118 protein-coding genes and 4 tRNA genes (1 of these 122 only partly in view) are annotated in these 112785 nt (G+C 42.7%); 60 read left to right on the top strand and 62 right to left on the bottom strand.

The annotated features are described in order from the left end of the window. From PAP_RS07090 to serK, 3 genes are all read right to left on the bottom strand, one after another. Positions 1 to 798 carry an ATP-binding protein gene (locus PAP_RS07090; RefSeq protein ID WP_048165348.1) on the bottom strand — a complete coding sequence of 266 codons (798 nt, stop codon included), beginning with the start codon at positions 796 to 798 and terminating at the stop codon, positions 1 to 3. Positions 799 to 965: 167 nt separating this feature from the next. Beyond that, the gene (locus PAP_RS07085) at positions 966 to 1214 is read right to left on the bottom strand and encodes a hypothetical protein (RefSeq protein ID WP_048165347.1); all 249 of its coding nucleotides are present in this window, start codon (positions 1212 to 1214) and stop codon (positions 966 to 968) included. A gap of 146 nt (positions 1215 to 1360) precedes the next feature. Then, a complete protein-coding gene (gene serK / locus PAP_RS07080) occupies positions 1361 to 2092 on the bottom strand; it encodes an L-serine kinase SerK (protein ID WP_048165346.1) in 732 nt (243 codons plus the stop codon). A gap of 107 nt (positions 2093 to 2199) precedes the next feature. Between serK and PAP_RS07075 the strand changes: the two genes are divergently transcribed. Further along, positions 2200 to 3474 carry an amidohydrolase gene (locus PAP_RS07075; RefSeq protein ID WP_048165345.1) on the top strand — a complete coding sequence of 425 codons (1275 nt, stop codon included), beginning with the start codon at positions 2200 to 2202 and terminating at the stop codon, positions 3472 to 3474. An 81-nt stretch (positions 3475 to 3555) separates the two neighbouring features. Next, positions 3556 to 4968, top strand: coding sequence for a DEAD/DEAH box helicase (locus PAP_RS07070; protein ID WP_048165344.1), 1413 nt, complete (start codon positions 3556 to 3558; stop codon positions 4966 to 4968). On the opposite strand, the gene truA is transcribed toward PAP_RS07070, so the two are convergent. The 4 genes from truA to pheS all read right to left on the bottom strand — a co-directional run bounded on the left by truA (position 4943) and on the right by pheS (position 9793). Beyond that, positions 4943 to 5743, bottom strand: a complete 801-nt coding sequence (gene truA, locus PAP_RS07065; protein WP_048165343.1) for a tRNA pseudouridine(38-40) synthase TruA — start codon at positions 5741 to 5743, stop codon at positions 4943 to 4945. The genes PAP_RS07070 and truA overlap by 26 nt on opposite strands. 386 nt (positions 5744 to 6129) lie before the next feature. Continuing rightward, complete coding sequence (locus tag PAP_RS07060; protein WP_048165342.1) at positions 6130 to 6540, bottom strand: hypothetical protein; 411 nt, start codon at positions 6538 to 6540, stop codon at positions 6130 to 6132. 48 nt (positions 6541 to 6588) lie between these two features. Further along, positions 6589 to 8271: a phenylalanine--tRNA ligase subunit beta gene (gene pheT / locus PAP_RS07055; RefSeq protein WP_048165341.1), complete on the bottom strand. Its 1683-nt coding sequence runs from the start codon at positions 8269 to 8271 to the stop codon at positions 6589 to 6591. Between the two features lie 10 nt (positions 8272 to 8281). After that, a complete protein-coding gene (gene pheS, locus PAP_RS07050) occupies positions 8282 to 9793 on the bottom strand; it encodes a phenylalanine--tRNA ligase subunit alpha (protein ID WP_048165340.1) in 1512 nt (503 codons plus the stop codon). 182 nt (positions 9794 to 9975) lie between these two features. On the opposite strand from pheS, the gene PAP_RS07045 reads away from it, so the two are divergent. Then, a complete protein-coding gene (locus PAP_RS07045; RefSeq protein ID WP_048165339.1) occupies positions 9976 to 10335 on the top strand; it encodes a DUF4870 domain-containing protein in 360 nt (119 codons plus the stop codon). A 62-nt stretch (positions 10336 to 10397) separates the two neighbouring features. On the opposite strand, the gene PAP_RS07040 is transcribed toward PAP_RS07045, so the two are convergent. Further along, positions 10398 to 10673 carry a DUF3216 domain-containing protein gene (locus PAP_RS07040; protein ID WP_048165338.1) on the bottom strand — a complete coding sequence of 92 codons (276 nt, stop codon included), beginning with the start codon at positions 10671 to 10673 and terminating at the stop codon, positions 10398 to 10400. A 144-nt stretch (positions 10674 to 10817) separates the two neighbouring features. On the opposite strand from PAP_RS07040, the gene eif1A reads away from it, so the two are divergent. The 8 genes from eif1A to PAP_RS07000 are packed head-to-tail and all read left to right on the top strand — an operon-like array spanning position 10818 to position 17846. Continuing rightward, positions 10818 to 11180: a translation initiation factor eIF-1A gene (gene eif1A / locus PAP_RS07035; RefSeq protein WP_048165337.1), complete on the top strand. Its 363-nt coding sequence runs from the start codon at positions 10818 to 10820 to the stop codon at positions 11178 to 11180. Positions 11181 to 11204: 24 nt separating this feature from the next. Beyond that, positions 11205 to 11996, top strand: a complete 792-nt coding sequence (locus PAP_RS07030) for a serine protein kinase RIO (RefSeq protein WP_048165336.1) — start codon at positions 11205 to 11207, stop codon at positions 11994 to 11996. Further along, a complete protein-coding gene (locus PAP_RS07025) occupies positions 11983 to 12633 on the top strand; it encodes a KH domain-containing protein (protein ID WP_048165335.1) in 651 nt (216 codons plus the stop codon). The genes PAP_RS07030 and PAP_RS07025 overlap by 14 nt, the downstream gene beginning before the upstream one ends. Continuing rightward, complete coding sequence (gene top6B / locus PAP_RS07020) at positions 12620 to 14314, top strand: DNA topoisomerase VI subunit B (RefSeq protein ID WP_048165334.1); 1695 nt, start codon at positions 12620 to 12622, stop codon at positions 14312 to 14314. Before PAP_RS07025 ends, top6B begins: the two co-directional genes overlap by 14 nt. Further along, positions 14311 to 15459 (top strand): DNA topoisomerase IV subunit A, encoded by a 1149-nt coding sequence (locus PAP_RS07015; RefSeq protein WP_048165333.1) that lies wholly within the window; start codon positions 14311 to 14313, stop codon positions 15457 to 15459. The genes top6B and PAP_RS07015 overlap by 4 nt, the downstream gene beginning before the upstream one ends. Beyond that, the gene (locus PAP_RS07010; RefSeq protein ID WP_048165332.1) at positions 15456 to 16754 is read left to right on the top strand and encodes a DUF530 family protein; all 1299 of its coding nucleotides are present in this window, start codon (positions 15456 to 15458) and stop codon (positions 16752 to 16754) included. The genes PAP_RS07015 and PAP_RS07010 overlap by 4 nt, the downstream gene beginning before the upstream one ends. Next, the gene (locus PAP_RS07005) at positions 16702 to 17088 is read left to right on the top strand and encodes a DUF1699 family protein (protein WP_048165331.1); all 387 of its coding nucleotides are present in this window, start codon (positions 16702 to 16704) and stop codon (positions 17086 to 17088) included. Before PAP_RS07010 ends, PAP_RS07005 begins: the two co-directional genes overlap by 53 nt. After that, positions 17085 to 17846, top strand: coding sequence for a DUF4129 domain-containing protein (locus PAP_RS07000; protein ID WP_048165330.1), 762 nt, complete (start codon positions 17085 to 17087; stop codon positions 17844 to 17846). Before PAP_RS07005 ends, PAP_RS07000 begins: the two co-directional genes overlap by 4 nt. Here the strand turns inward: PAP_RS07000 and PAP_RS06995 are convergent. Further along, positions 17843 to 18046 carry a MoaD/ThiS family protein gene (locus tag PAP_RS06995; protein WP_048165329.1) on the bottom strand — a complete coding sequence of 68 codons (204 nt, stop codon included), beginning with the start codon at positions 18044 to 18046 and terminating at the stop codon, positions 17843 to 17845. The genes PAP_RS07000 and PAP_RS06995 overlap by 4 nt on opposite strands. 171 nt (positions 18047 to 18217) lie before the next feature. Between PAP_RS06995 and PAP_RS06990 the strand changes: the two genes are divergently transcribed. After that, the gene (locus PAP_RS06990; protein ID WP_048165328.1) at positions 18218 to 19153 is read left to right on the top strand and encodes a hypothetical protein; all 936 of its coding nucleotides are present in this window, start codon (positions 18218 to 18220) and stop codon (positions 19151 to 19153) included. Between the two features lie 6 nt (positions 19154 to 19159). Then, on the top strand, positions 19160 to 19585 hold the full coding sequence (locus tag PAP_RS06985) for a hypothetical protein (RefSeq protein WP_048165327.1): 426 nt from the start codon (positions 19160 to 19162) through the stop codon (positions 19583 to 19585). 11 nt (positions 19586 to 19596) lie between these two features. On the opposite strand, the gene PAP_RS06980 is transcribed toward PAP_RS06985, so the two are convergent. Beyond that, the gene (locus tag PAP_RS06980; RefSeq protein ID WP_048165326.1) at positions 19597 to 20919 is read right to left on the bottom strand and encodes a RuvB-like helicase; all 1323 of its coding nucleotides are present in this window, start codon (positions 20917 to 20919) and stop codon (positions 19597 to 19599) included. Positions 20920 to 21259: 340 nt separating this feature from the next. Here PAP_RS06980 and PAP_RS06975 point away from each other — a divergent pair. From PAP_RS06975 to PAP_RS06965, 3 genes are all read left to right on the top strand, one after another. Further along, positions 21260 to 21337 (top strand) — tRNA-Arg (locus PAP_RS06975). Between the two features lie 553 nt (positions 21338 to 21890). Next, a complete protein-coding gene (locus PAP_RS06970; protein ID WP_048165325.1) occupies positions 21891 to 23393 on the top strand; it encodes a carboxypeptidase M32 in 1503 nt (500 codons plus the stop codon). A gap of 85 nt (positions 23394 to 23478) precedes the next feature. Further along, positions 23479 to 24486 carry a radical SAM protein gene (locus tag PAP_RS06965; RefSeq protein ID WP_048165985.1) on the top strand — a complete coding sequence of 336 codons (1008 nt, stop codon included), beginning with the start codon at positions 23479 to 23481 and terminating at the stop codon, positions 24484 to 24486. On the opposite strand, the gene PAP_RS06960 is transcribed toward PAP_RS06965, so the two are convergent. Beyond that, the gene (locus PAP_RS06960; protein ID WP_048165324.1) at positions 24473 to 24805 is read right to left on the bottom strand and encodes an ASCH domain-containing protein; all 333 of its coding nucleotides are present in this window, start codon (positions 24803 to 24805) and stop codon (positions 24473 to 24475) included. The two genes, PAP_RS06965 and PAP_RS06960, sit on opposite strands and share 14 nt — an antisense overlap. Positions 24806 to 24814: 9 nt before the next feature. Continuing rightward, positions 24815 to 25930 (bottom strand): geranylgeranyl reductase family protein, encoded by a 1116-nt coding sequence (locus tag PAP_RS06955; RefSeq protein ID WP_048165323.1) that lies wholly within the window; start codon positions 25928 to 25930, stop codon positions 24815 to 24817. Positions 25931 to 26003: 73 nt separating this feature from the next. Between PAP_RS06955 and pcp the strand changes: the two genes are divergently transcribed. Beyond that, positions 26004 to 26609: a pyroglutamyl-peptidase I gene (gene pcp / locus PAP_RS06950; protein WP_048165322.1), complete on the top strand. Its 606-nt coding sequence runs from the start codon at positions 26004 to 26006 to the stop codon at positions 26607 to 26609. A gap of 5 nt (positions 26610 to 26614) precedes the next feature. Here the strand turns inward: pcp and mtnP are convergent, their stop codons facing one another. Next, the gene (mtnP, locus tag PAP_RS06945; protein WP_048165321.1) at positions 26615 to 27418 is read right to left on the bottom strand and encodes an S-methyl-5'-thioadenosine phosphorylase; all 804 of its coding nucleotides are present in this window, start codon (positions 27416 to 27418) and stop codon (positions 26615 to 26617) included. A gap of 169 nt (positions 27419 to 27587) precedes the next feature. Further along, positions 27588 to 29528, bottom strand: a complete 1941-nt coding sequence (locus tag PAP_RS06940) for an arginine--tRNA ligase (protein ID WP_048165320.1) — start codon at positions 29526 to 29528, stop codon at positions 27588 to 27590. 97 nt (positions 29529 to 29625) lie between these two features. Between PAP_RS06940 and PAP_RS06935 the strand changes: the two genes are divergently transcribed. Beyond that, positions 29626 to 29919, top strand: coding sequence for a lipoate protein ligase C-terminal domain-containing protein (locus PAP_RS06935; RefSeq protein ID WP_048165319.1), 294 nt, complete (start codon positions 29626 to 29628; stop codon positions 29917 to 29919). After that, positions 29906 to 30466 carry a stage II sporulation protein M gene (locus PAP_RS06930; RefSeq protein WP_048165318.1) on the top strand — a complete coding sequence of 187 codons (561 nt, stop codon included), beginning with the start codon at positions 29906 to 29908 and terminating at the stop codon, positions 30464 to 30466. The genes PAP_RS06935 and PAP_RS06930 overlap by 14 nt, the downstream gene beginning before the upstream one ends. 2 nt (positions 30467 to 30468) lie before the next feature. Here the strand turns inward: PAP_RS06930 and PAP_RS06925 are convergent, their stop codons facing one another. Continuing rightward, the gene (locus tag PAP_RS06925) at positions 30469 to 31551 is read right to left on the bottom strand and encodes a DUF354 domain-containing protein (protein ID WP_048165317.1); all 1083 of its coding nucleotides are present in this window, start codon (positions 31549 to 31551) and stop codon (positions 30469 to 30471) included. Positions 31552 to 31849: 298 nt separating this feature from the next. Between PAP_RS06925 and PAP_RS06920 the strand changes: the two genes are divergently transcribed. Both PAP_RS06920 and wecB read left to right on the top strand, forming a co-directional pair. Next, on the top strand, positions 31850 to 33136 hold the full coding sequence (locus PAP_RS06920; protein ID WP_048165316.1) for a UDP-N-acetyl-D-mannosamine dehydrogenase: 1287 nt from the start codon (positions 31850 to 31852) through the stop codon (positions 33134 to 33136). Beyond that, positions 33133 to 34266, top strand: a complete 1134-nt coding sequence (wecB, locus tag PAP_RS06915; protein WP_048165315.1) for a non-hydrolyzing UDP-N-acetylglucosamine 2-epimerase — start codon at positions 33133 to 33135, stop codon at positions 34264 to 34266. Before PAP_RS06920 ends, wecB begins: the two co-directional genes overlap by 4 nt. 44 nt (positions 34267 to 34310) lie before the next feature. On the opposite strand, the gene PAP_RS06910 is transcribed toward wecB, so the two are convergent. Beyond that, a complete protein-coding gene (locus PAP_RS06910) occupies positions 34311 to 35573 on the bottom strand; it encodes a radical SAM protein (protein WP_048165314.1) in 1263 nt (420 codons plus the stop codon). Between the two features lie 66 nt (positions 35574 to 35639). Here PAP_RS06910 and PAP_RS06905 point away from each other — a divergent pair, with 66 nt between their 5' ends. Together PAP_RS06905 and PAP_RS06900 are read left to right on the top strand one after the other, a co-directional pair. Beyond that, positions 35640 to 36278: a DUF120 domain-containing protein gene (locus PAP_RS06905; protein WP_048165313.1), complete on the top strand. Its 639-nt coding sequence runs from the start codon at positions 35640 to 35642 to the stop codon at positions 36276 to 36278. Then, the gene (locus PAP_RS06900; RefSeq protein WP_048165312.1) at positions 36275 to 36805 is read left to right on the top strand and encodes a hypothetical protein; all 531 of its coding nucleotides are present in this window, start codon (positions 36275 to 36277) and stop codon (positions 36803 to 36805) included. Before PAP_RS06905 ends, PAP_RS06900 begins: the two co-directional genes overlap by 4 nt. Here PAP_RS06900 and PAP_RS06895 read toward each other — a convergent pair. The 3 genes from PAP_RS06895 to PAP_RS06885 all read right to left on the bottom strand — a co-directional run bounded on the left by PAP_RS06895 (position 36773) and on the right by PAP_RS06885 (position 38889). Beyond that, positions 36773 to 37357: an endonuclease V gene (locus tag PAP_RS06895; RefSeq protein ID WP_048165311.1), complete on the bottom strand. Its 585-nt coding sequence runs from the start codon at positions 37355 to 37357 to the stop codon at positions 36773 to 36775. The two genes, PAP_RS06900 and PAP_RS06895, sit on opposite strands and share 33 nt — an antisense overlap. Next, positions 37354 to 37971 carry a translin family protein gene (locus PAP_RS06890; RefSeq protein ID WP_048165310.1) on the bottom strand — a complete coding sequence of 206 codons (618 nt, stop codon included), beginning with the start codon at positions 37969 to 37971 and terminating at the stop codon, positions 37354 to 37356. Before PAP_RS06890 ends, PAP_RS06895 begins: the two co-directional genes overlap by 4 nt. Positions 37972 to 38106: 135 nt before the next feature. After that, the gene (locus tag PAP_RS06885; RefSeq protein ID WP_048165309.1) at positions 38107 to 38889 is read right to left on the bottom strand and encodes an RAD55 family ATPase; all 783 of its coding nucleotides are present in this window, start codon (positions 38887 to 38889) and stop codon (positions 38107 to 38109) included. A 143-nt stretch (positions 38890 to 39032) separates the two neighbouring features. Here PAP_RS06885 and PAP_RS06880 point away from each other — a divergent pair, with 143 nt between their 5' ends. The 3 genes from PAP_RS06880 to PAP_RS06870 all read left to right on the top strand — a co-directional run bounded on the left by PAP_RS06880 (position 39033) and on the right by PAP_RS06870 (position 41766). Beyond that, the gene (locus tag PAP_RS06880; protein WP_048165308.1) at positions 39033 to 39827 is read left to right on the top strand and encodes a helix-turn-helix transcriptional regulator; all 795 of its coding nucleotides are present in this window, start codon (positions 39033 to 39035) and stop codon (positions 39825 to 39827) included. 191 nt (positions 39828 to 40018) lie between these two features. After that, positions 40019 to 40837 carry a UbiA family prenyltransferase gene (locus PAP_RS06875; RefSeq protein WP_158442503.1) on the top strand — a complete coding sequence of 273 codons (819 nt, stop codon included), beginning with the start codon at positions 40019 to 40021 and terminating at the stop codon, positions 40835 to 40837. Positions 40838 to 40899: 62 nt separating this feature from the next. Next, entirely contained in the window at positions 40900 to 41766 is an 867-nt protein-coding gene (locus PAP_RS06870; protein WP_048165307.1) for a DMT family transporter, read from the top strand. Between the two features lie 316 nt (positions 41767 to 42082). On the opposite strand, the gene PAP_RS06865 is transcribed toward PAP_RS06870, so the two are convergent. From PAP_RS06865 to PAP_RS06855, 3 genes are all read right to left on the bottom strand, one after another. Beyond that, positions 42083 to 42781: an acetate--CoA ligase family protein gene (locus PAP_RS06865; protein ID WP_048165306.1), complete on the bottom strand. Its 699-nt coding sequence runs from the start codon at positions 42779 to 42781 to the stop codon at positions 42083 to 42085. Between the two features lie 145 nt (positions 42782 to 42926). After that, positions 42927 to 43817 carry a type I restriction enzyme HsdR N-terminal domain-containing protein gene (locus tag PAP_RS06860; RefSeq protein ID WP_052649108.1) on the bottom strand — a complete coding sequence of 297 codons (891 nt, stop codon included), beginning with the start codon at positions 43815 to 43817 and terminating at the stop codon, positions 42927 to 42929. Positions 43818 to 43938: 121 nt separating this feature from the next. Beyond that, a complete protein-coding gene (locus PAP_RS06855; RefSeq protein ID WP_048165304.1) occupies positions 43939 to 44178 on the bottom strand; it encodes a hypothetical protein in 240 nt (79 codons plus the stop codon). A gap of 257 nt (positions 44179 to 44435) precedes the next feature. On the opposite strand from PAP_RS06855, the gene PAP_RS06850 reads away from it, so the two are divergent. The 4 genes from PAP_RS06850 (at position 44436) to PAP_RS06835 (ending at position 47033) form a co-directional block, all read left to right on the top strand. After that, positions 44436 to 45377 carry a hypothetical protein gene (locus tag PAP_RS06850; RefSeq protein WP_048165303.1) on the top strand — a complete coding sequence of 314 codons (942 nt, stop codon included), beginning with the start codon at positions 44436 to 44438 and terminating at the stop codon, positions 45375 to 45377. Between the two features lie 189 nt (positions 45378 to 45566). Continuing rightward, a tRNA-Ser gene (locus PAP_RS06845) sits at positions 45567 to 45653 on the top strand. A 17-nt stretch (positions 45654 to 45670) separates the two neighbouring features. Then, a tRNA-Cys gene (locus tag PAP_RS06840) sits at positions 45671 to 45745 on the top strand. Between the two features lie 163 nt (positions 45746 to 45908). Next, the gene (locus PAP_RS06835; RefSeq protein ID WP_236626974.1) at positions 45909 to 47033 is read left to right on the top strand and encodes an aromatic amino acid transport family protein; all 1125 of its coding nucleotides are present in this window, start codon (positions 45909 to 45911) and stop codon (positions 47031 to 47033) included. A 39-nt stretch (positions 47034 to 47072) separates the two neighbouring features. On the opposite strand, the gene PAP_RS06830 is transcribed toward PAP_RS06835, so the two are convergent. The 5 genes from PAP_RS06830 to PAP_RS06810 all read right to left on the bottom strand — a co-directional run bounded on the left by PAP_RS06830 (position 47073) and on the right by PAP_RS06810 (position 51026). After that, complete coding sequence (locus tag PAP_RS06830; RefSeq protein ID WP_048165301.1) at positions 47073 to 47894, bottom strand: PhzF family phenazine biosynthesis protein; 822 nt, start codon at positions 47892 to 47894, stop codon at positions 47073 to 47075. Between the two features lie 96 nt (positions 47895 to 47990). Then, on the bottom strand, positions 47991 to 48632 hold the full coding sequence (locus PAP_RS06825; RefSeq protein WP_048165300.1) for an alanyl-tRNA editing protein: 642 nt from the start codon (positions 48630 to 48632) through the stop codon (positions 47991 to 47993). 78 nt (positions 48633 to 48710) lie between these two features. After that, a complete protein-coding gene (locus PAP_RS06820) occupies positions 48711 to 50105 on the bottom strand; it encodes a CGP-CTERM sorting domain-containing protein (RefSeq protein ID WP_048165299.1) in 1395 nt (464 codons plus the stop codon). Positions 50106 to 50160: 55 nt separating this feature from the next. After that, positions 50161 to 50709 (bottom strand): HD domain-containing protein, encoded by a 549-nt coding sequence (locus PAP_RS06815; protein WP_048165298.1) that lies wholly within the window; start codon positions 50707 to 50709, stop codon positions 50161 to 50163. 2 nt (positions 50710 to 50711) lie between these two features. Then, the gene (locus PAP_RS06810) at positions 50712 to 51026 is read right to left on the bottom strand and encodes a hypothetical protein (protein ID WP_048165297.1); all 315 of its coding nucleotides are present in this window, start codon (positions 51024 to 51026) and stop codon (positions 50712 to 50714) included. Between the two features lie 57 nt (positions 51027 to 51083). Here PAP_RS06810 and PAP_RS06805 point away from each other — a divergent pair, with 57 nt between their 5' ends. Both PAP_RS06805 and PAP_RS06800 read left to right on the top strand, forming a co-directional pair. Then, positions 51084 to 51647, top strand: coding sequence for an Era-like GTP-binding protein (locus tag PAP_RS06805; protein ID WP_048165296.1), 564 nt, complete (start codon positions 51084 to 51086; stop codon positions 51645 to 51647). A gap of 4 nt (positions 51648 to 51651) precedes the next feature. Further along, positions 51652 to 52167: a metallophosphoesterase gene (locus PAP_RS06800; protein ID WP_048165295.1), complete on the top strand. Its 516-nt coding sequence runs from the start codon at positions 51652 to 51654 to the stop codon at positions 52165 to 52167. A gap of 27 nt (positions 52168 to 52194) precedes the next feature. On the opposite strand, the gene hpkB is transcribed toward PAP_RS06800, so the two are convergent. After that, positions 52195 to 52398, bottom strand: a complete 204-nt coding sequence (hpkB, locus tag PAP_RS06795; protein WP_048165294.1) for an archaeal histone HpkB — start codon at positions 52396 to 52398, stop codon at positions 52195 to 52197. A gap of 458 nt (positions 52399 to 52856) precedes the next feature. Between hpkB and PAP_RS06790 the strand changes: the two genes are divergently transcribed. From PAP_RS06790 to PAP_RS06775, 4 genes are all read left to right on the top strand, one after another. Continuing rightward, positions 52857 to 54332, top strand: coding sequence for a sodium/proline symporter (locus PAP_RS06790; protein WP_048165293.1), 1476 nt, complete (start codon positions 52857 to 52859; stop codon positions 54330 to 54332). Positions 54333 to 54462: 130 nt separating this feature from the next. Beyond that, entirely contained in the window at positions 54463 to 55794 is a 1332-nt protein-coding gene (gene rbcL / locus PAP_RS06785) for a type III ribulose-bisphosphate carboxylase (RefSeq protein WP_048165292.1), read from the top strand. Positions 55795 to 55845: 51 nt separating this feature from the next. Further along, positions 55846 to 56532, top strand: coding sequence for a class I SAM-dependent methyltransferase (locus tag PAP_RS06780; protein ID WP_048165291.1), 687 nt, complete (start codon positions 55846 to 55848; stop codon positions 56530 to 56532). Positions 56533 to 56564: 32 nt separating this feature from the next. Beyond that, on the top strand, positions 56565 to 56975 hold the full coding sequence (locus tag PAP_RS06775; RefSeq protein WP_048165290.1) for a ParB/RepB/Spo0J family partition protein: 411 nt from the start codon (positions 56565 to 56567) through the stop codon (positions 56973 to 56975). Here PAP_RS06775 and PAP_RS06770 read toward each other — a convergent pair. Together PAP_RS06770 and glmS are read right to left on the bottom strand one after the other, a co-directional pair. Further along, positions 56972 to 59824: an STT3 domain-containing protein gene (locus PAP_RS06770; RefSeq protein WP_048165289.1), complete on the bottom strand. Its 2853-nt coding sequence runs from the start codon at positions 59822 to 59824 to the stop codon at positions 56972 to 56974. The genes PAP_RS06775 and PAP_RS06770 overlap by 4 nt on opposite strands. 10 nt (positions 59825 to 59834) lie before the next feature. Next, positions 59835 to 61643: a glutamine--fructose-6-phosphate transaminase (isomerizing) gene (gene glmS, locus PAP_RS06765; protein ID WP_048165288.1), complete on the bottom strand. Its 1809-nt coding sequence runs from the start codon at positions 61641 to 61643 to the stop codon at positions 59835 to 59837. A 265-nt stretch (positions 61644 to 61908) separates the two neighbouring features. On the opposite strand from glmS, the gene PAP_RS06760 reads away from it, so the two are divergent. Then, positions 61909 to 62106, top strand: coding sequence for a PCNA-inhibitor (locus PAP_RS06760; protein ID WP_048165287.1), 198 nt, complete (start codon positions 61909 to 61911; stop codon positions 62104 to 62106). A gap of 105 nt (positions 62107 to 62211) precedes the next feature. Then, complete coding sequence (locus PAP_RS06755; RefSeq protein WP_048165286.1) at positions 62212 to 64713, top strand: DUF5814 domain-containing protein; 2502 nt, start codon at positions 62212 to 62214, stop codon at positions 64711 to 64713. Here PAP_RS06755 and PAP_RS10115 read toward each other — a convergent pair whose 3' ends face one another. The 6 genes from PAP_RS10115 to PAP_RS06730 form a co-directional block, all read right to left on the bottom strand. Further along, the gene (locus PAP_RS10115) at positions 64714 to 65142 is read right to left on the bottom strand and encodes a MinD/ParA family ATP-binding protein (RefSeq protein ID WP_144368002.1); all 429 of its coding nucleotides are present in this window, start codon (positions 65140 to 65142) and stop codon (positions 64714 to 64716) included. Between the two features lie 41 nt (positions 65143 to 65183). After that, complete coding sequence (locus tag PAP_RS10110) at positions 65184 to 65450, bottom strand: nucleotide-binding protein (protein WP_052649104.1); 267 nt, start codon at positions 65448 to 65450, stop codon at positions 65184 to 65186. Then, complete coding sequence (locus tag PAP_RS06745) at positions 65441 to 66253, bottom strand: MinD/ParA family ATP-binding protein (protein ID WP_048165285.1); 813 nt, start codon at positions 66251 to 66253, stop codon at positions 65441 to 65443. The genes PAP_RS10110 and PAP_RS06745 overlap by 10 nt, the downstream gene beginning before the upstream one ends. Positions 66254 to 66371: 118 nt before the next feature. After that, entirely contained in the window at positions 66372 to 67166 is a 795-nt protein-coding gene (locus PAP_RS06740) for a DUF63 family protein (protein WP_048165284.1), read from the bottom strand. A gap of 103 nt (positions 67167 to 67269) precedes the next feature. Then, entirely contained in the window at positions 67270 to 67587 is a 318-nt protein-coding gene (locus PAP_RS06735; RefSeq protein ID WP_048165283.1) for a P-II family nitrogen regulator, read from the bottom strand. A gap of 67 nt (positions 67588 to 67654) precedes the next feature. Beyond that, positions 67655 to 69613, bottom strand: a complete 1959-nt coding sequence (locus tag PAP_RS06730; RefSeq protein ID WP_048165282.1) for a 1,4-alpha-glucan branching protein — start codon at positions 69611 to 69613, stop codon at positions 67655 to 67657. Between the two features lie 205 nt (positions 69614 to 69818). On the opposite strand from PAP_RS06730, the gene PAP_RS06725 reads away from it, so the two are divergent. Further along, on the top strand, positions 69819 to 71672 hold the full coding sequence (locus tag PAP_RS06725; protein ID WP_048165281.1) for a prolyl oligopeptidase family serine peptidase: 1854 nt from the start codon (positions 69819 to 69821) through the stop codon (positions 71670 to 71672). Here the strand turns inward: PAP_RS06725 and PAP_RS06720 are convergent. Further along, the gene (locus tag PAP_RS06720; RefSeq protein WP_048165280.1) at positions 71647 to 74265 is read right to left on the bottom strand and encodes an ATP-dependent helicase; all 2619 of its coding nucleotides are present in this window, start codon (positions 74263 to 74265) and stop codon (positions 71647 to 71649) included. The genes PAP_RS06725 and PAP_RS06720 overlap by 26 nt on opposite strands. 118 nt (positions 74266 to 74383) lie before the next feature. On the opposite strand from PAP_RS06720, the gene PAP_RS06715 reads away from it, so the two are divergent. Beyond that, positions 74384 to 75073: a metallophosphoesterase gene (locus tag PAP_RS06715; RefSeq protein WP_048165279.1), complete on the top strand. Its 690-nt coding sequence runs from the start codon at positions 74384 to 74386 to the stop codon at positions 75071 to 75073. A 51-nt stretch (positions 75074 to 75124) separates the two neighbouring features. On the opposite strand, the gene PAP_RS06710 is transcribed toward PAP_RS06715, so the two are convergent. After that, positions 75125 to 76489 carry an MATE family efflux transporter gene (locus tag PAP_RS06710; RefSeq protein ID WP_048165278.1) on the bottom strand — a complete coding sequence of 455 codons (1365 nt, stop codon included), beginning with the start codon at positions 76487 to 76489 and terminating at the stop codon, positions 75125 to 75127. Between the two features lie 186 nt (positions 76490 to 76675). Here PAP_RS06710 and PAP_RS06705 point away from each other — a divergent pair, with 186 nt between their 5' ends. Further along, positions 76676 to 76879 (top strand): 30S ribosomal protein S17e, encoded by a 204-nt coding sequence (locus PAP_RS06705; RefSeq protein WP_048165277.1) that lies wholly within the window; start codon positions 76676 to 76678, stop codon positions 76877 to 76879. Here PAP_RS06705 and PAP_RS06700 read toward each other — a convergent pair. The 6 genes from PAP_RS06700 to PAP_RS06675 form a co-directional block, all read right to left on the bottom strand. Then, the gene (locus PAP_RS06700) at positions 76876 to 77493 is read right to left on the bottom strand and encodes an ArsR/SmtB family transcription factor (RefSeq protein WP_048165276.1); all 618 of its coding nucleotides are present in this window, start codon (positions 77491 to 77493) and stop codon (positions 76876 to 76878) included. The genes PAP_RS06705 and PAP_RS06700 overlap by 4 nt on opposite strands. A gap of 72 nt (positions 77494 to 77565) precedes the next feature. Beyond that, on the bottom strand, positions 77566 to 77883 hold the full coding sequence (locus PAP_RS06695) for a hypothetical protein (protein ID WP_201769525.1): 318 nt from the start codon (positions 77881 to 77883) through the stop codon (positions 77566 to 77568). Further along, complete coding sequence (locus PAP_RS06690; RefSeq protein ID WP_048165275.1) at positions 77883 to 78452, bottom strand: hypothetical protein; 570 nt, start codon at positions 78450 to 78452, stop codon at positions 77883 to 77885. The genes PAP_RS06695 and PAP_RS06690 overlap by 1 nt, the downstream gene beginning before the upstream one ends. A gap of 20 nt (positions 78453 to 78472) precedes the next feature. Continuing rightward, entirely contained in the window at positions 78473 to 78916 is a 444-nt protein-coding gene (locus PAP_RS06685) for an ArsR family transcriptional regulator (protein ID WP_048165274.1), read from the bottom strand. Between the two features lie 50 nt (positions 78917 to 78966). Next, positions 78967 to 80289, bottom strand: coding sequence for a lipopolysaccharide biosynthesis protein (locus PAP_RS06680; protein WP_048165273.1), 1323 nt, complete (start codon positions 80287 to 80289; stop codon positions 78967 to 78969). A gap of 32 nt (positions 80290 to 80321) precedes the next feature. Next, positions 80322 to 80621, bottom strand: coding sequence for an FUN14 domain-containing protein (locus PAP_RS06675; RefSeq protein WP_048165272.1), 300 nt, complete (start codon positions 80619 to 80621; stop codon positions 80322 to 80324). Between the two features lie 120 nt (positions 80622 to 80741). Between PAP_RS06675 and PAP_RS06670 the strand changes: the two genes are divergently transcribed. From PAP_RS06670 to cyaB, 3 genes are read left to right on the top strand one after another with little or no spacing between them, the layout of a single operon-like run. Beyond that, positions 80742 to 81275: a UbiX family flavin prenyltransferase gene (locus PAP_RS06670; RefSeq protein ID WP_048165271.1), complete on the top strand. Its 534-nt coding sequence runs from the start codon at positions 80742 to 80744 to the stop codon at positions 81273 to 81275. 10 nt (positions 81276 to 81285) lie between these two features. Next, on the top strand, positions 81286 to 81768 hold the full coding sequence (locus tag PAP_RS06665) for an Lrp/AsnC family transcriptional regulator (protein WP_048165270.1): 483 nt from the start codon (positions 81286 to 81288) through the stop codon (positions 81766 to 81768). A gap of 1 nt (position 81769) precedes the next feature. After that, the gene (gene cyaB / locus PAP_RS06660) at positions 81770 to 82282 is read left to right on the top strand and encodes a class IV adenylate cyclase (RefSeq protein ID WP_048165269.1); all 513 of its coding nucleotides are present in this window, start codon (positions 81770 to 81772) and stop codon (positions 82280 to 82282) included. Here the strand turns inward: cyaB and PAP_RS06655 are convergent. Further along, positions 82275 to 83468, bottom strand: a complete 1194-nt coding sequence (locus PAP_RS06655) for a redox-regulated ATPase YchF (protein WP_048165268.1) — start codon at positions 83466 to 83468, stop codon at positions 82275 to 82277. The two genes, cyaB and PAP_RS06655, sit on opposite strands and share 8 nt — an antisense overlap. Before the next feature lie 154 nt (positions 83469 to 83622). On the opposite strand from PAP_RS06655, the gene PAP_RS06650 reads away from it, so the two are divergent. Next, positions 83623 to 84795 (top strand): cation:proton antiporter, encoded by a 1173-nt coding sequence (locus tag PAP_RS06650; RefSeq protein WP_048165267.1) that lies wholly within the window; start codon positions 83623 to 83625, stop codon positions 84793 to 84795. Positions 84796 to 84812: 17 nt separating this feature from the next. Here the strand turns inward: PAP_RS06650 and PAP_RS06645 are convergent, their stop codons facing one another. From PAP_RS06645 to PAP_RS06635, 3 genes are all read right to left on the bottom strand, one after another. Then, the gene (locus tag PAP_RS06645; RefSeq protein WP_048165266.1) at positions 84813 to 85865 is read right to left on the bottom strand and encodes an aminopeptidase; all 1053 of its coding nucleotides are present in this window, start codon (positions 85863 to 85865) and stop codon (positions 84813 to 84815) included. A 111-nt stretch (positions 85866 to 85976) separates the two neighbouring features. Then, entirely contained in the window at positions 85977 to 86678 is a 702-nt protein-coding gene (locus tag PAP_RS06640; RefSeq protein ID WP_048165265.1) for a cysteate racemase, read from the bottom strand. 10 nt (positions 86679 to 86688) lie between these two features. Beyond that, positions 86689 to 87210: a cob(I)yrinic acid a,c-diamide adenosyltransferase gene (locus PAP_RS06635; protein ID WP_048165264.1), complete on the bottom strand. Its 522-nt coding sequence runs from the start codon at positions 87208 to 87210 to the stop codon at positions 86689 to 86691. 145 nt (positions 87211 to 87355) lie between these two features. Here PAP_RS06635 and PAP_RS06630 point away from each other — a divergent pair, with 145 nt between their 5' ends. The 4 genes from PAP_RS06630 (at position 87356) to PAP_RS06615 (ending at position 92081) form a co-directional block, all read left to right on the top strand. After that, entirely contained in the window at positions 87356 to 89407 is a 2052-nt protein-coding gene (locus PAP_RS06630) for a DUF4350 domain-containing protein (protein ID WP_048165263.1), read from the top strand. Between the two features lie 63 nt (positions 89408 to 89470). Then, positions 89471 to 90907: a cysteine--tRNA ligase gene (cysS, locus tag PAP_RS06625; protein ID WP_048165982.1), complete on the top strand. Its 1437-nt coding sequence runs from the start codon at positions 89471 to 89473 to the stop codon at positions 90905 to 90907. A gap of 225 nt (positions 90908 to 91132) precedes the next feature. Next, positions 91133 to 91780: a phosphoribosyltransferase gene (locus PAP_RS06620; protein WP_048165262.1), complete on the top strand. Its 648-nt coding sequence runs from the start codon at positions 91133 to 91135 to the stop codon at positions 91778 to 91780. Between the two features lie 28 nt (positions 91781 to 91808). After that, the gene (locus tag PAP_RS06615) at positions 91809 to 92081 is read left to right on the top strand and encodes a hypothetical protein (RefSeq protein WP_394296790.1); all 273 of its coding nucleotides are present in this window, start codon (positions 91809 to 91811) and stop codon (positions 92079 to 92081) included. Here the strand turns inward: PAP_RS06615 and PAP_RS06610 are convergent. The 6 genes from PAP_RS06610 to PAP_RS06585 all read right to left on the bottom strand — a co-directional run bounded on the left by PAP_RS06610 (position 92078) and on the right by PAP_RS06585 (position 97329). Beyond that, a complete protein-coding gene (locus tag PAP_RS06610) occupies positions 92078 to 92881 on the bottom strand; it encodes a DNA integrity scanning protein DisA nucleotide-binding domain protein (protein WP_048165260.1) in 804 nt (267 codons plus the stop codon). The two genes, PAP_RS06615 and PAP_RS06610, sit on opposite strands and share 4 nt — an antisense overlap. A gap of 73 nt (positions 92882 to 92954) precedes the next feature. Further along, positions 92955 to 93776 (bottom strand): metal ABC transporter permease, encoded by an 822-nt coding sequence (locus PAP_RS06605; protein ID WP_048165259.1) that lies wholly within the window; start codon positions 93774 to 93776, stop codon positions 92955 to 92957. Then, positions 93773 to 94564, bottom strand: coding sequence for a metal ABC transporter ATP-binding protein (locus PAP_RS06600; RefSeq protein WP_048165258.1), 792 nt, complete (start codon positions 94562 to 94564; stop codon positions 93773 to 93775). Before PAP_RS06600 ends, PAP_RS06605 begins: the two co-directional genes overlap by 4 nt. Positions 94565 to 94643: 79 nt before the next feature. Next, the gene (locus PAP_RS06595) at positions 94644 to 94994 is read right to left on the bottom strand and encodes a 6-pyruvoyl trahydropterin synthase family protein (RefSeq protein ID WP_048165257.1); all 351 of its coding nucleotides are present in this window, start codon (positions 94992 to 94994) and stop codon (positions 94644 to 94646) included. A 9-nt stretch (positions 94995 to 95003) separates the two neighbouring features. Beyond that, complete coding sequence (locus PAP_RS06590; RefSeq protein ID WP_048165256.1) at positions 95004 to 95582, bottom strand: thymidine kinase; 579 nt, start codon at positions 95580 to 95582, stop codon at positions 95004 to 95006. 112 nt (positions 95583 to 95694) lie between these two features. Beyond that, positions 95695 to 97329: a cell wall-binding repeat-containing protein gene (locus PAP_RS06585; RefSeq protein ID WP_048165255.1), complete on the bottom strand. Its 1635-nt coding sequence runs from the start codon at positions 97327 to 97329 to the stop codon at positions 95695 to 95697. A 73-nt stretch (positions 97330 to 97402) separates the two neighbouring features. Between PAP_RS06585 and PAP_RS06580 the strand changes: the two genes are divergently transcribed. Next, positions 97403 to 98203, top strand: coding sequence for an SPL family radical SAM protein (locus tag PAP_RS06580; RefSeq protein ID WP_201769524.1), 801 nt, complete (start codon positions 97403 to 97405; stop codon positions 98201 to 98203). Positions 98204 to 98211: 8 nt separating this feature from the next. Here PAP_RS06580 and PAP_RS10105 read toward each other — a convergent pair whose 3' ends face one another. After that, positions 98212 to 99054, bottom strand: coding sequence for a DUF835 domain-containing protein (locus tag PAP_RS10105; protein ID WP_052649100.1), 843 nt, complete (start codon positions 99052 to 99054; stop codon positions 98212 to 98214). Between the two features lie 140 nt (positions 99055 to 99194). Here PAP_RS10105 and PAP_RS06570 point away from each other — a divergent pair, with 140 nt between their 5' ends. Then, complete coding sequence (locus tag PAP_RS06570; protein WP_048165254.1) at positions 99195 to 100349, top strand: DUF763 domain-containing protein; 1155 nt, start codon at positions 99195 to 99197, stop codon at positions 100347 to 100349. A 772-nt stretch (positions 100350 to 101121) separates the two neighbouring features. Here the strand turns inward: PAP_RS06570 and PAP_RS06560 are convergent. The 5 genes from PAP_RS06560 to PAP_RS06540 all read right to left on the bottom strand — a co-directional run bounded on the left by PAP_RS06560 (position 101122) and on the right by PAP_RS06540 (position 104678). Beyond that, the gene (locus PAP_RS06560; protein ID WP_144368001.1) at positions 101122 to 102117 is read right to left on the bottom strand and encodes an AbiJ-NTD4 domain-containing protein; all 996 of its coding nucleotides are present in this window, start codon (positions 102115 to 102117) and stop codon (positions 101122 to 101124) included. Between the two features lie 250 nt (positions 102118 to 102367). Beyond that, positions 102368 to 102444 (bottom strand) — tRNA-Val (locus tag PAP_RS06555). Between the two features lie 52 nt (positions 102445 to 102496). Beyond that, positions 102497 to 102652 carry a hypothetical protein gene (locus PAP_RS10265; protein WP_158442501.1) on the bottom strand — a complete coding sequence of 52 codons (156 nt, stop codon included), beginning with the start codon at positions 102650 to 102652 and terminating at the stop codon, positions 102497 to 102499. Positions 102653 to 102710: 58 nt separating this feature from the next. Beyond that, positions 102711 to 103505, bottom strand: coding sequence for a diphthine synthase (gene dph5 / locus PAP_RS06545; protein ID WP_048165250.1), 795 nt, complete (start codon positions 103503 to 103505; stop codon positions 102711 to 102713). A gap of 9 nt (positions 103506 to 103514) precedes the next feature. Next, positions 103515 to 104678, bottom strand: a complete 1164-nt coding sequence (locus tag PAP_RS06540; RefSeq protein WP_048165249.1) for a hypothetical protein — start codon at positions 104676 to 104678, stop codon at positions 103515 to 103517. Between the two features lie 103 nt (positions 104679 to 104781). Here PAP_RS06540 and PAP_RS06535 point away from each other — a divergent pair, with 103 nt between their 5' ends. From PAP_RS06535 to PAP_RS06505, 7 genes are all read left to right on the top strand, one after another. Beyond that, positions 104782 to 106047, top strand: a complete 1266-nt coding sequence (locus PAP_RS06535) for a tRNA (N(6)-L-threonylcarbamoyladenosine(37)-C(2))-methylthiotransferase (protein ID WP_048165248.1) — start codon at positions 104782 to 104784, stop codon at positions 106045 to 106047. A gap of 100 nt (positions 106048 to 106147) precedes the next feature. After that, positions 106148 to 106528: a DUF2178 domain-containing protein gene (locus PAP_RS06530; RefSeq protein ID WP_052649098.1), complete on the top strand. Its 381-nt coding sequence runs from the start codon at positions 106148 to 106150 to the stop codon at positions 106526 to 106528. 1 nt (position 106529) lies between these two features. Further along, on the top strand, positions 106530 to 106892 hold the full coding sequence (locus PAP_RS06525; RefSeq protein WP_048165247.1) for a DUF2178 domain-containing protein: 363 nt from the start codon (positions 106530 to 106532) through the stop codon (positions 106890 to 106892). After that, on the top strand, positions 106893 to 107090 hold the full coding sequence (locus tag PAP_RS06520; protein ID WP_048165246.1) for a helix-turn-helix transcriptional regulator: 198 nt from the start codon (positions 106893 to 106895) through the stop codon (positions 107088 to 107090). Position 107091: 1 nt separating this feature from the next. Then, positions 107092 to 107787 (top strand): CPBP family intramembrane glutamic endopeptidase, encoded by a 696-nt coding sequence (locus PAP_RS06515; protein WP_048165245.1) that lies wholly within the window; start codon positions 107092 to 107094, stop codon positions 107785 to 107787. Then, the gene (locus PAP_RS06510) at positions 107774 to 108529 is read left to right on the top strand and encodes an ABC transporter ATP-binding protein (protein ID WP_048165244.1); all 756 of its coding nucleotides are present in this window, start codon (positions 107774 to 107776) and stop codon (positions 108527 to 108529) included. Before PAP_RS06515 ends, PAP_RS06510 begins: the two co-directional genes overlap by 14 nt. Then, positions 108529 to 109815 (top strand): ABC transporter permease, encoded by a 1287-nt coding sequence (locus tag PAP_RS06505; RefSeq protein WP_048165243.1) that lies wholly within the window; start codon positions 108529 to 108531, stop codon positions 109813 to 109815. The genes PAP_RS06510 and PAP_RS06505 overlap by 1 nt, the downstream gene beginning before the upstream one ends. A 5-nt stretch (positions 109816 to 109820) precedes the next feature. On the opposite strand, the gene PAP_RS06500 is transcribed toward PAP_RS06505, so the two are convergent. Next, on the bottom strand, positions 109821 to 110825 hold the full coding sequence (locus PAP_RS06500) for a metal ABC transporter solute-binding protein, Zn/Mn family (RefSeq protein ID WP_048165242.1): 1005 nt from the start codon (positions 110823 to 110825) through the stop codon (positions 109821 to 109823). A gap of 65 nt (positions 110826 to 110890) precedes the next feature. Beyond that, the gene (locus tag PAP_RS06495; RefSeq protein ID WP_048165241.1) at positions 110891 to 111310 is read right to left on the bottom strand and encodes a DUF371 domain-containing protein; all 420 of its coding nucleotides are present in this window, start codon (positions 111308 to 111310) and stop codon (positions 110891 to 110893) included. 103 nt (positions 111311 to 111413) lie between these two features. Here PAP_RS06495 and PAP_RS06490 point away from each other — a divergent pair, with 103 nt between their 5' ends. Next, entirely contained in the window at positions 111414 to 111923 is a 510-nt protein-coding gene (locus PAP_RS06490; protein ID WP_048165240.1) for a MogA/MoaB family molybdenum cofactor biosynthesis protein, read from the top strand. A gap of 2 nt (positions 111924 to 111925) precedes the next feature. After that, positions 111926 to 112785, top strand: the 5' portion of a protein-coding gene (locus tag PAP_RS06485; protein WP_048165239.1) for a molybdopterin molybdotransferase MoeA. It continues 331 nt past the right edge of the window; the window shows 860 of its 1191 coding nt (coding positions 1-860); the start codon lies at positions 111926 to 111928; the stop codon falls past the right edge of the window.

The raw sequence follows: 112785 nt of genomic DNA, 5'->3' as shown, positions 1-112785 counted from the left end.
TTATCTTTTTGTCGCTTCTTTTATAATCCTCATAGCCTCCTCCAAAATTTCCTCGTTGCAGCTGTGGCACATGATTTTAAATGTGGGCACCAAAACGCTCATTCTAACTTTGTGCTTTCTTGCAAGCTTGCTTATCTCAAAATTAAGCTCATAAGCTAAGTCCATGCTTTTTTCGGTTATGACACTCTCATAATCGAGGTATTGGAGAGGGCATCCTTCGCGCCACTGTCTCCTCCTGCCGTGTTCGTACATTCGGAGGGGTTCTATTTTGGCTTCCTTCGCCAGCTCTTCAACATCATTTGCGGTGTATTTTATAAGGGGTCTAAAAAAGGGTATTCCAATTTTCGGAATCCCGCTGAGCCTAATATCCCCTTTCCACTGGTCAAGCAGAGCTCCGATGATTTTATCATTCGAATTGTCGCCCTTTGCCAAGACATCGAAGCCGTTGAGCTTGGCGAAGTAGTAAGCATTGAAGAGCATTCTCTTCTTGCACTTCATGCACATCTTATTGCCCTTTCTCCCTATAACATCTCTCAAGAGCCCCTCGGTCGTATCGACGATGTAATGAGTTACTCCAAGCTCTTTTGTAAAGTTCAGCGCCCAGAGGAGTGGCTCACGCCAAGACCAGCGGTGCTTAAACGTGAGCGCTGCAACATCAAAGCGGGCCTTCTTTAGGAGGTAGAGCGCTAAACTGCTGTCCTTTCCACCAGAAAATAAGAGCAAAATTCTCTTATCATAAAGGCCGCTCTCTTCACCAAATGATTTTAAATCCTCTATTACCTCGCGGATTGCTGGCATAGGAGAAAAAAGAGAAGATGAGGTTATAAAGCTTCCGTGTTTATGCAATTGTTGCATTGTGTAACTACATAATTAAGCAATTAGATAATTGTGGGTCAGCTACCGGTCGTCATCATATCTCAATCCAGGGAGTTATCATCATCCCCTAATGGACTCTAAACGTTAGCTTAAAGCTCTATTCCTTTCACTTTATCGCTTACGTAGCCCTCTAAAATCTCGACCCTAACTTTTCTTTCTTCACCAGTCAAATCACTCATAAGCTCAACGCCTTTGGCGTAGTCCCAGAGCCGCCGTTTAGCATCGTCATCTATCGCTTCGCACATAACTATGATTTCTTTAGCGTTTTCTTCACTTGCGAGCTCGATAACTTTTTGGGCATCGCTAACCGTAAAGAGGCCTTTCTTCTTGAAGAGCATTGAAATCACCATGAAAAAATACTGGTGGAAGGTATATATGCATATCCCAAGCTGAAGGCAAAAAGTTGTGGAAAGGTTATCATATTTTGCTTACATCATTTTGAGAATTAGCAGTTGAGGGCGTAAAAGGTTAAATAAAAAGAAGCTCAGAAGAGCTCCTCCAACTTCACGTCAATCTTGTCTGGGTTGAAAGGCAAGACGTGTCTTGTAGTCTTTGGTGAGTAAACCTCACTGCGCTTGACGAGCTCCATAACTTCCTCCTTGCTTGGGGCTTTTCTTATGAACACATAGTCAATTTCGCCTTTGTCCATGTCTTCCCTTGCATCCTCTTTGAGGCCGTAGTAGATGAGCTCTATCTCGCCCTCTACGCTCATCTCATCGAGAACTTTACTGACCTTCTTCTGCTCATCGAGGGCACCGGGTATCTCATACATCTTCTCCTTGCCGACGAGAGCAAAGGCAATCTCACCCTTCTCAGCCTTCTCCTCGGCAGCTTCGCTTTCAATGATCTCCAAGCCTTCTGCCTTTAAGCGCTCTAGAACCTTATTTAAGTCCCCCTTGAAAGCAGGATACCATGTGTAAACTTTCACATCATCGCTGAAATAGTCCAAAATCACGGATGGGGCTTTCTTAGCACCGAGCTTTTGGAGTCCAGCCCATCTGTGGTGGCCGTCAACTATGAGGTACATGTCCTCTCCTGGAACCTTGGCCAAAAGCATGGGCTTCCAGAAGAGACCCGAGCCGGTAACACTCTCGATGAAGGCCTCAAGCTCCTTTTGAACGAGCTGCTCGTGAGGCTTCATCTTATCAAGCTCAATAAAAACGTAATCAACTTTCTTCGTTGGAATGTCGTACTTTGGAACCTTCTCAACTCCCATTTTTGAACCCCCAAATAATTTTCCAATATGTGAAATGTTTCATCAAATAAAAACCTTGTGTCAAAAATCCTAAAAAGAGTGGGCGGTAGTTTTACAACGGTGGTGTCATGCTAATCAAAAACGCGGTTTTGCCGAACAAAAAGAGAGCGGATATCTATATAGAAGAAAAAGAGATAGTGAGCATAAACGGGGAGAAGAATAAAGATGACTGGGTTATAGATGCGAGAGGAAAGCTCGTTCTCCCCTCATTCTATAACACCCACACTCACTTAGCTATGACTCTGATGAGGGGCATTGTTGAGGACTTAGTCCTTAAAGACTGGCTCGAAAAGATAGTCTGGCCAATGGAAAAGCACCTGAGCAGGGAGCATGTTTACTGGGGCTCCATAATTGGTGGTTTAGAACTCATAAGGTCAGGAATTGCAGGAATAGCGGATATGTATTTTTTTATGGATGAGGTTGCCAAAGTTCTGAAGCTTTTAGGGCTAAGGGGCACTTTAGGAACGACGATTTTTGACTTTCCATCCCCTGAAGCGGAGAGTACAGACGAAATGTTAAAAATTGCTGAAGCTTTTGCTAAAGACTATCAAAATGATGAGCTTATAACGCCGAGCATAGCCCCCCATTCTACTTACACCTGTTCACCCGAGACGCTCCTTAAAGTTAAGGAGCTTGCGGATAAGTACGGTCTTTTGATCCAGATACATTTGGCGGAGACGAGATGGGAGGTTTATGAAATCCAAAAGCGCTATGGAAAGAGGCCTGTAGAACTTTTAGGGGACATAGGCTTTTTAGATGAGAATGTTTTGGCCGCTCATGCGGTTTGGGTTACAAAAGCAGAAATTAGGACTTTGGCAAAACACGGAGTAAAAGTGGTTCACAACCCAATAAGCAACATGAAGCTTGCGAGCGGCGGCGCTGGCGTAATGCCCTACCCGGAGATGAAGGAGTACGGAGTTTTGGTAACTCTGGGGACAGATGGCGTTGCAAGCAACAACAATTTTGACATGTTTGAGGAGATGAAAGTTATGGCCATAGCACAAAAGAATCACAGGTGGGACCCAACGATAGCAAAGGCTGAGGAAGTGTTTAAGATAGCAACAGAGAACGGTGCAAAGGCATTAGGACTTAAAGCAGGACGAATTGAAGAGGGATACCTGGCCGATTTAATGTTAATTGATTTGAACAAACCCCACTTAAAGCCGTTCTACGACCCAATTACCTTAGCGGTTTATTCAATGAGAGCAAGCGATGTTGATGGACTGATAGTCAATGGAAGGCCACTAATGCTCAACAAAGAGATTTTAGTTGTAGATGAGGCGGAAATGCTTGAGAAGGCCGAGAAAAAGGCTTTTGAACTCTACGAAAAGGCTTTTTCATGATTATTTTTTGCTTTAACTAAAAGATATTGCACAGCAAAAGACATTTAAAGGGAGAAGAAAGAGAGTCTATTTTGATTGACTATGAAGACGGTCAGCGTGAAAATTCCTGATAAAAGCGCAAAGGCTATCATAGTGAATGCACCGCCTAAAGCATATTTTTTAATAGAAAACCTGTTGACGTATAAGCGGGATTTTGGTAAGTGGGAAAAATCAGAAAGCATTTACGACCCCTACGAGCGTTCATTCCCAATAGGGGTTATACCCCGAGTTAGAGAATACTTAAAGTCAAAGGGACTGAGGCTCAGGGTCAAAGATGAGAGGAAAGTTTACGGCATACCTTTAGAGGCACAGTGGAGCGAAGAAATAAAGCTCAGGCCGTATCAAAAGAGAGGCGTTGAAAAAGCCTTAAAGGCAGGTATGGGCGTTTTAGCACTACCAGTTGGGAGCGGAAAGACAATTGTAGGCCTCAGAATAATTTATGAGTTAGGGGTTTCCGCACTCATCATAGTGCACACCAAGGAGCTCCTCTATCAATGGGCAACACAGATAGAAAGAGTTTTAGGTGTCAAAGCTGGCTTAGTTGGGGACAACAATTGGATAGAAAGGCCTATAACCGTTGCAATGATCCAAACTCTCCTCTCGAGGGGAGTGGATAAACTGGAGCTGCCTTATGGGGTTGTAATGTTTGATGAGTGCCACAGAACATCGGCGGCACAGAAGTTCTTTGAGCTTGGAATGAGGCTTACCCAAAAATACCGCTTTGGGCTTTCGGCTACTCCATGGCGTCGCGTTAAAGGAGAGGAGGTAAAAATTGAAGGTGCAATAGGGCCTGTTATATACGAGATCAAAGCGGACACACTAATTAGGGAAGGATTTTTGGCAAAGCCAAGGTTCAAAGTTTTGAGGTATGAGTCAGAGAAAGTTCCCTTCAGCGAGCGCTATAAAGAGTTCTACGAAGAAATGGTGATGAACCACAAGGAGAGGAACAAGGCAATAATTGAGGAAGCTGTAAATCTTGCCAAAAAAGGACACCGGGTTCTAATTGATGTTAAGAGAATCGAGCATGGAGAAAATTTGGTAAAGATGCTCAAAGAAAAGGAAATTAATGCAGAATTCTTAAGCTCACAGACAGTGGACAGATGGGACATACTCGAGAAATTCAAAAGCGGCGAAATAAATGTCCTAACTTCCACGTTGCTTAAGGAAGGAGTTGATATACCTGAAATTTCGGCAATAATCTTGGCAGGCGGCGGAAAGAGCGATATAATGACCATCCAGACCATTGGAAGGGCTTTGAGACCCAAAAACGGAGGAAGTGCCGTAATAGTAGATGTTCTCGACAATGATCCTCTTTTGTTCACCCACTTCATAGAGCGGCAAAAGGCCCTAATGTCCTACTACGGCAAATACTATGATAAAGCTCTTGTAAAAGAGTTCGGAATTGATGAAAGCAGCAAGAAGAAAAAACCTAAAGGGCATCTAACCAATCTCTAAAGATGCTCGCTTTAATCACCGCCGCAGAGAAGCGCTCAAAAAATTCCCTTTTTGCTTTTTCTATGGAGTACTCATCCAGCTCAAATGAAGCGTTGGGATATCTAATTTCCCATAGGACGAGGTTTTCTGGCGGTGCTGGAGGTACTTTTTTATCACTTTTTAGCTCGAGCATGTCTCTTATTTCCTCCTCGCTCAAAAGGCCTAAAGCACAGAGCTTTAATGCATTTGCTATTCTCCTGACCATCTCCCAAAGGAAGCTTTCACCTACAAACTCCATCATTATAAGCCCATTCTTTTGAGTTATGCTTATCTCCTTAACAGTTCTCACAGGGTTTTTGAACTCCTCCAGCTTTGCAAAGTTTGAGAAGTTGTGCGTTCCTAAGAAGAGCCGTGCACAGCGCTCCATGGCCTCCAAATCAAACCCTTCATCCACGAGGTAATAGCGATAGACCTTCTCCTTCGCAGCATAGCGCGGATGAAAGTCCTCGGGCACTTGGGCAATTCCAAGAACCCATATATCCCTTAAATGGTGGTTTAAAATTCTTGGAGTGGCAAGCTTTGGGTTTTCCGTATCAAAAGCCACAACATTTCCAAAGGCGCTTACCCCTCTGTCAGTTCTAGAGGCACCTTTGAAATTGCTCCTCTTTGGGTCTTCGATTATGCCCAGTTTTTGGAGCGTTCTAATTATCTCACCCTCAACTGTTTTAACATCTTTTTGGCGCTGAAAGCCGAAGAATTTAGTGCCATCATAAGCTATCTTTAAGGCTATCCTCATTTCTATCGCCAAAAAATTTTTAAATCTCTCATAATATATAAGCTTTATGAGAATTTTGGCATCTTAGGCCTTCTAGTATTTCAAACTTTAATACCTTAATGTGCATAGTTGTTCGTAAGTGCTGCGCTCTGCTCATCCTTGCCTTTCATTATGTAAACCTTTATAAATATCAAAGAAAAATGTTCAAAATTTCCCGTATACAGAGCAGATTATTTGGATTTACGACAAATAAATCGAGACAAACCTTAAATTCAAAGCAGAGTACAACAAAATGGGGGTGAGAGTATGGAGATAGAATGCATAAGAGATGTTGAAATATGGAGTGCAATAGAGAACTTTGAGCTAATGCTTTCTCAACTGATAAAGAGGATAAAGAAAGAGAAAAACTAGACTTTTCTACCTTCCTTTTCTTCAGGCCTCACCAAGAAGCCCAAATAAATAAAGCCGTATAATGCCAAGCCGGCGCTCATTAAAATCCCTAAAATGTCTATAAATGTCATCTCAAATTCGTAGAGAGTTATCCCCAAAGTTCCAATCGCTATCAAAACAATGGCAATCAATGCCCTTATGCCCTTCTCTTCTATATAATCCACGAAATCGAAGGAGAGCCAAGTAAATATCTCGAAGAATAAATAGGAAGACTTTATCATGCCGCTTTTCCAGTACCACAAACTTGAAACGGCCATAAGGAGCATGATGCTGATTCGCCCTGCATATTTGTATTTCTCCATTATTTTTGGGAATGTTATTCCCACAAGGATGCCCAAAATAATAGCTATGAACAGATACACATTCATTGTATCACCCTAAAGAGTTAGAAGAGATAGTAAATAAAAGTTTTGAACTCAGAGAAAGCTCCCTCTATAGAGGGGCCTTAAAAAGACTTCAAAGACGGCAACAGGGATCTCTAAACCCCAGTTTTCGAGCACTTGTGGATGGACTTCTCCAATTATTCCAAGCTCCTTGCCCTCAACGATAACCTTTCCAACCCTTCCTGAAATGAATGATGCGTGCTCTATTTCTTCGAGCTCGTACTCAAAGCCGAGGTGCCTCATTAAGCCATCCAAAATCTCCTTAGCTTCAGTGAACGTCACCTTGGGATGTGCAAGTGCAACGGCAAGCTTGTCTTCGCTTCTCGTCTTTGTTTCGGCATTCTCGTCTATTAGTGTCGCCTTTCCAACTTCAAAAATTTTCTGCGGGTACTCTTCGTGGGTGTTTTGGCTTAAGAAGTCCATAAGCGATGGAATAAGCCAGCTCCTCAGTGCGCTCCACTTGAGGCTTATGGGATTTTCAATCTCAACGAGCTCTCCCGAGGAGAGGTTCATCTTATCAAATTGAGCCTCTTTGTTTGTTAAATTGAACGTCATAACTTCTTGAAGACCAAAGCCAACCATCAAGTCCCTAACGGCATTTATAAAGTCGATGAAGTCCTCGCCCTTACCTTGAACCGCAAGCTTCGGCTCCTCTGGCTCAATCTCGTTGTAGCCGTAGGCTATAAGCACGTCTTCGAGAACATCTCTCGGGTGCATTATATCATCTCTAAAGGCTGGATACCTGAGCTTTGCCTTCCCATTGACGAGCTCAACTTCATAGAACATTTTCTCCAAGAGCTCTTTGACGTCTTCATCCGTTAGCTCAAGGCCTGTGAGCCTCTTTATGTAGTCGAGCTCAACTTCAAACTCCTTAGGTGTGAAGTCGGGCGTCTCTATCTCAAAGTCTTTGTAAACTACTTTAACACTCTTTATCTTCCCGCCACGCTCTGCTAAAGCTGTTACAAGAACGTTTAAGGCTAACATAATCTTGTCCAAATGCCATCCAGTGATGTCTATGAAGATGTTTCTTGTTTTCTCGGTGACCTTTCCATGGGTTTCTGAGTTTATAACGGGTGGCATTGAGAGCACGTTACCTTCACTGTCCACTAAGAGGGGGTAGTAGGGCTTTCCTTTAATCAAATGCCCATACTCCTGCCCCTTCTCGTGCTTCTCTAGGATTTCATCAGCGGTCATCTCCTTATCGTAGTTGAGCGGAATGAACTTAATCTTGCTCGGCTCGACAGCTTTGTAGTAAAGGGGCGGTTTAATCTTGTCGAAGTCGAAAGTTCCAATTGCAACCTCTCTCCTCCTTCTCCCAAAAGTTAACGCTATCTTCTCTTGTAACTGGATCAATTGCTTGAAGGCTTCTTCATCCAAGTTAACGTTCTCAACTATGGCGTAAACTCCATAGGGTCTAATATCTCTGAGCTTTTCGTCAACGTAAACAACAACGTCACTTTTCTCAACTTCATACTTTGGCAGTCCTCTCTTCATTCCCAAGGCCCACTTAACCTGCCTCGCTATTCCCTCGGCACTCCAAAGGTCAGGCCTGTTCGTATCTTTAGCATCAGCTTTGAAGTATATTTTACCCTCATGCTCCCAGAGGTCGTCGAGCTCACACTTAGCGTAAAGGAATAAGTCTTCCCATTCCTCAACTGTGAAAGATTTTCCAACGAGTCTTTCCAAATCATCTTTAGACACATCGAACTTTGGCATCCTTCTCACCTCACCACACGAGCTTTGCCTCTCTTAGCCATCTCAAGTCATAGCTGAAGAGATACCTTATGTCATCAATTCCGAGCTTGAACATTGCCAAACGGTCAATTCCTATTCCCCAAGCAATCACAGGTACATCAATGCCCAAAGCTTTGGTCATTTCTTCCCTAAAGATTCCAGCTCCACCGAATTCAACCCACCCAAGCTCCTCATGATAGGCACTCATTTGGACGCTTGGCTCTGTAAAGGGATAATAGTCTGGGAGGAACTTAACTTTCTTCGCTCCGGCTATCTCGACGGCAAAGCGCTTTAAAATGCCCAAGAGGTTCTTGAAAGTCAGGTCTTCACCAACGACAAAGCCATCAACCTGGTTAAACTCTATTAAGTGAGTTCTATCCAAAACATCGGGCCTAAAGACTCTCTGGATCGCAAAGTACTTGCCCGGAATTTGGACACCTTTAGCCAATTGGCGCGCACTCAAAGCCGTCGCGTGTGCTCTCGGCATGAGAAGCATGGCTTTTCTTGGATCCCATTTGTATCCCCATCCTCTTGAGCCAGTCTCCCAGCCGTGCTCGTGGGAAGCCTTAACTCTCTCAACGAGCTCTTCCTTTGGCAAATAGCCCATCTTTGGGTGCTTTAGTTGGTAGGTGTCTGTCCAATCACGAGCAGGGTGATTTTGTGGTTGGAAGAGAGCATCAAAGTTCCAGAACTGAGTTTCTATTAAACTCTCAGCTTCCATTTCAATGAAGCCCATTTCTATAAGCTTGCGTCTTATTTTATCGAGGAAAGCCCTATAAGGCTGCTTTTTACCCGGATAAGTTACTTTAACTGGGGCTTTTATATTGAAGCGCTTGAACTCCACGTTCCTCCACTTGCCGCTCGTTATAAGCTCGGGCGTTAGGTATGAAACTTCCTCTTTAAGCTCTAACCCGGTTTTAACCAACTCCAGACCTTTTTCTGTTATCTCCACTTCTCTCTCACTTTTGCTTTCCTCATCTCCAATTTTTCTTCGTTTGATCTCCTTAAGGGATACCAGCTTTTCAATCTCGCTCGCTTCAACTTCGCTCCTCTCTGCAAGAAGTTCTAAAGCCTTATCAATAGGACGCTTTTGACTCAAAGCTTGCTTTCCTTTCTCAGTAATCTCCAAAACCAGCTTTCCCTCTTCTTTTCTTACACTTGCCCAGCCCTCTTTTCTGAGAAGTCCCACTATAGGCTTAAGCTCATCTTCGCTTAAAACATCTTTTAAGTCATCTAAGCTTATTTTCCCCCTTTCGACTAAAATTTTAAGCGCCCTCCTCTCTGGAAGGCCTATTTGAGCATATTTCTTAGCAAGCTCTGTGGACTTAACTACTTTGAAGTGTTTCTCGTGGAGCTTTGCCAAGCCCTTGCTTTGGAGGCCAAGAATAGCCCTCATTACAGCAACTTGATCTAGCTTAGTTCTCTCAACAAGCTCTTCAACTTTACAGCTTCCTATTTCTCCTAACTTTATGAGCGTGAGCTTTTCGTGATAGCTTAGTTCCATTTCCAGCACCCCGAATTTAGTTGGGATGCTGTTACTTAAAAATTGCGGTTTTTAAAAAGAGTGTGTTGAGGAATGCTACTTGAAAAATTTATAAGTTTCATGCACATACTTAAATTTATGGAAAGCTATTTAATGGAGTTATTCCTAAATTAATATTACAAAATTAATGAGGTGTTTTTGATATGGAAAGTACTGGTGAACTAGAGAAGAAAACTTCCCTCGGTTTGGAAGAGAACATCGAGGGAGCATTAGCTTATGTACTAGGATTCATAACAGGGATAATCTTTCTGCTGGCAGAAAAAGAGAGCGATTTTGTTAGATTCCATGCTATGCAGTCAACAATTACATTTTTAGGGCTGTTCATCATAAATTTAGTGCTGGGATTTATACCATTTCTAGGGTGGATACTAGGATTGCTGCTGTCATTACTAGGCTTTATTTTCTGGATCCTAGGAATAGTGAAGGCATACCAAGGAGAGCTCTACAAGTTCCCAATAGTGGGAGATATAGCAGAAAACCAGCTACAGAAGATGAACATTTAGCTCCTCTTTTTATTTTAAAAATTTAAAGCAGAGCGATTCTCGTTGTTCAATCAATTATGGTGTTAGGGCTTTTTAAACCTAGCATCCAGCTCCTTTCTTTTGTAGCGAACCTCATTCAAAAGTTCTTCAACCTTCACCTTTTGCTGACTGTCACTAATTTTGCCTTTTAGTGTTATTAGAACCCCTTCTAGGAAACCGTAAATACTAGCCTCAATAAATTCTCTCCCCTTTTTTGACTCCAGCTCTTCGTTGAGTGCTACAAAAGAATCTATTCTTTTAACTACATCTTCCTCTCCAAGTTCATGGCAGAGTTTTTTAATCTCCTCCACAACCTCCATGACAACCCCCAAGTGACTAAAGCAAAGAACTTTTAAATGATTGCGCTGAATATTTTAGTGCATCCGATGCAAAAATTTTTAAATACTTGACTCTTAGTATTTTTAGAAAATTTTTGCAAAGATGAAATGTTGGAGGTGGCGCTCATGTGCGCATATAAAAGAGGTCAAAATAAGAAAAAGAAACACTCTCAAAATACAGGTGAAGAAATTATTAGGGTCCCCCTTCCAAAAGAGGGACAAGTATTTGGTGTAGTTGAGCAGGCGTTGGGAGCCGGATGGATGGACGTTAGATGCTCCGACGGATACGTTAGAAGATGCAGAATTCCAGGAAAGCTCAAGAGGAGAATGTGGGTTAAAGTAGGTGATATCGTCATAGTTGAGCCCTGGCCAGTACAAACAAACGAAAGGGGAGACATAAAGTACAGATACACAAGAACCCAAGTAGACTGGCTTTTGAGAAAAGGTAAGATATCCCAAGACTTCATATCTGGTGGACTCTTTCTTTAATGACTCCCTTGTTAAGTGATTGAAATGAAGCCTGAAAGTGTTGATAGGAAAATCTTTGAACTGCTTGGGTTAAAAGAAGAAAGAGAAAAAGACAGTGAGCTCTATAAAGTATTCAGCGAAGTGTTCGATAAGACAACCCAAGAGACTCTCGAATATATGAAAAAAAGAGGTTATATAGATACGCTATTTGGAGTTATATCCACGGGAAAAGAGGCCAATGTATTCAGAGGACTTGACAAAGATGGTAACCAAGTGGCAGTTAAGATTTATAGGACTTACACAACAGAGTTTAGGCGTATTTGGGAATATTTAGCTGCAGACCCAAGGGTAGGGTATTTGCCGAAGGATATTAGAAAGCTTGTGTTTATTTGGACGAGAAGGGAGTTCAAAAACCTGCAAAGGGCCATAAAATACGCGGTTAGAGTCCCAGAGCCATTAGCTTTCCGAAAAAATATCCTAGTTATGGAGTTTATTGGAAATGAATATCCCGCACCAAGGCTTAAAGACGTTGAGAGGACATTGAGCTTGGAAGAGTTTGAAGAGCTCTACCACTACACAATGAGAGTCATAGAGAGACTTTGGAAGAGAGGCGAGATGGTTCACGGAGATTTGAGCGAGTATAACATACTTATGTGGGATAAGCCAGTTATAATAGACTGGTCTCAAGCCACGGTTAGTAGAAATAAGATGGCTAAAACCTTGCTCTATCGTGATTTAAGGAATATCACCCATTACTTTGCTAAAAAAGGCGTCGAGGTTGAAGATCCCAGTGATAAACTGAAAGAGCTGGTTGGTGAGAGCTATGAAGGAATTTGAAAAGAAGCTCGAAGAGTATGAAAATGTTGACAAAGAAGGTGAGGAAGAATACGAAGAAACTCCCTATGAGGAAATCTTCAATGAAGAGTATGTTAGGATACCTAAAGAGAGAATAGGAGTTTTGATTGGAAGGAAGGGCGAGACTAAAAGGGAAATTGAGGAAAAGACAAAAACTAGGATAGATATTGACAGTGACAGCGGAGAGGTGTTTATAAGCTCAACTAAAGAAACAGAAGACCCACTGGCTGTTTGGAAGGCAAGAGACATCGTTACTGCCATTGGAAGAGGATTTAGTCCTGAGAAGGCATTTAGACTCTTAGAAGAAGGGGAAGTCTTAGAGGTAATTAACTTATCCGATATTGTTATCGGTAATGATAAAAATGCTCTCCCACGTGTCAGAGGGAGGATAATAGGCAGGAAGGGCAGGACAAGGGAGATAATTGAAGAGATGAGCGGTACTTATGTGAGTGTTTACGGAAAGACAGTTTCCATCATAGGAAACCCAATCCAAGTTGAAATAGCTAAAACAGCAATTGAAAAGCTCGTAAGAGGTTCCCGTCACGGTTCCGTTTACAAATTCCTAGAAAGGAAAAAGAAAGATCTAGAATTGGAGGGAATGACTTATGGCCAAATCTGAAGCCAAGGAGCTTTTTAAGGAGTTTAAAATCCAAAGCGTTAGTGAGTTCTTTAGAAGAAACGCCGCTATGCTAGGTTACACAGGAAAAGTACGCTCATTTACAACGCTAATCCACGAAGCAGTGACAAACGCTCTCGATGCTTGTGAAGAGGCTGGTATTCTACCCTACGTAAAAGTTGAAATTGAGGAGCTTGGAAAGGAGCACTATAAACTCATAGTGGAAGACAACGGACCTGGAATTCCTGAAAAGTTTATATCACACGTATTTGGTAAAATGCTCGCAGGAACAAAGGCCCACAGAAACATACAAAGCAGAGGACAGCAGGGTATAGGTATAAGCGGTGCGGTGATGTTTGCTCAAATGACGAGCGGTAAAGCTACCCGCGTAATCACTTCAACAGGCGGCGATGAGATAATAGAAGCGTGGGTGATGATTGACGTTGAGAAGAACGAAGGTAAAGTTGTTAAGAAGATAAAGCACCCGAATCCAACAGGATGGCGTGGAACTAGGATAGAGATGGAAGTTAAGGATGTAAGATACATCCGCTCAAAGCAGGGGCCCTACTGGTATCTAAAGCTCACCGCTATAGCCAACCCCCACGCTCACATTGAGCTTATAGAACCCGATGGGAAGTTAATAGTCTTTCCAAGAGGCAGTGAGGAGATTCCAAAGCCTCCCGAAGAGATGAAGCCGCACCCAAGAGGAGTCATTACAGACGATCTCTTTAGGATGGCCAAAAAGACGAGGAGGAGCACGGTTAAGCGCTTTTTGGTTGGCGAGTTCTCGAGGATAAGTAGCCAAAAAGTAAGTGAGATAGTGAAATATGTTGCCGCTTTAAGGCTCATAAATGGTGTTGAGGAAGAGCAGAAGAAAAAGCAGCTCTACGAGCGCTTGGCTAACGGTGAAGTTGATATAATCTTAAAGAGCTTTGGAAAGAGGGGCAAGCAAACACTGAGACAGGTAGAGAAAATAATGGAAAAAGAACCCTCAAAGCTCACGTGGCATGAAGCTGAAGAGATAATTGAGGCGTTCAAGTACATAAAGTTCTTAGCTCCTCCAACGAGCGGTTTAAGGCCAATTGGAGAGGAGAACATAGAAAAGGGACTCACAAACATCCTCAACCCAGAGTTCGTAACTTCCCTAACAAGGTCCCCAAAGGTCTACCGCGGTGGTATACCCTTCCAGGTTGAGGTTGCTTTGGCTTTTGGAGGCTCTTTGAGCGGCTTCGACATCCTGAGGTATGCCAACAGAGTTCCACTGCTCTTTGATGCAGGCTCATGTGTAACCACTTCGGCAGTTAGAAGTGTCGATTGGAAGCGCTATAAGGTGGACAACCTTGAAGATGCCCCAATGGTTGTTTTTGTCAATGTAATCAGTGTTCACGTGCCCTACACATCAACAGGCAAGCAGAGCATAGCGAGCGAGGAGGAAATCTACGAGGAGATCCGCTTGGCTTTGATGGAAATTGGAAGGCGGCTAAAGAAGTACTTGAGCGGAAAGCACAGGAAGCTCCACCAAGTCAAGAGGAGAAGGACATTGGAGAAGTATGTTGATGAAGTAGCGGAAGCTCTTTCTATTCTAACAGAAAAGCCCAAGGAGGAGATTAAGCCCTACTTCCTCGGTCTCATAGAGAAGAAGTTTGAAGCCCCCGAAGTGGAAGCTGCGGAGGGAGAGGCATGACAATTAAGAGAGAAAAGCCAAGAGAGAAGTTTGGCTACGACCCCCAAAAGGTCATCAAGAAGCTTGAAGGAATTGGATATCAAATCCTCGAGGCAGTTAAGCAAGGCAAAAATCCACACATAGATGTCCCAATGAGGGGAATAAGCAACGTCTACTATGATGAGGCAACGAAGACGATTCAAATGGGCGATAAAATCTCGAGGCGTTATTTCCTTCACGTGGCTCATGCTAAAAAGTTCATGCAGACCGTCCTCATAGCCGCTTATATCAAAAGATTAGTCGGTGAAATGAAGCATGCGAGCTTGAGAGAAGCTTACTATGCAAACAAGCACAGCGTTGGCGGGACAAAGGAGAACACTTTCGAAGATCAGATCGAGAGCAACGCCATTATAGAAGACCTTGAGAGGACTTTAGGTGTTTTGAGAGAGGAGATGCACATTACAGCCGATAGAAGGGGCTACATCTACGGTGATATAACAATTAAGGACGGCGAGGATGAGTTCAACACCTCAAAGCTCGGTATGGGTGGATGGGCAGTTCCAGGAACAGTCGAGCACCTTAAGTTCACTCAGATCAACGTTGACTATGCCTTAGTTGTTGAGACAGCTGCTATGGCCGACCGTCTAATTGAAGAAAAGTTCCCCAAGAAAGAAAACGCCCTCATCATAGCCACTCAAGGTCAAGCCTCAAGAGGTGTGAGAAGGCTAATCCACAGGCTCCATTATGAGGAGGGCCTGCCCATAATAGTCTTCACGGATGGAGACCCCTACGGATGGTACATCTACTCCACAATTAAGCAGGGTTCGATTAACCTCGCTTATTTGAGCGACAAGCTCGCAACGCCTGAGGCGAAGTTCGTTGGAATGACTATGGACGATATAGAGCGCTATGGATTGCAAAGAGTTACAGAGAAGCTTAAAGGAATTCCACCAAACAAGAAAGGCGGACCAACTGGTGATTATAAGCGTATACTGGAGGAGATGGAGTACCCATGGTTCAAAAACAGGGAATGGCAGAGGCAGCTTAAGATGGCTATTAAGCTCGGAGTTAGGATTGAGCAGCAGGCTTTAGCACACAAAAGCTTAGAGTTCGTGGCTAAGAAGTATTTGCCCGAAAAAATAGCCAACGAGGAATTGTTGCCATGACGACAACAGAAGAGCTCATTTCAAGAGTAAATTTGCTGTTGGATGATATAAAAACAAATACGCCTAGGTTATTTGAGGGTAGCGTTCCCTCAATAGTTTTCCACCTCAACAAACAGCTTAGCGTGTTAGAGGACTTAAGACATGAGCTCGAAAGGAGGGTCGGCGTCACGGCACCCTCCACATACTTCCTCTCAAGGAGTGAGAGGGATCCAAACATTCACTGGATATACAGAAAGAAGCACAACAGAGTGCTTGCCCTGGAAAGAATTAAAAGCGCTATAATGGCCCATAAGATGGCATTAGGCCACATATTAGCCAACTACAGCTTCTACGATGGAAGGAAAGAAATCGAGCCCAAGAACATAAAAGACCCAAAAAAGGTTAGAGCAATTAAAAAGGAGATAGTTATTGGGCGGTTGGACATACTTCCACACCTAGCTTATTCGGGAGATGTTCTAAGGATATTGAGCCAAAAAGACGTAGTTGTTAGAGAGGCCTTTAAGAATATAAAAGGAAAGCTTAGAGAGCGCGGAACTTTAAAAAAGATCGGCTATAGGCTGGAAGTTGAATATTTTGAAAACAAGAAGTTAAAGACCACGAGGATAACCCTTCCAGAAGATGTTGATATCGACAGCGAGCTGAGGAGAAGATATGGAAAAATGGTCCGGTGGAAGGTCTTAACTTCAGTAAAAACTAGAGGAGTTTTGATAAACAACCACTACACCGTAGACAACTTAGCTTTAGCATATGCAAGCTTGAATCCTGAAAAAGCCCTCCAAATGCTGGCCTTTGACTTGTTTAGGTACTATGTAATAACGTCCGAGAGAGATAGAGAATTTTTAGCATTATATCCCGATATTAAACTTCATATAGATTGTCACTACTCCCTCTTCGATGAGCCCTTTAGAAATGAGCCCTTCTTCAAAACAGGCTTTGGAAGCATGCTCCTGATAAGGAAAGGAGAAATTGAGAGAATGCTCTCTGGAAAAAGAAGTACGCTCTCAACAATTCCAAACTACCTGTTGGGAGCTGTGATACTCTACGGAATAAGTCCCTATAATGAGAAGAAAGTAGCGGAGCTCTTGGGCATTAACCAAAAGGAGCTTGAGGACGCCCTATGGAAAGTTGCAATATCCGGAATTCCTCTAGACACCTTTGGAGATAAGAAGAAGTTTGAGAGGTTTATGCCCAAGGAAGAGATAGTTGTGGAGTTTTTAAAAGCCCTCGAAGAAGGGGAAGAAGATGATAGAGCTAAAAGCAAGAAACAACGAGGAGCTCCTAAGAAAAATAGATGAGGAGCTCAAACCTGGGGTTGTGGAGGTTTACGTTAATCTAAGGCCCACCAAGGAGATAGTGGTGAGAATCCTTAAGAGGGCCCCAACGGTTAAAGTTATTGGCTGTCCACCGAGCTTATATCCAAAGGTTTCTAAAAAGGTCATTTCCGCTCTTGATAGGGTTGGGATTAAGCTCATACCCATCAAGCATCCCCGTGGAAGGCCCAAAAAGTACGATGATGGGATTAAGGAGAGAGTTGATGAGATGATAAGGAGGGGCAAGAGCTTAAAAGAAATCAGCGAAGAGCTCGGTATTCCCCTTAGGACACTCTACTATATGGTGAACGGCAAATGAAAAAGCTTCTCCCGTTTTTGGCCTTCTTTTTTCTCATAATCCTTTTATCAAGATCCGTCATTGAGGCGGGGACATCATTTTTCAATTTGGACTGGCTCCATTTCGGCATGTGGCTCTTCATGCTCTCAGTTTTTAGTGTAGTAATATGGTACATCCTAAAAAACGGCTTTCCCATCTCTCCATTAAGACGGCAAAAAATGACAAAAAAGGATTACATTGCGCTCATTTTAACAATGCTTGCGCTTTTGGTAGCCCTATATAAGCTCTTCTTTGAGAAGCCCGCTCTTGGAACCCCCATAGAAGCACCCCGTATAAAATACCCAATCATCGAGCTCTTCAATGTCACATCACCCGTAGAAGTCTTCTACAAGCCTTTGCCTATACTTATATATGCCCTCCCGCTCCTAGTGATAATAGCCTTTTTCGTGTATTACATGAGAAAATCCAAGAAAAAAGAGGAAATTGTTAAATTCAAACCCGAGCTCACATTTGAAACTATTGATGGCACAAAGGAAGAGCGCGTTATTAAGATGTACAAAAATATCGTAGCTGGCCTTGTGAGGAGAGGCTACCCATATCAAAAGAGCTGGACTCACTGGGAGCACGAAGATCACTTAAAAGACATCTTCGAGGACTTAAAAGACCTGCACACTCTAACTGCCATCTTCGAAAAGGCAAAATATGGGAGAGAGCTGAGTGAGGAGGACGTAGAGAAAGCAAAGGAGAGTTACAAAAAGCTCATGGAGTATCTAGCTTAACCGCCCGATACAACGGGGATAACTTCTATGTAGTCGCCGTCTTTCACAGGTGCGTCCTCTAAAACAACTTTGCCGTTAACTTTAGCCACAGCGCTCTCCGTATTGAAGCCAACTTCCCTGAAAACATCTTTTACTTTCATACCCTTTTGAAACTCTATCTCCTTTTCAATTTTCCTCCCGATGACCTTGACCTTAATCATGTTCTCACCAGCACAAATTCCCGCGGAGGGTTTATTAAGTTTAAGGAAAACCGAATTAGAGCATTAGCTTTTTTCCATTTTGTTCATATTCTTTTCCCATGTCAATACGACAAAAAAGTTATAAAGAACAGTGGTATATTTTAAATAAATAAAGTTGTTGGAGGTAGACTAATGAAGTGGAAAAGTTTAATAATATTAATCATTGGATTTTTGACTATGGGGACAATGGTAAAAATGGCAATAGCTGCACCATCTCAAGAGCTGAGCCATGATGTTGTACTTGCTCAGAGACTTCAAAAGGAGCTTGGAATTAATATTAAACCTGAGGAAGTTGCTATAGCTAAGAAAATAACAGCAAAAGATTTAAAAATGATTGATTATCTCCAGTCTCAAGGTGTGAAAGCTCCAAAAGAAAAATTACTTAAGTTAATTACAACCATTAAGGTTGCAAATCTAATAGCAGAAAAAACAGATGGAAATCCACTTGCTGTTTTTAAATACTTCTCCATTCTTGGAAATAAAGTCCAAATTGAGCATCCTGTTGGGATTACTAAAAGACAATCAGTACTCCATGCGAATAATATCTTAAACAAAAATAGCATAGTTCCTTTAAGTGGAGATTATGCTGACCTTCACCTAGATATGTGGGTAGGTCATATTTACCAAGATGACCCAGACATTCCCTACTATATAATTGTTCACAATGCATACTGGTGGAGAGAAACAGAAGCATCCACCTATGAAGGTTCAGATGATGTATTGTACTTTATTTGGGATGAAGCTGGTGATTTAGTATTATTTAACGACAAATATCCATTTAAGATTAGAAGAGCCGACTCAGCACTCGGAGCAATAGCATATTATGCCCCAGATGATTTAAATTCAGGGTATGTATACCTTTACTTACTGCCAAAAACACCAGATGTATCTGGAAGATATACTAGGGTTTCAATGAACTATGTGCACACGTATGGTATTGGAGGTAGTTTAAGTGTAACAGTTGGTTACAAATATGTCAGTGTTACATATAGCCCCAAAATAGGAGGTAAATGGAAAAAGTCAACATACGTAACGTTTAAGATTGATCCTTGGGGAGAATTGAAGTGATGCTATATGAGAAGAAATATCCTTATCTCCATTTTTTTGCTTTTCTTTATTGTAATTGTAGTGATGTTCTTTGGTGCCCCCCAGCTTTCAGTTTATCATGAGGTTCTCTTAAATAATAATCCAATCGAAACCTCGAAAGCTCTTCCTGGTACAATGAATAATCTCACATTTATGATGATTACAAACATAGATGCAGAGTGCTTAATTTCAGTTAGTTCCTCCTCGGAAGAATCTATAATGATAGAACCAAAAAATACCGTCTTTACAGCACCAAAACATCAAAAAGAGGTTATAACCTTTAAATTAGTTCCAATGAATAAAACTCGCTATATCATCTTCTATGAAATTGACTGCAATAGTACAGGATTTAGAAGGAGTTATTTCTCCTCCAGCGGCCAAATTACAATTTATACAAATGATGCAAAAGATTAAAAAGAAAATCCTCAACTTAGCATGCCCTCAAGATTCTCTACAAAGCTTATGCTCCTCCTTATGTCGGCGAAGTACTCTTTAGCCTTCTCGATGTGCTCCTTCTCAACCATTCCTCTAGCCAAAACACTTGCTGGTGCCAAAAGCTGGACTGCATACCTTAAGCTCGTCTTTTCGCCGAGTTCCGCTAAATACTCAATGGCATCCTCGCTTATCTCTATTCCTTCCTCACTTGCCCTAATCTTCACAATCTCCCTAACTTCGTCGCGTTTGTAGGGCTCAGTGTTGATTATCAAGAGCCTGTCGAGCATGTCTATAGGTATTCCGTGGGGAGCTTCAATATCAGTTCCCCTAATCCTTGTCCTTCCTCTGTTCGTTGCAAGAATCAATATTGGTGCGAGCTCTCCTTCCATTGCTCTAGCTAAGAAGGAGAAGGCCTCAATGTCGAGCATGTGGCACTCGTCTATGAACAAAACGCCCGGGACGAGTATCGCTTTGCCTTCCTCAACCCATCCTTTTACAGCCTCATCAACCCTTTGCCTAATGTCATCGTTTATCTCCATTCCCCCGCCGAAGAAGAGGCTAAATATTCCCCCGCTTCTTGCATTAACCACATCGAGGTCATGCAGTGTAACGGTGTATGTGAACTCTTTAATTTTAAGAACAGGTCCGCTTGGGAGATTCACTTTCCTCTTCAAGAATAGGCCTTCCTCCTCCTTTACAGTCCCAATCTTTGAAACCCTTCCTGTCTCAGCGTCTATTTGAATTACGTCTCCTTCTTCAATGCCTCCCTCAAGAAGCTGGTATGCTATCTCCCTGCCAACTTTAATGGTCTTTTTATCATCCTTAGTCTTGAGCGTTATTAGTGCACTCTCTGGGATTTCTACGTAGGGGTTGAACGGATGCTTCGTCCTCCTAATCTCAATCTTCTCTAAAGCTCCCTCATAGACCTTCTTTTCCTCGCTTATTCTAACACCAATCGCTCTTCTCAAAGCTTGCTTTAAGAATTCCGTCTTCTTCATCTCAGCTGAGTAAATCTCACTTCCCGCTATTTGAACAAATGGGACATCCTCACCCAGTTCTTTAGCAATTCCCATGGCTATAGCGGTTTTACCGCTTCCAGTTGGACCCACCAATAGAATGCCCTTACCGGCGAACTTACCCTTCTTTATGAGCTCCACTGCAATTCCAGCCGCTTCTCTAGCTTTCACTTGACCTACCATGCCATCGGCCATGAACTTGGCTTTCCCACTCTCGTCCAAACCAAGGCCTTTTATGTGGGAGTGGCTCCCTACGCGCTCAAAGCTTATCTTTGCAACCTCTTCTATCAGCGGCATGCTTCCACCTCCTTCCATCTTTAAGTTCCATTTTGTTATTAAAAAATGGATTTAAAAGGTTAACGGGAAAACGGCTGAGCCTCTAACGGCATTCTTTTGGCCCATTCACCATTCATTCAGAATTCCCGAGGCTGACACTTATTTCTAAAATCTGCCAGTTCGCTGGAAGAATGTCAAAAACCCCTAGAAACATCCTATGCTAACGTCTCAGCTCTAACAGGCAAAATGCTGATTATATGGAGACCTTGGTGGGCATGAATGATGTCAGAAGAAACACAGAATCGCGCCCCTAGTAAGGTAAAGATTTATAAACAAAAGCTTGCATTCACACATTGGGCGTGCCCCGGTGGCCTAGTCTGGATAGGGCGCGAGGCTGCGGACCTCGAGGTCCGGGGTTCGAATCCCCGCCGGGGCGCCACCATTCAGCCCTTGCTTGCGCAAGCGCTGGCGGAATGTTTCTTACTGTTTTAATTGGAGTAATTTTTAGGGCGCATTCTTGAGTTTGGAGGACTTTTACAGAGATTTTCACCCTAAGAACTCTATTTTACAGAGGATTCATTCAAAAAAGACGCCTGAAAGGCGTCAAAAAAGAGAGAATCCACCCCAAACCCATGTTTGATAATGAAAATCCACAAACAAAATTACCAATACAAGAATGCACAGGAAATCATCAACTTTAAAAGTTAATCCATTGGGTCAACCTTTTACAAGGCAAAGGTTGCTGGCGAAAAGTTTGATCAAAGCTCGTATGTCCTGTTAAACTTGCTATTCTCGTAGTGAATTCCTGCTAAACTGGTGCTCTTTGCGGTGAAAAAAACCTCCAAATCCCAAAACTTCAGCTTGAATTCACAACTAACCTCTTCACTGTTTCAGGGGAAAGTGAAATTTATTCAACTCTATATTTTGCGTTTAGATGAGTATCGAAAAATATTAAAAGGCGAGAGTTGTATTATATCCAGGTGGTTGGGAAAATGGCTGAAGAGATATTCCAAAACGAAACCATAAAGCAAATTTTAGCCCACTACAAGAAGATATGGGCGATAGGGCATGCTCAAAGCGTTCTTGGCTGGGACATGGAAGTAAACATGCCCAAGAGAGCAATCCAAGAGAGAAGCGTTGCTCAAGGAGAACTGTCAGTTTTAAGTCAGAGCTTCATGCTCGAGCCAAAGTTCGTTGAGCTCGTTGAGAAAGCCGAAGGATTAGAGCTCAACGACTATGAGCGCGGTGTAGTCAGGGTTTTGAAGAGAGATATAAAGATTGCCAAGGCCTTTCCGCCAGAGTTCGTTAGGGAGATGAGCGAGGTAAGGAGCAAGGCTACGATGGCTTGGGCTGAGGCTAAAGAAAAGAACGACTACAAGAAGTTTGAGCCATATCTTGACAAGATAATGGAGCTTGCTAAAAAAGCTGCGGACTATCTCGGCTATGAAGAGTATCCCTACGATGCGCTCTTAGACCTCTTTGAGGAAGGTCTCACCACAAGAGAAGTTGATAGGGTCTTCGAGAAGCTCGAAAAGGACTTGAAGCCACTCTTAGATAAGATACTTGAGGAAGGTAGAGTTCCAAGGGAGCACCCGCTTGAAAATGAGAAGTACGACCAAAATGCTATGGAGAAGGTCAATCTAGAGGTGCTCAGGCTCTTTAGATATCCTCTTGGCGAGAGAGGCCGCTTGGACGTCTCACCCCACCCGTTCACGATAGGTTTTGGAATTCACGACGTTAGAATAACTACACGCTATGAGGGCTTCGACTTCAGGAGAACGCTCTTGGCTGTTATCCACGAGTTCGGACACGCTCTATACGAGCTCCAGACCGACGAACGCTTTATGTTTTCCCCAATAGCAGGAGGAGTTTCCCTTGGAATACACGAGAGCCAGAGCCGCTTTTGGGAGAACATCATTGGCCGCTCAATAGAATTTGTGGAGCTAATCTACCCAATACTTAGAGAAAACCTCCCATTCATGGCAAACTATACCCAAGAAGACCTCTACAACTACATTAACATCGTTAGGCCAGACTTCATAAGGACGGAAGCTGATGTTGTAACCTACAACTTCCACGTACTCCTGCGCTATAAGCTCGAAAAGCTCATGGTGAACGAGGGTGTTAAGGCGAGTGAACTTCCAGAACTCTGGAACGAGGAGATGGAGAGGCTTTTGGGCATAAGACCAAAGACATATCGGGAGGGAATACTCCAAGACATACACTGGGCCCACGGAACTATAGGCTACTTCCCAACCTATACTCTTGGAACCCTCCTCTCAGCTCAAATCGCGAGCTACATGCGCAAGGACATTCCTGACTTCAGCGAGAAGGTTAGGAAAGGAGAATTCGAAGAAATCAAGGGCTGGCTGAGGGAGAAAGTCCACAAATACGGCTCAATGTACGAACCAAAGGAGCTCTTAAAGAGGAGCTTTGGCGAAGGAATCAACCCAGACTACTTCATCGCCTACGTGAAGGAAAAGTATCTAGGTTGATTTCGCACTGCTTCTTCTCTTTTTTGCATTATGCTTTTTGGATTTCAGGGAAAAACTTAAGCTAAGGAACATTAAAAAGGATTTGATGATTGAGGAGCTTTGTGAGATTGAAAATGGAAATGTTAAGTGCTTGGTCTGCGAGAGGAATTGCCTAATTAGAGCAGGGAAGTTAGGAATATGTAAAAATTACGCCAACATCGATGGAAAGCTCGTTCACATTGGCTACGGAAAGCTGAGCGCATTGGAGAGCCGGCCTGTAGAGATAAAGCCCTTCTTTCACTACTATCCAAACAGCACGGCCTTAACTTTCTCGGGCTTTGGGTGCAACCTCTACTGCCCCTGGTGCCAAAACTACCATTTGAGCTTCTCCCATGTCCCTAAGGACATCCCAAAAGTGCCTCCCGAAGAGCTCGTAGAGACAGCTTTGAGATACGGGGATGAGGGCCTTTGTGCAAGCTTCAATGAGCCTGCAACGCTTTTCACTTACCTCCTCGATGTCTTTGCTCTTGGGAGAGAAAAGGGCCTTTATGGCTGTTTGGTGACCAACGGCTACTTTACACCTAGAGCCTTAGAAGAGCTAGTCGAAAGCGGAGTTAGCGGCTTCAGCATAGACATAAAAGGGTGTCCCGGAATGAAGAGGGCTTTAGCAGCGGTAGACCATAGAAAGGTCTTTCGCAATGCAAGGAAAGCCCTTGACCTGGGGGCCCACGTGGAGATGGTTTATTTGGTTGTCACGAACACGAACGAAGAGTGCTACTCTTGGATATTCGAGCAACATTTGAGGCTTGGCGAAGATGTTCCTCTTCACATAAACCGTTACTACCCAATGCACTTCTGGAGAGAGAAGGAAACCCCAGTAGAGAAGCTCTTGGAGCTCAAGGAAATAGCCCAAAAAGAGTTCAACATAAACTACGTTTATTTGGGCAATATTGGTTCAATAAAACACGAGAGCACCTACTGTCCAAACTGCGGGAAAAGATTGATTGTTAGGGCCCACCAGCGGGTTGTGGAGTGGAACTTAACGAAAGAGGGCAGGTGCCCAAAGTGTGGAAAAAAGATTCCAATCTATGGGAGAGCGCCTACTCGTCTCTAAGAACCTCCACCTCTATTGCCACAACGCCGTATTTCTTCTCCCTCTCTTCATCGTAGAACTGCCGATAGATTTTAATGCCCTCCTCTATGCTTCCAACGTTGGGCAGAACATTCTCGAGGCCTTCTTTCTCAAGCATCTCCTTAAATGAGGCGTAGCGTCTTAGAGCCTTTATTTTAACCCTTAGCTTCCCCTCGAAGACTATTACGTCACCAACTTGGAGCTTCTGTCTCTTCTCGTCGTAAAGCCTTCCCTCAACTTTCTTTTTGCCCTCTTTCATCAATCTCAAGTACTCCTCCTGAAGCCCCATCTCCCACTCCATAGCATCACCTCATAGCAAATACCTTATCAGCATCGGTGTTATCTTTAATGCCTTCGCCAAGAGTCTTGGATGTTTTAAGAGTGCTTTAATAGTTTTTGCGTGCTCATCAAAGTCAGCAGTCTGCTCAATAACTTCTCTCGCTTCTTTTGTGGAGAGCAGCTCAAAGATCTTCTCCATTTGTTCTTGGTTTAGAGCTTTGAAGAGCTTCCTCGCCCTTAGGCCGAAACTTATTTCCCTCTTGATGTCGCTGCATATCTTCTCATACCTCTTTAAGTCGCCTTCTTTTAGAGCGTAAGCTAACGCGTGAGCACAGAACATTCCGTAAGCTATGCCTCCAGCAGTTAGGGGCTTCAACTGGAGGGCAGCGTCTCCTACTAAAGCGACATTTCTCCTCACCCAAGGTTTTCTAACACCGATACCAACGCTACCCGCCTTGAACTCTATTGCACTCTTGTCAGTGAGCATCCTTATTTTGAGGAACTTGTAGAGGGAATCTAATCGCCCAATGGTGCCCACTCTCGCTAAGTTTTCATCAATTGGAGCAACCCAAAAGAAGAAGTCTTCATTGAGCTCTTTATCGACCCAGACCTCTACGAAGTCGGGATTATCAAAATTTCCTATAATCTCCATCTCAAAACCGGGCAAAAACTCTCCTTTACTCTTCGCACCAATAGCTTGAGCTACTCTGCTGTGAACACCATCTGCACCGATGTAAACTTTTGCCTCTACCTCAAAGACATCGCTGTGCTTTTGAAGGAGAGCTCTCCCATTTTTAAATTCCAAGAACTTTGTGCTCAAAGAATATTCTGCTCCTTTCAAAATTGCCTTCCTCGCAAGTTCTCTCTCCAAGACCCTCCTATCAACCATGTATGCTTGAGGGCTTTTTCGCTCAATTTTAAAGCTTTGGATTTTGGAGTAAAATTTAGCACCTCTAAATGCATTGAGCACCGCTTTTTTTGGAAGGCCCAATTTTTCGTAGCTCTCCGCCCCGATTATGCCGGTGCAGGCCTTTTCACCAAAAGAACTTTTTTGTTCCACAACCAGAACATTGAAATCTCTCGCCAAAAGTGTGGCTAAGTAACTTCCCACGGGTCCTGCTCCAATAATCATCACATCATATGCCATCACAATCACCAACCTATTTAAAGCGTACCCTTCAAAACCTATAAATGTTTACCCAAACTCAAGAGGTGAGCATATGAAGGTCCTCATTACCGGATTTGAGCCTTTCGGAGGCGAAAAGATAAACCCCTCGTGGGAGGCAGTTAAAGAGCTATCAGACGAGATTGACGGTGCTCAAATAGTCAAGAAAGAGCTCCCGGTGAGCTTTAAAAAAGTTAGAGAGATTCTTCCAAAGCTCATTGAGGATGTAGCTCCAGATGTGATAATACTAACAGGGCAGGCTGGAGGAAGGTTCAACATAACTGTTGAGCGCGTTGCCATAAACATAATGGACTCCACAACCGCAGACAACGATGATTATGTTCCCGAAGATGAGCCAATTTATATGAACGCGCCATCAGCATATTTCGCAACGCTTCCGATAAAATCTATTGTAAAGAGCCTTAGGGATGAAGGAATTCCCGCAATGGTCTCTAACACAGCAGGCACTTACGTTTGCAATACCGCAATGTATGTTGCCCTACACCATGTTGCCCTCAAGGGTTTAAAGGCCAAAGCAGGCTTCATCCACGTTCCATACATCCCAGAACAAGTTTTAGACAAGCCAAGGCCATCAATGCCCTTAGAGATGATAAGAAAAGCGCTGGAGATAGCAGTTAAGGAAAGTCTAAGAGAGGTTTAGGGGGATCATTCCCCCGTTGCACCCTTCAAAGCGTCCTTACACGCACAGCGCCTCTCCTTTGGAATGTATTCAACGGCCTTCATGAGGAGAAGCTTTATCTCTTCGCTCTTTTTTGCCATTAGCTCGACAACTTCAGTGTGCGTGAGCTTTTCTCTGCTTATACCAGCGGCAAAGTTCGTAACGATGGCAACGCTTGAGTAGCACATCTCAAGCTCTCTCGCTAGAACTGCCTCAGGAACTTGGGTCATTCCAACCACATCAGCCCCTAAAATCTTGAGTGCCCTAATCTCAGCTTTGCTTTCGAAGCGTGGACCTTCCATACATGCATATGTTCCCATTGGGTGGTAAGTAAAGCCAAGCTCTTTGGCCGCTCTAATCAAAGCGTTCCTGAGCTCTGGGCAATATGGCTCTGTGAAGTCCACGTGAGCGACGAACTTTCTCTCATGGGGGGCATCTTCACCGTCATAGAAAGTAGTAATCCTGTTCTTTGTGAAGTCCATTAGCTGGTCAAGGACTACAAAGTCCCCCGGCTTCATGGCCTCATTTAGTGAGCCAACCGCTGAAGTGGACAAAATGCGCTCAACACCAAGCTCGTAAAGTCCCCAAATGTTCGCACGGTAGTTTATCTTATGTGGAGGAACACTGTGCTTCTCCCCGTGTCTTGCCAAAAAGACTATCTCTTCTCCTTTGTACTCCCCTATTTTTACTTTTATCGTCCCATAGGGCGTGCTTACTTCCTCTTCTCTCACATTCTCCAAGAGCTTTGGGTCGTAAACTCCAGAACCTCCTATTATGGCTATCCTCGGCATGCTATCACCTAAGCTAAAATGAGATGTGGAGGATTTAAACTTTCCCCAACGGCAAAATTAGAGTACCCTCAAGGGCTGGCTTAGGGCATTAATAGTGCAAACGCTGAACAAAAGGGTAACTTAGGAGGCACGAAAGATGTCAGAAAAGGGGCAGAAGCGTGCCCCAGATTTACATCACTTCCGGCGCTTCTATGCCCATTAAGCTCAGCACGTTCTTGAGGACTTGCTTCGTGGCCAATACTAAGAGTAGGCGCTCTTCCCTTATGCCTTCCTCGGCCTTCAGGACAGTCAGGGCCATATAGAATTTGTTGAACGTCATTGCCACCTCGTTGGCATACCAGGCCAATAGGTGGGGCTTTATGTCCATTCCAACGGTTTTTACGATTTCGGGGAACTTTGAGAGTATCTTTATGAGCTCCTTCTCCTTTGCATCGAGCTTTGAGAAGTCTGCCTTTTCAAAGAGGTCTTTGACATTGATGGTTAATCCTTCAGATTGAGCCTTTCTTAGAATTGATGCACACCTTGCGTGGGCGTATTGGACATATGGAGCGCTCTCTCCTTCAAAGTTGAGTGCATCGTCCCATCTGAAGACTATGACCTTTTCAGGTGAATACTTGATCATGTTGTATCTAACGGCACCTATACCTACTGCTTCAGCTATCTTATCCTTCTCCCCATCGCTTAAGCTTGGGTTCTTCTCCTCTACCAAAGCTCTCGCTCTCTTAAAGGCCTCATCTAGGACCTCATCCACAGTGAAGCCGACCCAAGTTCCTTTCCTTCCGCTGAATGAACCTTCTGGCCTAACGACGTGCTCGTAAGCTAAGTGGTGGAAGTTTTCGTAAGCGTTTTCATAGCCAAGGAGCTTTAAAGCGTAGGCCACAACCTTTTGGGGATATTTCTGTTCAGCTCCAATAACGTTTATGACCACATCGGCCTTTCCAAACTTGTCGCTCTTTTCTCCGTCTTTTGACGTAGTCCACGTCTCGTGCTCCTTACCTTCAAAGGGCACTTTGTCCCACACTTTATAAAGCATGTCTGCGCTCACTAAGCCGAACTTCCACATGTGATAGGCTATATCCTTGCCCGTATAAGTTGCTGTCCCGTCGCTCCTTATGAGGACTTTATCCGGATTTTCCATGTCCGGAAAGAGGTGTGAAAGCTTCATTATAAACGCACCCTTATACTTTCCTTCTTTTGCCCATTCAAAGTGTTCGTTCTTCTCTATCATTGCATAGGCCTCTTCAAAAATGCCGCTCCTCACTATGTCGCTCTCCCAGGAGAGCAGATCGTAGGCGATGTTTAACCTATATGTCGTCTCCATTTGAGCTTTAACACACTCCTCGGCCAGTTTACGTCCCTTTTCAGCTATTTCGTTGTCCCCTTCTTCAAGCTTCTTCATTAGCTCTCTAATTTTCTTCTCAACCTCTGGATTCTCCTGCATCTTCTTGTGTACTTCCACATAAAGAAGCCCCAAAACGTGGTCTATAGCATTTTCTTTTACCCCTTTGGCTTTGAGCTCTTCTCTGAGCTTTTCAAACTCGTCTTTCAAGTTGAGATATCCCCAAAACACCTGGGCAAATTGGATACCAAGGTCATCTATATAGTTCTGCACTTCGACGTTGTAGCCCAAAGCACGCATTACTCTTGCCATTGTATCTCCCAATATCGAGTTCCTCGCATGTCCCATGTGGAGGGGTTTGGTGGGGTTAACAGATGTGTGCTCCACTATAACTTTTTTACCCTTTCCAATCTCGCTCTTACCAAAGCTGTCGCCCTTCTCAAGGATTTCTTCCACCGCTGACTTTCCAAACTTCTCATAGTCCAAGAAGAAGTTTATGTATCCAGCGCCAGCTATCTCGACTTTTGCTATGTAATCCGGCAGTTTATCACCAATGTGCTCCACTATCTCCTGAGCTATCATCCTTGGGGCTTTTCTAAAGACTTTGGCCAATTGAAAAGCTACTGTCGTTGCAAAATCCCCAAGCTCCATACTCGGTGTTTCATCAAATAATACTTCAACCTTAAGCTCAACTCCCTTCTCTTCGGCCATTTTCTTGAGCTCTTCACTAAGGATAAGCTTTACCTCGTTTTTAACGTCCTCGTAAGCCATGAACATCACCTCTAAAATTCCCTTTAGGAAACTACTTTATAAAAGCTGTTCCTTAAGGTTTAAAAACTTCTCCTGGAATAATTGAGTTGGTGAAAGCATGAGGAAAGTAGGCGAGCATAAAGCGAGAAAAGGTTTAATCAGATTTGAGATTGATGAAGAGAGAGGAATTGCGAGAAGCGTTAAGATCAGCGGTGATTTCTTCATATATCCAGAAGAGGCTGTTGAAGAGCTGGAAAAATCCTTAGAGGGCAGAGAAATATCCAAGCTTGAAGATGCTATAGATGAGTTTTTCAAAGTGAACTTCGAAGGAGAGATGCCCTACATCACAGTTGAGGACTTTAAGATAGCGCTGAAAAATGCGTTAAGAGGAGAGAAGAATGACGAGGCGTAGAATTTTTGGTGCTTTGCTTGGAGTGTTTTTAATCGGTGTCGCACTTGGCATACTCTTCACGGTAGCTAATCCAAACTTTGCGGAGTCCATGTTTGAGAATCTTAGGAGATTACTCGGGCAAAAAGTTGGGGACGTTCATGAAAACCCCTTTGGAACATTCTTACTTATATTTTCAAACAATGCGAGAGTGGCCATAATAGCTGCCCTTGGGGGTTTCCTCTTTGGCATAGTTCCCATAGGCATTTTGCTGTTCAATGGATTCGTTGTGGGGATTGTTGTAGAATACAGCTATCTGCAGGGAACGCCTATTTCAACCCTAATCCTCTCAATAGTGCCCCATGGAATAGTTGAGATACCTGCATTTGCCGTTGCAGGCTTGGGTGGAATCGAGTGGTATCTCGAGATTATAAAAGGAGAAGGAACTATTGGGGAGCGCTTCAGGAGGGGCTTCAAAAACTCAATGAAAATGCTCGGTATCTCAATAGCCCTCCTTTTTATAGCGGCAGTTATAGAAGCTTACATCACACCTGCACTGGCAGGAATTTAAAATTAAAAGGCGAGCTTTTTTTCGCCCTCTTTAATCTCTTCAAAGCTTCCATATTCTTCATACGTCTCAATTTCCCTCAAAATTGCATCTATCGGGTTTTCAAGCCTTGACACCGTGTACCTTATGTAACTCCTGAACTTGCCGTTTCTTCTAAGGAACTCATAAGCCTTCTTTGCAACTGCTAATGGATCGGTTGAGTAGAACTTAACCCCCAAGTTTGTCATCCACTTTGTAACAGCTAAAGTCTTGCCGGGATACGTAGAAATTGTAGGCGTTCCTAATGCTATAGCTTCCCTGTTCATTGTCCCTCCTGCTCCTATCATCATCTTAGCATAGTAAAGCAAGCTTAAGCTATCCATAGGCTTCTCGGGCATTATGACATTATAAAAGCGTTCAAACCTTTTCCTTTGGCTTTCAGTTCTTGGGAAGAGGACTATCGGTATATCAGGCAGCATTGGAATTATCTTCTCCAAAACGCTCTTCTCAGCGTCCCCATTAAAGTAGTTGGCTTTTATAGGCTCGGGCCTCATGACGATGTAGTCATACTCCTCCAAGCCCAGCTCGTTTAAAGGTTCTTTTGATGGAGTAAAGCCGTAGATATGGGCTAGTTCAGCAAAACCCTTAATCGGCTTTAAAGCATTTGCATCCGCACCAGAACGCATGAGGTCGTATTTATCAATCGGCTCGGGATATATTATGCGAGAGGTTAGTGGAAGCATGAGCTTGTTCTGAGCTGTTGCAGTTTCATTATCCACAAATCCAATAGAAGGTATTCTCAATCCAAAAGCCACCCTTGGAGCTTCAACGGAGTGTTTATATAATGCCAAATCGGGTTTTTCCTCAATTATAAGTTGGGCGAGCTTTTGCTGTCTCTCAACGCTCGCGATTAGCTTTCCTTCTAAAGTCGAGCCGCCGTGCTTGCCCACAACATAATAATCTATACCGAGCATGTCCAAAATACCTGTTAATCCATCAAAATGACGTGTTGTTACAAGAACTTCGTATCCTCTTTTCTCAAGCTCTCTGATTATACCCTTGAAAAAGTGAGCGTGAGGTGCATTTGAGATGTCAATCCATACTTTCATTATACTCGCCTCCAAGTTAATAACCAACTTTGTCCATTAAAAGGGTTTCCGCAAAACGGTTATGAAGTCTTATTTTTTGAGCTTTCTGATAATTGTTTAGACTTGCTAACCGTTTATAACGATTTCTATTGCATCACTAACTCCTAACATTGTGCTGTCTTTTTTAAAAACCTCCCAAAGTGCTCAGATTAGGTCTTTAATCGTTCATCCGATTGCATTCATGCACAAGTTCAGCATGAAATCGTTACCTAAAAAAACTTTAAATTGAAGATTTCTGTTCTAAGAATTAGGTGGTAGCATGAGAAAGAAGATAGAGAGCAAAAGAGCTGAAATTGCAGTAATAGGGTTGGGCTACATAGGCCTGCCCACGGCAATAATGTTCGCAAATGCTGGCTTCAATGTTGTGGGGTATGAGATAAGAGAAGATGTCGTGAAAAAGATAAAAAATGGTAATTCTCACATAATCGAGCCAGATATTGATGATCTTTTGAGAAAAGCTGTTGAAAGCGGCAAGCTTAGGGCCACTTCAAACCCCGAGGAGATTAAAGAAAAGGACGTTTACATAATCTGCGTTCAAACACCACTAAGAGAAGATAAGACCCCCAACTTGGAGTATTTAGAAAGCGCTGTAAAAACCGTAGCTAAAGCCATGAAAAAAGGCTCACTCGTAATAATTGAGAGCACTATTCCACCGCTTACCACTTTAAGAATGGCTGAAATCATCGAAAAGGAGAGAAGATTTAAAGCGGGAGAAGACTTCTACATGGTTCACGCTCCCGAGAGAGTAATGCCCGGGAGGATTTTTAAAGAGCTCGTTTACAACTCAAGGATTTTTGGTGGAATTACAAAAGAGAGCGCCGAGCTGGCCGAGGTCTTGTACCGCTCCTTTGTTAAAGGTCAAACGTTCATAACAAACTCCACAACAAGCGAAATGGTAAAGCTAATGGAGAACACGTTTAGGGACGTTAATATTGCTTTAGCCAACGAATTTGCATTTTTAGCCCACCAGTACAACGTCGATATTTTCAAAGCTATTGAGCTTGCAAACACTCATCCAAGGGTTAAAATTCACGTGCCGGGAATAGGTGTAGGCGGACACTGCTTGCCTAAAGATCCCTACTTACTCCTAAGCCCCGCTAAGGAAGATTTCGGCCTTATAAAGAGGGCAAGAGAGATAAACGAAGACATGCCGTTAATGGCCAAAGATTTGCTCTTTGAGGCATTAAAAACTATAAACCTTCCTCCCGAAGATGCTATTGTCACAGTTTTAGGGCTAGCCTACAAAGGAAACTCTGACGATACAAGGAATTCTCCTGCTCATGCTTTTATAGAGCATATTAAAGATGATGTTAAGGAAGTGCGCTCATACGACCCATACGTTAAAGGCACTCATGAAAGCATAATGGAAGCTCTCAAAGGAGCAGACGCCCTTGTAATTGCTACAGACCACAGCGAGTTCAAAGAATTGGATTGGAAAACGATCGGGGAGCTAATGAGGAACAAAGTCTTAATTGATGGGAGGCACATCATAGAGGAACCTCCAAAGGGCTTTGTCTTCAAAGGGATAGGGAGGGGCGAGTATTGAAGCCTGCTTTCGTCTTTGGAACGAGGCCCGAGATAATAAAGCTCGCCCCAGTTATTAGAGCATTCGAAAAGAGGGGAATCGAGCCTTTAATAATCCACACAGGCCAGCACTATGACTATGAGATGAGTCAAGTTTTCCTGGAGGAACTTGAGCTCCATAAGATTGACTATCACCTTGAGGTTGGAAGCGGAACCCAAGCAAATCAAACTGGTCTGGCCATGATAAAGATAGAGAAAGTCTTAATGGACGAAAAGCCTGATGTCACGCTCGTTCAAGGTGATACAAACACAGTTTTAGCGGGCGCCCTTGCAAGCGTTAAACTGAAAATACCAGTTGCCCATGTTGAAGCCGGGCTTAGGAGCTTCGATAGAACAATGCCAGAGGAAATAAACCGCATTTTGGCCGACCATGCGAGTGAGGTTCTCTTTGCTCCTACAGAAGAAGCAAGAAAAAACCTCGAGCGTGAGGGTATTGTGGAAGGAGTTTACGTCGTTGGAAACACCATAGTTGATGCCGTTTTGCAGAACGCAGAAGTAGCGGAGCGCAAGAGCAATATACTAGAAAAGCTCGGCCTAAAGCCTAAAGGATACGCTCTTTTAACAGCTCACCGTGCGGAAAACACCGATAGTGAGGAAAACCTTAGAAAGCTCGTTGATATAATCAAAAGCCTGCCAATTAAAGTTATCTATCCTGTTCACCCGAGGACGGAGAAGCGCTTGAAATCGTTAGGGCTGTGGGAAGAGCTCGAGAGAGAGGAGCACGTAACATTAACCAAGCCCCTCGGTTATTTGGACTTCCTAAAGCTCCAAAAGAATGCTAAGCTCGTTCTTACTGATTCAGGGGGTGTCCAAGAGGAAAGTATAATCCTAGACGTGCCATGTTTGACTTTGCGCTACAATACTGAGAGGCCTGAAACCGTTAAAGCTGGGGGAAACGTTTTAGTTGGGCTTGAAAAAGATAGGGTGATGCACTACGTCGAGAGGCTCTTAAACGATGAGGAATTCTACAAGAAGATGGCAAATGCAGAGAATCCATTTGGAGACGGAAAGAGTGGCGAAAGAATGGTTGATATACTCTTGGAGCTTTATGAAAAAGGGGAGCTCAAAGTTAAGAGCTCAAGGTTTATTTGATTTGCTGATTTTACGCTTCTTTTTTAACCTTCTCATTAATGCGTTCACTTCACAGGCGTCCCGATGTATATGCCGTGCTTTGTCCTCACTATTTTGACCTTTATCGTGTCGCCAACTTTTGCATTCGTGTTTATAATTTCAATTAGCCTGTCCCTTGCAACTCCGAGCATCTCTCCCTCAATCCTACCCGGGAGTACGATTTTTACCTTAACAACTTCCCCAATCCTGAATGAGAGGGGTATGAACTTCCGTTTATGCATTCCAAAGTGCTTGGGCTTCAAAACTAAAGGCTTCATTCCCGTTTTTTCTTCCAGACCTCTGAGCCAAGCATAAAAGTCCCTGAAAGACACAAGCTTCGCTATAGTGGGTTTTCTTCCAAACTTGTATGGGATGTAGTTTTGGAATCCCAGAGCAGGCCATCTCTTTCCGGCACCAACTTTTCGGGCAAACTCTATCATATCTTCAGCTTCATCGTCGTTTAAACCAAAAATTATGACTGGTGCTATTAAAACATCTATTCCAGCGTTTATCATTGCCTCAATCATGTCCAAAACGTGCTCTAGGTCGTAATCCTTTTTACCCATGATCATCTTTGCTTTTTCGGGGTCAAGGGAATGAATGGAAACATTTGCCCTATCCAAACCCGCCTCCGCAAGCTCTTCCACAAGTTTATCATCCAAAAGCGTTGCGTTAGTTTGGATTGATACCACATCGACTTCTCTCATATCCTTTAAGCCTTGAACGAGCTCGACAATGAAGGGATAAATGAGAGGCTCACCCTGGCCGTCTATATGTGCCTCAAGACCTTTTCCTTTAATTTTTGCAACATCCTTAAACCACTTTAGTAAATAGTCAACATCAACAACATAATCGAAGCGCCTCGTCCTAGAGTAGGGCCCTTCATCAACGGAGCAGAATATGCATGAGAGATTACAGCCACTTACACCCCTCACTTGGATTAAGTTTGTACCCCTATCGATTAGCCCAAATGCGTTGTAACCCAAAAGAGGAACATCCATTCCCTCGTGGATGTAAATTACTTTTCTCTCAGTGTATCTGCTTTTCAAGAACTCCCCTAGATGGCTTGAGATTAAAAAGTTCAGAAAGTTCTCCACCTCAGGATGCTCAACATCTACCACCAGATACCCATCTTCAACGCTCACATTTGTTTTTGTTTTAAACTTCCTCTTTATGGACTTCTCAATGAGTTTTCTATCAAAATCCGCGTAAAGAGTTCTTCTCCACACTAACCTAATGCTATCACCCAAATCTTCAAAATAGGAGTTTGGAAGCTTAACCTTCACCATGTTTGGTGGTGTAGGTGAAGGGTTTATAAGTTTAATTCCATAATATTGGTGAAGCGGGTGAACAAAATGGAGAAATTTGAACTCCTCTTGTTGTTAGCAAAAAAAGGAGCAATCGGAGAGAAAGTTAAAATAACACTCAGAGAGTTATCTAAAGAGCTCAATATTTCTCCTCAAACCATCTTAAGGAGATTTGAAGAACTTGAAAAGGAAGGCTACGTGGAAAAAGCTGTCGAAGGGAAGAGAACCTATGTCGAGCTCACTGAAAAGGGCATGAGGTATCTAAGCGATATCCATGACCAGCTCACTGAAGTGCTCTACCTCGGGAAGAAGATTTTAGGAGAGGTAGTTTCGGGGCTTGGCGAAGGGGCTTATTACATCAGGCAGTACACACCCTTAATAGAGGAGTATTTAAACTTCAAACCCTATCCCGGGACTTTAAACATCAAGGTCATCTTCCCGAAGACCGTTTTCGATGTATTCCACGATGTTGAACCCATCATTATCCCAGGTTTTTCAAAAGAGGGCAGAACCTTTGGAGATGTGAGGGCATATAAAGTCAGAATAAATGGCATTGAAGGAGCAATAGTAATTCCGTTTAGGACAATCCATCCACCAGAGATTGCTGAAATAATCTCACCCATAAACCTTAGAAAGGCGTTAAATTTGAAAGATGGAGATAGACTGGTAGTTGAGGTGGTAAAATGAATCAAAAACTGCTAAATGTTCTCTCTTTTGGAGGTACTGGAATTACGTTAGCATTTTTCCTACTCTTGGCTTTTTTCCCACTCTCGACAGGAATTGAAACCTTTTCTCTAATGTACGCTACATTTTTCTTTCTCGGAGCATTTGTAGGGCTCAAAAAAGGTGAGGCAAATACAAGCGGCATTGCATTTCTCCTCGGCTTCGCTGCAACAAGTGTGCTCTATGTCGTGTGGTTGACATTTGGCTTTAGATTCGCAATGTCATTAGTATTTGCTGGGGCATCAGCAATTTTCCTCTATACTTTCAATCCTAGCGGCCTGTTAGATGCCATTTTAACACCCTTTGCATACTTTGGAGGATTCATATTTTCAAACTTGCTTTTTGCCAATTCAAGAATCCCCACAATAGAAGGAGCTTTGCTTAGCATCTCTCTGGCAGGCGTCCTAGGAGCTTTCATAGCAATGATGGTAGCATTTCTCAGAATATTTGTAGAGGAGTCAAAGAGATTCTCCCAAAAGAAACCTCTTTAGCGCTCTCTTTGATTCTTTATCCGCCAACCTTAATGGTGCAGGATAGCCATTTTCATTAACCACTCTAACTATTTCCACTGCAGAAGGCAAGTCAATCAAGTGCCCAACACTTACGTATGCTTTTCCAACTTTGGCTAAGCTCTCTTGGGGATACGTCTTTAAAGGCCTTTTTGCAACTCCAACTGTTGGCTTTTGGAGGAGGAGCCCAATATGAGAAGCTAATCCATAGCCGCGGGGATGTGCCCTGCCGTGACCTTCTACAAGCAACACATCAAAGTCCTCTCCCTTAACAGCAACTAGAATCGGCTGAGTTTCCTTCAAAAAGAAGAACGTTGGTATGTAAGGATATGAAACCTCTAAACATATGGCTTTAATTTTTAAAACCTTGCACTCTGGGAAAGAGCATAAAACAAAGGAAGCACTTGCAAGATTTTCCTTATATGCCACATCCACAGCTGCAATTCTCTTTATTGAGTCTAAATCTATTGGTTTTTCAACTATTTTACTGCTCAGCTTTTTCTGAACTTCTGCAAGTTTTTGCAGGTTATTCATCTCTTCAAGACCTCACCTATTTTATCTTCAAGCTTTTTAGTTAGCTTAGCCCTTGTTAGATCTTCCAAAGTACGCTCTACGAGTTTCCTCGCTGAATCTTGCTTTTGACGGACGTTCACCACCCCTTTTGGATAGTCGAGGCGCATTATCTCCTCATATATATGCTCCATTGTTCTGTAGGTTCTCTCGGCTTCATCTAAATTTTCCTCTAAAATAGAGAGAAGGACGTGTCTTCTAAGCTCTCCTATTAGATCCCCAAGCCCTAAAGCATAGTCCCCCTCTGGAACTTCGAGCTCTTTGGGGGAGGGGAATTCTATACCCTTCAAATAGCAATAGAATAGCGTAGCCTCTACAAATTCTTGATGTGCGGTTTGAACATAACCCGTGTAATAAATATCAGGATGTGCTTCCAAAAGTTGTTTTAAACTCCTTACGAGCTCTTCAGCCTTTCTCAACCGTTCTTCTGCCAAGTCAAAGTTTTTTCTATGAAGTGCTTTTATAACATCACCACTTAGCCGAACTATCTCACGTGTTATTCTCAGAGCCTCTTCTCTCATCTCATCTTTTTTGTCTAAAGCTTCTATTATTTCCCCAATGATCTTTGAAATATCCATATTATCACCCCAAAGTCAGCACTCAAGATCGTCATCATTGCAGAGCTCAGGTTTGCCGAGTTCATCATTCTATATAATCCTTCACGTCCTAACTTTTTTATTTTTATGTTAGGATTTTAAAGGCAAGAGAAAAGATTACAAAAGCCAAAAAGATGTTTGGGGCAATACTCCCCTCTGAGTTTCCACGGGTTCGATGATAATGCTGCTACCTCTAAGAAGGCATGTGTAAACTGTAGGTTCAAATTCAAAAGAAGGAGACTTAAGAATATACATCTGCTCTAAGATTCTGTCAGTTTTTTCTTCAAAGAGAAACTCAACGACATGATCTCCAAGTTCAATATTCCATGAGACAAACTCTTTTGAGGCTCTGTCTTTGTTTAAGAGATACATTGAGAACAAGAGTCTTTTCCTTTCCTCCGAACATGCATTTGAAAATACATGTTTTAATATTCTAACACTTCTATCTTCTCCTATTTCAAACGCCATGCCATCTATGGTAAAACTCAACTCTATTATCCTTCTATTCCCAGCTTTTTCCAAGATATCATTATAAATATCCAAAAGTTTTGGAACATACGTCTCGGAATCAAATCTCTCTATTGTATATACATAATCCTCAGAATGCTGATTGCCGTATCTGGAACCAAATATATCAATAATAGCTAAGTTTCCATTTTTGCCCTCTAGATCAATATCAAGGCCTGCTGATTTAGCTCTAAGTGCAAGTTTTGGCAATGGAAGGTTGTAGTTTATTATTATCCCAAAATCACCCTGTGATAAACGATATTGAAGTATTTTGAATGGCATAATCCAACCTAAGGAAAAGGAGTCATAAATGAGGAGTATGTTTGTACCTTCTAATATTCCGCCCCCTAGCGCTTTATCCAACCTCTCAAATCCCGATGATAACAGTCTCATAATACCTCACATCCACATGTGGTCTGTTATACTATATAATATTTTTGTCTTATGAAAGCAAAATTGTTCTCTCAGAACAAAATTTACCCTAAAGAAAAGTTTATTAACAACTTCATGTATAACCAGAAAACGGAGGAGAGGCTATGGATGTTGGAAAAATGCTGAAATTAATCGTATCATCTACTTTGCGCCATAAAATCCTGTTTGCACTATCAAGCGGACCAAAAGCCCTTGGTGAATTACAAAAAATAATTGGTTCTACCAAATCTTCGATATCCCATTCACTCAATGATCTTGAAGAGGAAAATTTGATCACACAGGATCCAGATACCAAGAAGTATATGCTCACTAATACAGGATACCTAACATACTTACAAATGGCTAGATTGGTAGACACGCTCGAGACAGTGAAAAATTTTGAGGAATTCTGGCTAAATCACGATCTAAGCGGAATACCTGTAGAGTTTCTTGAGAGAATTGGCGATTTAAAAGATTCTCAGCTGTATATTACCCCACCCGAACACCTCACGCTCCCTCATGAAGCATATATGAAGCTTGTAAAAACTTCGAAGTGGATCAAAGGAGTTTCTCCCATCCTATTCTCCGATTATCCAAAGGCGTTTATGGAGCTTGCATCGACCAAAAATGTCGATATTGAGATCATAACAACAAGAGCAGTCTATGAAAAATTAATAGAGCTAGCACCTCCAGAGGCTGTTGAGCTAGTTAAAGACCTTCCAAATGTTAAAATTTACATACTAGAAGAAAATCCAAAAGTTGCCTTTACTGTTACTAACAACTTTTTATCCTTTGGCTTGTTCTTTCCAGATGGCAGGTATGACATGATGGCGGATCTAATTAGCAACAGCGAAAAAGCAAGAAAATGGGGAATAGCTTTGTTCCAATACTACAAGGAAAAGGCAAAGAGAGTATTATAAAACTCTTTTTTTATTTCATCCGTTAAGAGTTCTAACTTAATTAACGTATTGCGGTTAAATTCATTTTTTAAAAACATAAACGGAGGAAAAAAATGGTTGATTGGGGGTACTTCAACTCATACAAAGCTCTGGAAGATACTATTAAAAGCTTTAAGAAAACTTATCAAACAGCTCATTCCTTTTTTACACTTTTGACATCAACATCACTCTTCTTAGCAATAAGCGGTGTTTTCAAGCTGTATCTGTCTTTCATATTGTACGAAGCTGAACCTCATTGGAATCTTCTCTTAACCACATTCTTTTTGATATTCAGCGTTTACGGGATAAACAAACTCACAGATTTAAAAGAAGATGAAATAAACAATCCTGAAAGGGTTGGATATATAAAAAAATTCCCAAAGATTTTTAAGTGTTCTATAATTATCTCTTTTGCCTTGGCAATCATTTTGAGTGCTGTAACAGGCATATGGGCAGTTCTTGTGGTTATGTTTCCAGTATGCTCTGGCGTGCTTTATAGTGTTCAGATTTCCCCAAAATATCCTCGACTTAAAGATATAACCGGTGTTAAAAACTTGATAATAGCGATAACATGGGCTAATGGGACCACATTTTTACCTTACTTAACCATAGATCATGTTAATTTCATAAAGGTGTTTTTGATATATTATTTCTTTTTTATGAAGAGCCTTATAAACACCATACTGTTTGACCTAAGAGATATCGACGGGGATAGAACTAATGGGATCAAGACTTTGCCTGTAAAGCTTGGATTTGAGAAGAGTAAAGTTTTACTCTTATTTTTAAATAGCACATTTATCCCCTGGCTTTTAATTGGATACTATTTTAGATATTTCAGCAGAGTCTTCTTGGTCTTAGCGTTTTCAATATTGAATGGATACTGGTATATACTGCGATTTTCAAACAAACGAAGAAAGATAGGAAAGGACATTGACTTAATAGTCGATGGAGAATGGTTGTACACAACACCATTGGCCCTCATGGGTATTTAGACGTATTTTTCGTCTACCATCGAAACGTTAAATTTTTAAATTGAAAAGCACCTTTTAAAATCATGTCCATGATTGAAGGAGTGCTTTTGGCCCTAATGGCAGCGTTTGGGTGGGGGCTATCATCAGTGTTCGTAAAAATGGGGATGAAAAATAAGCAGGCGGTTAGCGTTAACATTGTGAGGCTTTATTTTGTATCCTTCCTATACGCTGCGATATTTCTCCTCACAGGAAGTTTTGAAGAGATACTATCCCTATCCTCTAAGCAGCTTTTAATAGCTTTTATCTCAGGTCAATTTGGATTTGTTGTAGGCGACTACTTCTTCTTCAACGCTTTAAAGATTGCTGGTGTTTCAAGAACAGTTCCCGTTACGTCCTCATATCCCCTTTGGGCGATATTGTGGGCCGTACTTTTTCTAGGACGATCCATCACAGCCCAAATAATTATAGGGGCACTTCTCATATTTGCGGCAATAGTTTTAGTCAGGCAGACTGAAGAAGAGGAACACACAAATCCCAAAGGCCTGATATTTGCTATTTTGGCCCCGATTAGCTGGAGCTTAGCCATAACTACGTTAGATTACCTCTCCTCCCAAATATCTCCTTTGACTTTGGCAGGCCTGAGAATGATGTTTGCTACAGTTGGAATTAGCTTCTTTATCCCCCGCTATAAAGAGGAGTTAAAATCGTTCACTTTAAAGGAGTTTGGAGTGGTGAGTGCTGCTGCTCTATTTGGGCTTCTTATAGGCCAGTATGCATTTGTGCGGGCTGTTGGAACAATTGGTTCACAAATAGCGACGCCAATAACTGCCATCAATCCGATTATATCATCCACTCTCGCAATAGCCTTTTTAAAGGAGCCTCCAAACAGAAAAATCATCCTAAGCCTTATCCTGGCAGTTTTGGGTATAGTGATAATAAGTCTCGCATAAGCGAGCGAAAAGTTTTAAGGCATTACTTATTAACCATTAAATGCCGACAGTGAGGGGACAATCGTCTCCTCAGGGCTCGGTGAACCCGCATCCCTAAGCTTAATCGGGCCTAATGATGGGGTGTGCTCACGCCGAGCCCACAGGGCTTGCTTAGCATCCACCCGCGCGATTAATGAACGCGGGTCTCTGTGGCAAGCCCACATTTAATCCTTCTATCCTTGCAAGCTCTTCTAAAGAACAGCTGATGATAAAAGTCCACTCATTGGTAATAGAAGAGAATTGAAAAGGAAAACAAAGTTAAATTAGCTTTTTAAGTTCATAGGAGCATTCTTGCGTCAACGGCAACAGCTTCGTCTTCATATGCAAAGATTGGGTTTATGTCGAGCTCCTTAACCTCTGGGAGCTCAAGAGCAAGCTCACCGACCTTGGCAATGATATCAGCTAACGCCTCTATGTTGACTGGCTTCTCTCCTCTTGCTCCTGCGAGGATTGGATATGCCTTGATTTCCTTAATCATGTCAAGGGCCTCATCTTTAGTGATTGGGGCAACCCTGAAGCTGACATCCTTGAGAATCTCGACGAATATACCACCGAGACCGAACATTATAGCTGGGCCGAACTGTGGATCCCTAATCATACCAACGATAACTTCTTTTCCAAGTGGGAGCATCTTGTAAACAATGACACCCCAAAGGTCAGCGTCTGGCTTGTAGTTCTTAGCGTTCTCCATAATCTTCTTGAAGGCTTCCCTAGCCTCTTCATCGCTCTTTATGTTGACCTTAACACCACCAGCGTCACTCTTGTGGATGATTTGTGGTGAGACGATCTTCATGACAACTGGATAGCCGATTTCCCTTGCAAACTGAACGGCCTCTTCCTCATTTGTAGCAACCTTAAAGTCTGGAACTGGAACACCATAGAGCTTCAAAATTTCCTTAGCTTCGGGCTCAACGAGTGGTCTTCCCTCAGCCTTAGCCTTTTCGATGATTTGCCTTGCCTTTTCAATCCTTTCCATACGTATCACCTCTCCAATAATTAGGATGCAATTTCAATTATGTTGACAATGTTAAAAGTCTTTCCCTATGGAAAGCGCTGCTCTAAGCCTTCAAAACACATGAAGAGCACTTGCTTTAAAACTTGCATATACCACTTTTGAGTCATTAGCTAAACTCAATTGATATTCTAACATTAAAGTGCCTCTCGATCTCCTTCAAGAGCGTCAGGATTTTTTCCTTTGGTATCTTCTTTGAGTATTTGTAGAGGGTTGAGAGTTCTTTTCTCTCCTCTTCTCTAAGGTCCGCTGCAATCAAAAGATACTCTAAAACTGTTGAAAGAACATCATACCAGCCTTTGATTTGGGATTCCAAGACTTTTCTAGAGCTCTCATAGATATAGACCTTCTTAGGTTCTTCATCTGTCGTATCAATCGAACTTATTGGAACTATCGGAAGGAGTCCTTTTAGCATGCCCTCGCTCCTGAGGTAGCCAATTAACTCGTCCTCGTCGAAGCCTTCCCTTTTCAAAGCTCTAAAGCTCTCTTCAAAATATTGAAGCAGCTTTGCGAGCCTTTCAAGCTCTTTAATGCGAGATTTACTCAAGAGAGAAAGCTTAAGTGCACTTCTCTTTGGAGGCTCCTTCTCAAGATCGACTAAAAAGAGTATCCTGTCCTTAAGGGTTGAACCTTCTTCAAAGGCTTTTATAACTATCCACTGAAGCCCATTTGTGAGAATGCCATAGGTAACACCTCGAGAAAAGCAGTATTTCCCCAGCTGTCTTAGAGGCTTTTCATTTTTGAGTATCTTTACGCTCAAGTTTTTTGCTTCCACAAAAGATATTACTTTTCCGCCAAGGACTAAAGCGTAATCCGCCCTCCCATCTTCCGTCCTTTCCTCGGGCCTCACTTCATTTGGATTCTGCCATTCCCAACCCAATACCTCAAATATCTCGCCAATTAAGTGCTGCTTTACAGCCTCTTCATTTGCATCGTAAAGCTTTCTATGATTTTTGACTTTTTCGAGAATATTGCTTATTACTCTCTCCACGTCCTCCATGCCAACACCTATGAGGTTATTTAGAATTAGTGTTTAAAGAGGTTATCATTAGTTTAGAGATATTGCTAGTGTGAGAAAATCACGAAGAGTTAGAAGCAAAAGAAAAGATTTAAGATTAGCTCTAAGCTTCTGTAAGAACTTTGAAGCTAATCTTTCCATCTTTTATTATCTTTTTTAAGTCAGCAATAAGCTTTTGAGTGTTGTCCACTTCTACTTCCATCCTTATTTCACTAATCCCCATTGTTGTCGGCGGTAGAAAGTGTATATCTTTAATTTTGCCCTTAACCCTATTGCACAACTCATTCAAAACTTTCCCTCTTTTGTTGTAGGGCAATTTTATATCTAATTCAATAATTTTCATAGTTTCCACCACTTTATTTAAAGAAAAAAGCCCTATATAACCTTTTTCATGAGCAAGAATTATTAAGGAATTGAGATAATATTCCTAGAAGTTATTAAGCGGCAAAAACTTTATTTTGCTATTTAAAGGAATTCCTAGTGCCCCGGGCAACCGTGGGGGACTAGCGAGAGGCGAGCGATGAATCCCCTCCGCTCCCCCGGGGCACACTTCCAAAAATCTTATTAAGATGAATTTAAAATATTATTCTTGGTGGTGGTATGAAAAAGCCATCTCTCTTTATAATTGCTCTGCTGATTGGGATGGCTATTGGAGCGGTTATATCACCGCATCTATCTTCAAACAGCTCATCTAAGAGCATAAAAACGTTTTCAGAGGCTTCCTCAGATGAGGAGCATGAGGAAATTAAGTATAACATCTGTCCCTGGGTTTCTCAATTCGAGCTCAACAAATATCTCGGAGAACTCTCCACATACTACAACGCTTCTAAAGTGGCGGAAGTGTTGATAAAGGCATTTAACGATGAATATAACCCAAATTTGCCCCTCGCAATAGCTAAGAATCTAGTTCTCCAGTACAAAGCGGAAGAGCTAAGATATTATTTTTCCTATGTCATTCTGGACGAGAATGGGAGCGGAGTTTACAGCGGGAGAGGCGTTTTTAATAGAGGAAAAAACATGTCCGTAATTATTCCTCCACATTATTCTCTCTTCGAATATCCCGAGAAAGATGCTTTTGATATACTCGTTGGCCATATGGAGCTTGAGTTCGGGAAAAATACAACAACAGAAAAAGCTGAAAAAGTTGTTTTCATTTATTACCTCGTCAATCCGAAAACCATAGAAAAAACAAGTGAGCTCTCCATAATCTACCCTCAGGACTGGGAGCTCAAAGCTATTTATCCCAACGCTACAGTGACATGGACATGTAAAACGGAGAAACGTGAAGAAGGCAATATAACAAGCTGTATGGAGCACAAGAACATAGAAGGTTCCATGCCTCATGCATGGGGCTCAAAGGAAAGTCTTGGATTGAATGCTCAAGGGTTATCAGGATCCTACGCGCTCGTGTTTGAGAGTAACGACGAGAGCAAAAGCGAAAAGCCTCTTGTGTGCATCCAGCTCAGGGCAATGATGATGAGCGGCAATCCTAAAGAAGCGCTTTGGAAAAGCTTTCCCGATTCATGTCCTTTCTATCCCTGAATGTTTTTCCTATTTTCGCAAAGCTTAAATCATGGTGAAGTGTATTTATAAATGCCCGGGGAGTACCTCCGAAGGAGGAGTCAATGAACTTGGGCGGGTTATTACCCCTTTATACTCAATCGCATTTTTAAGTTTGCCTCATGCGAAAAGCTTAAATACCCTCCTCTACCTCATCAATGTTGGACACGTGCCGCGGTAGCCTAGCTTGGTATGGCGCCGGCCTGCTAAGCCGGTGGGCGTGGTCCCTCAGGGGTTCAAATCCCCTCCGCGGCGCCAAAATTCTCTTAAGTTTTGCCGGGATAGCCTAGTGGCGAGGCGGCGGACTGCAGATCCGCTTTACGGGGGTTCAACTCCCCCTCCCGGCTCCACCAAACCCATTTGAAAACCCAATTCTTTAACAACAATCACAAAATCGACCTCCTCTCCAATGATTTAATGTATCCTTGTGTATATTAATGCATTTTGTTGTCTTTTGATGATTTTAACTTTACATATAGCAAGGCTTTTATATCCATGAAGTACTCTTCATGAATGGTGGTTAAAATGAAGAAGCTCACTCTGGCAGAGGCTAGCGCCATACTAATAGGAACTCAAATAGGAGCGGGAGTTTTAGGTTTGCCCTATGCCCTTAAAGAGAGCGGACCTTTGTTGGGAGTTGCGATAGTAGTTATAACCGGATTGCTAACTCTATTAACAGCGTTCTTTGTACTTGAAGTGGCGGCGCAGAGCGAAGGAGAAACTCTCTCAAAGCTCGCTGAGAGGCATCTGGGTAAAGCTGGTGGCATTTTAATGTTTTTGAGCATCTCTGTGCTCGCTTATGGTGCTCTAATAGCTTATATTGCCGGGAGCGGCGATATAATCTCATCCCTATTTGGAGTTAGTCCAAAGGTATCCGCACTGTTGTTCTGGTTTTTGATGAGTGCTGTGGTCTTTATGGGCCTCAAAGCTTCAGGAGAAGCCGAACTCATGTTGAACTTCCTGCTTTTGGGTGCGTTAACGCTTGCAATAGCTCTCGTCCTTCCAAAGGTTGACTCTTCCAACTTGAGCTACGCAAACACTTCAGCAGTAACAAAAGGGATAGGTGTTGCTGTCTTTGCCTATGTGAGCCATATGGTCGTTCCCGAGATGCTTAAGGGATTGAAAGATGTTAAGAAGACAACAAAAGCCGTGATGATAGGCTACATAGTTCCTATGGTGTTCTATGCATTCTTTGTCCTTACATTTGTAGGAGCTTTTGGTTTGGGAACTCCGGAACTTGCAACGAGTGCTCTCGAAAGGTTCTACGGAAGCTTAGGGAAAATACTCGGCTTAATACTTCCATTAGCTGCCATATGCACGAGCTATATTGGAATTGGCCTAGCCCAGATGGACAATATTAAGGAGATGTTTGGAATAAGCAAAAGCAAGGCGTGGCTTTTAACTGTCATACCTCCACTGTTGATCTACTTCGCTGGCTTAAACAGCTTCGTCAATGCCCTCTGGATAGCAGGGACGTTTGGAGGCCTCTTATACGCAGGAATTCTTCCAACGCTGATGTATTTAAAAGCAAAAAAAGTGTATCAAAAGCTCCACTTACCAATACATCATAGCTTTGTCTACATCTCAGGTCTCGTGTTCTTTTTAGTGTTCGTTTATTCAATCGCCTCCATCGTTTGATTTTTGCCTCTTCTTTAAAATTTGTACAAAAAATAAAAGCTAAAGTTTTAAGACGCCCTCAAGTATGCAGACAGCCTCTCCCCCAACCCAAATTTCACCGTTTTTAAGCCTAACATGCACAACGCCCTCTCTATCAAGGGCATGTCCCTGCTCAAATGCATACTCTTCCTTTACAAGCTTGTTCGTGAACTTTAAATATCCCGCAAGGGCAGCATTTGCCGTGCCTGTCACTGGATCCTCCGGGACGCCCACAGCAGGTGCAAAAAACCTCGAAGCAGCATCGTATTTTGAATCGAGAGTATATACATGCACTCCTACAATATTGTTCTCCCTACAGTACTGAGCGAGCTCACTAAAATTGGGCTTTAGGTTCATCAGCCCTTCAAAAGTTGGAACTCCTACAATTCCAACATCTAGTCCGGTTGTGACTGCAAGAGCAGGTCCAATTAGATTGTCAGTGTTAAGTGAAGATTTTAAGCCTTCAATGTCCAGCTCGCCTAGTATTTTTGGGGACAGTTGCTGCATCCATATCTTTTCACTCACTAAGATGTCAAGCTCACCTGCCTTTGTAATCATTTTGTTGTATCCCTCTTCTGCAAGGCCTAAGCTCTTTAACAAGTGAAATGTGGCTATTGTGGCGTGTCCACATAGTGGAACTTCCGCACCGGGGGTAAAAAATCTAACATGAAACTTTCCATCCACCTTCTTCACAAAAGCGGTTTCAGATAAATTAAGCTCCGACGCTATTGCTAGCAGGGTTTTCTCATCAAGCTCATCATAATCCAAAACAACGGCCGCAGGATTTCCTTTTAGAGGAACCCTAGTGAAAGCATCAACTTTGTAAACTCTATATTGACTCATAACTACCACCAATTTGTCCTTTATAGGGGCATCTCTTTTAAAACTTTGTATAAGTCGATGAAAAAGAAGAATGATGAATAAGAAAAGCATTCTCATTTATTCGAGCCAAATCTCAAGCCTTTGCTTCCCTTTTCCAATGCTAGAGCGCTTGAGCTTCTTAATGTGGCCAATTTCTTTGATGTCCTTAACGTGAGTCCCTCCACAGGGCAAAACTTCAAAGTCTCTTATTTGAGTTAATCTCTTCTCCCCTTCCCACCATATCTTAACTTCGCCACCTTCATCAACGTATTTATTGAAAAGCTCAATAATTTGCTCTTTGAACTTATTGATATTCTCTGGGTATTCAACGTCATAGCGGCCTTTTTCAACGTTCATTCCACTTCCAACAATTTTCCAATTCTCTCTGCCTAAAACTTCGCTTAATACGTGGTCTAACAGATGCATGGAGGTATGTATGCGCATGAGTTTGTAGCGGTAGTCCCAGTCTATCCTGAGCTCAACTTCATCCCCGATATCGAATTTGCTCACATCTTCTACAACGTGCCATACATTGCCGTCCTCATCTTTGTAAACGTCTAAAACCTGAACACCACTTATGGTTCCCCTATCGTGCGGTTGTCCCCCACCCGTTGGATAGAAGATAGTTTGGTCTAAGAGCAGAGCGTTTTCTTTAATTTCAACCACTTTCGCTTTAGCTTCCTTTAGATAGGCATCCTCATAGTAGAGCTTCCTTGTCATTGCTCCCACCTTAAAAGAATGCGTTCTTTAGGTATAAAATCTTTATCGAAGTGAGAAAATTAGAATAGAAAAGAAGGCTCAATACCTCCTTCTCAAAATCAGGAGAGGCACTAAAGCTAGGGCCACTATTGCAGCTGGACCGCAGACACCAGTCTTCTCCTCACTGAGCTTGTACTTAACGAACACTTCAGTAGGCACATCTTCGACGAGCTTTGTAATATCCTCTCTCGTAGCACCGTAGCGGATGAATATTGTGTTGTTGAGGATTACTTTATTGCCCTCTTTGTAAACCTTAAGCTCAAGCCTGTTGCCGTTGACCTCTTTGCTTATGTTTTCTGGAAGTTCCACGAACTCTCCTCCGTCAACGAGAGTTATCTCCACAAGTGAGCTCTGAGTTAGTTCGTATGTGAACCTCCTACCGAGGGTTGCGGGGTTTATTCCAAAGTTTGGAGCGTATGGATACTCATAAACGCCATCTACCTGTTTTGTAAAGTTCTGGAGAATCCAGTGAGCACTTATTTCGAGCGGTTCATTTCCTCTAATTCCAGTTATTGTTAGGTTTCCATCTTTGACTGTCACTCCTTGGATTTGGAATTGGTATAAGCTTTGCTGCTTGAGGAGCTCGGTTGCATTTTCTAATCCCATCTGGAGAATCTGCATCTTAGCTTGGATTAAATAAGTTGGAGGACTCATCAAGCGATCAGTGGTGTTCAGCTCAACATAATCTTTGTGGACACCAAGTTTAACTATCCTCTCTCCATTCCACGTTTCGTAGCTCTCCTCCCCTTTAAATCCTTTGTATGTTATAGGCAGGAGAGTGTAGTCTTGTAAAAGGGATGCTAGCTCATCAATCGATGTGTTTGCTTTAATCTTTATGAAAGTGTGAATGTTGACGGTGGTGCCTTCAACAGTGCTTTCAAGTTTAACTTCATTTCCATTTGCCGCCCTCTCAAGTGATTCTGGCACAGTTATATCCTTCGCCCCTTCTGGTAGCTCTATCGTAAAATAGCTATCCAGAGTTAAATCTTCCTGAGGAGCACCATTTTGATAGGCATAGCTTAAATCTAAAAGTCTAAGAACGTCTATATCAAGCTCCCATGTATCATCATAAGAGTAGTACTTTGCAAGCCCAATGAACTTTCCGTGGAGTATTTTTATAAGCGGACCCTCACTGTCATAGTTCTTGAGCTCGAGGGTTCCGTTGATTAGATACATTCCGGCCTGCTCGAGCTTTTTATTTTCCTGGAAGAGCATAGCATTAGTAGCGTTTTCCACGCTCATGTTGAGTATTAGCTCTTTTGTCTTGTTAATGTCTTCTTCAGGAGCAAGCCAAGTGGTTATGAACGTTATATTTGCATCACCATTTTCCATTATTTTATACGTCGCCTCAAACTTCTCTGAATATTCGGCCTTCACGAGGCCCGCCCCAAAGAACAGGGCAAATACTAAGAGACCTGCCAAAACCTTCCTCATTTAATACACCTCCAAATTTGCAACATGGTGAAAGTTGGAAAAGGAGTATTTAACGTTATCCTTTTTTTATCTTTTCAAATTCATCAAAAAAAGGTTTGAAGTATTCGTAAAACTCACTTCTCTTCAAATAGTCCACGACACTCCAAAATTCCTCTAAATTTTTGTAACCCGCTTTTTCATATTCATATGCTTGAAGCACCATCTCTAATTTATCGGCAAACTTAACTAAGCGGCCCTCAAGGCTGCTCTCTTCTTCATATTCTTCAAAAAGCTTGTAGTAGTCAAGCCCCCTCTTTCCGAGCCCAAGGAGAAGTTCCACCATGGCCTTTTTCTCGGCTTTTTTCTTATCCAAATAACGCTGAGCGCTCAGTGGGATATCTGTTATCCTACTCTCCCCCAAATCGTGAAGTATGGCTATTTTCAAAGCCCTTTCAACATCTATTTGGATTCCTTTTTCCCTAAGCTCATCGGCTAAAATAAGTGTTATTAACACTACTCTATAGGAATGATCAGCAACACTCTCGGGGTTGCTAACTCCTCTAAGAAGCCATCCCATCCTCGGAATTTTTTTCAAATCTCCTGCAGCTGAAAATACATCCAGCATCTTCACTCCTCCGTTATAAAGAGAGCATATTCGGTTTCTATTGCCCTCGCCACTATGCTGTGCCCAATGAACCTTCCATAAATTTTTACTTGATCTCCTTTTTTAACGACTGGTGTTCCAGAGAACTCAATCTTTAAGCCCTCAATATGAAATGTAGTCCTGTAACTAGGCAACTCCATAGGCAAAAACTCGATTATGGGCTTATCCTCAATCGTACCTTCAATAACTACTTTCTTTCCTTTCATATGATTCTCCTGAAGCTCTTGGGGAGTTACGATATAGTAATAACCATGGCCAAACTTCACACGTTTAGGCATCATCATCACCTACAAAGTTTTAATGCCAACATCCTATAAATATAAGTGGTGGGAAAAGTGATAAAGGTTGCGATTATAGGTGCAGAAAACGTGGGTAAGAGCACGCTTTTAAACACATTGTTAGGCAAATCACTCTCAGAAACATCACCTATTCCTGGCACGACCAGAGGAGTTATAAAGAGAGCATTTGGAATCGTGAAAATACCCAAGAGCATGAAAAACCCATTTGGCGGAGCAGATGAGATAGTTCTAATTGATACAGCAGGGCTATTTGATCCCAAACTTGAGTTTAGAGGAAAAGTATTAAGTGAAGAGAGGTTTAAGGCAATTTTAAATGAGATATCCTCCGCGGATATAATTATTCACATGATAGATGCTCAGCAGGGTCTCCACAGAGGAATGGAAAAGCTCCACCATTTGCTCAAGTTTAGATACGAAAAGCCGATAATAGTTGTCATTAACAAAATAGACCTCGTTTCCAAGGAGCAGGTAAAAAAAGTTAGAGAGCTTGTGAAAAAGAGACTCGAGCAAGATGCTATACCTCTCTCTTTAGTTACCCTTGAAGGGTTCAACGACTTGCTTAAGGCCCTCACTTATTACGCCCAGTACACTAAAAGGTGATAGCATGAAAATAGGAATTTTAAGCGACACGCATTATCCGGACAAAACCTCTTACGTACCGGATTTAATATTTGACACATTTAGAAAAGAAAGGGTTGAGCTAATACTCCATGCAGGAGATCTAACATCTCCAGAACTCAAAAGAGCTTTTGAGGATATAGCACCGATGGTTGTAGTTAGAGGGAATCTTGACAAGTTAATTTTTCCCGAGGAAGAAATTGTGAAAGTCGAAGGTATGAAGATTGGTCTTATTCATGGCCATCAGTTTCTTTCGCTTGACTCCCAAGTTTTAAAGTATAAAGCCTTAGAAATGGATGTTGATTTACTCATATTTGGACATACGCACAGGTTCTTCTTTAATAAATATTGTATTAGTGAAAAAGAAGTTATGCTCTTGAACCCTGGCTCTCCTACAGTGCCAAGGAGAAGTGATCCCACATTTATAGTTGGAGAAGTCAAAGATAAAAAATTTAATTTTAAAATTTTCAAACCTTGGGAAACAGGATGGAAATGGCCTTGAGGATAGAAAAGATAAAGAAAAAAGCAATCATTGCTTAATGGCCAACTTAATGTCCTCGGCCTTGACTGTCTTCCTGCCTGCGTGGTGGGCAAGCTCGACAGCCTTCTTAGCGATTTCCATAGCCTTGTCCTCAAGGTGCTCGGCGAGAACCTTGGCGGCCTCCTCACTAACTCTTGGAGCACCTGCCTTTCTAATCAATCTGTCAACTGGGGCAATTGGCAACTCAGCCATACCACATACCTCCTAACATTTGTTAAATGGGTTTTTGCACTTTAATTTTTGAACAAAGGTATATATAAACTTTTCGGAAATGGAGGCTTTTCAGCTAAATATTGGCCGTGTATTCTTACAGTAATCGAGAGTTTATGAAAAGTAATGCTAGTACAAGGATGATGTCCATTTTTTGGATGCTCAAGCACTAACGAATATGGATTACTCAAGCATATTTGGATATAATCTCCGCTCTCTACCTTTATCAATCTTCGACAGATGTCTATCACCACAACGCTTATATACTAAGGGTTTACATACATAAAGACGCTAATGTCCTAAGGAGGTGAACAGTGCAATGGTTGGTGCAAAGATAGTCTTGTTTGTACTGCCTACGGCAATAGTTCTAACTTCAGTTTTGATCTACTATATTGCGGAAAAAAAGAAATGAATAACAATAAGATAGGGGGTAATAAATAATGGATGCATATGAAATGTTGAAAAACCCGGTTGCACTGGTAGCATTTTTATTTACCTTATTGCTGCCGGTGTTTGTTGGATTTTTCGTCATGAGAAGAACAAAGACCGAAGAAGACTTCTTCGTTGGCGGTAGAGCAATGAACAAGATAGTCGTAGCTCTTTCAGCAGTTTCCTCCGGTAGGTCATCATGGTTAGTCTTGGGTCTCAGTGGAATGGCATATGTTAAAGGAGTAAGTGCGGTGTGGGCTGCAGTGGGTTACATAGTTATGGAGATGTTTCAGTTCGTTTACATGGGAATGAAGCTTAGGAGATTCTCCGAAAAATTCGATTGTATAACTGTCCCAGACTACTTTGAAGCTAGATTTAGAGACAATTCAAAAGTGCTGAGAATTCTAGTATCGATAATTATCGCGCTGTTCTTGACGGCCTATGTCGGAGCACAATTTAACGCTGGTGCTAAATCTCTAAGCACAGCATTAGGATTACCGATGTTTGTAGCTCTACTAATATCAGCAACATTGATTTTGGTCTATATGGCACTAGGTGGCTTCATTGCGGTGGCATATAACGATGTTATTAGAGCAGTTATAATGATAGTTGGTTTGGTGCTCCTCCCAGTAGTTGCCATAGCTAAAGTCGGTGGCGTGGATGCTATGCTCACCATTCTACAGCAGCTTAATCCAAAGTATATCGACCCATTATCCCTTGGATTCGGCGGTTTGATAGGATTCCTCGGTATTGGTTTGGGTTCTCCAGGACAGCCGCACATAATAGTTAGGTACATGTCAATTGATGACCCTGACAGGCTTAGGGCATCCACCGTTATAGGTACGTTTTGGAATGTAGTTTTGGCATGGGGAGCTATCTTTGTTGGATTAATCGGAAGAGCACTGTATCCTGATGTAGCGATGCTACCAAACGAGAGTTCAGAGATGATTTATCTCGTGTTATCTTCAGACTTCTTTGGACCTCTGCTCTATGGAATCCTAATTGGTGGTGTCTTTGCAGCCATACTCTCCACAGCAGATTCTCAATTGCTTGTAGTTGCCTCGACAATCGTTAGAGATTTCTACCAAGAGGTTATGAAGAAAGGAGAACAAATTGACGAAAAGAAAGTACTCTTCCTCAGCAGGACCATTGTCATTATTACTGGAATTATAGCGATGCTATTAGCTTACTTCGCCAAAGACATTATTTTCTGGCTAGTGCTCTTCGCATGGGGAGGCCTTGGAGCATCTATAGGTCCAACACTAATATTATCCCTATATTGGAAGAGGACCACTAAATGGGGAGTTGCTGCTGGATTGATTGTGGGTGCTCTGACAACTATAATATGGAAGCTCTACTTAAAAGCAACCACTGGAATCTACGAGCTAGTTCCAGCGTTCCTATTCTCTCTATTGGCCACCATTATAGTCAGCTTACTCACAAAGCCACCTGAAAACGTCGAAGAGCTCATGCAAGCTATGGAGTGACCCCCTCTCTTCTTTTTATTATGGACATATCTGTACCGTAGCCTTTTTATATACATCAGTGCAATTGATATATTACTTGGAGAATATTGACCAGAAGAATATTTCTCTAAAACAGCAGGAGGTTGTAAAAATGCCTGAAAAGTTTGAGATATACGACATATATGTGGACAAAGAGTATGAACCAAACAGAAAGAGGGACGTTATCGCAGTGTTTAGGATTACCCCCGCAGAGGGCTTCAGCATTGAAGATGCTGCTGGGGCTGTAGCCGCTGAAAGTTCCACGGGGACGTGGACGAGCCTTTATCAATGGTATGAAAAGGAAAGATGGGACGACATGTCCGCCAAGGCATATTACTTCCACGACATGGGAGATGGCTCATGGATTGTTAGAATAGCCTATCCAATGCACCTCTTCGAAGAGGGTAACCTTCCGGGCTTTCTTGCATCCGTTGCGGGTAACATCTTTGGAATGAAGCGTGTCAAAGGGCTCCGCCTTGAGGACTTATACCTTCCTGAGAGGTTTCTTAGAGATTTCAGCGGCCCTGCCTTTGGAAAGAAAGGGGTAAAAGAGATTTTTGGCGTTAAGGATAGGCCCATAGTTGGAACCGTCCCGAAGCCAAAAGTTGGTTACTCCCCTGAAGAGCTTGAAAAGCTCGCTTATGACCTCCTCAGTGGTGGAATGGACTATGTAAAGGACGATGAAAACCTCACAAGTCCATGGTACAACCGCTTTGAGGACAGAGCTGATGTGCTCATGAAGGTCATTGAAAAGGTAGAAAACGAGACAGGTGAGAAGAAGTCATGGTTCGCAAACATAACCGCCGATGTTAGAGAGATGGAGCGTAGGCTTGAGCTTTTAGCGGACTACGGCAATCCTCATGCAATGGTCGATGTTGTCGTTACAGGATGGGGTGCTCTCGAATACATCCGCGACCTTGCCGCTGACTATGGCATAGCCATCCACGGTCACAGAGCTATGCATGCCGCGTTTACAAGAAGCCCCTACCACGGCATTTCAATGTTCGTCCTTGCTAAGTTATGCCGTGTTATAGGTATTGACCAGCTTCACGTTGGAACTGCAGGAGCAGGAAAGCTTGAGGGCGGAAAGTGGGACGTCATCCAGTACGCGAGGATATTCACGGAGGAGCACTATGTCCCGGATGAAAACGATGTTTATCACCTTGAGCAGAAGTTCTACCACATAAAGCCGGCCATGCCGACCAGCTCCGGCGGACTCCACCCCGGAAACCTCAAACCCGTCATAGATGCCCTTGGAACTGATATCGTCCTGCAGATAGGAGGAGGAACCCTCGGACACCCCGATGGACCAAAGGCGGGAGCTATGGCAGTTAGGCAAGCTCTAGATGCCATCATAGAGGGAACACCGCTCGACGAATACGCCAAGACTCATAAGGAGCTGGCAAGAGCTTTAGAGAAGTGGGGCCACGTAACTCCAGTTTAAACTCTTCACCTCCTTTTTGTTCTATTTTGACTGCAGGTGTTGGGGGTTAAGATGGCGGAGTACTTCAATAAAATAGCTAATCGCTATGATTCTTGGTATCTAACCAAAACAGGACAATATGTCGATAGAACTGAAAAAAGGTTAATCTTTTCTATGATGCATACCAAGAAAGGGCGTGCATTGGATTTAGGTTGTGGTACAGGGAACTACACTTTGGAGCTGTACAAAAGAGGATTTAATGTTGTTGGGACAGATTTAAGCTTTGAGATGCTGAAGATAGCAAAAACTAAGCTTCCAAACGTGCCTTTCATTAAGGCAAATGCGTACAACTTACCTTTTAAAGATGAGAGCTTTGACTTAGTTTTAAGCGTTACCATGTTTGAGTTTTTAAAAGAGCCAGAAAAAGCTGTGAAAGAAATTTATAGAGTTCTTAAACCCAATGGAGAAGTTGTCATTGGGACTATGAACGGGAGGAGCTCGTGGTTTTTCTTTAAGCGCTTGAAAAGCCTCTTTGTTGAAACCGCTTATAGATATGCTCGGTTCTACACTCCAAAAGAGCTCGAGGACATTTTATTATCAACTGGCTTTAAAGAAGTTGAGAGCAGAGGCATAATATACTTCCCCTCTTTCTTCCCCTTCTTGAGTCTTGCGGAGAAAATGGATGAAAGGTTTAGCGAGAGACTAAAAGAAATTGGGGCCTTTATAGCAGTTAGAGGCGTGAAAGACAAAACTGTTTAATATGAGGGAAAACAATTTATTTTTGATGAAAGATGGATGATATAATATTAATAACCCGTGAAAAGACTTTTGAAAAGGCAAAGCATATCAAAAAAGAAAACGAGTTAGTCTATGGTGTTGAGTTTGAACTTACAATGGAATATCTTCCCCTTAATATCCTAATCCCAACGCAGTGGGAGCTGAATGAGGCAAAGTTGCTGGTTGTCCTTCAAGAGATTAAGCACGGCTATGATGCCCCCATAATCGTGCTCGACTACAAAGGACGCTACTATGTGTTGGATGGTCACCATAGGGCGTTTGCCCTAAAAAAACTCGGCTTTTCTCAAGTTGAGTGCATAATACTAAAACCCACAAAAGATGTTGAGATAAAAATCGAAGAGAGCGTAAAAAGAGTGGGGCTAAAAAGCTTGGACGATATAAAAATAGTAAGAGACAGAGGCTAGCCTTGCATGTATATTGTATACTCCTTGTCCGCTATAAACACTGGTTCAACCCTTATGCCCCTCACGGTAACCTTGTCCGCACCGTACTTCTCCTTCAGGGAGTTGATGTAAGGTGTGATTACCTCTGGGAACTCTGCATCGCCCTTAAATGTAATCTCCTCGTTTGTTGTCTTTAAGCCGTCTGCAATCTTCTCATAATATATGATGTCCATGTGAGGCTCGAATATTGCATTGACGTCATCATTGCTTGTTCCCTGCGTCCTAACGAGATAAATCACTGTTGCCCTTAGGTAAAGGCTCATATCATTGTAGTCCTTTCTAAATGCTGCCTTGATCTCTAGCTCGCCGCTTTGTCCCTCGCTTAATACACGTATGGGGTTTGCAATTTTGCCGTTAACTTTAGGTGCATCTGTGAGCGCTCCCACAGGTCCCTTTTGGATTAGAACGAGCTTGTACTTAGTTGCATTAGGAACGTTTAAGCTAACTTCAACTGGTTCCTCTTTTAGGTGGTCAATATTAACGTTTTGTGCAATTATCTGTTCGCTGATCAACGTATCATTGTCGTATGCAAGAAGTTTAATCGTGGCATCTTTAATGTCCCTTCCAAAGGCTGAGATGTAGAGCTTAGCCTTATACTCGCCCGGTGTAAGCTTACCAACGCTCTTCCAAGTACCGTTTTCATATACATCAAGCCTATAGAGCACAAAGGGTATGAATTTATATGTATTCACATCTCCTGTGTTGTAAGCCAGCTTAAAGTTCGGAAGCTGGGATGCTCCGAAGAAAGCTAAATCAACGAAGTTGCTTCCTGCTATTTTGTAATATGCTACAACAGCATAGTTGGGGAATATATAAGCCACATAGGGAAAGCTTCCTGCTCCTCTTACAACTTCTCCTGTACCCACAAAGATGGACTGTATTGGCTCTCCCTGCTGATTCCCAATGGTTATTATCACTTTCTTTTGACCACCTTCACTCGTTATTTCAAGCTTTCTATAGGCATCCAGCATGTAGAGGTTGTCTGCCACTTTTTGGAAGGGGATGAACATCGAAATGTTATCTCTCTCGTTTCTGCTTATCGCTCCTCCGAGGTAGCTTATGGCATTGAACTTGTAGATGTCCTGATTCCAGACAATGAAATAGTTAAGCTGCCAGCTCTCAAAATCCACCTCACTCTTATTTCCACTGTTGGCTAAAAATTGGGCTAGTATGTGATCTCTATCCCTAGCATGTCCCCCGTCTGCACTTGCCCTTCTATTACTCAAGAGGGAACTCTCAATCCAATAGCCATAGTCCCACCATGATGTTGCAGTATCAAGCTCGTTTGAGTTTTCCTTGAGCCAGTTGAGTGTTTTTTCCCAGCTTGGAGTCACAGCATCTTGAAGTCCCATTGCCTTAGCTTGATTGTTCATGTTGACAGCCCCAGTAATTGGGAGGGGCACCAATAGTATAAGGAGCACAATGGTGAACATAGCTTTGGTTGATGGCTTCTCTTTCATAGTAGTTATGTAGTTAAATATTTCCCCAATTAAATAAGCAAACACTAGGATTATCGCCGCAGAGGCCAGGAATAAAAACCTCACGGCTGTCCCTATTAAGTATACAGACATGCCATAGAGCGTTAGAAGGAACAACAACTTTGAATTTACTTTATTATTCCTAAAGAGCTCAAGTAGGAACTTAAATATGGCCAAAGCAGCTCCTCCTAGCGAGAGGAAAAATACTATACCATCACTTCCTTTTACACTGTAGTATACCTTTATGTCGTTCATTGTAGTCTTTGCAAGCTCTTGAACGGTCTCATAAACCTGTGTCGATTGATAGGCACCGCTCATGAGCGACCAGAGCTTTGGACCCACATATAAGCGAGCCCCAACAAGCCCAATTGCTATAATGACAACAACAATTCCAAAGCGGTGGAGCTTATCTTCATAGTTGAGCTTTAGCCTTTCACCATAGAGCATTACCATGGTTAAAGCCGTTAATCCCAAGAATGCTTCAAAGGCGAACTTTATGTGTCCTGCAACTCTGACAATGCCGCTTGGAGTTAAAGCATAGCCAACTATCAAGAATAAAACATAAGCCGGGTAGAAGTCTCTAACAAAGGCTTTAAATCTATCAATCTCTCCAAAGATGAAGAGTGCTATGGCATTTAGCGCACCAAACCCAAGGAACACCATTATGCCAAAGGGCGAACCGTTCCAAGCCGCTAAGCTTAGAACTCCAAAGAGAATAAATAACGCGCCATAGGCATATTTTAGAATCTTTTTTTGTTCTTCCAGATAATAAAACATTGAAGCTGCTGCAAAGAGGAAGAACATCATGAAAAGACCGTCTCCTCTGTTGTTTCCCGAAAAAGTCCTTACAAAGTGCGCAGTTAAGAACATCATGACTAATGCGCTCCAAAGCCCTGTCCACTCGTTATGAAGCTTTCTTCCGAGTAAGTACACCCCTATTATGCTGAAGAACCCAACTAATGCTGGAAACATCTTAAATGCTTGGAACACACTAACTCCAAAAACCGAGAGCACTTTGTAAATTACTGCAGGAACAATGTACAATCCCAAAGGCTCGCCTATTTTAGCACCAAAAGGAGCTTCTGCAAGCGGATAATACTTGGGAATCCATTCCTTTATCGTGAGCTTGTATATCTCATAGTGATAGAACGTGTCGGGGTCTATGAAGTACTTCGTCGCTGAAGGTTGCATTCTTATGGTATACCCTATATAGGCAACTATCAAAACGACAATAGGAACTACTATCCTCAGAGCTTTTTCAAAGTTAAAAGAGGAAGAAGGTTCTCGAGATTTCTCTTTTTCTCTCATCTCTTTTTCTTTTGTTTTCACCATTTTTACCACCTCATTCAACCGTAACGGATTTTGCCAAATTCCTCGGCTTGTCAGGGTCGTTTCCTCTTAAAACTGCCAAATGGTAGGCCAATATTTGGAGGGGAACTACATAAACAACTGGGCTTAAGAGTTCATCGATCTTTGGCATTTTCAAAAATACATCGCTTACCTTTGAGAGCTCATCACTGTCTCCAAGGCTAATTATGAAACCTTTCCTTGCGTTTACCTCTTTTATGTTTGAAATCATCTTCTCTAAAAGCTTGCCGTTAGGTGCCACCGCCACCACGGGAACGCCTTCTTCGATTAGTGCCAATGGACCGTGCTTTAGCTCTCCTGCTGACAGTCCTTCGGCATGGATATAGCTTATTTCTTTAAGCTTTAGCGCCCCCTCTAATGCTGTTGGAACACTTACACCCCTTCCAATATAGAAGAAGTCTTTTCTATCTTTTAACTCTTCAGCTAGTTTTTTGAGCTCCCCGTCATACTCTAAAACTTCCTCAATGAATGATGGCAACTGGGTGAGCTGCTCCTCTAATTGGGTTAAATACCTTTCATCAGCTGTTCTTAAATGTCTCGCCAAGGCTGTGATTAGCATAGCCAAAACTGTCAGCTGTGTAGTGTATGTTTTAGTCGCTGCAACGCCTATCTCAGGCCCTGCAAATGTGTAAACAACAAGATCACTCAAACGTGTTGCCATGCTTCCCACAACATTGACTATACTCAAAACTTTCGCTCCCTTTTTCTTAGCGAGCTTTATCGCCGCGAGGGTATCAGCTGTTTCACCGCTTTGGGTTATGGCTATAACAAGGGTTTTGTCATCTATTAGCTCTTCAGCCTCATACCTAAACTCACTAGCTTCCTCAACTATAGGAACTCTTTTTGCCAAGCGCTGGAATAGATATTTAGCGTAGAGGGCAGCATGATAGGAAGTACCCATTGCAACTATGAATATTTTCTCGTAGTTTGCTATTTCTTCAGCAATTCTTGCTATAGTTTCAGCATTGCCATAAATAGCTTCTCTCACTGCGTTCGGCTGCTCATAAATCTCCTTGAGCATAAAGTGAGGAAAGCCCTGCTTCTCAGCCATTTCAAGGGTCCAAGTGATTTCTTGAATTTCTTTTCTCTTGAGCTTCCCAGTTTTAATATCCTTTACTAAGAAAGAGTCCTTGCTTATAATAGCATATTCTCCATCATCGAGAAAAATCACCTTATTTGTATAAGCCAAAAATGCAGGAACATCAGAAGCAGCAAACATCTCTCCATTCCCTACTCCTAAAACTAGGGGACTTTCATTTCTAACTAAGTAGATGTGATCTGTATCATTCTTATAAACAATAGCCAGAGCAAATGAACCTTTAAGCTTCAACAACGCTTTTCTAAGCGCTTCCTCAAAGTCTTGGCTGCTTTTAAGCTCCTCCTCAATTAAATGCGCGATAACCTCGGTATCAGTCTCGCTTTTAAATACATGCCCCTTCTTCAAAAGCTCCTCCTTAAGCTCGAGGTAGTTCTCTATAATGCCGTTGTGGACTAAAGCTATTTCTCCTATACAGTCCATATGGGGATGAGCATTAACATCATTGGGTTCTCCGTGGGTCGCCCAACGTGTTTGGGCAATTCCAGTTCTTCCTCCAATTTCGGAAAATTTTAGCTTCTCATTAAGTTCATCTAACCTTCCTGCACCTTTTTTAACCTCAATTTCTTCTTTGTCGTTTATTGCTATCCCTGCAGAATCATATCCTCTATATTCAAGCCTCTTTAACCCATTAATTAGAACCTCACTAGCTTTTCTTTCTCCGATGTATGCAATTATTCCGCACATTCGGCATCCCTCAAAAGGTTATCATCTCAATAAGTAAAGCATAGTCATTCATTAAAAGGGTTTCTGCAAAATGATTGCGGCTTAATTTAATAAGCATTTGTCAACAGTTGCTTTTCATGTTAGGAGGTTTATAATGATTTCCAACGGAGAAACGATTAGGATGGTGGTGTTAATAGCCTCACACGCCAAAAGCTTAGCTCTTCTATTTTTAATCTGAATCAAAAAACCTATATAGCATTGAGGCCCAGATTTTTTGGGTGGAATCATGGATAAAACGCTCGATGAATTCTTAAATAATGCTCCCGTAAAAAATAAAGAGCCAATGAATAGACCAAAAAAGAAGAGGCTTAAAGAGATCAACCTAGATTCTTTTTTGCCTGATGAGCACATACGCTTCTTTAGATCCCTCAGAATTGGCTCAAAAAGAATTAGAAATGCAAAGGTAATAGAAGCAAGCGACTAGGCATTAACCTACTGTTTTAGTCTCATTTGAGCATGAGCAAGAATGGGTTTTAAAATCGAGCTAATTTTTATAAACCGCTTTAAAAAGAATATCTCGGGGATAGAAATGCTGTTCATCATTCGCAAGGGAAGAAAAAAGAACGAGCTTGAGGCCTACTTTATTGAGCACGAGCCTGAAAAGCTCTCTCAAATGCAGGGACTTAAAGTGGATAGGAGTTACCGTTTAATAATGCGAGAGGGAAGGCTGTTTAAAGTTCTCGAGGGGAGCGAGTACAAAAACCCAAAAGAGATTGAGCGGCTTTTGAGACAGGCCAGAATAGTTCTCATCGAGGGAGAAGAGTATGAGGACTACTTCAAAAGGAGGCTTCAAAATAAGCGTGTTGAGAAAGCTGATCTCTGCCGCTTTTGTCTTATGAGCGATAGAATAACCGTGCTGACAGAAGGAAATAGAATAAAATATCACAACGAATACATATGCGAGCGCTGTGCGGAAGAAGAGCTTAAGAATGAGCTCCGCTTTAGGTTTAGGAGCATAGCTATGTTTGACCAAGCAAAGAATTTGTTAAAACGTTTTAAAGATTTAGATAAGGTTCTAATGACTTTTGACCCTAGGTTTGACCCCATACGCCATCCAGAAATTACAAAATGGGACGAACTGGAGCCAAAGAGGATTAAAATTAAAAAGCTTGCTCTGGAGGAAGTGAAAATTCCTGGAGAGTTTAAACAAGTCTTGAAAAGTGAAGGAGTTAAAGAACTTCTCCCTGTTCAGAGCTTGGCTATTCAAAAGGGCCTATTGGATGGAGAAAGCCTTCTCATAGTGTCCGCCACAGCCAGCGGTAAAACCCTGATAGGTGAACTTGCAGGAGTTCCAAAAGCCATGAAAGGACAAAAAATGCTCTTTTTAGTTCCGCTGGTGGCTCTCGCAAATCAAAAATATGAAGACTTCAAGCGTCGCTATGGCAGGCTTGGCTTAAAAGTTGCCATAAGGGTTGGAATGAGCAGGATAAAGACGAAGGATGAGCTGGTAGTGGTGGATACCGGGATTGATGCAGATATTATAGTGGGAACATATGAGGGAATAGACTACCTTTTGAGGGCGGGGCGTAGGATTGGGAATGTTGGAACTATTGTGATAGATGAGATTCACATGGTAGATGATGAAGATAGAGGGCCACGCTTGGATGGACTAATTGCACGCCTAAGGAAGCTCTATCCAAAGGCCCAATTTTTGGGATTAAGCGCCACTATTGGAAATCCCGAAGAGCTTGCCAAAGAGTTGGGTTTAAAGCTGGTGCTATACGACGAAAGGCCTGTAGCTTTAGAGAGACACATAATTCTAGCAAGGAGTGAAAGTGAGAAGTGGGGATATATAGCTCAATTGACAAAGGCAGAAGCAATGAGAAAGTCTCCACAAGGATTTAAAGGGCAGACGATAGTGTTTACATTCTCAAGGAAGAGGTGCCATGAGTTAGCAAGCTATTTAACGAGCAAGGGTTTAAAAGCAAAACCCTACCACAGCGGTCTTCCTTACACTCAAAGAAAGATAACAGAGCTTGAGTTCCAAAAGCAAAAGCTCGACGTTGTGGTTACTACTGCAGCATTAGGAGCGGGTGTTGACTTTCCAGCATCCCAAGTGCTTTTTGAGAGCTTAGCTATGGGCAATAAGTGGCTGACCGTTAGAGAGTTCCACCAAATGCTTGGCAGGGCTGGAAGACCGCTATACCACGAAAAAGGAAAGGTTTATCTAATTATTGAGCCCGGAAAGAAGTATTCTGCCCAAATGGAAGGGAGCGAAGATGAAGTAGCATTTAAACTCTTAAGTGCACCTATAGAACCTGTAGACGTAGAGTGGAGTGATGAGCTTGAGCAGGATCAAGTTTTAGCCCACTCCTGCCTGTTTTCGCACATGGAGATAATAGAGGAGGTGCAGGCCAGCTGCCTAGGGGCAAACCAAAGCGCTAAGTCCGTTTTGGAAAAGCTTATGGAGTATGAATTCGTCGAGATTAGAGGCAGTTTGGTGAGCGTTACCCCCTATGGAAGAGCTGTAAGCATGAGCTTCCTCCTTCCAAAAGAAGCTGCATTCATACGGGAGAATCTCAAAAAAATGCACCCAAGAGAGATTGCAGTAAAGCTTTTGCCCTTTGAGAATGTCTATTTGAGTGGAGTTATGCAGAGCGAGCTCAATGGGGCCGTTAGGGGCAGAGTTTCGAGCAACATCTTTTCACCGAGCTTTACGTCAATTTTAAGCGAGCTCGATAAGGTTTTGCCTGAAGTCAGTCCAAACGTTCAAGAGAAGCTCTTCATGATTTACCAAGACTTTTTCATGTGCGAAGAGGAGGAGTGCACCGAACACGCGATGGAGCGCTTCAGCAATGAGATAATAGAGCTCAGACGCCAAGGAAAGCACCCCTCTCAAATAGCGCGCTACTTCAGAGAACACTACTCCCTCATCGTTTACCCGGGAGATGTGTTCACCTGGCTCGATGGAACTATCAGAAAGCTCGACGCTGTGGAGAGAATAGCCAAGGTATTCAGGGCTAAAAGGGCTGAAGAGGAGGCAAAAATACTCAAGAGAGAGCTGGAGGAGGGAAGAACCATTAGGAGGTAGCTATTCGAAGAGCCACTTCTCCAGCACTTTTCCACAATCTTTCAGCGCTATTGAAGCATCACTATGAGGGAATTCAAACAAAAAAGGGCTCTTTAAGGATATGGATTCAACAACAGCACCATCTAACGGTATAACCCCCAAAACGGGGATTTCAAGGTTTTCTTCAATATAGTCAATTATGTATTTTTGACTCAGCTTGTCCACCTTGTTTAGTATTACTCCATGCTCCATTCTCCCATCCATGTCTAAGTTGAGATATTTCTCAAGCTCATTGTAGATATAAACCCCAATCTCGTTTTTTGGAACCCTCTCAAGCTCTAAGACAATTATCTGATGAGTTGCAATAGTATAGAGTTCCAGCTCTTCTAGGGGAATGCCACTAGGAGTATCAATGAATGTTACAGCATATTGCCTTGATAAATCTTCCAAGATATGAGTAAGCAGGGGCAGATATATGCCTACCAACGAGCCTAATTCTTTATCCCCCGGCAAAATGCTGACTTTTGTTTTTTATTTTTATAAACCGCAGCTTTCGCTTCGAGAGAAGAATCTGTTAATAGCTTGTGAAGGGTGTACTTGACGTTCCCCAAATTCATATAGTCGGCTAAATCTGGAAGGAACAAATCCCCATCGACCATTAGGACATTGTAATACCTTTTAGCCAAATATGCAGCCAAATTTAGAGTAAGAACACTCTTACCTGTTCCTCCAGGCCCGGTTACCAATACTAACGCCATCTCTTCTCCTCCTCTTCTAGCTCCCCTATTACCTCATCAATTATTTTAGTCCCCACATTTCTCCCGAAGATCCATTCTTCCAGGACTTCTCCACATTTTGCAAATGCCCTCGAAGCTGGAGAATTAAGGTTATATGCCAATATCGGCCTCCCGACATTTATTGCATCGGGAACATTTCCATCAAAAGGCACAACTCCTAAAACATCCACCTTTACAGTTTCATCCAAGAACTTTAGAATTCTCTCCATGTTATCAGCGGATTCTCTAACTTTGTTCAGAATAACACCCACCCTAAGACCATATATATCTCCTAATGCTTTGAGCTTTAAAATTTCGTTTTTAACCAACGTCTCAAAAGAATATATTGGAGAGCGCTCAATTTCAACTACCACTATCTGATACTGCGAGAGAGAAAACAAAGGCATAGTATCAAAAGGAATTCCTGTTGGAGAGTCGACAATAGAAAGTGCAAACTTTTTCATGACGTTTCCTATTGAGTTCTTCAACTTCTCATGGGGAACTCTCAGCACATCGTAAAATTTCGTGCTCCCTGGAAGGATAAACAAATTGCTTTCTCTATCTTCATAAACCGCTACTTGAGGATCTAAGCTATCGTCCATTAGGATGGAGTGAATGTTGTATCTTGGATTGTCCAGCCCAAAGTGAAGTCCAAGCTTGGGAAGATAGAGGTCACCATCAATAACTATCGTTTTATACTTTTGTCTGGCAAAATACACACCTAAATTAGCGGTGAGGGTAGTTTTCCCAGCACCACCCCTTCCAGTAATCACCACTCCAACCATGTCTATCAACTTCTATTTATGTTCTTCAAGGACAAAAAGTTTACCGTATCACATAACCTTGTAATATAAATGTACTGAGGTCAAAAAACAAAGTGAAAATTAGAAAATAATTTAAAAATCAAGCTCCAAGCGTCAGTTGTGTTGGATCCCTAACTCCGGGAGCAAAGCCCAGTACAAATGTCGCAAAATACCAGTACTTTCTCTCATTTTCATTGGGGATGAGGTATTTAACTCCATAGTAAACTATCCCCAAAATCAGAAGCTTCCATGGGTAGAGTATGAAAGGCCCAAAGTGCTCGCTGAGTATTCCCTCAATCCAGTGAACTTCGTAGTGGTTGTAGTAGTAGATAGCAACGACCGTTGAAGCGAGATCATACATGTGAGCCAGCGTGGCTAAAAAGAACACCCTATCAAAAGGCTTGAACTTGTAGTAAACCACTACAGGCACAGAAAAGAGCACCGTATAGAGAAGTGTTAATGCGTAGGCTTGGGGCCTCACCATATTAGTTAGAAACAGATAGAGGGGATATGTTGAGAGTAAGAGTCCCCAAGAGACAGTTATTTTTGGGTATTTCTTAAGTTTAACATCAGCTACTAAAGCTGGGAGGATAAGGAAGAATGCCGTGAAGAATATTCCAGGCGTCAAGATTAGGGGGTTTGGATTTAGAACCTTGCCATCGACGAGGGCTCTCATTGTCGAGCCAAATACTACCATTGGGGCGGTTGCATAGATTAAGCGCTCATCCACTTTGATTTTAAAGCGCTTGATTATGTGATCGTAGGTCAGAATGATGCCCAACCCCAAGAGGAAACCATAGACAAGAGTGTTATACGGGTTGTAGCCTTCCCTCGTGTACATGGGTCTTATAAAGTAGTTCCAGAGAAAGTTGTATATCTCCTGGCTGATTGACATTCACATCACCTTAAGAGAGATTAAGAAAAACTCTAATAAGCGTTTTGGATGTAAAGATGTGAACTATCTCAGTAAGTTTTTCCAAAATTGAAAATTGAACACGCTAGTAGAGCGCTTGCTTTCCTCTTTCGCCTGTCCTAACTCTTACAGCCTCTTCAATTGGCATAATAATTATCTTCCCATCACCGGGAATTCCCCGTCTAGCGTTTTGAATTATTGTTTCAACCACATGTTCTACATCTTCATCTTTAACGAAAAGCTCAAGCTTCATTTTCGGAAGGAGGTCGTAGGGCGGAACACCTCCTTGAACTCCCCTCCCCTTCACAGGGTAAACAGTTAGGGGTATTATCCCAATCGCCTTCAGAGCACTTTTAACCCTTTCAAAATCCTCCTCCCTTATAATAGCCTCAATCTTCTTCATAGAACCACCAATAGTATCTATGTCCCCAAAACAAAATAAACCTTTTGTAAAAATTAAAATATAAAACCTAAAGTCTCTTTACAGCCCTTTGGAGCCTCTTTAGGGGCACTCTTGTTTTCTTGGAAAGGACCTTTAGGTCAGCCTTCTTTAAATCCTCAACGCTCTTTATCCCGGCCTTTTTCAGCTTTTCAACCGTTTTAGGCCCTATGCCTTTTATTGCTAAAAGCTTTGCTTCAAAATCCTCTCGTTCTTCTTTAAGCTCCGCCTTCTGAATCTCGAACTGTCCATCCACCTTGATTTCCTCACATACGGCCACAAAAGGATATGAACTTTCCTTCGCAACCTTAGTGCTTCCCTCGATATTTGCATGAATTTCGGGAGGTTCTGCATATTTGGGCACTTCAATGGAGTCTTCACTAACATAGACATCAATTTTTATTGGCCTGAAGGGGTTGTCCCTTTCTTCAAGCTCTTCTAAAAATTCCATCTCTTCAAATTTTCCGTTTTCGAAATAGGCCTCTAGAGCATTTGCTAGGCGATGGAAGGCATTAGCATGCTCCAAAAGCCTCCTCTTCCCATAGGACTTAGCCTGGCCCGTTGTGATTAGGAACTGCCAGTCGCTACTCTCTAAAAGGAGGAGCTCTCTCCCCAGCTGCTCTAAGATTCTATCGCCCAGCTCGTCCTCTCCGAGGTACTTGCTCGCCAAAGCAACCATCCTTCTCTCTGCAAAGTGGACGTACTCCCACATCCACTCAACTTCGCTGTTCCACCAAGTGTAGTGCGTCCCATACATTCCCCAAGAGCCCTCTGGGAGTTCAATCTCATACTTCTCGCCCTTATAATGGTCTAAAAACTTTGAAATGCTCGTGGTCTCAATGCCTTCCTCTTCCATGAGCTCAAATATCCTAGCAATCCACTTTATTCCCTCAAACCACCAGTGCCCGTAAAGCTCGGTATCGTAGGGCGCGACTATTATTCCCTCCTCACCATATTTCCTTTCATAATCTTCTAAAAGCCCCTTTACAAGGTTCACAAAGTGCCTTGCGTGCTCTTCAACCCTTTCAAGTGCCTTATCTGGAACGTAGGGCTCTTTGTCCCCAAGATCCACGTCTTTTGAAGTAATCCTCCAATACTGTCCTCCGCTCTTTGGGGCCTTCTTGTGGAATTCGCGGTACCAAAAGTCTCCAGGATAGCCTATATCGGCGCTCCAGACTTGATGCCCGGTTTCTCTATTCCTTCCAAAGACTGCGATGTTAGTTCCTTTTATGAAATAGGGCCTCAAAGTCGACTTTGGCCTTTTAGCGGGTATAACTTGCCCATAACCAAAGCTCGCTGGCCCTTCGTCTATAATGTGGCTCTCCACGAAGAAGAACTCTATTCCATACTTTTCCAAAATTTTCTCAAGGCCTTTTCTCCAAATTACCTCTCCACTGCTTGGGCTCTGCCAAAATCCTTCTGGCCTATAAGCACACTCCGGGAGCCAAATTCCCCTTGACTTTCTCCCAAAGTATTTCTCGTAAGTTAAAATGCCGTTCGCTATTTGGGCCTCTATAGCTTCGTCCCTCTCGAGGAGCGGCAAATAGCCATGAGTAGCGGCTGAAGTTATGACCTCAATGTATCCTTCGTCTTGGAGTTTTTTGAGCTCTCCTAATATATCACCATTTATCCTCTTCCAATAGTTATAAACGTCGCTAAAATATCCCAGCATATACTCAACCGCTCTTTTAAGCTCGCCGTCGTACTTTGTTAAGTCCTCTTCCATAGCCCCCAACTTGCGCTCCATGTAAGCCTCGAACTCTTTCTTCATATACTCATCGCTGAGCTGTTCCATTAAAACCGGCGTAATGCCAATAGTAAGGCTAAATCTAACTCCTTTCTCTTTAAGCTCTTCAAATGCCATCAAGAGAGGGATATATGTCTCCGCAATTGCTTCAAAGACCCACTCCTCTCCAAAAGGCCACCTGCCGTGCTTCCTCACGTAGGGAATGTGCGTATGGAGCACAAGCCCAAAGTATCCCTTAACCATTAAAGCCACCTCTTTTTAGAATTTCTTGAATTCTCTTCTTATATTCGAGTATTTAACCGTTTCGGCCACGAAAATGCTTTTACAATCCAAAAATGGTTTATACGTGTAAAATTATTTTATCAAAAAATCTCCCAGGTTTGTCTTAACGTTAAGACGAAAAACTTAAAGAGGGTAACTTTCCAAATTATATACTAAGGTGGAGCATATGGAAGATGAGTTCACTTGGATGAAAAACCTAAGGGATGAAAGGGTCTTGAAGTTTGTTAATGAAGAGAACAAGCGCTTTAGAGAGTTTTTAGGGGATCTACCAGAAAAGCTGGGCGGAGAGGTCAGAAAGTACTATTTCCTTCCCAATATTAGGATGGGAGCAATAACAAAGAGAGGGGTTTTCCTTCAAATAAACGAAGCTGACAGGCAGGTAATAAAGCTCTTGGATGAAAATAAGGTCATAGTAGATTCAAAGGAGCTCGGGGAAGATGTTCTTCTTCAAGGATTTACGGTTGATAAAGAAGGAAAGCGCTTAGCCTACAGCTTTTCAATAGGTGGAGCCGATGAGGGGATAACGAGGGTAATTGACGTTGACAGCGGCGAAATTTTGGAGGAGCTTAAACCATCAGTGTGGAACATCATCTGGTTAGAGGATGGTTATTATTATGCAAGATTCTTCAGAAAGGAGAGAACTCCAGATGGAGTCGAGGCGCCAGCGGAGAGAATTTTCCTGAAGAAAGGAGATAAACACGAAATGGTCTTTGGAAAAGGTCTGCCACAAAGCTACTTTATCTCTATGAAAAAGAGCAGCGATGAGAAATACATTCTAACTACCGTTTCCTTTGGCTGGACTAAGAGCGACATCTATTTTGGGCCGCTGGAGAGGCCGGAGGAGTGGAAGAGGGTTTATGAAAGCCAGTTTAGAGCAGGGCCAATAGATTATGTTGATGGAAAGCTCTACATCCTGACCTACGACAAAGAAGGTATGGGAAGGGTTATAGCAATTGAAGACGGTAGAGAAGAAAAGGAAATAATCCCAGAATGGGAATATCCCCTCGAATGGGCTGCAGTTGTAGGAGATAAACTCTTGGCGAGCTATTTGGTTGACGCTTCCTCACGCTTGAGGATATTCACACTAAATGGGGAGCTCTTAGAGGAGACCAGCTTTGATGTGCTGGGCACATTAACTCTGCTGGATAAAAGCGGAGATGAAGCCCTCCTTAAATTTGAGACCTTTACAATCCCCTACCGTCTCTACCGCTTCAAAGGAAAGCTTGAGCTTCTTGATGAGATCAAGCTCGAAGGAGATTACGAAATAAGTGAAGACTTTGCCACTTCAAAAGACGGCACAAAAATCCACTATTTCCTTGTCAAAAAGAAAAACATGAGAAGCGATAAAGCCTTGGTCTTCGGCTACGGCGGATTTGCAATCGCACTAACACCAAGGTTCTTCCCTCATGTAGTTCCTTTCCTCGAAAGAGGAGGAACTTTTGTTATGCCCAACTTAAGAGGGGGAAGTGAATACGGAGAAAAGTGGCACAGAGCAGGAATGAGAGAAAACAAGCAGAACGTCTTTGATGACTTTATAGCCGTCCTTGAGAAGCTAAAGCATGAAGGATATAAAGTTGCAGCATGGGGAAGGAGCAATGGAGGTTTGCTCGTCTCGGCAACGCTCACGCAAAGGCCAGACGTCATGGATGCAGCTTTGATAGGCTATCCTGTTATAGACATGCTCCGCTTCCATAAGCTCTACATCGGCAAAGTCTGGACCACAGAATATGGCGACCCAGATAATCCAAAAGATAGAGAGTTTTTGCTCAAATATTCCCCCTACCACAACGTTAAATCCCAAAAGTATCCACCTACGATGATTTACACGGGACTTTACGATGATAGAGTACATCCCGCTCATGCATTCAAGTTTGCAGCTAAGCTCAAAGAAGTCAATGCTCCCCTTTATTTGAGAGTTGAGACGAAGAGCGGCCACATGGGAGCCTCGCCGGAGACAAGGGTTAAGGAACTAACGGACTTGATAGCTTTTGTGTTTAAGACGCTGGGAGTTGAGCTTTAGTCTTTTCTCCTTCCTTTATCATTGCCATTATCTTTTTGTGCAATTGTTTAATTAATTCTCTCCTGTCTTCCATCAAAACCACGTCGCTCGCTCCAATGACCTCTAAGTTGAATGCAAACGGACTTGGCAGCTCGTTCCTCTCAAAAACGACTTTGATTTTTCCTTCTTTAACCCAGCTCAAAAAAAGCTCGGCATTTTCTATGTCCATCTTGTCTTCCATTATTTCGCGATAAACTTCTTTAAGGAGCGGGAAGTCCGGATGGTTCTTTTTCAACAAGCGGAGGAGAGTTTGAGCATTTAATTGTTGCCTGCTTAAGCTCTTTTTTCTTCCCATGTAGCGCCTCAAGATTAACAATCCGCGGTTAGCAACGTGCCTAAAGCGCCTTTTCAAAAGCTCCGTGTTGTCTAAGGCTTTCTTCAATGTTTCTCTGAGATCTCTAATCTGGAAGAGCGCTTTAATTTCTTCCTCGCTTAATTTCTTGTTTCTTGGGAGAATCAACATAAAGCCGTTGTCTGATATAGCAATTCCAACGTTTGTCCTCTTCTTTTTGCTCACAAGGTAGGCGAATGTCCTGCTCAATGCTTCATTAGCTCTCCTTCCAATAAGCGTGTGGAAGAAGTATTTGGCCCTATTTTCCTCCAAAACTTCCTCCACCAAAAGCGTCTCATCGTCCGGGATAATTGAGTACTTGGCCTGCTCTCTAAAGTAGCCGAGAATTGCTCTGGCGGCTTTTTCATCAATACCGTACTTTTTCATCAAAAACCTCTTGGTTCTCCGGTTTTCTAAGAGCTGCTTCACTTCCCTTCTAAACTTTTGGACATCTAAGGCTAAATCAAAACTGAGAGGAAGCATTTCGGAGAACCAAGCGGGAATAGTGGGCTTTGCACCCTCCCTGGACTGCACGTATATTCTATTTCCTCTTGACTTCTTGAACTCATAAGTTCTGCCCGCTAAAACGAAAATATCCCCTGGCATCAAGCGCTCAGCAAATTCTTCCTCAACTGTCCCGATAAAACGTTTATCCAAAGTATAGACATCAATTTTAGCTTCATCTGGGATTGTGCCGATGTTCATGTAGTAAATCGCTCTCGTCATCTTGCCCCTTCTTCCAAACTTTCCTTCCTCTTCATCGAGCCAAATCTTTGCATAAACTTTCTTCTCCTCAAGTCCAGCATATTCTCCCGCCAGATATCTAAGCACGCTCATGAAGTCCTCAAAGCTCAAGTTTCTGTAGGGATAAGCTCTCCTCACGAGCTTGTAAGCATCTTCAACCTCCCAAACTCCCTCAAGAGCCATTCCTAAGACGTGCTGAACTAAAACATCCAGTGAATTTTGAGGTATCCTAATTCTATCCAAACGCTTATTCCTCGCATTGTGAGCTAAAACCGTGCACTCTACCAAATCATCTCTATCTAACACGATAATTGCCCCTTTACTGATCTCGTGAAGCCTATGACCTGCCCTTCCAATTCTCTGCAAAGCCCTGTTTACGCTCTTTGGAGAGCCGATTAAGACGACGAGGTCAATGCTTCCAATGTCTATCCCCAACTCCAAGCTTGTTGAAGATACAACAGCCCTGAGCTCTCCTCTCTTCAACCTCTCCTCAACTTCCAAACGAACATCTCTTGAGAGACTCGAGTGATGAGCCTCTATCAGCTCGGCATATTTTGGAAAGCGCTTCTTCAAGTGATAGGCTACTCTCTCAGCTCCGCTCCTCGTGTTCGTGAAAATTAAAACGGTTCTATGCTTCTCAATTAGTCCATCTAACCTCCTGTAGAGAGCTTCACTTAATGTTCCAGCATCTGTGTAAACCAAGTCTTCAACGACGCTCTCAACCTTTATTTCCGTCTTTTTTGCAAAGCTTACATCAACGATTAGCCCACTCCTCGGCGTTTCGTCGTCATTAAATCCGAAGACGAACTTAGCTACCTCTTCAAGGGGGTGGATTGTAGCGCTTAATCCAATTCTCACAAATTCGCCAGCTAAATTCTGCAATCTCTCCAAGCTTAGGGCTAAGTGTGTGCCGCGCTTATTCTCGGCTAAAGCGTGGACTTCATCAACTATGACGTATTTAACCGTTTTCAGCCTTTGGCTGAACTTGGGGGCGTTTAAAGCAATTGCAAGACTCTCAGGAGTTGTGATTAAGATGTGCGGAGGCTTTTTAACCATCTTCTGCTTTTGATAGCTAGACGTGTCGCTTGTTCTGACAGCAACCCTAATCTCGGGTAATTCGTAGCCGAGCTCCTTTGCAACCTCTCTGATTTCCCTAAGCGGCTCCTCCAGGTTTCTCCTAATGTCGTTGTTTAGAGCCCTAAGAGGTGAAATGTAAAGAACGTAAATTTTATCCTCAAGCTTGCCCTCTTTGCCGAGGAGAATAAGCTCGTTAATTGCTGCTAAAAAAGCTGAGAGGGTTTTTCCACTCCCTGTTGGCGAAGAAATTAAAACATTCTCCCCTTTGTGAATTTCCACAACTGCATACCTCTGGGGAGGCGTGAAAGTTTTGAACTTTCGCTTAAACCATTCCCTAACTGGATCGACTAATATCTCGTAAATCTCTTCATCTGTGTAGGCTCTCTGGGCAAGTCTTACCATTACACCACCGTTTCCGGTATTTTCATCTGTTCCAACCTCGGGTGTTTGGTTTTAAAATTTTTTTGATGGCTTAGCGAACTTCAATAAGTTTAAAAATAAACCTCGCTAAGATTCGGATATGAGATTAAAGCCTCTGCCTCAAAAGGCGCTTAAACTCGGCAATAACTTGATAATAGCTGACCTCCATTTAGGCTACGAAGAGGCCCTCGTTAGAGAAGGGAATTACATTCCAAAAGCATTTCAGGAAATTTTAGATGACCTAAACTCCCTCCTCATGAAAGAGAAGCCAAAGAGGCTTATCATAAACGGAGATTTAAAACACTCATTTGTGCCTTTTAAAAGAGAAAAACTTGAGCTTAAAACGTTTTTTGAAGAGGTTTCTCCTCTTGTGAAGGAGATTGTGGTAGTAAAAGGAAACCACGACGTTGGAATAGGATGGATTAGGGAACTTGGTATTGAGATTATGGATCATCTTGAGCTTAGGGGATGGACAGTTGTTCATGGGGATAAGCTGGTCGATGGAGAGCGCTTTATCATAGGTCACGAGCACCCTGCAGTAAGGCTTAGAGACGAAGTAGGAGCTTTGATAAAGGTGCCTGTATTTTTGGTGGATGCTAAACTAATAGTTCTGCCTGCATTTACGCCCTGGGCCTACGGAAACGACGTGTCGAGAGAGATAATCTCGCCATTCCTGAAAAAATTTGACACAAAAAGAGCTAAGGTTTTAGTTCCACTCGAAGATGAAGTGCTAGATTTTGGAGAGATGGGAACTCTCTTTGAGGCACTTAAAAAGATAGGTAACCCTTAAAGGGCCAAAAGGATAATTTTCAGGCCATTTTTACATCAAAATTCAATTTTACTAAACCTCAATCTCCTTCCACCTGCCCCTCTTGAATATCCACCAGAACATAGCTGCGCTTGTGAACGTCTCGAGAGTCATTGCGAGCCAAGCAGCTATAACGCCCATTCCTTTTATGTGAATTATCCAAAGGCTTATCCCAAAACCAAAGATGTATGAGGGCAATATTCTAAAGAGGAGCTTGCTTATTGCAGTTACATACATGGGGCTCTTTGTATCCCCTGCACCTCTAAGAGCTCCACTTAGAACAAAAATCCAGCCCAATGGGATTTCGCTTATTCCGACGATTATGAGGTATATTGCCGCAAGGCGGAGGACTTCAGCGTAGTTCGGGTCGTTCCTGGTTATGAATGGCATAACCAAGTATCTTGGGAAGACAATTAAAACCAGCCCCATAATGCCCATAAATAGAGATACCATCTTTAACGCTTCATACACGACTTTTTCGGCTTTCTCTGGATTTTTCTCTCCCAAAGACTGCCCAACCAAAGCGGAGGTGGCAACGTTAAACCCAAAGGCAGGCATGTACGCTATGCTCTCCACCCTAAGGCCCATCTGGTGAGCTGCCAAAGCTATCGTTCCAAAGCGAGTGACTATACTTATATAAAGAAAGCCATAGAAGCTGAATAAGATTCTCTCTATTGTTGCCGGAATTCCAATTCTGAGGATTCTCCTAACCATATCTACCTCAAACTTGAACTTAGGTTCGAGCTTCAATACCAAGCTACCACTTAGAAAGAGGAAGAGTCCCACAATGAATGCTAGGGCTATGGAAATGCCAGATGCTAAAGCCGCCCCCTTAACCTCTAACCTTGGGAAGCCAAACTTTCCAAAGATTAAAAGGTAATTCAAGACAACATTTGCGGCATTCATTAGGAGACTCAACTTCATGGGAGTCTTTGTGTCTCCTGCACCTCTGAGAGCTGAGAAAGCCGCAAAGCTTAAGAAATTGATGGGGTAAAACATGAAGAAGATTTTGATATATGAATAGCCGAGCTCAATCACTTCTTCACTCGCTCCCATAAGCTTCAGCGCATCATCACCAAAGAAGACTCCTAAGAGGAGAACCGGAATGCCCATTAAGAAAGCCAAGTAGATGCTCTGCTCTAAGACTTCCTCTGCTTTTTCAAAGTCTTTGGCACCTACAAATCTTGCAACTAAAGCGAGAGTTCCTGATGAAACTGCGAACATTAAGGGCATCATGAACCACGAGAACTGGCCTCCAAGACCAACGCTCGCAATTGCTAGAGAGCCAAGCTGACCTACCATTATCATGTCCACTAAGTTGACTAAAGTGGAGGAGATGTTGGCTAATATGGCAGGCCATGCCAGTGCCCAGAGCCTCTTCCTAAGCTCACCATCCATAACCATCACTTAGATTGATGTCTAAACGATTAAAGGAGTGTAGAATTTATAAATCTTTCCTAAATAAGATATCTTCGCCACTTTTGATTTTTGCTCAGCTGGCTTAGGGAAAAGCTTTAAAACGGTGATGTTTGATTGCTTTATGAATAATGATAACCATTTGAAAAAGCTTAGGAGGGGTGTGAAATGGGAAACATCAGGCAAGGTTTCATTAAAAGGACTGCTAGAGAGCTTTTCGACAGGTACCCAAATGAGTTCACAAGGGACTTTGAGCACAACAAGAAGAAGATCGAAGAGCTAACAAACGTCACAAGCAAGACCATTAGGAACAGAATAGCCGGATACATTACTAAACTCGTTAGAATGAAAGAAGAAGGGAAGATACTCTAAAGTCTGTAAATTTCCTTTCTAATCCTTTTTACTTCCTTGAGAATATCATCTGGGAGGGTTTTTTCTATTTCACGCCACACTCTCTCAAATTCCTCTTCGCTTTCTTGAGCCAGCCGTCTCATTAAGTTGTCCAGATAACTCTCCATTAAAAGCCTGACCTCTTCAAGCTCAGCCTTCATTTTAAGATACTCCTGTATCTTGTCTTCAATCTCCATCAAAAAGTTAGATATCTCCTTCATCTTGACCTCTATGGGTTCCTGAGCCTTTATTAAGGCCTTAGCGTGTTCGTACTCTCCTGCTCTCTTTGGCTTCCCTGGTTCGTACATCTCAGTGCCGAACAAGTGTGGAGTTAGGAGAACTTCCAGCCTAAAGCCGCGCTTTATCTCGTAGTACTTTCTGGGCCTCCCCCTAGGTATCTTTTCAACCCTCCCCTCTATGAGGCCAGCTTCTTCCAAAATTTTTAAATGCTCTAGGACAGCTTTTTGTCCTACCTTAAGCTCCTGAGAAAGCTCGCTAACAAAGTATGGCCTCTTAGTGAGCATGAGGAGTATTCTCCGTCTCGTCTCATTCCCCAACACATCCAAAAGTCTCCCCATCTCTATATTTGAGCCCATGCCCTCACCCCCTATTCTAACTTAAGGTTAAGAAAATTTATAACTTAAGTTTTTCGGTGGGTGAAATTTAGATCATGCGTCCATTTTACCCAAGAATCCCTCAGGTGGAAAAGAAAAGTCTCCTTTACTCCTATGTGCTGAAAAACCTCCCGAATGGCGCCTTGAATCGGCCAATGAGCGTGTGTATTTTAACATTAAACCAGGACTTAAAATTTCATCTAATTGATCATATTCTCTCACAAGCTCTTCTGCAAGCTCTTTTGGCATGCCGTTCCTCAGCAGGCCTCTTTTAAAAGCTCGCCTGCTTCTTTTTAGAGTTCTCTTCATTCCTGCCAATTCCCACAGGAACTTGGGAACCATAAACAAAAGCCTAAAAATGGGGAGAATCATCAGAGCTCCTCCTCAAAATCCACACTTATTTTCTTCTTTCCTAGTTTTTTCAGTTCGTTTATGCCCTCTATGCCGCCCATACCTTTTTTCATAAATGCGGCAGCGAGGGTTTTAATAACGTTTACACTATCCATGTACTCCTTTGTGAGCTCGAATGCTTTATCCGGATCCATTCCTGCGGCAACGAGCTCTTTGTAGAAAGTAGCAACATTCTTACCCAGCTTCTCCGCCTTATCTGGGTCGTAGATGTCGTTCAGAAGATCCTTTATGGGGTTAAATATTGAGTCCATTATGGTGGGCAAATACTCTGACACTGTCCCCAACACTTCTTTAAGTTCTTCAACATCCTCCTTACTTTCCTTTTCCCCCATGTCCTCAAGGATGTCTTGGAGCAGGTCGATCTTCCTTTCAATGAGCTTTAAATCTTCTTCGCTCTTTGCCTCCTTAAGCTGGTCTGTTAATTCCCTTAAAGTTTCCTCTATAAGCTTTTGGGCCCCCTGCTTGCTCTCCATGGCCATTAAAACCTTCTTTTTTATTTCCCTTTCAAACTCCTTCTCATCAAATTCCATATCAATCACCTCACTAATAACTATAGTTGGTCAAACTTGATGGGAATACCGATTAATTCTAACCACTTATTGATCACTTCTTTTCGCAAGGTGTAGGTTTTCCCTTTTTCACTGTTGACCTCATCCACGACACCAATCTCCACGAGATGCTTTATTTTTTCCCTAACTGTGTTCCTAGAAGCTTTCCCTCGTTTGGCTTTTAATTCCCTTGCTATTTGGCTTATGTTGCCCCCTTTAGTATCAAAAAGAATTTTGACTATATCACGGGCAATTTGGTCGTGCCTTATTTGGGGGATAACCACATCAATGCTTAGGTCTCCGTGCTGGGCATAGATATTTACAAGCTTTAAGTAGTTCTGTGCAAGCTGTGAGGCTATTTCAAAGCTTTTCATGAGCTGGCTCATGGCCGTTCTGAGGCTTTCAAGCTCTTTTGCAAGTCTCTCGACTTCTTTGTCATCCGCCATGTTGACCACTAATATCAAATTCTGGGTGTTATTGTATAAAGGAATATCGGTCAAAACTGATCACTTCTTATGTTCCCAAGGAGTTTCAAGATTCTTCTCAGGTGGGTTCTTGTAATGATAAGGTATAATATCAGAGCAAGTATGAGGAGAGATTTAGAAAGGAAGAAGCTCATCTGGAGAGGCAGAGCTATTAAAAGTGGCTTATATGAAGAGATTGACACTCCAAGTTTTTTCTTTGAAACTAATGCGACCCCAAGGAATATTGTGGCATATCCAATTAAAAGGCCAATCATAGTCCCATTTTCGCCCATCTTTGGAACTAGGAAAATCCATGAGAGCAGAGTAAGTATACTTCCCAATATAGCAAGGAAAGTGCTCTGTTTTATGTATCTCGTTGAGGATAGTGCCACTATAGAGGGATTGTAAGAAATGTACACCTCAATAGCGATTAGAGCAATGTAAAACTCATCTCCAAGCGAAAACCCGAAGAGGTATGATAGGATTTCCCTCCCTACAATGAGGCTTCCAAAGGTTATTATGGCTATTGTGTAAGTCAAAACCTCGGTTGTATCTTCTGCGAGCTTTTTAACGTAAGTCATGTCATTTTGTCCGTACTTATATGCGTAGAGGGGCATTATTGCAGATTGGAGGACTTGAGGAAGATAAGTTAATAAAAAAGCTGCGGAGAGTGATGCGGAAACCTTTCCAGCTACTGCTGCACTTCCGAGTTTTTCACTCATAAAATACGGTCCCTGAACTAAAAACACCCCTGCAAGAGTTCCTAAAAATGCCATAGAAGAGTACTCAAGGAGAATTTTAAACTCTCTAATGTTGGGCCTCGCAAAGAAGTCATTCTTTAGAAGATAAGCCAATCCTACAATAGTTATTCCCCCTAAGAGGGCTAAATAAGGGGCGTAGGGATTTGGAACTGCAAAAGATAGAAGAAACGCTATAAATGCAGTTACCGTCACATAGGCATAGATTTCCCCTCTGTGGATTCCGTAGAGGAAACTCCTAAGCGTAAGCTGAAATGCTCTCAAAGTGCTTAGGAGGGCAATATAAACGTTGAAAGGAAGCAAAAGGAGACCAAAAATTGCTGAAAAGAAGCCTATTGTCGCAGCAGACTTTATTCGCTTATCTTCACCTCTCCCTAAGAATTCAGCAGAGTATTTGCCTAAAGCAATGGCAAAAAAGCTTAAAGGCATTGCGAGAAGGAAAGCCTGGCTTATGAGTGAATTTGCAACTCCCAGTGTTTCTAATCCAAATTTTCTAGAGATTAAAACACTATAGATGAATCTGCTAATCCCAAAGAGTGCCAACGCTACGATGCTCGCCAATGAATGCTTGATTATCACTTTTCTCTCATAGTTCATAGAAAAAAGAAAAGCTCAATGGAATTTAACCTTTACCCCTTTGTGAAGCCTAAGTAGAATGCCACTACAAAAGCTCCTCCTCCAGGGAGAATTCCTAAAATTTTGTCTCCTAAGCCAAGAGCTTGTCCAGCTGTTTTCTCCGTCAAATTAAACAGGGCATCTGTGTTTATTGTTATTACTCCCTTCTGCTGGAGCCAGAACAGACTTATAATGTAAGCACCCATCAGCGCTAAAACTAGTTTTATGAACTTTTTCAAAGCGTATCCAGTGATGAAGCCAACAATACCACCAACACCCATATCACCAGCAATTCCACTTAAATTGAAGTCCATGTTATCACCTAAAGTTTATTTATAGACAAGCTAGATAAAACCTTTTCTCTTTTAAGGAAAGTTTAAGGGATGAAGCGATATAATTTAAAATATCATAACCAATTTGTGCTGGTGATTTGAGTGAGGATAGTGGTTGGAATAACAGGAGCGAGTGGGAGCATTTATGGCTTAGAGCTTATTAAAGCGCTCAAAGAGCTGGGCCACGAGGTTATTGTTATCGCATCAAAAACAGGAATCGAAGTTGCGAAGTATGAAGTTGGTGTTGATATTGAGTATGATTATGGAGAGGATGACCTCTTTGCACCCGTAGCGTCAGGGTCGTACCCATTTGATGCTGTGGTTATAGCCCCGTGTTCAATGAAGACTTTAAGTGCTATTGCTAACGGCTATGCTGACAATTTAATCACTCGAGTTGCTGATGTGGCACTAAAAGAGCGCAAAAAACTGGTTTTATTAATAAGGGAAACACCATTGAACCTAATTCATATAGAAAATATGTTGAAGGTTACTCAAGCAGGCGGAATAGTTATGCCAGCATCTCCAGCATTTTACCATAAACCTAAAAATTTGAACGATATGATAAAATTTATAATAGGAAAGATACTAGACTGTTTGGGAGTTTATAATAATTTATACAAAAGATGGGGCATGTGAGGTGTAAGGTATGTTAAAACTTGATGATTTAGACAGAGCAATAATAAAGCTCCTAAAAAGCGATGCGAGGCTAACAATCTCCGAAATAAGCTCCAAATTGGGCAAGCCCGAGTCAACTATCCACTTTAGGATCAAAAAGCTCCAAGAAAAGGGAATTATCGAGAAGTATAGCATAATTCTTGGAGACGAGATAAAGCCGAAACATACTGCTTTTCTAGTGCTGAGAGTTGAGAAACCTGTAATTGAAGACTTCTTAGAGCGTTATCTCGAGTATATAACAAAGACATTATCAATGCTACCAAATGTTTTAGCGGTGGCAAAGAGTAAAGAGGATTATATAATTGCACTGGTTGGGGAAGAAACACAAGAAAAGCTTGAACGCTTCATTGAAGACAACATAAAAACAATACCTACATTGAAAGAAGTCATCGTTCTCCCAGTTAGAGAGTTCAAGAAGGGAGCGGATTTAATAGGATTTTTAGCGGAGATTTGATATGGAAGTGGAGATAAAATTTAGAGTTGATTTTGAAACAATTAAAGAAAAAATCGAAGGGTTAAATGCTGATTTAATTCGGGAGGAATTTCAAGAGGATATCTATTTCTCTCTTCCTCCAAAACATCTTCTCCGCATTAGGAAAATAACCAATTTGGGGGAAGTTATTCTTGGATATAAAGAAATCAAAGACGAACGAAATGAGGAGTTCGATGAGATTGAGGTCAAAGTTGAAGACTTCGACAAAATGAGAGATATTCTCAAGAGGCTTGGGTTTGAGGAGGACGTCTGGGTCAAAAAACACCGCTACGTTTACAAGCTTGGGAGGATTACCTTTGAGCTCAACCGTGTCGAAGAATTGGGAGATTTCCTTGACATTGAGGTTATAAGCGATGACATTAAAAAAGCAAAAGAGATTATTTGGGAAACCGCCAAAGCACTGGGCCTAAGTGAGAGTGATGTAGAGCCAAGGTTATACCAAGAGCTTTTGGAAGAAAAAAAGAAAATCACTTAGCAGTGGCGACTATTTTTATTATGTCATTGAACTCGAGCTCGTGGTCTTCTCCAACCCGTCTGTGAGTTTTTGCATTCACAGCATATAGGAAGGTTTTTCCTAGGTCTGTGTGCACCTTAAACGCTAAGTCTCTTGGCGTTGAGCCTTTCCTCATGAGGAAAACATGAGGTAGAACGTTGCCGAACTGGTCTGTTAGTTTATGCTCATCCTCAACAGGATAGACTGGAATTAGCTGAAGAAGCTCAAAGGTAGCTTTGTTTATTACCTCCTGCACTCCTGTAGAGCCAAACCTATCCAAAACACGCTCCTTTATGAGTTCTAGTCCTTTTCTCTGCTTCTCATTGAGGGGTTTTAAGATTTCAAAGTCCCCATTGCCAGGGGTGTAATCTATAAATCCGGCTTTAGCAGCTTTTCTAAGCGTTAGCTCTGCAGCTGCTGAGGTTGGAATCACAATGTAGCCCCTCTTTTTCCCTTCCTCTATGAGCCTTTCAATTTGCTCATCGCTAGCCCTGTCCGCCTTGTTCGCGGCTATGATTATAGGCTTGTTTATCTTCCTAAGCTCGCTGACAAAGTGCATTATATCCTCTTCGCTCCATTTCGTCGGGTCATCTCTTAAATCAGTCTTGTGCATGGCCTCGAGAACATCATCCTCGCTCACTCCAATACCAGTCAGCTGCTCTGCTATTGCTTTTGAAAGCTTTAAGTTCTGCATCTTTATTCTCTTAGCAAATTTGTGCCAGTTCTTGTGGAGTATGCCGTAAATCCAATAGTCAATTTCCTTTTCAAGGAAATCCATATCATTCACTGGATCGTAGGTATCAACTGGCCTCCCCTCTTCGTCCGTTTTTCCACTTGCATCTATAATGTGAATTAGTGCCGATGCCATCCTCAAATCGTCGAGGAACTTGTTTCCTAATCCTCTACCTTCATGAGCTCCAGGAACAAGTCCAGCAACATCAATCATTTTTATAGGGATTAATGCCACTCCATTTTTGTATTCATAATTTTGGGGATTTGGGGTGCAGCCCAGCTCTTTGCAAGGATGCTCAGCTATCGCATAGCTTACCCCAACATTAGCATCAATAGTGGTGAAGGGATAATTTGCGATTTGAGCTTCTGCAAGCGTCGCAGCAGAGAAAAATGTGGATTTCCCGACGTTTGGTTTTCCAACAACACCTATCTCCATGATACCACCCCTTTATTTCTAACCCCCGAAGGTATAAAAGATTAAGTGTGTCCACCGATTAAAACAACCTTTTGAATCATAACAGTTATATACACGTTATCGTTACACTCCAAAGAGGATTGGCTTAACTTCAGCGGCTCGTGGAGGCGATCTCATGGAGCTTCTCCATCTCACCGATCCATTTATTTCCTTGGCCATTATACTAATGGTTTCAAAGACGTTTGGGTACCTCTTCACTAAAATGAATCAGCCCTCTGCCATAGGTGAAATCATCGGAGGAATGCTCGTTGGAGTATCTTTTCTAAACATAATTGATATAGGGGAGAGTCTCTACTTTTTAAGTGAGCTTGGAGTTGTTTTACTTCTCTTTTTAGCAGGTCTTGAGACCGATATTGAGGAGTTCAAGCGCGTTGGTGGTCCTGCTTTTTTAATCGCCGTTGGTGGTGTGTTTGTTCCATTCATACTCGGCTACTTCGCAACACTCCCCTTTACCCATGACACGATGAAATCCCTTTTCTTAGGCGGTGCACTAACGGCCACGAGCGTTAGCCTAACGGCGAGCGTTTTAATGGAAATGAAAAAGCTGAGGAGCAAAGAAGGGGCCACGATTTTAGCGGCTGCTGTTGTAGACGATGTTTTGGGCATCGTGGTTCTGACAGTTCTTGTAGCCCTCAACAAAACAGGCCACATTGAAGTGGAAAGGGTCTTAAAGCTCCTCGTGGAGATAATTATCTTCTTTGGAGTTAGCATATTTGTGGGAATGCCTTTTGTTCAAAAGCTTGTCAAATTTTCTTCAAAGCTCGATTTACCCGAATCAACGACGGCTTTTGCCCTCGCGATAGTCATGCTCTTCGCTTTTTTTGCTGAGGAGTTTAAAGTGGCCAGCATTACAGGGGCGTATTTAGCGGGTCTTTTATTGGGACAAACGGATGAAGCGAGAAGAATAAACGATAAAATTGTTACTATCGCATATGCTCTTCCAATACCTGTTTTTTTGGTTGGAATTGGAATCCACACGGATATAGGCATTTTTTACAAAGCTGGACTTTCAACACTGGCTTTAATAGCGATATACTCCATTGTAGCTATCTTTAGTAAGATTTTGGGCTGTGGTGCTGGAGCTTTAGCAATGAACTTCAAGCCAAAAGAAGCTCTTAGAATTGGAATTGGCATGATTCCAAGAATGGAAGTAGGATTAATAATGGTCAACATAGCGAGGGTAAGCGGCGTCTTTGATCAGAATCTCTTCTCTATCGGTGTCGCTATGACGATACTTACCACGCTAATAACACCTTCCCTTTTAACTTGGAGCTTTAAAATGCACTAATAAATTGAAAAAAGAGTTCAAAAGATTAAGAACTTGCCTTTCTCCATTATCTTTTCCCCATCAACTTCAACCGTCGGGTTCATGACGAGACAGTCAAAGTGGTTCAAAGCGGGAGCATCGTTGTCGTAGTTTGCTCCTATTGCAATGTGTATGGTGTTCCTAAGCTTCTCGTCCTCCAAGAGCTTCCCACTCATTATAGCTTTTGGATTTAGCCCTATGCCGAGTTCACCTAAATGCCATGAGTTTTTGGCGAGTTCTTCTTTGCCCATTTCCAGAGCTCTTTTTTCCGCCTCTTTTATGGCATTTTCAAGCTTTTTGGCATCTTCTCCCCCTTCAATCCTCTTAACAAACCCATCTTCAACGTAAACTTTTACAGGCTCCTTTGGAACTACACTCTTTCCTCCTAATCCGAGAGTGCCGTCGAACACAATTACTCCTTCGCTCTTTCCAACAGCGGGTGAAATGAAAACCTCGCCTGCTGGGAGATTGCCCCCGCTTCCAGGCCTTCTAAAGTCCCCATCATCTCTGAGGGCTTTTCTGCCTTTGATGCTAATCCATAAGTCCGTCCCTTTTTCGCTCGTTATATGCACTTCACTGCCCTTATCAAGGATATCGCCCAAAATTCCAGCTTCCTCTCTCAGCTTCTTGTAGTCAATGGGGACGGCCCTCAAATACATGTAAACATCTATGCCGGGGCTCCAGAAGGAGCGTATTCTTTTATCACCCCAGAGGAGCTTTTCAAAGATGTGTGTATACTTCTTATTGTCTCTTCCAACGTAACCTATGTTCAAGCCATAGGCATCTTTGCCGAGTTTTTTCTCACTTATTGAAATTACAACGTCCGGGCCGCTTTTTATAGCTTCAATAACGCTTCTCTCAGCATAATCCAGAGTTCCTTTGGGCTCTTGAACCACTATACTTGGTCTAGCTTTAAACTCCTTAGCAGCATCGAATAAGCTTAACGAAATCCCCAAGACCTCTCCGGGATTTGTGATTATTAAAATCTCTTCTCCTTCTTGAACATCCAAAACGTCCCTCATAACTATCCTTGAAACTTCAATTGGCTCCATACAACCACCCCTTCCTAACTCACTCTACGCATTAATAACGCTTATGGAAGTGTGCAATTGCCATAAATTTGACACCTAATGCTCTTTAACAAGCTTTTAAATAATAAAATTCTAAAGTTCTTCTATCCCCAAAGCAATCTTTACCGCCTTCTCCGCTATCACATCCATAGGATCTATTAAAGGCACGTTGAAGTCTCCTCTTTTCAAAGCAACGCTCACTTCAGTGCATCCTGCTATTAACCCTTCGCTTCTCTTTTCAAGCTTTTTTGCTATCCTTAAGAGAATAGCCCTCCCCCATTCCACGTTTCCTGCCTTTACACCTTCGTATATAGCACGCATCACTTTCCTTTGGTCATCTCTGTCAGGCAAAGCAATTTCAATTCCCATATTTAATAAAGCTTCATGATAAACCATGCCCTTTATCGTTCCATCCGTTGCTAAAAGCCCTACTTTTTTTATACCAAGCGTGTCTATATGCTCAGCTGTTTTTTCAATCATATTAACAAGAGGTATGCTTATCGCTTTTTGAATCTCCCTCGCAAAAAAATGAGCCGTGTTGCAGGGCATTATTATAAAGTCAGCTCCCCATTCTTCGAGCCCCTTAGCACCGTCTATCAATGCTGAAAGAGGACTCTCCCCTTTTCCAAGCAAATAAGCAGTTCTATCAGGTATCTTTGGGTTGTTGTAGATTAAAATCCTCGGATGCTCTTGATCTCTTTGAGCTGGTGTTTTTAGAACTATGCGCTTAAATAGCTCGACGGTTGCTAACGGTCCCATTCCACCTAAAATTCCTATGATCTTTTCTTCCCTCATGTTTAACCCCTTAATCTTTGGCATACTTAATCTTTCCGTCCTTCCACTCAACATACCGCGCCATTACAAAAAGCAGGTCGCTTAGGCGATTAAGGTACTTTAGTGCATCTTCCCCAATACCATATTCAAGAAACACCCTTGCCACTTTCCTTTCCGCCCTTCTTGCTATTGTCCTACAGATGTCTAATTTAGCACTTGCCACAGTGGAGCCGGGAATTACGAATCCTTCAATCTTAACCTGCCCTTCAAATTTGTGAATTAAATTTTCCATCCACTTAACTTCCTCTTTTCCTACTTTTTTATACTCCCCTTTGCTTGCAATCTCTGCCATGAGAGAGTAGAGCTCCACTTGAAGCTTTTCAAGAATCTCTTTAAGCTCCTCATCCTCAACGTAGTGCTTTGCTTCACCGATAAATGCACTGAGCTCGTCTATCGTGCCGTTGGCTTCAACTATGGGGGAAAACTTCGTCAACCGTTCACCTGTAAATATCCCTGTCGTTCCCTTATCCCCAGTTTTTGTTGTAATACCCATATGACCACCCAAAGTGATTAGGAGCTCAAATTTTATCACTTTTGCCTTTGTACAACAAAGACATGTTTCTAACATCAAGGGTCATTGTTAGACATTGGGGAAAAGTTATTAACATTAAAGTTTATACCAGCTTTTTGGTGATACTATGAAGAGATGGAGTTTGTTTTTGGTTGTAGTAATGCTTCTAAGTCTGGTTCCAGCCACGGGAATTGGGATTGTTAAAGCAGCAGTTCCATACGTTTCAATACATGACATCCAGTACACAACCGATCCAAGTGGAGACTCTCCATATGCAGGACAGACTGTTATCACAAGTGGTGTCGTCACAGCTGTTGCTTCTAAAGGGTTTTTTATCCAGAATGGAACGGGTGCATGGGATGGTATATACGTATACCTCGGCTCATCACCGAGTGTTAATCCGGGAGATGTGGTTGAAGTCAAAGGTTACATAAAAGAATATTGGGGATTAACTGAGATATCTGTTAGTCTTAGTTATGGTGATTACGTACAAGTCATTGGAAGTGCTCCTCTTCCAGAACCGGTGCTTCTCCCAACAGGCAATGTCTCTCAAGAGAAGTGGGAAGGTGTTCTGGTTAAAGTGGAGAATGTTGAAGTGACAGACCCTGACCTTGGATATGGAGAATGGGAGATTAATGACGGCAGTGGAACTTTAGTGGTTGATGATTTAATTTATGCCTATTCCCCCGAGATGGGACAAAAATTTGACTGGATAATAGGTGTCGTTTACTATTCCTACGGTGATTTCAAACTAGAACCAAGGGATGCTGAGGATATTAAAGAGTACGTCCCTCTGATAAAAGTGTCATCCCTAGATGTACCCACTTCGGGGATTAGAGGCATGCCTATGACCATAACTGCTGTTTTGGAGAACGATGGGAGCTTTGATGAAAATATCACGTTTATTCTCTCTATAGATGGTTCCTTGGTCTTGAACCAGACTGTAGAAATCGCTGCTGGTAACAAGGAAGCCGTATCCTACAACTGGACACCTCAAACACTCGGTGATCACACAATAAAAGCGGAGATAGTGAACTATGATGTCAAATATGCATACACTACAGTTTATGAGAATCCCACCACAATAGTAAGCACGTTCTCAAGATACTATGCCTACCGCTACTCAAAGCAGTCTCCATTTGTAGATGAGCTTTACAGCAGGTTTAGGAACCTAACCGAGGAACTTCAAACATACAACGTTGATTTAGGCCCAATACAGGCTGATATCGACAGAATTGAGAGTACAAAAGAGGATATGGATAAGTATCATGCCTGGGTACTAGAGCTTCAAACGCCATATCTCCCTGCTTACCTCTCAACCAAATACTTTATAGCCACAAGAAAAGCGAGCGTGCTTCAAAGCGAGCTTATTGAACAGCTCAACGCCATAATCCCAGTTTTGGAAGATGCTTTGGAAAAGGCCAAAGCAGGGGAAGAGGTCAGCTTTGAAAAGCCGGAGGTCACCAAAGTCCTCATAGACAATGCACACAACCAGTACTACAACAGTGCAAAAATGCTAGGCCTCATAGAGAAAATAAAGAGTGAGCTCGGCTGGGAGGTTGAGGTAAACAACGAACCCTTCACCCTCGAAAAGCTCCAGGGATATGCGGTAGTTATAATCACAAACCCCGGAAAGGATATAACAGATGACGAAGCTAAAGCCCTTCAAGAATACGTGAAGCAAGGGGGAGGCCTGCTCATAACTGGAAACTACTATAAGTATGTCTATGATAAAAGCTTAAACAAGGTTGTTGAGGCTTTTGGAATTAAATTCAATGACGATGAACTTAAAGATGACGAGAAAAACACAGGGAAATCTTATTATCCAATAATTGGAATATTCAACCTGGAGCACCCATCAATGAAGTACCTCACGAACGATAGCGAGATGTTCTTCGATGGCGATACGTTAGACATAAGCGGCGATGCAGTATGGCTGATTAGAGGCTACGAAACCTCATATGCTACTGATGAGAGCGGTAATATCATCAAAGAAAAAGGCTCAAAGCCAATAATTGCGGCCGCTGTTGAAGTTGGCGAGGGAAGAGTAGTGGCTTACGGCTCAAGCAAAGCCTTAACGGACACTTCCTTCTATTACGAGGGAGAGACGAGGAGTTATATAGACAGCAACTGGCCGTTCCTAAAAGGAGTCCTTCTATGGCTAGTTAATCAACCCTGATTTTTTTCTTTTTTGCCCCAAGCGATACTCTAATAAAAGACTTTGCTGAACTCTTCTTAGGTGGTGACTGTGAAGGTTTACAACACGTTAACGAGGGAGAAAGAGGAGTTTGTACCTTTAAGAGAAGGAGAAGTTAGGATGTATGTCTGCGGTCCAACAGTTTATGATTACACTCATCTAGGCCACGCGAGGACTTACGTAGCTTTTGATGTGATAAGACGCTATTTGGAGCACAAGGGCTACTCTGTTCTGATGGTGATGAACTTCACGGACATAGATGACAAAATAATAAGGAGGGCAAATGAAACAGGAGAAGACCCTAAAAAGCTTGCCGATAAATTTATGCACTACTTCCTAGAGGATATGGCAGCTTTGAAGGTAAAGCCAGCCGACATTTATCCAAGGGTTACCGAGCATATCCAAGAGATTATTAGCTTTGTTGAAAAGCTGGAAGAAAAAGGATACGCCTATGAAGGAAGCGACGGAGTTTATTTTGAAGTTAAAAAATTCAAAGACTACGGCAAACTCGGTAAGATAAACCTCGAAGAGCTCACCGCTGGAGCTCGTGTTGAGCCTGGCGAGGGAAAGAAAAACCCCGAGGATTTCGCCCTTTGGAAGAAAGCCAAGCCAGGAGAACCTAAGTGGGAAAGTCCTTGGGGAGAGGGAAGGCCTGGCTGGCATATAGAGTGCTCAACGATGAGCACAAAGTACTTAGGAGAGCAGTTCGACATCCACGGCGGAGGAAACGACTTAATCTTCCCCCACCACGAGAACGAGATTGCTCAAACCGAAGCATGCACTGGAAAGATCCCATGGGTCAAGTATTGGCTCCACACAGGTTTCGTCATGGTAAGAGGAGAAAAGATGAGCAAGAGCTTAGGCAACTTCGTCACTATTAGAGAGCTTTTGGATAGGTATTCACCGGAAGTACTCCGCTTCTTTGTCCTCCAGAGGCACTACCGCTCACCTTTAGACTATACCGAAGAGGGAATACAGCATGCGAAGAACAACCTTGAAAGGCTCTACAACACGATAGAAAACATTAGGATAGCCCTCAAAAATGCGAAGACACCCTTCAAGTGGGGTGAAGAAGAGTTCGAGCTCTACGAGACCATCAGAAAGGCTAAAAGGAAGTTCTATGAAGCGATGGATGATGACTTTAACACTGCCGAAGCCATGAAGCCGATATTCGAGGTTTCAAATGCCGTAAACGCGTATCTAACGAAGGTTGAGAAGCCGAAGGAGAGCGTGCTTAGAAAGGCTTTGGAGTTCTTCAAGATGGTCGGCGAGGTGTTTGGCCTCTTCGAAGACTACTTCAAGGAGGACAAGGGAGAAAGCAAAGAGGAAGAGCTAATTGAGCTTTTAATCCAAGTGAGGGCAGAGCTTAGAAAGCAGAAAAACTTTGCCTTAGCGGATGAGATTAGGGCGAAGCTTAGGGAGCTCGGTATTCAATTAGAGGATACGCCGAAGGGAACTATTTGGAAGAAAGTTACTGTTTAATGAATGCCCCTCCATTCTCTTCTTTTCTCAACGAAAAATAATTTCTTTGGGAGAAAACGTCCTTAACGGGCATTTAAAGAGAGATGCACAGAGTATTAAAAAATATGAGGGGTTCTCTTTTCAAAAATCGGGAAAACATTGAAGTATTAACCCTCATTATAGCAACTTGTACACCTTGGAAAAACTTAAATACTCTTTTTATTTTCCCCTAATAAGGGAAATGCAATGAAGGAGTTTCCAGCTTATTTGGCATCTTGGGGAGACATCGAGAAGTGGGCAAAGGAAGGAGCTTTTAAGATTCTAGAGGAAGGTTGGAGGCCAGATGTTATAGTAGGGCTCGCACGCGGAGGATGGGTCGCTGCACGTCTCTACTGCGACTACTTGGGCATTAAAGATTTAATAAGCTTAAAAGTAGAGCACTGGGGAGTAACAGCAGCGCCCGACGGGAAAGCAAAGCTTAGGTACGGTTCTAACTACGACCTAAGCGGTAAGAAGGTTCTAATTGTTGATGATATAGCCGACACCGGGGAAAGCTTAACCTTGGCAAAGAACTATGTCGAGGGCCAAAAGCCCGCGGAGGTTAGAGTTGCGACGCTTTTGATGATAAATACATGCAAATTCAGGCCTGAATACTTTAGTGAAGAGATAGACTGGGCCTGGATAATCTTCCCATGGAACTTTGTTGAGGATATGATAAACCTCGTGGGCAACCTCTTTGAGGAGAATGAAAAGCTCACCCCTGAGGAAATAATTGAGCTCCTCAAAAAGCTTCACGGCATAGAGGTTCCAAAGGAGAGGCTTGAAGAGGCTTTAACTCTGGCCGAAAAGAGAGGAATATTTAAAAAAGAGGGGGAGAGCTGGATCAAAATCTGATGGATGTGATAAATTGGATAGAGATGAGATGATAAAGAAGATTAAATCGCACAGCAACTATTCGAAGGAAATTTACAGCATGCATGAAGAAAGCGTCAACAGCGCCTTGGAAAACTATGAGCAGCTCAAAGAAAGCTATTTAAATGAACACTCAAGGGCCAGGATTGTTAGAATTGTGATAAACGAAGACAACGGCCTCCCCTTAGCGTTGGAGTTCAACAAAAAGGACGACTCGTTCAAAGGCTTCAGCATTGCAATAGGAAAGCCATACATAAAGAGCGAAGAGAACGGAAAGGACTAATAGCGTATCTTGGGGTTGTACTCCAAAATTATATCTCCATCTTTAAATACTCTTATTACCCCCGTCTCTGAGATGGTAATTGCTATAGCTTTTGTTATTTTTGTTATTGCAGCTGCAGCTATGTGCCTGCTCCCCAAGCCTCTAGGAATGTCTATTTTAAGCTTTTTAGTATCCACATCCAAATACCTGCCTGCAGCTACCACCCTGCCGGTTTTTGAAATTATAAACGCCCCATCGAGAAAGGAAAACTCCTTCACAACTTCCTTCACATTTTTATCGAGAATATTGAGCTTGTAGCCCTTGAAGGGGTTAGGGATCATTTGATGAGAGTGCTTTAGGACGTTGTTGGTGTCTCCAAAGACGAAGATTGTACCGACGGGCATTCCTTCCCTCCCTTCAGTGCTGAGCTCTATGGCTATTTCCAAAAGCTCTTGAATCACGTTTTGGGTGGTTGAAAAGAATGTTTTAGATAGAATTCCTCCCTTCTTTGCCTCCCTAATTCCAATGAGGTCTGTGGTTACATAAACAAAGCTTTCACCCGTTCCAATTATCTTGTGCTCCATCAAAAAGGCCGAAATTAAATTTAGAACGTTTTCTAACCCAAGTTCCAGAGGAACAGGTATGGAGATATATTTATCATGCATTTCAAAGGTTTTTCCTGTTACGATGATGGGCATATCAACTTCAGGAATTTCTAAAGGCAATCCCGGATTTAGAACAACTAATGCTTTAGCATCAACATCAACGGCCAGCTCAAGTCCCTTTAAGATTAGCTTCTCAAAGTTCTCCCCGTTTGCCATATTTACACCAAGCTATAGTATTTCGGCAATTGTTTATAAACTTTTAGTTTGATGTGCAAAAATATGGGGAGAGCTATCTTTTTAGGACTAATATGCCGTAGACTATGCCTAAAAAAATCGTGGCTATCCCGCTGGGAGGAATGTTCGTATAGTATGCTAAGACTACAGAGGCCACCTCAACCCCAAGTGTTAAGAAAATACTTATTCCAATAATCCTCCTTAAATCGTCGCTTAGCATCAGCGCTATGGCCCCTGGCAGAACGGCTATAACTTGAAGAGTTATTAATCCAACGGTTTTCACGATAAGGGCTCCAATAGAACCCACTATTACATAAAGGAGCATCAAATAAGCTCGGACATTACCACCATAGCTCTCAACACCCGCTGGATCAAAGCTTACGTAGAGGAAGTCCCTATAGAAGAATGCCATTATGAAAAATATTAATGCTCCTCCCAAAACGAGCATTAAGAGGTCGTTCACGGTTATTAAAAACACTTCTCCCGTGAGATAGGAAACTATGCTCTGGGAGAAAGCAAAGTACGGCCTTGTCGCCATTATCTTGTAAAGTATGCCAAAGCTAAGAACCGTAGCGCCGGCAACGAAGCTTGAGATAATCCCCACGGCGGTATCGCTTGTAAAGCCCCTATTCTCAAGCCATGCTATTAAAGTGACCACCGCTATGGTAACCATCAGCGCAACCCAAACCACTATCCCAAGGTTTTCGATTATTAAGCCAAATATCATGCCCAAAACCGCACCAAAGAGGAGGGAGTGAAACGTGGCGTGCGTGAGGAAAGCCAGCCCTTTCATGTTTATCAAAGGACTCAGGAGTCCGAGGAGGACGCTTATCATAACGCTCGCTAAAAGGGCCCTCAACAGGTACTCTGGGATCATTCCCTAGCACCCCCTTTGTGGATGTGCACATCCCCAATTATACAGTAAAGCCTGTTTCCAACCCGTACAGCTTTTGAGAATGGCCCATAAACCTCGCTTATAATCTCATCCCTCAGGACTTCATCAGGAGTACCAAACGCCACCAAACGCCTGTTTAGGAGCATCACTTTGTCTCCAATCTCCGTTAAAGGATTAACGTCGTGAGTGGTAATAATCATGGATATTCCCTTCTCTTGTTTTATCTTTCCCAAAACATTTGCTACTTCCACCCTTGCGGAAGGATCCAAAGCTGATAGCGGTTCATCTAAGAGAAGGAGCCTGGGATTAGATATAAGTGCTCTAGCCAGCAGAACTCTCTGCTTTTGACCCCCGCTGAGCTCGCTAAAGGGTTTATCCTTTACTTGGCTTAATCCTACAAACTCCAAAGCCTCTTCAGCACTTTGACACACTTCTTTTGAGAGCTTAGTGTGTACGAATCCCTTCTTATAAATCCCGCCTATAGCAACGACTTCCAAAGCTTTGAGGGGAACACGCTCATTTAAGCTGTAACTTTGGGGGACATAAGAGATAAGCTCTTTAGCTTCACCAGGAGGCTTGTTAAACACCAAAAGCTCCCCACCGTAATTTTTATGAAAGCCCGCTATTGTCCTGAGCAGTGTCGTTTTTCCTGCACCATTTGGCCCCATGAGCAGTAATGTTTCTTCCTCCTCGAGCTTAAAGGATAGCTCTTCCACTGCTTTTTGGCCATTGTAGTAAATGCTGACATTCTTCGCAATAACTGCTTCCATGCTCTCACCCCGATTTAGGCTCACCTAAAAATCCTACAACTCCAAATTTTTAAAGCTTTTTCTTAGAAGAAAGCAAAAATTAAAACTCGAACTCAACCCCGTTGTCGTCTCCTTCCCAAAGAACAACCTTGTAAAGTCTAGATTCAGCTGGCAGAGCTTCTCTTATGCGTTCAGCTATCCAAAGCGCTATGTTCTCTGTTGTTGGATTATTGAAGAGTCGGTTCAAGTTTTTGTGGTCGAGCTTTTCTATTACTTCCCTCTCAACAATGCGCCTGAGCTCTAGAAAGTCCATGACATAGCCTTCCTTCAGCTCACCTTCAACAAAGACTTCCAAGCGGTATGTGTGTCCATGAATCTCTTCCAAACCCCCATTAATAGCAACGGCATGGGCTGCTTCAAATTTAAACTTCTCCCTGATACGAGCCCGCATAAACTCACCTCACGGCACTATGTGGTGCCTTCTACACCTCGCCTCATACGCCTCCTGACCCCCTACCAATATTATGGGGGAATCCCTCGGCGCCGGCTTTCCATCTATAAGCCTTTGACTTCTTGTGGCTGGAGCACCGCATATAGTGCATATTGCAGTTAGGTAAACTATGTTGTCGGCTCTTACCAAAAGCTCTCTCGTAACCTCAAACGGATCCCCTTTGAAGTCCAAGTTTAAGCCGCTTGCTATAACATAAACACCCTCATCTGCGAGCGTGTTTAAAGCTTCAACAATTGAAATCGGGAAAAACTGGACCTCATCAACGCCAATCACTTCAAAGCCTTCCCTCTTCGTTATCTCATAAATCTGCCTAACACCTTCCTCATCGGTAGGAATAACAAAAGCTTCGTACTTAAGGCCATTGTGTGCCACAACATGGTTTTCGCTGTAGCGGTTGTCTATGGCAGGCTTAAAAAGGGCTGCTTTCCTTTTAGCAAAGATTTGACGCTCAACCCTCTTAATGAGCTCTGTAGTCTTACCCGCAAACATTGGTCCTGTGATAACTTCCAAAAATCCCTCTGGATGCATAGCACCACCAAAATTTAACACTCATCTCTTGCATAAAACTCTATCGTCGTCTCTTCATGCAGAATTTAGTGGAATATTTGGCTGGACGTCAAAGAACAGGGAGTTTTGTTGATTATTCTTCATCGAGCTTCTCAAAAGCGGCCAGCGCTAGGAGGAATAGGGTCGGAAGCAAATAGCGTTCATCTTGAGCAACCCAAACGAGAGGGGCCAGCGCATAAAAAATTGCCAAACTCAACACAGGCGTTAGTCCTCTTTTACCTTTCGCAAAGTGCCATATCAGCAACACTATAGGAACAAACCCGTTTAAAAGAAGTTTTGGGAGGTAGAACTGAGCGTTGCTCACCACTAAAGAAGAGGTTATGCCCTTTGAGGAAGCCTCGCTTATGTATCCCCAAAATCCCCTATGAGTCACAAAAGTTAGCCCAAAGTAGAAAGATAAAGACGCTAAAATGAATAATATACCATACACATCCCTAAATAGAGCCAACGAAATTAGGGGCAGTATTAGGGCTTGGAACCTTACTAAAGCACCGAGCGATGCTGAAGCAGATGCTAGGATAGTGCTTTTGGCAGTTTTATATCTCAAAAAGGCCAGCGACAGGAGTAGAAACGTCAAAAACGTCAGCTCCGTTGAAATCGTATATGTGTACTGTCTGAACAGAGGGATCGTGAGGATTAGTAGGTAAGAAATGAAAGCCAGCTCTTTATTCTTGAAAAACAGGAAGAGTGAGCTCAAGAGAAGAAAGAGCATGAATATTTGGTATAGAATAACGCTCTCAACTGTTGGTGAAAAAACGCGGAAGAAAGCGAGGAAGAGATATGACAGGCCTGGAAAGCCTCTACCTCCTATGATAGTCTCATAATGTCCCAAATAACTCAAAGAAAGCGCTCCGTCGAAATATACAAAGAGAGAATCCCAAGCCAAAACAAAAGCCTCTATGGAGTAGAGCACCCACACGGCCGTAAGTATTAACGCTGCCAAGTAAAACCTTCTGTCATCGAGTGCAACGAAAAAAGCTAGAACTAACACAAGAAGGAGAAGAGAGAATTTTAGAATATCCTCTCCCCCAACGTCCTTGTTTTCTTCGAAAAAGCGCTCTATTAGAGGGAGGTTCTCATCGCTCCCAGTTATGAAGAGCGTTCCATTCATAAGCACTATCGAAGGATAGAGCGTATAAACTTCAGGCAACTCACCAATTTCGCTCCATGTCTCGTTCAAAAGAGCATTATTTTGGACGTTCCCTACCAAAACAAGCCTCTTTTCTTTCCCAGAATATTTGTGAAGCTCATTTTGGATTAACTTTGACCACCTAAGCGCTACGCTCGAATTTCCCTCCACTATCTCCCATTCGCCGCCTTCTTTGATGTACTCCCAAACTGCTTCCTTAGAGGGATAAACTACAATGTTGCTTGGACTTGAAAAGTTGAAAAAGTACTCTAAGACTATCTTAGCCGTCTCAAGCCTGTCTTTTCCCCCATAGCGCTCAAAACTGCCGAACTCAAAATCTTTGGGGACAGCGTATATCCCTCCTACAATAATGAGCTTATCAGGGTTTTGAGACTTTATCTCCTCCAAATACTGCACATCTCGACTTCCCCAAGGGATTAAAACTACAGTTGCGTTTAAATAGCTCGCTAAATAGCGCGCTATAGTCTCATCCTGATATGAGCTTACTACAAGAGTTTTTGCGCTAACTAAAGGTGAGAACGCTATTAGCAGCACCATGATTACTGCGAGCCTTTTCATGAACTAAAGTGAATGAAGAGAGAATAAAAGGCTTGCCCTGAGATTTTTATATTTGAAGCACTTAGTTTAGGTCATGGAGATTAACATTATCAAAACTAAAGCAAAGAGCATATACACCAAAAGCAAAATTCCCGGCGTTGATTACGTGATAAACCAATACGCTGGATGCCAGTTTGCGTGTAAATACTGCTATGCAAAGTTTATCTGCAGATGGAAGCCCTATGGCGAGTGGGGCACGTGGGTAGAGACCAAAGTCAATGCTCCCGAGCTCGCGAGGAGGCGTGTTGAAGGAAGCGTCGTGATGTCGAGCATAAGCGACGCATATCAGCCCATTGAAAGAGAACTAAAGTTAACGAGAAAAGTGCTCCAGTACATGGACAAGCGCAATGAACTGAGCATCCTCACAAAATCGCCGCTTGTCTTGAGAGACATCGACCTTTTAAAGCTCTTCGAGAAAGTGGAGGTAGGACTAACGATAAACAGCTTTGAGGGAAAAGAAAAGGCACTCATCGAGCCCCTAACTCCTTCGCAGAAGCTTAGAGTGGATGTTCTTAAGGAGCTCCATGAAGAAAACATGACGACCTACGCCTTTATAAGCCCCATAATTCCACATTTAACAGATGTTGAAGCGATTGTGAGGGAAACAAAGGATTTCGTGGACTACTACTTCTTTGAGGTGCTCAACCTAAGGGCTGCTGGAGGAGAGTTCCAGAGACTTTTGAAGGAGCACTTTCCCGAGAGCTATGAAACGATGGTGGGTGAAGAAAAGTTCTGGAGCTTTATAAAAGAACTGAAGGACAGCATAAAAAGGTTCAATATTAAAACGGAGGGGATAGAGGTTCACAAGCAAGGGTGGAAAGTTGTAAGAGTTTAGAGCTCATTCTATCCCTTTTGGGAGGATAAGAATTCCTCAAGTGTTGGGAATTCCCTTTTCAGCAGGGAGTATTCTTTGGATTTTAAAGTCTTTTCATTCACAGGAACTAAAATTATCGTGTTATCAAAAACACTGTAGTCTTTAAGCAAAGTTAAAAACTTGAAGATGCTCTCAAACCCATTTTCAATAATTAAATATTCCAGACCATCAATGACTATAAATTTTGGCTTGTTGTCCTTCTTCATAAAATCCACCAGATTTTGTATTAAATATTCCAGCCTGCGTGGATGGACATGGTTATCCCCTTCTACTTTTGTTAACCATAAAATTGGGACTTTTTTGAGTTTCAACTGTTCTCTAAGTACTTCAGGGGGCCTTCTTGAAATTATAACACCAGCTCTACCTTTTAGGAGTTCGTATATCTCCGGGTTGGGAGTTTCGTGGCATCCGCATAGGTAGAGCCCCGAAGGAATATCCTTTTTTGTTGTTCCAGGAAATTCTACGATGCTCGGAATCAGCACGTACCTCTTTGTAAGGGTGCGAATTAGAGAAACCCATGCATAGAGAAATATCAAAGTGAACATGAAGACAACTGCATTGGCGAGAGTGTTCAAAAGCCTTGCAGTATCTTTATTTAGGAGTATTATACCTGCCCTATCTAAATTCAAAGGTAAAAAGAGGAGTTTTGAAATTGCATATAAAGCAAATCCAACCGTAATATAATCATAAAATTTGCCAAGGAGTGGATATTTTTCATGAAATGCCTTTCTGGTCCATAGTGTAAACGCCGCAAGGATGATACGCATAATCGCATTAACTATGGATATTATGACACCAGACCAATCTATCATGGTTTATTCTATATTATTCCTCCATTTTAACTCTTTTGATTGGCTATCAATTTATTCCTACTTCTGACACTTTCAAGTCTTTGTTCCGTCCGGTTAATAGATAAGCCTTATATTCTTTCTTTGCAAAGTATAAAATAGACATGAAGAAAGGAGTAGCTGAACTGCCGCTTCACGGCGGTCATGTCCCACCTTGGCTCGCCCTTAGAATGAGAAAATTAGCGGGGTTAGTTCTAAAGCTCTTAGTTGATGAGTATGGAACGAAGGGAGTTCTCGAGCGCTTAGCCGACCCAGTATGGTTTCAAGCGCTGAACAACCTAATAGGCATGGATTGGGATTCTTCGGGCAGCACGACGGTGACGACGGGAATATTGAAAGATGTTCTCTTAAAGGAAGACTTTGGTGTGAGTGCTGCTGGTGGGAAGGGAGCAAAGAGCAGAGAAACTCCTTATGAGCTGAGAGAGATAAGCAAAAAGTATGAACTTGACGCGGAAAGTTACATAAAAACCTCTAAGCTCGTTGCTAAAGTTGACACCGTGGCTCTTCAAACTGGCTATCAGCTCTATCATCACACGTTTTTTGTTGATAGAGAGGGGAGATGGACGGTTGTGCAGCAGGGGATGAACCCCAACATCAAGATGGCGAGGAGGTATCACTGGTTTTCTGAAAATGTCGAGAGCTTTACGGTAGAGCCGCACAAGGGCATAAGCGGAATTAAGGAGGAGTATGCACTAAACACGGTCTCAAGAGATGCTAAAGAGTATCAAAAGACTCTTTTGGATATTGTCTCCGAAGATGTAAGAAAGATTGAGCGTGAGCTTGAGACGCTTAAAGCCATGACCAAGGGATACAAGCCCCTAATTTACTACAAGCCTTACGATAAAAGGGAGGTTACTCTTTTCCGCAGGTATGAGAGCTTGGGCAAAGCGGAGCTAAACAAGAGGGCTTTAACCCTCGCTCGGGAGCTTTCGGTTTCAAACTATGATGAGCTCCTCTTAATCCAAGGGCTCGGCCCGAGCACTTTGAGGGCTCTCTCACTTGTCTTGGAGCTTGTCTACGACGTCCACCCCTCGTGGAAAGACCCGGTAACGCATCCGCCAGACCCCTTTAAGTTCACCTACGCCGTTGGCGGCAAGGACGGCGTGCCCTTCCCTGTAGAACGGGCTACGTATGATGAACTAATCTCTTTCATGGAGACGCTCGTGGAGAAGAACAAAAACGAAAAAGTCTTGGTTAGACAGGTTACTAAGATAAGCAGAGGATGGAAGTTTCCAAAGGAGGAGAAGAAGGCGACTTAACAACCTTTTCTGGGGAAAAGTTGATCAAGCTTCTCCCGATATTATGCAAGAAGAGTTTGTTCACTACCTCAACAAACGAATAAGCAAAGAGGTATAGACGCTGCAATTTCTCCATTCAGGAGCATAAGAACATCAATCCGCTCCCAACTGGAGAAAAACATGATTAGTGAACAATTTGTCTCAAACCTTTTGAATCTCCTAACAGAAAGACCAGACAGAATTGACGTCAGATTACCGAGTGATAAGGAAGTGAGGCAAGCCTTAGCCAAAGTCAAGCGAGATGAAATGTTAATTGTCAGCTTACTTTGTCTCTTCAGTAGCATAAGAATAAAAGAAGCTATCAAGTTGTTAATGAGTTTGATAAGGCCAAGCTTCACATAGATGGCAACATATCCTACTACAAGCGTGGTTAGAGGAGAGGAGGAAAAAATCCATTACTATGTCTTCATGCCAGTGGAAAGAGCGTCGTTAGAGTCAGATTAAGCCTATCCACTGCGCTACTATGTAGATGACCGCTACTACTATCCCTCCAACTAGAAGAGCTGCCGTTGCGGTAATAATTCCGACAACTTTGTTCATGCCCGCTCACCTCCCCAATATGCATTTATGTTTCTACGGGTAAATATACCTATCTGTCACCTATATGGCACCGATTCATCCATACTGTCCTAGGTTTGTGTCTATGGTAAGTCATAACCAATACAACCAGCTTTTTCACCAAAAAACTATAAGATCTACACGTTGCTCTTTTGTATCTCTTATCTTTCTCACCTCATTCCAGCTTTAATTCTACTCCTTTCTTGTTTGCTTTGGTGATGAGATAATTGATTATTGCACAGGAAGTTACAAGAACAAACTTAGCTTCTTCAAATTCAGGCATTTTCTCTCCTTCTGGGTCTGAGTGCCTAGCAACTGTATTTGTGTATCTCCACAATTGTCCAATAGCCTTAGCAAAATGCTCATCAAGTTCTAAGACTTGCTGTACTTTGGGCATAAGTTCTCCTAGTGTTCCATGTCTATGTGTAATTAGTTTCGCTACTCCTTCAACAGCCCTAATAGACGCCACAACCGAGTCTTTGTAGTTTGGATGTTCTCTATCAGATAAGTGCTTTAGAGCTGAAAACAAGTCATCATAGACGCCCTTCCAAGGTTTTACATTTTCAAAAGCAGTTTCAATTTCTGAAATTTCAGTTTTCTCAAAGATAGGCACAATCATGCCATTAATGAATCTGTATCCTGCATTTTCTTCCTCTAATACACGGTTACAACACTCCATGAATTCTCTGTTTCTTTCTTGGTCAGGCCAATTGTTAACAACGAATTCTAGAAAATCATAGACTTCATACCATTCACAGCCAAAGAAATAATTCTCTAGCATTTCATATAATTCTTTCCAATCCTCTGTCCAGTCTTCTCTTAATTTGTTTAAGGGAAGTCGGAAGTAGCTGTCCCATAGTTCATGGATAAATTTTCCAATTTTGCGATATTCCCTGAGAGGACGTTCTAATCGGTTACTCTCCTCTTTACTTGGTTGAGTTCTTTTAGCAAGGTATGGAAAATATCCCCAATCTCGTCTGTATTTTCTAGTTTTCCAATCTGTCAAACTTTCCTTCTTAATGTACTTCCAATAGTATCTTTCGAGACAATTCCATAGTCGGGTTCGTAGATTTTTATTAATGTATCCTACCTGTAACTCTTTCTCTATAATTCCTTCTCTCTCAGAGAATAGTGTAGGCATGGTTCTACCTCCACTCTTTTTATCTTTCAAAGAAGATTTAAGACTTTCCTCCGCTTTGGCAAAAGATATATATCTGAGTTAATATCATTTACTATTGTTTGTAGTATAATCGCCATAGGGGTTATAGGCTCTATAGTTGGAGGTACTGACAATGGGGGTTGAGAGCGAGCGGAAAACCACAATCTGGGTGAGTGTGGAGTTGAAGGAGGAGTTGCGAAAGATTGCAGTTTTTAGAGTGGTTATGTTTTAAAAAAGTTGTTTTGGAAGGGGGTTCATCTTCTGGTGGGCCCGCGGGGATTCGAACCCCGGACCTCCACCTCGTAAGGGTGGCGTCATAACCATCTAGACCACGGGCCCGCCCAAAACGCCAACCTTCTCTTTTCAAGTTTCCTTTTATAAAGTTTTCGTGCTAGTGCTCCTTCTCAAGCATTTGAATTATATACTTCGCGTACCACTCTGGCCAGTCCTCATCTCTATGCCCAAGCTTTTTCTCATAGGAAGCATGTGCCTTCTCCGCTTCCCGAAGGAGCTTTGCGAGCTTTTCCACCGTAAGCTCATAGCACATAAGACCACCAAAATAAATCGCTTTAAAAGTAGAAAAAGGTTGTGGAAAATCTGATGGCCTAAACTTCATCTAAAATCTCCTTGGGAGCGTCAGCGAACTCTACCAAGTATTCAGCCTCAACTATGTGGAGCTTTCCTGGAACAATCATTATATGTGGCTGCTTTCCAAAGTCCTCTTTAATCATATCCTTAACGTAGCCCGCTTTAAGCGTTGGGCTCAGTGAACCCGCTCTAGCCAGAACCACCACTAGAGTGTCCTGTGTGAAGACGTTTTGTTTCTTCATCTCCTCCACTTGAAGGAGGATTTCCATGGCCTCGTTTGCCGTCATGTATCTCCCTTGGTCAGCTTTTATGTCGAGGAATAAAAGCGTGTGTAAGTTATGCTCCTTGTTTTCTCTTATCACATCGTAGTGGCTCGTTGGGAACCAGTTCTTTTCAGGGTAAGCAACTGTAGCGCTCTTTCCAAACTTATATATGTGGAGGCCGGTTACGGCTATGGCTGAATAAATTGAGGGTGCGTGAATAATGTAGCTCTCAATCCCCATCTGCTTTGCCCTTATCCTCAAATCCGAGTGAGTCGTGGCAACCATTGGGTCTCCAGCTGTTAAAAATGCAACATCCTTGTCTTTGGCTTCTTTTAGAACTATGCGCTCGAAGTTAAGCTCAACATCTTCTCTGTTTAAAAGCGTTATTGGCTTTCCCAGCTGCTCTTGAATTTTTTCGATCGTTGTCCCTGCCAGCAGAGAAGTGTAGAACTCAGCAAAGACCAAATCACACTTCCTCGCTATCTCAAGACCTTTGAGAGTTATATCCTTCTCATCGTACAATCCCAAGCCAATGAAGTATATTGCCATCTCAACCACCTATGCTTTGGTCCAATACTCTTTTTCTTCAATCATTGCTCTGATCATTTCATCCTCATTTTTATACATAGTCCTCCTCGAGGGGTTTTGCATGCCATAGTACTCCATAAATGGACTTGGGCGACGCTTGAAGGGGTAATAGAGGTAAATTGCCACTAGGTTCCTATGGGCCTCTGCCATCTCACTTATAACCCCTGCAGAGACCTCTTTGGTGTAGTGATAAACCGCTATCGCCTTGCTAACTCTAACAAGGTTGAAGTCTCTATCAACGAGCTGTCTCCTCAGTATATCCGTTGCCTGCTCTATGTCTTCCCTATCAAGCTCCTCAACTGCATGCCCATCGAATATCTCTGTTATTTTGATTTTCCTTACGTTGGGGTCTTTTTCCACTTGGCTGTCATATTCGGCAACGACCCACCAATCATCCAGCGCACCGGGGTCAAGGACTGTGAAGTGCTCGCTCAGCTTAGCATAGAAGCCCCTAACCCTTTGGTAGTACTCCTCCTCGTGGCCTGTCATTGGATAGCTCAGATAAATGAGTGGCTTCTCCTTTTCGCGGAAGATTAAATCGAGAAACGTTTCGTATGGGTGTCTTATGCCGAACTGCAGAACGTAGCGAACCTCTATGCCTTCCTTCTTAAGCTCGTGAACGAGCGTTTTCACATGATTTATTGCATCTTCACGCCACATCACAAGGGTAGTCAGCTTTATATTGTCCTTGTCGTTTCCAAAGCGCTCGAACCACTCCGGGTCGCTTATTATTCTTCTCCTAACGCTCAATATGTCGTCGAGGACTATTATAACGCGGTTGGGCTTTAAAAGCTTTAAATTGCTTAAAGTGAAGCCCAAAACGCTCCCGCTCCCCCATCTAAAGAGCGCTGGCGTAGAAACAAGGTGGACTTTTTTGTCGCTTTCATCAATCTCTTTTCTTATTCTTTCAAAGGATTCATCCCGTATATCATTCATGAGCTCTGGATGGTTGAGCGCAAAGTCAAGAACGTTTTTGCGCGTGATTTTGTATCCTCTCTCCTTTGCGACACACTTTATGTAATCAAAAACGTGATAGTAGGCGTAGCTCTCGCCTTGAGCGATTTTTAATGCTTCCTCAATGTACTCGTCTCTCCCGTTAAGCGGTGCACCGGTTAAAAGTACTACCTCTTTCATTTTCATCCCCTCAAGATATTGGTGGAAGTGTTCTTTAACTTTTTCCAAATACCCAAAGTCGTGGAGTTAGCTTTTTAAATGCCAAAGCCTACGCCCTCTTGTCATGAGGATACATATCGAAACCTACGGATGCACGAGGAATAAGGCAGATGCGGAGATTATGGAAGCCCTCTTGCTTAACGCGGGCTATGAAATTAGTGATTTGGATAGTGCGGACTATGTAATCGTTAATACCTGCGCCGTCAAAGATCCTACGGAGCATCACATGAGCAGAAGGATTAAAGAGCTCTTAGATGGCGGAAAGAGAGTTATCGTTACAGGCTGTTTGCCCCACATTAACCCTAAAGTTATCGATGAGAGAGTTTCCGCAATTTTGGGGGTTAAGAGCATAGATAGAATAGGGGATGCAATTAGACTTGCGGAAGAGGGAGAAAAGCTGATTTCCATAGAACAGAGGAGCGTAGATAAGCTCGAGCTCCCCAGAATTTGGAAAAGCAGTGTTGCATTTGTAGTTCCTATCAGCGAAGGCTGCTTAAACGCGTGCACCTACTGTGGAACGCGCTTTGCGAGAGGTGTTTTGAAGAGCTATGCCCCGGAAAAGGTGGTTAAGTGGGTTAAGGAAGCTTTAGCTAGAGGCTATAAAGAAATCCAGCTAAGCTCAGAGGATACCGGATGCTACGGCTTTGATATAGGAACCAACTTAGCGGAGCTTTTAGATGAAATTACTGCCATTGAGGGCGAGTTTAGGGTCAGGGTAGGCATGATGAACCCAAACCATGTAATAAAGTTCCTCGATGAGCTAGTGGATGTATATAAAGACGAAAAAATCTACAAGTTCCTCCACCTCCCTGTGCAGAGCGGAGATAATGAAATTTTGAGGCTCATGGCGAGGACGTACACCGTTGAGGAGTTTGAAGAGATAGTTGGAGCATTTAGGAGGAAAATCCCGGGGCTTAACTTAAACACCGACATTATAGTCGGCTTCCCCGGTGAGACGGAGGAGGCTTTTCAAAATACCGTTGCTCTCATTGAGAGGGTTAGGCCAGACAAGATAAACGTCTCACGCTTCTCACCGAGGCCCGGAACTTTAGCGGCTAAGATGAAAAATCAGGTGGTTGGGTGGAGGGCTAAAGAGCGCTCTCGCTATTTGCACCGCCTGCGTTTGAGCATAAGCTATGAAATTAACAAAAAGCTCGTTGGACGAGAATTGGAAGTCCTAACGCACGGCCAAGGACAAAAAGGCGGAATTGAAGGAAGGACTATGAACTACAAAGACATAATCCTTCCAGGGGCACCAGTGGGCGAGTTCGTTAAAGTGAAGGTCACAAAGGCAACGGCGACCTATTTGATGGGCGAGCTCGTGGAATAAACCGATAATCTTTTTTTATTTTCCAATTTCTCATACACCGAAAGCCTTATATAGATGTAAAGGAACCTTTACGTAAAGGAAACTTTACATGGTGATAAATGTGGAAAGATGGAAGCTTGCAAGATATGCGATACCTGTGGGAACCACCCTCATGTTGATGGTGGCTCTTAGGGTGGGAAGTATTGCCCTCGCTTTGGGTGTTCTGGCCATGGCGATGGCTCTCTCCTACGCCTATGTGGAATGGCTGAAACGGCGCGGAGAGGTTCTTCAGGATGAGAGGACACTTAGGATAGAAGAAATGGCCTCGCGCAGGACTCTTCAGATGCTCATCCTTGTGCTGGCCTTTACCGTCGTTTTCCTTGCAATCCTCTCCCAGGACAGGCAGGGGTTGAAGAGCGCCTATTACCTCTCCATAGTTCTAATGGTCATAACTTCCATCATCAAACTCTCGCTGAGGCACTACTACTCAAAGGTGATGTGAGATGAAGTACGAACACTTGCTGGGAATTCTCGTTACGGGCATGATAATCGGACTGGCTTACTCAACGAAGTCCGGGAGGGCTCTTTTAGCTGTAGGGATCTTTGTAGCAGGCTTTTTGCTTAGCTATTTGCTCACGTGGTACTACAACTCGAAGGTTGAGAGGGTTGAGGACGAGAGGACAGAGCTCATAAGCGCGAAGAGCGCGAGGAACGGCTACGCGGTGATGAGCTTTTTCCTCTTTGCCGAATACCTCTGGGAGTACAGCAGGGGAAACGTCGAGGTGGCAACGAAGCTTATAATTCCCCTAGCTCTTGGAGCGGCAATACTCCTAATCTCCCATTATTACTACGACAGGGTGATGTGAGTGAAGAACCGTCTGAGGGAGCTTAGGGAGTGGAAGGGGCTTACGCAGGAGGACTTAGCCAGAGCCTTGGGCGTTACAAGGCAGACGATCATAGCTATAGAAAAAGGTAAGTACAATCCTTCACTCGAGCTGGCCTTCAAGATGGCGAGGTTTTTTAACGTTAAGATTGAAGACATATTCATCTACGAAGGTGAATGAAATGCTAAAGTTCCTCCTCATAGTTTTTGCCCTCTCATGGCCTCTCCAGTTCTTGGGCTATCCTCATGCCTCGATGCTTGCCGTAGCTCTGGGAACACTCATCACGGTGCATATTGAGGGAGATTTTTATCCCAGCTTCACTTATAATGGAAAACGCTATGTGTTAATGGTCGTAGGATTCATTATAGTAGTTTATGCCCCTGCGTTTTGGGCTTCGAGCGCTTTTAGAGTGTTTTTGTCCAGCAGAGGAGTTTTGAGCCTTTTGAGCACTGTGGTTCTTCAAGTTTTGCTATATCTGGTTTATGCATATGGTGAGGAGATTGGGTGGAGGGGATACATGTTCCCTAAGCTTCTTGAACAGTATGAGCCATCAAAGGCTCTTCTAATTCACAATGCAATATGGGCAGTTTGGCACATCCCAATATTGCTCGCTTTAAGTCCGGGGAAGCTAGAGCCCACTGTTGATTTTTTAGGAACTTTTGTTCATGCTTCTCTTTTTGCATATTTCTATTATAAAGGGGGCCTCGCGGTTTCAATACTTTACCACGCTCTTTGGAATGGCTTTAGAGACATTTTAATCACAGCGGGCGGAATCAGTGAAATTTACATCTCTGCCGCTGTTGTACTCTTTGTCGGTTTGTACTTAACATTGACCCCTCAAATTTGGCTTGGAGGTGAAAATTTTGCCAGCAGTTAAAGTTAAAGATCTTGAGAAAGATTATGGAAAAGTTAAAGCATTAAAAGGAATTAGTTTTGAAGTTAAGGAAGGGGAGATTTTTGGTCTCATTGGGCCCAATGGGGCTGGAAAAAGCACTACTTTAAAAATTCTCGCTACATTGTTAACACCAACTGGAGGAAGCGCAGAAGTCTTTGGAAAGGATGTTGTCAGAGATGCCGATGATGTGAGAAAGCTTATAAGCTACCTGCCGGAGGAGGCAGGCGCCTATAAAAACCTCACGGGGATGGAATACCTCGAGTTTATGGCCAAGCTTTATGCTAAAACGGGCAAAAGCGTTGAGGAGATGCTCAAGCTCGGTGTCGAGATAAGCGGCTTAGGGGATAGACTTAGGGATAAAGTCTCGACTTATTCGAAGGGTATGACACGTAAGCTCCTCCTGGCGAGGGCTTTGATGGTGAGACCTAAGCTGGCAATTTTAGATGAGCCCGCTTCCGGACTGGATATCGTGAATGCCTATACAATTAGGAAGACCATAAAGGACTTCGCAAGGAGAGAGGGAGTTACATTCTTAGTTTCGAGCCACAACATGCTTGAAGTCGAGTATCTCTGCGACAGAGTGGCTTTAATTAACAAAGGGGTTATTGTGGAAACTGGAGCTCCAAGAGAACTCAAGGAAAAATACGATGTGGAAAATCTCGAAGAGGTTTTTATGACAGTAGTTGGTGCAAAGATAAGCGAGCCGGTTGGAGGTGGCTATTAATGAGCGACTTTTGGATAATTGTGATGAAAGAACTTAAACACATGCTCAGGGACAAAGGACTTCTCTTTGGAATAATCATTGTACCTTTAATACTCTACCCAGCGTTGGGTCAATTGATGCAAATAGGTATAGAGCAGGCCCAAGAAGAGACGAAAGTCGTTCTTGTGAACTTTGACACCGGCGAATACGGGAGTTATCTCATAAAAGCCCTTGAAGTGGCTCCAAACGTCACTGTGACACAGATAGAGGCTAAAGACTTAAACGACGCAATAGAAAAGGCAAAGGAAAAAGACTATAACGTTGTCGTGGTTATACCGAAAGACTTTTCTCAGCGCATTGAAATGAATGAAAAAACAAATGTGGAAATTTATGCTATTTTTAAGGGTGTGAGTGCTGGAATGAGGGAAAGCGTAAGCGAAGGACGCATAAATGCCGTTGTAAGCGTTTTAAACGAATATCTGGCAAAGCTCAAAATTAAGGACAGGGTGGAAGGGGATCCTGATGCGATTCTCCATCCAATAGATGCCCAAAGCTACTCCATCATAAAGGACAGGATTGTGGAGGTTCCGCCTTCTGTAGTTTCAAGTATAATAGCAGCGCAGGCTTTCTCAATACCTCTCATAATATTTCTAATGGTTATCATCATTGCTCAAATGGCCGCTGGAACGATGGCCATGGAAAAGGAGAACAAGACGCTCGAAACGCTCTTAACGCTCCCAGTCAAGAGGATAACTATCGTAGCAGGAAAAATAACTGGAACCGCAATTATGGGACTAATAGCGTCAATAACCTACATGATCGGTATGCGCTATTATATGGGCTCGCTCATACCACAAGATGCTGGCTCAGGTATTTCCTTTGAAGAACTTGGGCTTGCAATTACCCCTAAAGGAGCCTTGTTATTTGCATTAACAATGTTTTTAGCTATAGCATTTGCTCTAAGTTTGGCGATGCTGTTGGCAATCTTCGCAGAAGATGTTCAAAGTGCCAACACTGTGGTGAGCGCGGGAATAATGCCCTTGGCCTTTCCAACCTTTGTGCTAATGTTCACAGACATTGAAACCCTTCCAACAGCTCTCAGATACATCCTCATGGCACTTCCCTTTAGTCATCCAATTTTAGCTTTTAGGGCAATGCTCATGGGCCAGTACTCCAGAATGTATGCGAGTGTTGCATACCTAGCTATACTTGCACTAACAACTCTCTACATAACCGCAAAGTTCTTCACAACGGAGAAAATCCTCACAGCAAAAGTGAGGTTTGGAAGGAGAAAGAAAGCTCCTTAAGCTTTTCATTCTTTTATGAACATTCCCACTGCAAATCCCAAAACAATGCCAATAATCATTGCCAAAAGCACATAAATTTCACTCACTCCTTGCTTGAGCTCAACAGTTTTTGGCTGGCTCTCTTGGCTGCTCAAAGCTTTCAAAATCTCCGCGGTGTTCTCCTCCAAAACTTTGGTATATTCCTCGTTTGTCCACATATACACTATGTTTGCTAAAGGTCTTCCGCTCCTTTGGGAAAGCTCCATAGCGGCATTTTTTAGAGGGTCGGGGCTGTTTTTGGAATAAACAATGAAGTCCACATCTTCAACAGCCGACAGTAGAACATCTACACTTTTTGCAGGCGCCTCTTCCTCGGGCTTGATAGCATCGACAACTTTCACACCAAGCCAATTTAGAGCATATTGATGAGCTGGGAGCTCGATTATTGCTTTTTTCTTCCCCATATTTTCAAATATCACCTTATATGCTTCCACTATGGTTCTCACACGCTCTTCAAAAACACCATACTCCCTCTCATAGACATCCTTGTTTCTTGGATCACTTTCAATTAGCGCTTCTTTTGTTGCTTTTGCTATTGCAAGCGCATTGTTTGGATCCATCCATGTCCCGTGTTCGTTGCTCCCACCCATCCAGCTCTTCTCTACGAACCTAAAACCCTCTTTTTGGTAGTCCTCAATCCCAAGAACTTTAGCGCTTATCTCCCCTTTTTCGCTTAACTCTCTGAGCTTCTTCTCTGCAGGCAAGTGACCTCCCGTGGTAACTATCACAAGAGCGCTTTGTGCTTTTTCCACCTGCTCTGGGCTGAGCTGATACTCGTGAGGATCAACTCCCAATGGAACGAGAATCTCAACTCTTACGCTATCTCCAAAAGCCTCTTTTACTATCTCGGCTAATGAAGGAATGCTCGCTATTACAAGGGGCTTCTCCTCCGCGAGAACACTAGGGGCTAGGCTAACAGTAAGCAGCATGATGAGTGCAAAAGTTCCCCACCTGCTCGCCAGAGATCTCATTTTAGGTCACCCTAAAAATCTTTATCTTATTAGATTTTAAAGATTGTCCCGAAACTTGAAAACAGCTACTCCTCGATTATTAGCTCCACAACGGCCTTTTGTTCCGGATTTTTGAGCCTCTCCACAATTTCCCTTTTTATATCTCTCGCTGCTTTATTGGCTCTTACCGCAAGCGTTCTTCCATCTACGTACTCACTCTTCCTAATCACCATTGAGAAGGGATGTTCTAAGATTAGGCGCTCGTCTCCATAGGCAACAACTTCATCAACCAGCTCATCCACGATTATCCGGATCCTAAGCTTTTTTCCAGCTTTTAAAGCATTTTTAAACTCTTCACTTAAGTCATCTATTCCTTTATCTGCGTTAATGCATAGGATGCAATCACCTCTCGGCGTTAGAAAGTCCTCCTTTGTAAACTCAAGCGTTGACTTATGTGTGGCTCTGACGTTTTCATGCCCCCAGCAGATTATTTTCTCCATGAGCATGATGGAGGCTTAGCAGAGGGGTTTATATCTCTTTCTTTTGGATATCCTCAGAACTTTAAGAAAAAATTTTAACTTCAAACGCTCAATCATCCTTGGTGATAGCATGGGAGTTAAGGAACACAAGGCTAAAGCGCCAAAAACTTTCAAGTTCGCTGTGATAACTGTCAGCGATAAGGGGAGTCAGGGGAAAAGAGAAGATTTAAGCGGTTATTACATAATTGAAGAGCTTAAAAAAGCTGGAAACGAAAATGTCTACTACAAAATTGTACCCGATGAAAAGTTATCTATCCTAAAAGCTCTTCTCGAAGCTTTAGAAAAAGCTGATGTGGTGATTACCACAGGAGGGACAGGAATAACGAGGAGAGACGTTACGATAGAAACCATAAGGCCGCTCTTCGATAAAGAATTAGTCGGATTTGGAGAAATATTTAGGCTTAAAAGCTATGAAGAAGTTGGAACAGCTGCAGTTCTTAGCAGAGCAACTGCAGGGATAATAAGGGATAAAGAGAGCAAAGTCGTTTTCTGCCTCCCGGGGAGCTTAAACGCCGTAAAAACTGCCATGGAGATAATAAAACATGAGGCGTATCATATATTAAAGCACGCGAGGGAGTAAAAATGCGCGAATTTAAAAGGCTTACACCCTATAGAGATGCCTTTAACATGATGATTAACGATATTGAAGAGCTCCAAAATGTTGAAGAAATGCTCCTCGATGGGGCTCTTGGGCGAGTTTTAGCTGAGGATATACATGCGCCAATAGATGTGCCTCCATGTGATAGGAGTGCAGTGGATGGATATGCGGTTAGGGCTGAAGACACATTCCAAGCGCGTGAATACAGTCCAATCAAGCTTGAAGTAATAGATGAAATCACCGCAGGAATGGAGAGCAAAGAGGAAGTAACGAACGGAAAGGCAGTAAAATTGATGACGGGCAATAAAATGCCAAAGGGCGCAAACGCGGTAATAATGCAAGAAATGGTAAAGCGCGAGGGCAACACTATTTACGTCCTAAGGCCAGTTGCTCCAGGACAAAACGTATCCTTTAAAGGTGAGGATGTTAAAAAGGACGAGGTAGTTCTCAAGAAAGGACAAATCCTAAGGCCTCAGGACCTCGCCATCCTAAAAGCGCTTGGATTTAAGAGTGTCAAAGTCAAGAAAAAGCCTCTCGTGGGGATAATTGTCACAGGAGACGAGCTCATTGAGGAGCTCAATGAAGAGGAACTGATAAGCGGCAAAATCCTTGAGAGCAACTCCGCGATGCTAAAAGGCCTAATTAGAGAGTATTTTGGAGAGCCGCACTTTTATGGAGTTATTCCCGACGATGAAGCCAAAATTAAAGAGGCCATTGAAAGGGCGAAGAGAGAGTGCGACCTCGTTCTAATCACAGGCGGGAGTGCATTTGGTGAAAAGGACTACGCGCATAAGTTCGTTAAGCTCCTCTTCCACGGCACGACGATAAAGCCTGGAAGGCCAGT

The sequence above is a fragment of the Palaeococcus pacificus DY20341 genome, from assembly GCF_000725425.1.
Lineage (GTDB): Archaea > Methanobacteriota_B > Thermococci > Thermococcales > Thermococcaceae > Palaeococcus > Palaeococcus pacificus.
This window is presented reverse-complemented; position numbering and strand designations above follow the sequence as displayed.

Coding starts and splice junctions, on each gene's coding strand:
- PAP_RS07090 (WP_048165348.1), bottom strand. CDS start 798: ATGCCAGCAATCCGCGAGGTAATAGAGGATTTAAAATCATTTGGTGAA.
- PAP_RS07085 (WP_048165347.1), bottom strand. CDS start 1,214: ATGCTCTTCAAGAAGAAAGGCCTCTTTACGGTTAGCGATGCCCAAAAA.
- serK (WP_048165346.1), bottom strand. CDS start 2,092: ATGGGAGTTGAGAAGGTTCCAAAGTACGACATTCCAACGAAGAAAGTT.
- PAP_RS07075 (WP_048165345.1), top strand. CDS start 2,200: ATGCTAATCAAAAACGCGGTTTTGCCGAACAAAAAGAGAGCGGATATC.
- PAP_RS07070 (WP_048165344.1), top strand. CDS start 3,556: ATGAAGACGGTCAGCGTGAAAATTCCTGATAAAAGCGCAAAGGCTATC.
- truA (WP_048165343.1), bottom strand. CDS start 5,743: ATGAGGATAGCCTTAAAGATAGCTTATGATGGCACTAAATTCTTCGGC.
- PAP_RS07060 (WP_048165342.1), bottom strand. CDS start 6,540: ATGAATGTGTATCTGTTCATAGCTATTATTTTGGGCATCCTTGTGGGA.
- pheT (WP_048165341.1), bottom strand. CDS start 8,271: ATGCCAAAGTTCGATGTGTCTAAAGATGATTTGGAAAGACTCGTTGGA.
- pheS (WP_048165340.1), bottom strand. CDS start 9,793: ATGGAACTAAGCTATCACGAAAAGCTCACGCTCATAAAGTTAGGAGAA.
- PAP_RS07045 (WP_048165339.1), top strand. CDS start 9,976: ATGGAAAGTACTGGTGAACTAGAGAAGAAAACTTCCCTCGGTTTGGAA.
- PAP_RS07040 (WP_048165338.1), bottom strand. CDS start 10,673: ATGGAGGTTGTGGAGGAGATTAAAAAACTCTGCCATGAACTTGGAGAG.
- eif1A (WP_048165337.1), top strand. CDS start 10,818: ATGTGCGCATATAAAAGAGGTCAAAATAAGAAAAAGAAACACTCTCAA.
- PAP_RS07030 (WP_048165336.1), top strand. CDS start 11,205: ATGAAGCCTGAAAGTGTTGATAGGAAAATCTTTGAACTGCTTGGGTTA.
- PAP_RS07025 (WP_048165335.1), top strand. CDS start 11,983: ATGAAGGAATTTGAAAAGAAGCTCGAAGAGTATGAAAATGTTGACAAA.
- top6B (WP_048165334.1), top strand. CDS start 12,620: ATGGCCAAATCTGAAGCCAAGGAGCTTTTTAAGGAGTTTAAAATCCAA.
- PAP_RS07015 (WP_048165333.1), top strand. CDS start 14,311: ATGACAATTAAGAGAGAAAAGCCAAGAGAGAAGTTTGGCTACGACCCC.
- PAP_RS07010 (WP_048165332.1), top strand. CDS start 15,456: ATGACGACAACAGAAGAGCTCATTTCAAGAGTAAATTTGCTGTTGGAT.
- PAP_RS07005 (WP_048165331.1), top strand. CDS start 16,702: ATGATAGAGCTAAAAGCAAGAAACAACGAGGAGCTCCTAAGAAAAATA.
- PAP_RS07000 (WP_048165330.1), top strand. CDS start 17,085: ATGAAAAAGCTTCTCCCGTTTTTGGCCTTCTTTTTTCTCATAATCCTT.
- PAP_RS06995 (WP_048165329.1), bottom strand. CDS start 18,046: ATGATTAAGGTCAAGGTCATCGGGAGGAAAATTGAAAAGGAGATAGAG.
- PAP_RS06990 (WP_048165328.1), top strand. CDS start 18,218: ATGAAGTGGAAAAGTTTAATAATATTAATCATTGGATTTTTGACTATG.
- PAP_RS06985 (WP_048165327.1), top strand. CDS start 19,160: ATGAGAAGAAATATCCTTATCTCCATTTTTTTGCTTTTCTTTATTGTA.
- PAP_RS06980 (WP_048165326.1), bottom strand. CDS start 20,919: ATGCCGCTGATAGAAGAGGTTGCAAAGATAAGCTTTGAGCGCGTAGGG.
- PAP_RS06970 (WP_048165325.1), top strand. CDS start 21,891: ATGGCTGAAGAGATATTCCAAAACGAAACCATAAAGCAAATTTTAGCC.
- PAP_RS06965 (WP_048165985.1), top strand. CDS start 23,479: ATGATTGAGGAGCTTTGTGAGATTGAAAATGGAAATGTTAAGTGCTTG.
- PAP_RS06960 (WP_048165324.1), bottom strand. CDS start 24,805: ATGGAGTGGGAGATGGGGCTTCAGGAGGAGTACTTGAGATTGATGAAA.
- PAP_RS06955 (WP_048165323.1), bottom strand. CDS start 25,930: ATGGCATATGATGTGATGATTATTGGAGCAGGACCCGTGGGAAGTTAC.
- pcp (WP_048165322.1), top strand. CDS start 26,004: ATGAAGGTCCTCATTACCGGATTTGAGCCTTTCGGAGGCGAAAAGATA.
- mtnP (WP_048165321.1), bottom strand. CDS start 27,418: ATGCCGAGGATAGCCATAATAGGAGGTTCTGGAGTTTACGACCCAAAG.
- PAP_RS06940 (WP_048165320.1), bottom strand. CDS start 29,528: ATGGCTTACGAGGACGTTAAAAACGAGGTAAAGCTTATCCTTAGTGAA.
- PAP_RS06935 (WP_048165319.1), top strand. CDS start 29,626: ATGAGGAAAGTAGGCGAGCATAAAGCGAGAAAAGGTTTAATCAGATTT.
- PAP_RS06930 (WP_048165318.1), top strand. CDS start 29,906: ATGACGAGGCGTAGAATTTTTGGTGCTTTGCTTGGAGTGTTTTTAATC.
- PAP_RS06925 (WP_048165317.1), bottom strand. CDS start 31,551: ATGAAAGTATGGATTGACATCTCAAATGCACCTCACGCTCACTTTTTC.
- PAP_RS06920 (WP_048165316.1), top strand. CDS start 31,850: ATGAGAAAGAAGATAGAGAGCAAAAGAGCTGAAATTGCAGTAATAGGG.
- PAP_RS06910 (WP_048165314.1), bottom strand. CDS start 35,573: ATGGTGAAGGTTAAGCTTCCAAACTCCTATTTTGAAGATTTGGGTGAT.
- PAP_RS06905 (WP_048165313.1), top strand. CDS start 35,640: ATGGAGAAATTTGAACTCCTCTTGTTGTTAGCAAAAAAAGGAGCAATC.
- PAP_RS06900 (WP_048165312.1), top strand. CDS start 36,275: ATGAATCAAAAACTGCTAAATGTTCTCTCTTTTGGAGGTACTGGAATT.
- PAP_RS06895 (WP_048165311.1), bottom strand. CDS start 37,357: ATGAATAACCTGCAAAAACTTGCAGAAGTTCAGAAAAAGCTGAGCAGT.
- PAP_RS06890 (WP_048165310.1), bottom strand. CDS start 37,971: ATGGATATTTCAAAGATCATTGGGGAAATAATAGAAGCTTTAGACAAA.
- PAP_RS06885 (WP_048165309.1), bottom strand. CDS start 38,889: ATGAGACTGTTATCATCGGGATTTGAGAGGTTGGATAAAGCGCTAGGG.
- PAP_RS06880 (WP_048165308.1), top strand. CDS start 39,033: ATGGATGTTGGAAAAATGCTGAAATTAATCGTATCATCTACTTTGCGC.
- PAP_RS06870 (WP_048165307.1), top strand. CDS start 40,900: ATGTCCATGATTGAAGGAGTGCTTTTGGCCCTAATGGCAGCGTTTGGG.
- PAP_RS06865 (WP_048165306.1), bottom strand. CDS start 42,781: ATGGAAAGGATTGAAAAGGCAAGGCAAATCATCGAAAAGGCTAAGGCT.
- PAP_RS06860 (WP_052649108.1), bottom strand. CDS start 43,817: ATGGAGGACGTGGAGAGAGTAATAAGCAATATTCTCGAAAAAGTCAAA.
- PAP_RS06855 (WP_048165304.1), bottom strand. CDS start 44,178: ATGAAAATTATTGAATTAGATATAAAATTGCCCTACAACAAAAGAGGG.
- PAP_RS06850 (WP_048165303.1), top strand. CDS start 44,436: ATGAAAAAGCCATCTCTCTTTATAATTGCTCTGCTGATTGGGATGGCT.
- PAP_RS06835 (WP_236626974.1), top strand. CDS start 45,909: ATGGTGGTTAAAATGAAGAAGCTCACTCTGGCAGAGGCTAGCGCCATA.
- PAP_RS06830 (WP_048165301.1), bottom strand. CDS start 47,894: ATGAGTCAATATAGAGTTTACAAAGTTGATGCTTTCACTAGGGTTCCT.
- PAP_RS06825 (WP_048165300.1), bottom strand. CDS start 48,632: ATGACAAGGAAGCTCTACTATGAGGATGCCTATCTAAAGGAAGCTAAA.
- PAP_RS06820 (WP_048165299.1), bottom strand. CDS start 50,105: ATGAGGAAGGTTTTGGCAGGTCTCTTAGTATTTGCCCTGTTCTTTGGG.
- PAP_RS06815 (WP_048165298.1), bottom strand. CDS start 50,709: ATGCTGGATGTATTTTCAGCTGCAGGAGATTTGAAAAAAATTCCGAGG.
- PAP_RS06810 (WP_048165297.1), bottom strand. CDS start 51,026: ATGCCTAAACGTGTGAAGTTTGGCCATGGTTATTACTATATCGTAACT.
- PAP_RS06800 (WP_048165295.1), top strand. CDS start 51,652: ATGAAAATAGGAATTTTAAGCGACACGCATTATCCGGACAAAACCTCT.
- hpkB (WP_048165294.1), bottom strand. CDS start 52,398: ATGGCTGAGTTGCCAATTGCCCCAGTTGACAGATTGATTAGAAAGGCA.
- PAP_RS06790 (WP_048165293.1), top strand. CDS start 52,857: ATGGATGCATATGAAATGTTGAAAAACCCGGTTGCACTGGTAGCATTT.
- rbcL (WP_048165292.1), top strand. CDS start 54,463: ATGCCTGAAAAGTTTGAGATATACGACATATATGTGGACAAAGAGTAT.
- PAP_RS06780 (WP_048165291.1), top strand. CDS start 55,846: ATGGCGGAGTACTTCAATAAAATAGCTAATCGCTATGATTCTTGGTAT.
- PAP_RS06775 (WP_048165290.1), top strand. CDS start 56,565: ATGGATGATATAATATTAATAACCCGTGAAAAGACTTTTGAAAAGGCA.
- PAP_RS06770 (WP_048165289.1), bottom strand. CDS start 59,824: ATGGTGAAAACAAAAGAAAAAGAGATGAGAGAAAAAGAGAAATCTCGA.
- glmS (WP_048165288.1), bottom strand. CDS start 61,643: ATGTGCGGAATAATTGCATACATCGGAGAAAGAAAAGCTAGTGAGGTT.
- PAP_RS06760 (WP_048165287.1), top strand. CDS start 61,909: ATGGATAAAACGCTCGATGAATTCTTAAATAATGCTCCCGTAAAAAAT.
- PAP_RS06755 (WP_048165286.1), top strand. CDS start 62,212: ATGCTGTTCATCATTCGCAAGGGAAGAAAAAAGAACGAGCTTGAGGCC.
- PAP_RS10110 (WP_052649104.1), bottom strand. CDS start 65,450: ATGGCGTTAGTATTGGTAACCGGGCCTGGAGGAACAGGTAAGAGTGTT.
- PAP_RS06745 (WP_048165285.1), bottom strand. CDS start 66,253: ATGGTTGGAGTGGTGATTACTGGAAGGGGTGGTGCTGGGAAAACTACC.
- PAP_RS06740 (WP_048165284.1), bottom strand. CDS start 67,166: ATGTCAATCAGCCAGGAGATATACAACTTTCTCTGGAACTACTTTATA.
- PAP_RS06735 (WP_048165283.1), bottom strand. CDS start 67,587: ATGAAGAAGATTGAGGCTATTATAAGGGAGGAGGATTTTGAAAGGGTT.
- PAP_RS06730 (WP_048165282.1), bottom strand. CDS start 69,613: ATGGTTAAGGGATACTTTGGGCTTGTGCTCCATACGCACATTCCCTAC.
- PAP_RS06725 (WP_048165281.1), top strand. CDS start 69,819: ATGGAAGATGAGTTCACTTGGATGAAAAACCTAAGGGATGAAAGGGTC.
- PAP_RS06720 (WP_048165280.1), bottom strand. CDS start 74,265: ATGGTAAGACTTGCCCAGAGAGCCTACACAGATGAAGAGATTTACGAG.
- PAP_RS06715 (WP_048165279.1), top strand. CDS start 74,384: ATGAGATTAAAGCCTCTGCCTCAAAAGGCGCTTAAACTCGGCAATAAC.
- PAP_RS06710 (WP_048165278.1), bottom strand. CDS start 76,489: ATGGATGGTGAGCTTAGGAAGAGGCTCTGGGCACTGGCATGGCCTGCC.
- PAP_RS06705 (WP_048165277.1), top strand. CDS start 76,676: ATGGGAAACATCAGGCAAGGTTTCATTAAAAGGACTGCTAGAGAGCTT.
- PAP_RS06700 (WP_048165276.1), bottom strand. CDS start 77,493: ATGGGCTCAAATATAGAGATGGGGAGACTTTTGGATGTGTTGGGGAAT.
- PAP_RS06695 (WP_201769525.1), bottom strand. CDS start 77,883: ATGATTCTCCCCATTTTTAGGCTTTTGTTTATGGTTCCCAAGTTCCTG.
- PAP_RS06690 (WP_048165275.1), bottom strand. CDS start 78,452: ATGGAATTTGATGAGAAGGAGTTTGAAAGGGAAATAAAAAAGAAGGTT.
- PAP_RS06685 (WP_048165274.1), bottom strand. CDS start 78,916: ATGGCGGATGACAAAGAAGTCGAGAGACTTGCAAAAGAGCTTGAAAGC.
- PAP_RS06680 (WP_048165273.1), bottom strand. CDS start 80,289: ATGAACTATGAGAGAAAAGTGATAATCAAGCATTCATTGGCGAGCATC.
- PAP_RS06675 (WP_048165272.1), bottom strand. CDS start 80,621: ATGGACTTCAATTTAAGTGGAATTGCTGGTGATATGGGTGTTGGTGGT.
- PAP_RS06665 (WP_048165270.1), top strand. CDS start 81,286: ATGTTAAAACTTGATGATTTAGACAGAGCAATAATAAAGCTCCTAAAA.
- cyaB (WP_048165269.1), top strand. CDS start 81,770: ATGGAAGTGGAGATAAAATTTAGAGTTGATTTTGAAACAATTAAAGAA.
- PAP_RS06655 (WP_048165268.1), bottom strand. CDS start 83,468: ATGGAGATAGGTGTTGTTGGAAAACCAAACGTCGGGAAATCCACATTT.
- PAP_RS06650 (WP_048165267.1), top strand. CDS start 83,623: ATGGAGCTTCTCCATCTCACCGATCCATTTATTTCCTTGGCCATTATA.
- PAP_RS06645 (WP_048165266.1), bottom strand. CDS start 85,865: ATGGAGCCAATTGAAGTTTCAAGGATAGTTATGAGGGACGTTTTGGAT.
- PAP_RS06640 (WP_048165265.1), bottom strand. CDS start 86,678: ATGAGGGAAGAAAAGATCATAGGAATTTTAGGTGGAATGGGACCGTTA.
- PAP_RS06635 (WP_048165264.1), bottom strand. CDS start 87,210: ATGGGTATTACAACAAAAACTGGGGATAAGGGAACGACAGGGATATTT.
- PAP_RS06630 (WP_048165263.1), top strand. CDS start 87,356: ATGAAGAGATGGAGTTTGTTTTTGGTTGTAGTAATGCTTCTAAGTCTG.
- PAP_RS06620 (WP_048165262.1), top strand. CDS start 91,133: ATGAAGGAGTTTCCAGCTTATTTGGCATCTTGGGGAGACATCGAGAAG.
- PAP_RS06615 (WP_394296790.1), top strand. CDS start 91,809: ATGATAAAGAAGATTAAATCGCACAGCAACTATTCGAAGGAAATTTAC.
- PAP_RS06610 (WP_048165260.1), bottom strand. CDS start 92,881: ATGGCAAACGGGGAGAACTTTGAGAAGCTAATCTTAAAGGGACTTGAG.
- PAP_RS06605 (WP_048165259.1), bottom strand. CDS start 93,776: ATGATCCCAGAGTACCTGTTGAGGGCCCTTTTAGCGAGCGTTATGATA.
- PAP_RS06600 (WP_048165258.1), bottom strand. CDS start 94,564: ATGGAAGCAGTTATTGCGAAGAATGTCAGCATTTACTACAATGGCCAA.
- PAP_RS06595 (WP_048165257.1), bottom strand. CDS start 94,994: ATGCGGGCTCGTATCAGGGAGAAGTTTAAATTTGAAGCAGCCCATGCC.
- PAP_RS06590 (WP_048165256.1), bottom strand. CDS start 95,582: ATGCATCCAGAGGGATTTTTGGAAGTTATCACAGGACCAATGTTTGCG.
- PAP_RS06585 (WP_048165255.1), bottom strand. CDS start 97,329: ATGAAAAGGCTCGCAGTAATCATGGTGCTGCTAATAGCGTTCTCACCT.
- PAP_RS06580 (WP_201769524.1), top strand. CDS start 97,403: ATGGAGATTAACATTATCAAAACTAAAGCAAAGAGCATATACACCAAA.
- PAP_RS10105 (WP_052649100.1), bottom strand. CDS start 99,054: ATGATAGATTGGTCTGGTGTCATAATATCCATAGTTAATGCGATTATG.
- PAP_RS06570 (WP_048165254.1), top strand. CDS start 99,195: ATGAAGAAAGGAGTAGCTGAACTGCCGCTTCACGGCGGTCATGTCCCA.
- PAP_RS10265 (WP_158442501.1), bottom strand. CDS start 102,652: ATGTGCTATGAGCTTACGGTGGAAAAGCTCGCAAAGCTCCTTCGGGAA.
- dph5 (WP_048165250.1), bottom strand. CDS start 103,505: ATGGCAATATACTTCATTGGCTTGGGATTGTACGATGAGAAGGATATA.
- PAP_RS06540 (WP_048165249.1), bottom strand. CDS start 104,678: ATGAAAGAGGTAGTACTTTTAACCGGTGCACCGCTTAACGGGAGAGAC.
- PAP_RS06535 (WP_048165248.1), top strand. CDS start 104,782: ATGAGGATACATATCGAAACCTACGGATGCACGAGGAATAAGGCAGAT.
- PAP_RS06525 (WP_048165247.1), top strand. CDS start 106,530: ATGAAGTACGAACACTTGCTGGGAATTCTCGTTACGGGCATGATAATC.
- PAP_RS06515 (WP_048165245.1), top strand. CDS start 107,092: ATGCTAAAGTTCCTCCTCATAGTTTTTGCCCTCTCATGGCCTCTCCAG.
- PAP_RS06505 (WP_048165243.1), top strand. CDS start 108,529: ATGAGCGACTTTTGGATAATTGTGATGAAAGAACTTAAACACATGCTC.
- PAP_RS06500 (WP_048165242.1), bottom strand. CDS start 110,825: ATGAGATCTCTGGCGAGCAGGTGGGGAACTTTTGCACTCATCATGCTG.
- PAP_RS06495 (WP_048165241.1), bottom strand. CDS start 111,310: ATGCTCATGGAGAAAATAATCTGCTGGGGGCATGAAAACGTCAGAGCC.
- PAP_RS06490 (WP_048165240.1), top strand. CDS start 111,414: ATGGGAGTTAAGGAACACAAGGCTAAAGCGCCAAAAACTTTCAAGTTC.